Here is a 111242-nt window from a genome sequence, read left to right as displayed (position 1 = left end):
GGAGTGAACCGCGATCTCGTGCTCGAACTCGGCGGGTACGACGGTGATGTGTTGTTCGAGAACCTCGAACTGATCCGTACGATCGGGGCAGCGCACGGGCGGGAGCGCCGGGCCGACGACCTGTTCGTTGCCCGGATCCCGCCGAGCACACGGCACTTCGCCCGGCAGCGCGTGCGCCAGGCCTATGACGATTTCGCTCAGCCGCCGCGGCTCGCCGTCGAGCTCGCACTCCTTCCGTTGCTCGGGTGGGGGCTCCAGCGCCCGAAGCGCATCGCCGGCATTGCAACGACAGCTATCGCGCTCGCCGAAATCGGTCGCCGTCGGGCGCACGGCACACGCGCGTTCCCGACCTCGAGTGCGCTCTGGGCACCGGCCTGGCTGCTCGAGCGCGCCATCACGGTGTGGGTCGCCCTCGGCTCACGGATGCTCGGAGGCGCGAAATACGGAAACGCACGCCTTAAGAGAGCGGCCAACTCCACTTCCAGCCTGCGCCGAAAGCTTCTCGCCGAACGGCAGTAGTTGCGCTTACCTTGCACATGCAATAGATTTCTAACATGTGCAAGGCAAAACAATGAACGCGGAGCAACTCAGCGCGAAGCTGACCGCGATCGCAAGCCCGCAGCGCATGCGCGTCCTCGCACTTCTCTCCGGTGAGCGCCTTCACGTGAGTGAACTTGCCCGCCGGGTCGGAATGTCACGGGCGCTTCTGTACATGCACCTGACCAAGCTCGAGGAGGCCGGCTTCGTGGCCGGGCGCCTCGAGATGTCGCCGGACGGCAAGGCTCTCAAGTACTTCGAGCTCGTGCCGTTCACCCTCACCCTCGACGCACAGACACTCGTCGACGCCGTCGCCCAGACCACCAACGAAAGCGAAAAAACTGATGCCTGAACTCGCCTATTTTCCCTGGTTCGCCTGGATCGTCATCGTCGGAATCGTCATGGGCGGAATCGTGACCGTCGTCAAAATGCGCTCCGAGCGCAATGACTCGACGGCGAAGGCCCTCGAGCAGAACACCGCCGTGAACGAAGCGCTCGTCGCCCGGCTCGAGGGTATCGACGGCCGCCTCGCCCGCCTTGAGAAGACGCTCGACGACATCCCCTCCTGACCGATCTCATCCTTTCGGTGGGGGCCGGATCATCCTTGAAGCCGATTCGCCGGATGCCGCCATGCGCTGAACTGGAAGCATGGCTACTTCCCGCAGAATCGCGTCGGTACTCGGAGCGGCAGCGCTCGGCCTCGTGCTCAGCGGCTGCTCGATCGAAGAGTACGTCGTGAACTCCCACGAGGAGTCGTTCGGAACTTACGACGCAGCGGTGGAGGACTGGGTCGGCGGCGAGATGCCGGGCTGGATCCCGGAGGATGCCACCGGCATCCGTCGCATAGCGACTCGGGATGAGCGGATCTCGACGATCCGAATCGAGACGAAGAGCGCACCCCGCGGCGACTGCGAGGAGCGGCCGCGCGAAGGGGTGCCGGTGCTCACGGCGACGTGGAGTGCAGCCGAGCGACCCGACCTGGTGCTGGTCTGTGATGGCTACGAGATCATGCCGACCGAGAGCGGTTGGCTCGGTTGGCTCTACGATCCGGAGGAGCCGGGCAGGCTGTCGTAGCGCGCGACAGGTGCTGCCTGGCGCGATCGGCGGTAGGCGGTCGGGTTGACGCCATACTTGCGGGAGAACGCGGTGCTGAATGTGAAGGCGCTGCTGTATCCGACCTCCGCAGCGACCGTGGCGGTCGTGGCATCCGACCCCGCGAGGCGGTCAGCGGCCAGCGCCAGTCGCCACCCGGAGAGGTAGCTCATCGGCGGTTGCCCGACCGCATCGGTGAACCGTGCGGCGAGCTTCGCCCGCGACACGTGCACTCGGGCGGCGAGTGAAGCGACGGTCCATGGCGCCGCCGGGTCCTCGTGGAGGAGCGCCAGCGCTTCGGCGACAAGCGCGTCGTTCGACCCCGTCAGCCAGCCCGGTATTGCACTGTCCGGTCGCCGCCCGAACGCTCGAACGACGTGCAGGAGCAGAAGATCGAGCAGTCGGTCGAGCGCGCTGCCCTGGCCGAGGTTTGAGGTCGACAGTTCCCGTTCCAGAAGTGTGACGAGTGCCGCATCCGTTTCGTGTTCCTCGAAGACGGCCAGTCGGGGCAGGGCGGATGTCACGAGCTGGCCTACGGCTGCTTCGCTGGGGTAGGTGCCGATGAGAAGTATGGTCTCGCCAGCGGGGTCGTTGCCCCAGGTTCGCACCCCCTGGCGGAGCACGGTGTCGAGGTGCTCACCGCTCGGCGTCCGGCACACCTGATCCGGCCCGATGACGACGGTCGGTGCGCGATCGGCGGCGTCGGCGATGCGATAGGCATCCGGTCCGCGGACGGTTGCTGATTGCCCCGGGCTCAACCGCTGGGGTGTGCCGGCATCTGGAACCAACCAGGACGTTCCGCGCACCGGAACGATCAGGGTCAGCGCAGCCTCGTCGTGGACATCGATGGCGAAGGGGCCGGACATGACGACCCGGAGCGAGAAGGCATTGCTGGCGCGAGGTTCGGTGAAGAATCGGACGAGGGGGTCCATGTTCCGAGTGTAGACGCTCAAAGATCAAAGGTAGACGAACGGGTATTCATCGTCTTGACAGAGCCGGGCATGATCGGATCATGAACACGACAGATTCCCCCATCCTGATCACCGGCGGCACCGGGCGCACCGGAGGCCGGATCGCCCAACGTCTCGTCGACCGCGGGGTGCCGGTGCGCATTGGTTCCCGGCGCGCACCGGTACCGTTCGACTGGAACGAGCCAGCCACCTGGGCGCACGCGCTGGCCGGCGTCCGCACCGCCTACCTCTGTTACAGCCCCGATCTCGCTTTTCCCGGCGTGCCCGAGTTGATGAGCGCATTCACCGTGGCCGCGCGGGGAGCGGGCGTGGAGAGACTCGTTCTGCTCTCCGGGCGGGGCGAAGAGGGTGCGCGAGCAGCCGAAGAGGTCGTGGCCTCCGCCGGTCTGGACTGGACCGTGTTGCGGTGCGCGTGGTTCGCCCAGAACTTCAGCGAACATTTTCTCCTCGGACCCGTGCGCCGGGGTCACTTGGTGCTCCCTGCCGACGGCACGGTCAGTGAACCGTTCCTCGACCTCGATGACCTCGCCGATGTGGCGGTTGATGCTCTCATCGGCGACAACCACGTCGGGCGTTTGCTGGAGCTCACCGGTCCGCGACTGCTCACCCTTTTCGAGGTCGCAACCGAACTCTCCGACGCGATCGGGCGAGCCATCAGGTTCGAGCCAGGCGCAGCGGAGCAGTTCGGCGCCGATCTGGCGCTCGATGGCATCCCGATCGAAGCGTCACTCCCGCTCGCCTCGTTGTTCACCGAGATCCTCGACGGTCGAGGATCCTCCCTCACCCCGGACCTTCGATCCGCGCTCGGTCGAGAACCGACCGACTTCCGTTCTTATGCGTTGCGGACGGCGGCTACCGGGATCTGGGATGTCACAGTGCCCGTGGCTGCCCCATGACCGGATGGATCGCGCTTGTCGCGGGAATCGGGTCCGCCGCCGTTGCAGGCTTCTACCTCGCCTTCTCGGCTGTGGTGATGCCGGCCCTCCGCCGGCGCCCAGCTCTGGACGCCGGCAACACCATGGCGGCGATCAATGAGGATGCTGAGCGGGCTCCGTTCATGATCGTCTTCTTTGGCACGGCCATCGCTTCGGTGGCGGCGATCATTGTTGCTGTGACCGACCCGGAGGCAGCATCCCCCGCGCGGATCGCGGGTGCGGCGCTCTACCTCGCCGGCTTCGTGCTGACGGTGGTGGCGAACGTTCCCCTCAACCGTCGGCTCGCCGCGGCTACGGGTGGTCGGGCGGCCTACTGGCCGCGATACGAGCGGCCCTGGACCCGGCTCAATCACCTCCGCGCTGTGCTTTCCGTCGCTGGAGCCGTCGCCCTTCTTGCGCCTCTCGGTTGACCCGGAAAGGCGCACGACTGCCCCGTTATGTCAATACCCTTGAGGGTTCCGCTGCCACGATCTTGAATTGATGGCAAGGGGATGCCACGGCGCATTTCGCGGGAGGGGACCATGAACGACGCGATGCTGTGCGAGCCGGGTTCCACCAATGCCACCGACGCCCCGCACCCCCACGAGCACCTTGATGCCGAAGGCGTTCAGGCGTTGCTCACCTATGAAGAGACTCACGGCCATCGGGAGGCTGTGATCCAGGCGCTTCGGGAGCGGCTACAGTCGGTGCGCAGCGGCACGGATCCAGCCGGCCCGCTTGGTGAACACCTGCCCCGCAACAACGCCGGCTGACCCTGTCGCACGGCCGCCGGTCGCGGCTACTCTGTTCGGCATGACGTTCCGCTTCACCACACCGCTCTGGGCTTGGAAAGGTGACGCCCCCTGGTTCTTCATCACCGTTCCCAAGGAGGAGAGTGACGACATCCGTGATCGTCCGCGGATGCCGCGTGGCTTCGGATCCGTGAAAGTCCGGGTCACAGTCGGTGACTCACGGTGGGAGACGTCGGTGTTTCCCGACAGCACGGTGGGCCAGTACATCCTCCCGGTGAAGAAGGCCGTGCGGATGGCGGAGGGCATCAGTGAGGGCGATGACGTGGATGTGCAGCTGGAGTTGATCGAGCTGTAGCGGAACCGGTCTCGATACGCGGCCTCGCTGCGCTCGGTCGCTACTCGACCAGCGACCCCCCTCCGTTGGTCGAGTAGGCCGCCTGCCATCCCCCACCGTTGGTCGAGTAGGCCGCCTGCGGCCGTATCGAGACCCTCCCATCCGTTGGTCGCCGGTCTCGATACGCGGCCTCGCTGCGCTCGGTCGCTACTCGACCAGCGACTCCATCCGTTGGTCGAGTAGGCCGCCTGCGGCCGTATCGAGACCCCCGCCGCACAGCACTCGGGGCCTCCGCGCTATGCGCAGAGACCCCGAGGCGTCTTTTCAGTTCAGCGGGGAGGCGTTAGCGCCCCTTGCCGTATCCCTTGTAGCCGAACTTGTCGTGGCCCCATCCTTTGCCGTAGGCCTTTCCGTAGTGACCCTTGCCCTTGTCCCAGCCCTTGCCGTGGCCCTTGATGACCTTGGCGTCGGCGTAGACAGCGGTGGCATGAGCGATGGCATCCGCCATCTGTCCCAGGACCTCCTGGTTGATGTTGTTGATGTCATCGCACTCGGCGTGGTAGCAGGCGTCGTATGCTTCGCCGGCAGTGCCACCGAAGATCTCGGCTTGAGCCTCGGACTTGATGCCCTCGGCTCCCGAGAACAATCCACCTGCCGGGATGCCGTTATTGATGAACGCGAAGTAGTCGCTGCGTCCGTCAAAAGCGGTCGGTTCGGTGGCGAGGTTCTGCGAAGCGAAGTAGTCGTTGAAGACTGCCTCGATGGCATCCGATCCTTCCGGTCCTTCGATACCGAAGGCATCCCCGTCTCCGTCGTAGACGAAGCGCACCGCGTTGGGTGAGCCGGTCATGTCGAAGTTGAGGTTCGCCGCGTGCTGCGCGATCTGCTCGGGGGTGAGCTGGGCGACGTAGTGGTTCGAGCCGAGCAGCCCGTCCTCTTCACCGCTCCAGAACGCGAAACGAATCTTGTTCTTCGGCACGATGTGCTTCTTCGACAGCTGGAGCGCCGTCTCGAGGATCGAGGCGGTTCCCGAACCGTTGTCATTGATGCCAGGGCCTTCGGTCACGCTGTCGAGGTGTCCGCCGACGACGAGCAACTTGTTCGGGTCGCCCTTCCTGGTGTCGGCGAGCAGGTTGAACGTGTCCACCGTTTCGATGTGGGCGTCGAACGCGAGGCGAACCTCTGCGCCAGCCGTGTTGGCGAGCGTCTCACCGAGCGCGAACGTCGTCGTTGCGACCGGGAGTTCGAAGATCGTCTCACCGAGGGTTCCGGCGAAGAGCGCTGAGCGGTCCTCGGTTTCGGATGCGTTGCCCTGGTTGAAGATGATTACACCGACGGCACCCGCGGCGAGTGCGTTGTCGGACTTGACCCTGAAGTCGCACGTGCCACGCTGCACGAGTGCAATGTTGCCCTCGGTGAAGTTCGCGAAGTCCTCGGTCTCACAACCGCTCGTCGATGCGCGGTCGCCCGTGATGTTGATGTCGACGGCCTGCACTGTGCCGGTGACGTCTCCCTCGGAGGCATTCGACGCCTCGATGAAGTCGACCCCGTACTCGAAGCTCTGCGTGGTGGGTGCTGTCAGGTCGAGGACGGCAGTGTCCACAACCGACTTGTCGTAGCTGAACGCCTGACGTGACGTGACGTATCCGGCCTTCTTGAGCTTCCATTCGAAGTAGTCGACGGATGCCGCGTGGCCCGACGTTCCGGCAGCCCGGTTTCCGTCGTTCTCGTCCGCGATCCGCTGCAGCGCCTGGAGGTGCTTGGTGATGCCCTTCGCTGTGACAGCCTTACGCAGCTGAGCCGACGCGGACTTGTCACCGCCGTGGCCGTGCCCGTGTCCTTTGCCTCCGCCTGCGTAGGCGGGGCCGGCGAACCCGACGGCGATCAGGGCACCGGTGGCGAGAGTCGCCCCCACCGTGATGCCGAACTTGCGTCTCTGAATCATGTATTGCTCCTTCATTGGAGAGTGACAGTCAGGCCGGCGGCTGTGGTGCCCCCGGCACAGTGTTCCAGACACTACCCCCGCTTGTGGGGCAGGGGAAGAGGGTCTTGAGGAATCCTCGCGCTTTCGTCGAGCCCGATGGGAACGGGTTTATGGGCGCGCGGTTCGGGCAGTGGTGACCCGATCTACTTGTCGTGGACCCGGCGCATCTCGGCGGCGAGGTCGGGCTGGGCGTAGTTCTCGCCGTGCTCGAGCTCGCTCATCACGTTGTCGACGACCTCGGCGGACTTGCCCTGGCTCAGCTTCGCGCGGGCCTCGAAGCGCTCGACGAGGAGGCGGAATCCGACGGTGCCCGACATGATTCGGCGACCGTATTCTTCGTTGTGCTCGAGCAGGTTCGGCTCTGGAAGCTTGTGCTCGAAGTGGCCGACGAGGTTGCTGAGCACCTGCCAGTTCTCCTCATCGGTGAGGATCTGCGGGGTGCCGTAGAGGTGGGCTGTGACGTGGTTCCAGGTGGGCACGGCGGGCTTGCCGTCGTACCAGCCGGGCGACACATACCCGTGCGGACCCTGGATGATGACCATCACCTCATGCTCACCAAGCTCGAGCGCGCGATCGTCGGGGCGGCCGACGTGGCTGACGATGCTGATGCCGTCGGCGTCCTCCTCGAGCATCACCGGATAGTGCGACGCCACCAGACCCTTCGCCGTATTCGACACGATGGTCGCCCACGGGTTCTCGCGGATCAGCCGCTTCACCTCTTCCGGGTCGGCGACGATGTAGGCAGGCGTGTGGCGCATGGGGAAATCATGGCAGATGCGCACGGCGTTCGTCCCGCCCGCTCCGCTGATCGAACTTCGGCAAGCTCGGCAATTAGCTCCTCCCGTTGATCGAGTAGCAGCGAGCGAAGCGAGCCGCGTATCGAGATCCGGCCCGCAGCAACCGATGAACCACGCGCGTGCCCCGTGGCATCCGTTCGCTTGTCACTAACGCGGCCTCTTGCGCCGAATAAGCAGCGTTAGTGACAACTGAAGCGGCCACGACCTGCGTCAACTACGGTTTGCCGATACGGCAACGATACTTGCGCATCGCGATGACCGCGCGCAGCATGAAACCATGACAAGCACCACTTCTTCTCGATACGACGCCATCATCATCGGCGGAGGCGCCGCCGGGCTCAGCGCCGCACTCGCGCTCGGTCGCGCACGTCGATCCGTCCTCGTTCTCGATGCGGGCGAGCCACGTAACGCGCCGGCATCCGGTGTGCACAATTTCCTCACGCGCGACGGAACGCCTCCCGCCGAACTCACCCGTCTCGGTCGGGCCGAGGTCGAATCCTACGGCGGGATCATCGTGACGGATGCCGCCTCCACCGTCACAAAAACCGGCGACGGCTTCGCGGTCACCACGGCGGGCAGCGAGGTTTTCGAGGGCAGACGTTTGCTGGTGGCGACGGGACTGAAAGATGAACTTCCGGATGTGCCGGGCCTCCGCGAGCACTGGGGAACGTCCGTGCTGCACTGCCCGTATTGCCACGGGTGGGAGGTGCGCGACCGGGCGATCGGGATCCTCGGGACCGGGCCGATGTCGGTGCACAAGGCGTTGCTGTTCCGGCAGTGGAGTGAGCGGATCACCCTGTTCCTGCACTCGTCGCCGCGGCCGAGCCAGGAGGAGCTCGAGCAGCTCGCAGCGCGCGGCATCACCGTCGTCGAGGGCACGGTCGCATCGGTTGATGGTGTCGCGGGCCAGCTCAGCGGCGTCACGCTCGACGACGGATCGACTCATGCCATCGACGCCCTCGTTGTCTCACCGAACTTCGTCGCGAACACCGGTCTGCTCGAGCAGCTCGGCGTCGACGTGCAACGGCACCCGATGGGTGTCGGCTCGTTCGTCGAGACCGACCCGATGGGTGCAACATCCATCCCGGGTGTGTACGCCGCCGGAAACGTGACCGACCTCATGGCGCAGGTCGTGACATCCGCTGCCGAAGGTCTTCGCGTCGGGGCTGCTCTCAATGGCGATCTGATCCAGGAGGACACCCGGGATGCCGTCGCCGCGTACCGCGAACGCCGTGCGGCCTCTTCCTCGGTGGTCGAGTAGCGACGCTGGCACCTCCGCCTGCACACCACCGTTGGTCGAGTAGCGACGAAGGAGCGTATCGAGACCGGGCGCCGATCTCTTCCTCGGTGGTCGAGTAGCGACGCTGGCACCTCCGCCCGCACACCACCGTTGGTCGAGTAGCGACGAAGGAGCGTATCGAGACCGGATGCCGATAGGGAATGACCCCGGCATCCGTTCGTCGGTCCCTTATGCCGGTTTTCTCCCCAAGAATCCGGCATACGGGACCGACGAAACCGATCGGCTCGGGTGACGCGCCTGTTAGGCTCGCCCCGACTCTTCTCACGAGATCGGAGCCAGCATGATGTGGATCTTTCTCACCGCGATCGGCGTGATCGGTCTCGCCCTCGGGATGTTCTCGCGCCGCGCCGCCATCGACCGCAAGATCGAACAGTCCAGGGGCAGCGACCCCGAACTGGCGCGAGCTCTCAGCGAGGCGCAGCGCGATATCGACATGGGCAGGTTCTACGGCAAGCTCTGAACGGTTCTCCGTTCGTCGAGTAGCGACGAAGAAGGGTATCGAGACTGGGCGCCGCATCTCGATACGCGGCCTCGCTGTGCTCGGTCGCTACTCGATGAGCGAAGTTGGGGCGCCGCATCTCGATACGCGGCCTCGCTGTGCTCGGTCGCTACTCGATGAGCGAAGTTGGGGCGCCGCATCTCGATACGCGGCCTCGCTGCGCTCGGTCGCTACTCGATCAACGAAGCAGGGGCAGCGGCGCGCCAATGGTCACGAGCCGCAGCCCCACATCCGTACCGATCGGCTCGCGCTGCCCACCTGAATGCACCACGTCGTCGCCGACCACGGTCAGCTGGCTCGCGTGGCACTTCAGCGCCGCAACCACAGCGGGGCGATGCGCAGTCAACGAGTACCACGACGCATCGGCAGCGGGTGCTTCGAGAAGTTCCGCGAACCCAACGCCAGCCGAAACGGATGCCGCCAGTGCGGCATCCCGGATGCGTACGTGATCGGGATGGCCGTATCCGCCGCCCGAGTCGTAGCTGATCACGAGCGACGGGCGTTCGGCAGCAATCAGCGCGGCGATGTCGCCGACCACCTCGGCGAGCGGCGCGACCGAGAGCGCGTCGGCGTCGGCATCGCCGGCGGGTCCGGCGAGTCCGGGGCGGACCCACTCCATCCCCGAATCGCGATACCTCCGCGGCGCCACGCCGGGTGCACGGGCGGGCCCGAGTCCGAGCCAGTACTGCGCGGAGATGCCCAACGCGGCCACCGCGCCGGCGAGTTCGGCCTCGCGAGCGCGCGTGAGGGCATCCGCATCGGTGTTCGCGGGCAGCGCGCCGGCGACGATCTCGCCGCGCTCGCCGCGGGATGCCGTCAGCAACGTCACGCGCACACCGCGCGACACGAGGTCGGCGATGAGCGCACCGGATGCGAGGGTTTCGTCGTCGGGGTGCGCGTGGGCGAAGAGCACGGAGTCGACCCCGTCGAAGATGTCAGTCATGACGCGCTCCGGCTCCGAGAAGTTGCGCATAGACCGCGGCGGTCGCGGTGGCGGCGCGCTCCCAGGTCAGGTGCTCGGCGCGGCTGCGGCCAGCGGCGCCGAGCCGGGCCGCGAGGGCGGGGTCCTCGAGGAGCCGGCGGGCGGCATCTGTCCACGCGGCGGGATCGCGCGAGTCGACGAGCAGCCCGGTCACACCGTCGACGACGGCTTCGACCAGCCCGCCCGACGCCGACGCGACGACGGGAATTCCGCTCGCCGCAGCCTCGAGCGCGACGAGTCCGTAGGTCTCCGAGTGCGACGGGACCAGCAGCATCCGGGCGCCTCGGAGCAATGCGGCGAGATCATCACGGGACTGCGGGCCCACGAAACGGATGCCGTCGGTCAGGCCGTGCGCGCGGGCGTGTGCTTCGAGTTCGGCTGGGTAGGCGTCGTGTCCGGTGGTGGGGCCTCCGGCGAGGATGAGTTCGGGGCGGATCGTTGCGGGCAGCCCGGCGAGCGCTTCGATGGCGAGGTCGAGGCCCTTGAGCGGCTCGAGCCTTGCAGCGGAAACGATGTAGCCGGGCTGGGCGGCGGGAGTATTTGCGGGGGTGAACAGTGACCCGTCGACACCGGGAGTGATGACGGTCACCCGCTCGGGTGTGCCGCCGAGTCGGTCGATCACGGTGGTGCGCTCGGCCTCGCTCACGGTGAGCACCGCGGCGGAACACTGCGCGAGGTGGGCTTCGCCGCGCATCCGTCCGGGCGACTCGGGGCGTTCACCGGCCGACAGCATCGTCGACGCATCCGCCGCAATGCTGTGGAAACTCTGCACATGCGGGATGCCACGCGTCGCCGCCACATCGAGCGCGGCCATGCCCGAGAACCAGTGGTGTGAGTGCAGCAGGTCGAATGGCCCCAGCGGCGACAGCGCTCGACGGAAATCCGAGATGTACGACTCGTGGTCACCCTTAATGCGGCGCTCGGCGGGGCCGGCGTCGAGATGGCGGAGGAGGAGGTTCGGCGCGAGGTGAAGAACCGCGGATGCCGCGGGGTCGGTGCGGCGGGTCAGGATCTCGACCGCGTGACCCTGGGCGGCAAGGGCGAGGGCAGTGGATCGCACAGCGACGTTCATTCCGCCAACGTCGCCGGTGCCTGGATCGTCGGCGGGCGACGTGTGCAGGCTGATCAGGGCGATACGGAGGGTCACTCCCCGAGTTTACGGGGAGTTTGCTGAACGTTTCGGGAGGGGTGCGCCGCACGGGGCACTTACCGGTCATCTCGCGTTCACCTCCCGGTAGATCAGGATCCCTAGGTTCGTGACGCTTCCCCTCCTCGAATCCGAAGGTCGTTCTGTGTCTACGTCACGTCTTCGGCGGTTCCGCGGGGCCCTTGCTACAGCCACTGTGTGTGCGCTGGGTATGGGTCTGCTTGCCGCCGCTCCTGCAGCCGCCGCGCCAGCCGGCATCCCCCCGCTCGTCATCACTGAGATCGTGGCCAACAACGCCGGCAACGACAACTTCGAGTACTTCGAGGTGCACAACACGACGGCGGATGCCATCGATCTCGCGGCGGCAGGCATCTCCTTCGCGTATTCGTACAGCGACTCCGACGACCGGGCGCGGGACGTGCCGCTCACCGTCGATGGTGACGTGAACATCCCCGCTGGCGGAACCGTCGTGTTCTGGCTGAGCTACACCACCGGTGCCGTTGACTCCACGGCGTTCACGATCGAGGGCTTCCGCTCAGCGGTCGGTGCCGATGCCGCAACTCCCGTCGTGCGGGTCACCGGCCAGAACGGCATGGCCAACGGCGGCGACAGAGGCGTACGCGTTCTCGACGCCGACGGCATCGTGTCGTGGTCGCACTACCCGGCCGGGTCGATGGGTGAGGACCAGGCTGTGCACTTCCGCCTCCCGGCAGATGCCGCGGACCTCGGACTCGACGTCCTCGCCGCCAACGCCGCTCCGAGCCCAGGCGTGGTCGATCCGGCCGCTCTTGTTCGACCTGAACCCGAGGAAGAACCCGTTCCCGAGCCAGGGCCGGCCGCGAATTGGCCGATCATCGTCACCGAGGTCGCCCCGGACAATCCCTCGTTCGACAACTTCGAATTCTTCGAGGTGCACAACACCACCAGCCGTGAGATCGACCTCGCCGAAGAGGGATACAGCTTCGCCTACGGGTCGGTGACGTCAGACGACATGTCGGCCGACGTTACGCTCGCCGCAGAATCGAACCTCGTCCTCGGCGCGGGCGAGACCGCCGTCTACTGGCTCAGCTACACGAGCGGCAACGTCGACTCCTTCGCGTTCACCGAAGCCGATTTCCGCACCCACTGGGCCGTCCCCACCGAGACCGCTGTCGTTCGGATCACAGGGCAGAACGGAATGGCGAACGGCGGAGCCCGTGGCATCCGTGTCGTCCAGACGACAGCCGCAGGTGCTGAATCGATCAGCTGGTCGCACTACCCGGCCGGGTCGGTGTCGACGACGACCACGGCGCACTTCCGGATCCCGGGAGACATCGCCCAGAACGGTCTGACGCTTCTCGAATCCGCCGCTGCGAGCCCCGGTGTCGTCAAAGCCGAAGCGCTCACCGCTCCCGAGCCGGAGCCCGCCCCCGGTTGGAACCCGAAGCCGGATCCCGAACTCACCACCGCGCGCCTGCAGGTGACCGAACTCCTGCCAGACTCCACCAACGTGGGCGCGTCAGACGGGTTCGAGTTCATCGAGCTGTACAACGCCACGAGCGAAGCGATCGACTTCTCCGACTACACGATCAACTACCTTTACCCGATCGACTTCACCAGCAACAGCAACGAAGTTCTTTGGCCCGCGCAGCCTGCCGACGTTCTCATCGAACCGGGCAAGACCCTCGTGCTGTGGGTGAAGAACGGAGCGAACACTGACCTCGGCGCCACTGAATTCAACGCTCAGTTCGGTACCGAACTCGAACTGGGAACGGATCTCGTCGAGATCACCTCGGCCGGAATGGCCAACGCGTCACCCCGCGGTATCGAGGTCATGACCAACACCGGCTTCAGCGTCAACCGCGCCTATTACAACATGGGCGGAACCGACGACACGAAGGCCGACCAGGGCATCCGGTACGCGGTCACCCCGGAAGACCTCGGACTGCAGCGGATGCTCGGCATCACGTCGGCAACACCGGGCGCGGTCCAGGAAGACCAGGTTCCCGCGGGTCTCATGATCGACCCGGTCGACACGACCGCGCCGGTCGTCGAGGACCTCACCGCCGCGACGATCGACCCGTCCGCCAACTTCACGCTCGAGCTTCGCGCGAGTGACGATGTGCAGGTGCGCACGCTTGCGGTGGACCTCTCGAACAACGTGGATGAGGGCACCCGCTCTCTGAATCTGGTCGAGGGCGCCGACGGGATTTACCGTCACGTCGTGCACTCAGCCGACCTCATCGGCAAGAAGTGGTACGAGTACTCCATCACCGCGCGTGACGGTTCGAACACGACGACGGTTGAAACCCGCCGAGTACCGATCGACGGCGTCAACACCGCTCCCATCCGACTCAACGTCACCGACGGTCAGTATGTCGGAGGTGACAACACCGTGATCGCCGCTGGCGACGACTACCCGAGCGAACTGGAACTGAGCATCGATGGCACACCGGTCGAAACGACGCCGAGCCTCGAGAGTGCACCGACGTTTGTGTTCGAAGCAGGCAGCGTCGACACGTTCTTCCAGAACGGCGTGCGTATCGGCGACGACGTCCTCCGAATCTTCGACGACGGCATCTACACCGGCTTCGAAACCATCGTCACGCCGGTTCCCTTGAACTACGTGGTCGAGGGCGACGAGCTGGTCGTCAGCATCTGGTCCGGCACCAAGGCGGCACCCGAAATCGACCTCAACGAGAACAACGACGATTTCCAGGCCAAGGGCATGCGCCTCGTTCTTCCCGACGGTCGCACGCTCACACCGATCGGTTACGACGACCCGACGGTTCCGCTCAACATGGGTGACAGCGCCGGAAAGCTCGACTTCTACGACGCGCGCTTCGAGCTGCCGGCCGACGCCTTCACCGGCAGTTCCACCGTCTGGGACACCAGCGACGTTGCCGATGGCGAGCACGTCGTCTCGGCAACCGACGGGACGAACAGCCTCAGCCGCACCGTGATCGTCGACAACACGGCACCAGAGGTCACCTCATCGATCGTCGACGGAACTCCCTACCAGGGCGAGATCCGCATCGAGGCCGAGATCACCGACGGCGGCGCCGGGGTCGGCTCCTACACGGCCACCCTCGACGGCATGCCGATCACACTGCCGTACACGACCTCGTCGCTCACGCTGAACCCCGGCGAACACATTGTGGCGATCGAGTCGGCCGACAAGGTTGGCAACGTCACCCGATTCGAAGCGACCTTCACCACGTTCGAGGAGCAGCCAACGGGCGGTGTGATCAGCCCGGCAGAGGGCAGCGAAGTCGAAGCCGGCGACGTGAGCTTCTCAGCGAAGGTGGATGACCCGACCGGTGACGTCCTCGATGTGTCGTTCCGTGAGGGCTACCGTCTTGACCTCGAAGACGGAGACGTCGAGACCCAGTCGGGAACGACGCAGGATGCCTCGGCCACCGATCGGGAGCAGCCGGTCGCGTTGCGGGCGTCGGATGTCGCGGCGCTCGAAACCGTCGACGGGATCGCCACCGAGATCAGCTCGGACGACGAGTTCCCGTACCAACTGTTCGACGTTGCGGTGCCTGCCGATGCTGGCACCGACGCCGTCGTGCGGATCTCCTGGGCCGGCTCGGCAAACGCGAATGCCCAGGTCATCCTGTACGCACTCGCCGCTGATGGGTCGAGCTGGACCGAGGTGACTCGTCACCTCACCACGGCAGACGACGAAGCATTCACACTCGACGGCACCGTTGACATCGCGAGCCACGCGGTTGACGGGAGCGTGAGCATCCTCGTGCAGCACTCGGAAGGGTTCGCGGGAGCCGACCAGACCGACCGCGACGACGTCGTCACGCCGCACAACGCGGCGGATGTTCCGCGCTCCGAGTATGACTTCACGCTCGCGTGGGAGTCTGACACGCAGTACTACAACGACAGCTTCTACGAGCACCAGGTCGCAATCCACGACTACCTGCTCGACCGCCGGGAGGAGCTCAACCTGCAGTACGTGATCCACACCGGAGACGTCGTCGACAACCACCTGGAGACACGCCAGTGGCAGAACGCCGACCCGCAGTACCAGCGGTTCGATGACGCTGGACTGCCGTACGGCGTGCTCGCCGGCAACCACGATGTCGGTCACAAGGAGGTCGACTACACGAACTACGGCCAGTACTTCGGCGAAGACCGGTTCGCGGCGAACCCCTGGTACGGCGAGAGCTACCAGGACAACCGCGGTCACTACGACCTGATGACGGCTGGCGGCATCGACTTCATGATGCTGTACATGGGCTGGGGTCCCGGCGACGCCGAGATCGAGTGGATGAACGAGGTGCTCGCCGCTCATCCGGAGCGCACCGTGATCCTCAACCTGCACGAGTTCATGCTCACCACTGGTGGGCTCGGCGCGATGCCGCAGCGGATCATGAACGAGGTCGTCGCGACGAACGCCAACGTCAAGATGGTGTTCTCCGGGCATTACCACGACGCGTTCACACGTATCGACACGTTCGACGATGACGGTGACGGCATTGAAGAGCGCACCGTGCACTCGATGCTGTTCGACTACCAGGGTCTGCCGGAGGGCGGGCAGGGGTTCCTGCGCCTGCTGCACTTCGACAACGAGTCCGGCCAGATGCTCGTGCGCACCTACTCGCCGTCGCTCGATCAGTACAACTCCGATGAGCCGAGCCTGCTCGGGCCGGCCGAGGATCCGTACCAGTGGCAGGAATTCGAGGTCGCATACGCGGACCTCGGAATCGAGCCGGCTGCGAAGACCCTCGCGACGGATGCCTTCTCCGCCGAGATCCTGACGGCGAACGAGATCGCGGCCTTCACTGACGTGCCGAGCGGATCTGTGGTGACCGCGAGTGCGTCGCTCGAGAAGCTCGGTGAGCACGGCTGGTACGTGCGCACCGCTGACCCGCACGGTGCTGTCGACTACTCTGCGGTGAGCCTGTTCACCGTGATTCCTGCAGCGGTGATCGAGGAGCCGGATCTTCCCGGAGACCCGACTGACCCGACTAATCCTTCCGACCCGGGAACTCCCGGCTCGGGTGGCGGTGGATCCGATGGTGATCCCACGGGCAACCCCGGTAGTCCCCTGCCGGGATCTGGCTCTGGTTCTGATGGGGGCAGCGGATCTGGCGCGGATGACCTCGCCGATACGGGTGCCGATACCGAACTGTCCGGAACGATCGGTCTGGCGGCGCTCGCCGCGCTGCTGGCGGGGCTCAGCCTGATGCTGTTCCGCACCTGGCGGCGTCGGGCGGAGCTTCCGACGGGCGAGTAACCGCGCCCGGTTGCTTCGGGAGGAAAATTCGGGGTCCGTCCACGTATAGAGGACGGACCCCACGATTTTCCTCCCGAACCCGTCGAACCAGCGTGCCTGGTGCCCTCAAGTGGTTCGGTCGGATGCCACGTCGACGTCTGACCTCCGGATTACCCCAGCGGTCGGGAGCGTGGCGACCGGACTGGCGCCGGCCAGAGTCTCGCTCAAAGCCCCAGCGACGGCTCCATTCACCGAGTCCGCGTCGATGGGGCCCTCATAGCGGACGTTGTCGATGAAATACGTGGGCGCCTGATGCACGTGCATGGCTGCCGCATCCGCAGCGTCTTCGTCGACGCGATCGGCGCCGACCTCATCTGTCCAGGCACGGTGAAAGCGGCGTAGGTTGAGCCCGGCGGTGGCTGCCGCCCGGCTCATCTGGCGTTCGCTTGTAATCGGTGCTTCGGCGATCAGAGCATCCCGCATCTCCCAGAACCGGCCCTGCTCCGCGGCCGCCTCGGTCGCGAGAGCAGCTGCCCGACCGAATGAGACGTCGAGTGGCAGATGCCGGAACGCGTAGGCAACGTCGCGCCCGAATCGTCCCGCCATCTCGCGACGCATTTCGGCGGCATCCGGGGAATATGGTGTCGCGTGATTGCCGTACTCGACGACGGTGATGATCGCTGTTTCCGGGGAGCCGAGGACTCTATCGCGGCTCACATCGAGAGGCCGGACCAGACGCTCGCGGTGCGGAAAGCGGCGGCGTTCGCGCGCCCCGAGTATGAGGAAGGCGATCGACCCGAGAACAGCAGCGAGAAGAGTTGCGGCCAGAACGCCGATCTGAGCGCGACTGAGGTCCGCGGGGTCATCGAAAGCGAGCTCGGCGACGAAAAGCGAGATGGTGAATCCCATCCCGGCCAGCAGGCTGACTCCGGCGATGTGCGAGATCAGCAGAGTCGGGCTCAGGGAACCGGGCCGAACTCGGGCGACGATCCACGTCGACGCTGTGATCGCGACGGCCTTGCCGGCGACGAGCCCGATGATGATGCCCCAGGTCAAGGTCGAACTGAAAGCGTCGAGGAGGGACTCCTCAGTGATGCGCACGCCGGCATTCGCGAGCGCGAAGATCGGCAGGATGAACCACGAGATGTACGGCGAAAGTGCCCTGTACGCACGTTCGTTCACCGACACCGCACGTGCCAGCGACTCCTCGGCGTTGCGCGCGGCGTCTGCGGTCGGCAGCATCTGGAACGCACGGACGTGACCCTGAGCCCGGCGGATGTCATCGAATCGGGTCGCGAAGATCGGCAGGAAGAGCGCGATCGCCACGCCGGCGAGCGTGGCGTGCACCCCGGAAAGAAAGAACCCGACCCAGACCACGATCGACGGGATGAGGTACAACGGACCGCGCCACACTCCGAAATATCGCATCAGCACGATCAGGGCGAGACCGGCCGCGGCGAGGAGGAGGGGAAGCGCGGTGAAGGCATCCGTGTAGGCGACGGCGATCACGGCGAGGGCGCCGATGTCGTCTGCGACGGCGAGGGTGACGAGAAAAATCCTCAGTTGCGGAGGCATGGCGCGGCCGACGAGGGCGAGTAGCCCGAGAACAAAGGCGGTGTCGGTCGAGACGACGATTCCCCATCCGTCGACGGCCCCGGTTCCCCACGTGATTCCTACGTAGATGAGGGCGGGAACCACCAAACCTGCTACCGCTGCGATGATCGGGACGCTCGCGCGTCGCCAGTCGCGAAGCTCGCCGAGTTCGAATTCGCGACGGACCTCGAGTGTCACGTGAGCGAAGAACACGGCCATCAGGGCGTCGTTCACCCAGTGCTGCAGGGTCAGCTCGAAAGTCGCCTCACCGACGGCGAAGCCCAGGGGCATGTGCCAAAACGATTCGTAGTTGGTGCCCGGCAGGTTCGCCCACACCAGGGCAGCGATCGTGCCCGCGAAAAGAATAAGGGTGCCGCGCAAGGCTTCCGGGCTTCGGCGAAGTCGCGAGAGCATCGCGCGGGCCGTGGACTGAGTTGATCGAGCTCTGATGGTCATGATGTTCACGCGTTTTCGGTCGGAAGGAGGAGAACTTCGGCGAGGTTGGCGCCCCGGGGGAGCGCTGCAGTGAGGGCGACGACAGAGGCGATGGCTTCGGGAGTGACCGGGGAGTCGGCCCGGGCAGGGCGGGGATCGTGCTCCGCAGCGGTGGGGTTGCGCGGACCCGGTTCATGTGAGGTGGCGAAGCCAGGCTCGATGATGTGTACGCGGATACCACGCGGACCGTATTCGCTCCGCAGCGCTCGAGCCAGTTGCTTGATCGCGGCAGAGACGGCGTTGAAGACAGCGAATCGGGGCGATCGAATGTCTGTGCTGACGGCGCCGATGAGCACGAGGTCGGCGGGCGTTGCGTTGTCTGCGGCGTCCAGGAGGGGCGCGGCGAACGTCTGGGTCGCATGTAAAAGCCCGCGGAGGTTGACGTCGATCATCTCGCCCCAGTCCGCCGGTACCCCATCCTCGAACGCTGACCCGCTGATGACCCCTGATGACACAACGACAAGGTCGATCTGGCCAAACCGCGCGAGAGTGGCGGCGCGCGCGTCGTCGACGTCAAGCTGGGATGTGACATCCGCCACCACCGTCAGTACGCGGTCGCCTCCGCCCAGATTCCTGGACAAGGCATCGAGCCGATCGGCGTCCCGGCCGATGAGCGCGACTTTTGCGCCGGAGTCGACCAGCGTGCTCGAGATCGCGCGACCCATCCAGCCGGTGGCGCCGAAAACGACGGCGACCCGACCGGACAGGATTCCGCCCGATGCGGCGTTCACAGCGCGTACCCGCCCGTCACCTGGAGGTCCTGGCCGGTGATCCAGCCGGCATCATCTGACACCAGAAATGCAATGACCTTGCCGATGTCATCGGGCTCACCGATTCGACCAAGCGCTGTCTTCGCCGCAAGAGGCTCGATCACTTCGGGGAAGCGTTCGAACGCGTCGTCACCGAGTCGCGTGCGGGTCGGCCCGGGAGCGATCGAATTCACACGGATGCCACGGGTGGCGAGTTCCTTCGCCAGATATCGAGTTGCGGTGACGAGCCCGCCCTTCATGCCGGCATAACCGGAGTATCCCGGCTCGGTATCTCCCGGGCGCACAGAACTGCTTGAGGTGTTGACGATAGCCCCGCCGCTGGAGAGGAGCGGCAAGAGAGACTGAGTAAGAAAGTACGGGCCGCGAAAGAGGATCCGGTAGTACCGGTCGAAGGCTTCCTCCGTCATGTCCTCGAAGGCGAGACCACCGCCGACACCGGCGTTGTTGATGAGAGCGTGGATCGAGTCCGTTTGCCATGTCTCTTCAAGGAGTCGGTTGACCTCGCCTCGAAAGGCGGGGAATGTGTCGGTTCGTCCCACGTCGAGGGGGAGTGCTTCGGCCTGGCCGCCGGAGGCGCGGATCGCCGAGACGGTCTCGGCTGCTTCCTCGGGGCGAGAACGATAGGTGAGGATGACCCCCATGCCACGGGCGGCGATCTCGATGGCCGCGCTTTGACCGATACCGGCGCTTCCGCCGGTGATCACGACGACCCGAGTGGTGAATTCTGACGTGCCTGTTTGTGTGTTCATAAGTCCAGACAACCGCCAGTGTCATCCGACTTGTTAGGGCAAATCCAGCGACTCCTTGCCTGATCCTGCTCGGGTTGCGAGGATTCGGTGGCGTGGCCTCTGGGCCGGTGCTTGAATCGGAGCATGTCGTTCGCAGAGTTCCAGGGCTTAGTTGCCCGCCATGCCGGTCCGGGCATCACCGCGACCGCGATTCCCGGTGTGGCCGTCGCGCGGATGGACGAGGGTGGATCGCCGGATGAGACGACGACCGGCACGATCCTGGCGGTGGTGGCGCAAGGTTCAAAGAGGATCTCAGTCGGCGGAACTGTGCACGACTACGGCCCTGGGCAATACCTCGTGGCATCCGTCGATCTTCCCGTTACCGGGCAGTTCGCCGATGCGACGCCGGAGCGGCCGGCGCTCGGCTTCGGGCTCGAACTGCGCGCTGAGGTGGTGGCCGAACTGATGCTCAGCGCGGCGGCGGCCGATTTCCAGCGCCCCACGCGCGCTGCACCTCCCGCTGTTGTCGTCGGAGAAGTCACTGAGCGGCTGCTCGACGCGACGGTACGCATGCTGAGGCTGCTCGACTCGCCGCGCGACATCCCGGTGCTTGCTCCGCTCATCGAACGGGAGATTTTGTGGTTGATCATGTCTGGGGACCAGGGCGCGACGGTCCGGCAACTCGGTCTCGCTGACAGCAGCCTCAGTCGGGTGCGGCATGTGGTGCGGTCCATACGTGACCGCTACGCTGAGCCGCTCCGGGTCGATGAACTCGCCGGACTGGCGCGCATGAGCCCGTCTGCGTTTCACCGGGCCTTCCACGCCGTCACGGCGATGAGCCCGATTCAGTACCAGAAGAGCATCCGCCTGCAGGAAGCACGCCTTCGTCTCCTTGCGCATCCGGGCGATGTTGCGGGCACCGCCTACGCCGTGGGCTATGAGAGCCCGTCCCAGTTCAGCCGGGAGTATCGACGCCAGTTCGGTTCACCGCCGAGCCGGGACGTGGCGATGCTCCGAGACCGTGTTGAGCCGACTGCGGATCTTGCATCGGCAGTATTGCCCTGACGGCGCTCCCGCGGGAGCCAGCCGTCAGGCGCGGCGCAGAGAGCGGATCATCCGCAGGAGCGCGGCCTCTGCCTCACGGGCGTCGCCGCCGGCGGCAATCCAGAGGGCAGCTTCGTTCATCGCGCCGCTCAGCAGTGCCGATGCGGCGGCCGGGTCGGCGTCGAGATCGTCGAGCGCGGTGAGACCCTCCGTCAGCAGTTGGGCCGAGTGTTCGGCATCCGTTCGACGCCACTCGTCCCAGCCGACGACGGCCGGGCCGTCGATCAACACGATTCTGCGGATGCTCGGGTCGACCGCCGCCCGGAGGAACGCGATGCTTCCGCTCTCGATTGCCGTCCAGCCGTCACCGGGTGCGGCATCCGCCACCGCCGACGCGATGCTCGCCTGGGCGTCGGCGAGAACGGCTGCGAACAGCCCTTTTTTTCCGGCGAAGTGGTGGTAGACGGCGCCTCGGGTCACCCCGGCGGACTCCGCAACCTGCTCGACGCTGATCGCGGCGAACCCGTGCTCGGCGAAGAGCGCCCGCGCTACCTCGCGCAACCGGCGCTCGGTCTCTGCGGTCTGTTCCCTGCTTGATCTCGGCACGCGATTCCCCTTTACATACAAGGTGTATTTATACTAGCCTCGCTCATACATACTCACTGTATCTATTTGGAGGAGTCATGATCACGTCTATCTACCCGGTCCTGATGGCTACGGATGTTGCGGCGAGCTCCCGGTATTTCATTGAAGCCTTCGGATTCGAGGCGGTCTTCGAGAGCGACTGGTACGTCTCGCTGCGACGGGATGCCTGGGAGCTGGCGATTCTGGATGCCGCCCACGAGACGATCCCCGACGGCTACCGCACCCCTGCCGCCGGAGTGCTTCTCAACGTTGAGGTCGAGGATGCCGACGCTGAGTACGCGCGGCTGACGGAGCGCGACGACACTGAGCTCGCGCTGGACATTCGCTCAGAGGAGTTCGGCCAGCGGCACTTCATCGTGGTCGCGCCGGGCGGGGTGCTCGTCGACGTGATCCAGCCGATCCCGTTCACGGGTGTGTTCGCGGAGTAGCGGGCTGTCACCCGCGTGATTCGGGAGGAAAAACAGGGGGGTAGTCCGCGTATAGGGCATGAACCCCGCGATTTTCCTCCCGAACGCACAGCGCCCCGCCGATACCGTGCGCCGCGACTCTGCCGTGAGGTCACGCCGAGACCGTCGACTCGCCCAACCGACCGTGAAACGATGGGACGCACGCCATCAACGACGGGGGAGCACATGACGAGCACCATGCGGGCAGTCGAGTACCAGGGCGCGGGCGGCCCCGACGTTCTCGGCATCGTCGAACGGCCTCGGCCGGAACTGAAGCCCGGCGAAGTGCTCGTGCGCGTTGCCGCGGCCGGGCTGAACCGGGCCGACGTGCAGCAACGGAAGGGTGTGTACCCGCCGCCGCCAGGGGCATCCGATATTCCGGGCCTCGAGATCAGTGGAACGATCACTGCCATCGGCGACGGCGTGGACAGTTTCGAGCTTGGCGCTGAGGTGTGCGCGCTGCTGGCCGGCGGTGGCTACGCCGAATACGTTGCCGTGCCCGCCGGACAGGTTCTCCCGACCCCCACAGGCATCGGCCTGATCGATGCCGCCGCGCTGCCCGAGGTTGTCTGCACGGTCTGGTCGAACCTGTTCATGAACGTCCGCGTCGAGAAGGGCGACTGGGTCCTCATCCACGGAGGCGCCGGCGGCATCGGCACCATGGCGACCCAGCTCGTCGCGGCCCACGGCGCACACCCGGTCGTGACCGCTGGCAGCGAAGCAAAGCTCGCGTACTGCTACAGCTTCGGCGCCGAAGCCGGCATCAACTACCGCGACGAGGACTTCGTCGAAGAGATGCTCGGCCACTCCGACGGGCACGGAGCGGATGTGATCCTCGACGTCGTCGGCGCGAAGTACCTCGACCGCAACCTCCACGCCCTGGCGCCCGGCGGTCGGCTCGTCGTCATCGGCCTTCAGGGCGGCGCGAAGGCCGAGCTCGACCTCGGCCTGCTGATGTCACGCCGCGCGAGCGTGCACGGCACAACCCTCCGGGCGCGTCCGGTCGAGGATAAGTCGCGCATCGTTGCGGATGTCGCGGCGCACGTCTGGCCGCTCCTCGCGTCGGGAACCGTGCGCGCCGCCGTCGAAGCCCGCTACCCGCTCGACCAGGCTGCAGTCGCCCACGAGCACTTCGACTCGGGGGAGCACACAGGCAAGATCCTGCTGACGATGTGAGTGCAACTCCGCTCGCTGGAGGAGCGCCAGCGACGAAGCGGAGGGTTTGCGTGGCGCCGCGGCTTCGCTTCGCTCCGAGCGAGCCGCGGAACTACCGGCGGTCTTCGAGGTCGCGAGCCGCGGAACTACCGGCGGTCTTCGAGGTCGCGAGCCGTCAAACGCTCGGACGGATCCGGCGTCCGGAATGGTGGGTCCTCTGAAGCGACACCATCCGCCCCGGAATCCTCGGACGGGTCAGCAGCGCCGGGAAGAACATCGGGTTCCTCGGTCAGCGGCGTACCGGGAGCTCCGGGTCCGGGTTCGGCCGCCGCGGGGGCGTCGTCGGGCTCGCCTACTTTTGGGAGAAAGGGTTCTGACATCGACATGGGCCCACCCTGACACCCGCGGCGAACCTGTGGCCACCCCTTGACCCCTGTGCGGGATCATCGCTATCGGCGCTACGCGGTCTCGAAGTAGTGCGTGACCGCGCCGCTGGACTCGCTGCCGTATCGGAGAGACCAGAGGCCGCCCGTGGCATCCGCCGTGGGAATCGCGATGACCACGTTGCCCACGCCGCTCTCGCCGATGCCGAGCGTGTACTGGATGTCGGCGAGGTCTGCGGGCGGGGGCGTTGCCATGGCGTTCGAGACCGTGTGAACCGTGCCGTCGGCGGCGACGTATTCGACCTCGATCGAGTCGGGCGGCAGGTTCGACGCCGCGAGCGTCGTGAGTTCGACGGTGGCCATCGCCCACTGCATGCCCGCCGGCGCTGTGGTGTTGCCGTCGATTGCGAGTACCACGTCGTCCGCATCGAGAACGGATGCCGTCACGGCCGCCTCGAAGATGCCCGCTCCGTCGGCGTCGTTGAGTTCAACGACGGTACCGAGGGGGAGTGGATCCATGACCGGTGCGAGGGGCGACGGCGTCGGAGAGGGAACGGGGGTCGCGGTGTACGTCGGCAGGTCGCGCGTCGACTGCTCGATCGCGCCGCCCACGGCGAAGATGAACCCGAACGTGTAGACGAAGAACATGAGGAACGCGAGCACCATGGATGCCGCGGACAGCGCCGTTCCCCACGCCGCCTGCTTGCGCGGCCGGTCGGCGAGCACGAGTCCGATGATTCCGACGATGATGCCGGCGGTTCCGGTGAAGAACGCGAAGATGTTGACGAGAGGGATGAACGCGAGAACCACCGAGACGATACCGATGATGAGGGCGGCAAGCCCGGGCCCGTTGCTGCGCTGTGGCTGCTTCGGCCCGACCACCGTGTACCCGTACGGCACCTGCGGCGGATGGAACATCGGCGGCTGCCCATACGCGGGCTGCTGCGAGGGGTCCGACGGTCCATAGGGGCTCTGCGGTGGGTTCGTCATGCTTCGAGTCTGCCCGAAATCGGCGCCGAAGGTGCGGGGGAGCGCTCCCCAGCCGGATGCCGGGGGTCGCGTCGAACCTGTCGGTCACCCTGTCAACGCCTTGCGACTCACTCGCTCCCCGCCTTGGATGGATCGCAGGGAAATACGACGAGGAGGAAACACATGAACGACTCGATCGAACACAGTGACTTGCCGCTTCCGGAGTTCGACCACATTCCGCTCGGGACACTTCCGCAGCGCATCGCACCTCTCGACGAAGCCGGCGTCACCACGCTGCTCGAGTACGAGCAGGCCCATGCGAACCGGCTCCCGGTGGTGCAGGTGCTGACGCACCGCCTCGAGGCGCTGAAGAATGGGGCTGAGCCGAGCGGAAGCATCCCGGATTCGATGCCCGAGGTGCGCACGGGCAGCGACGTGCCCGCGCCAGGACCCAAGACGGATGCTCCGCCGGTCAACCCGCCGGCGCACGGCAACCCGGCGAACCCGCCCGGGCAGCCCCGGCGTTAGCGGCGCCGCCGGGCTCCGGCGGCAGCTATCTTGAGCGTATGCGCGCCGAACTGATCGACCCCCGCGACCAGACCATGCAGATCGACGACCCGGCTTACCGGGTCTACTTCTGGGCCGAAGGTGGCGGAGCGAAGGAAGAGTGGGAACTCTCCGGCGCCGATCTGGACGAGGTGGTGGAGTGGATTCCTGAGCACGCCCGTGGCCGGTCGCACAGCCTCTGGGCTGTGACGCGCTCGGCGAGTGAGATCTGTCTCATCCGGTTGCGTGGGATCGACCTCGACCTCGACGCCGAAGCTGACACCTGGCCGGTCTGGGCGCGCGAAGTCTTTCGGTAGCCTCGGCCGACACCGCTGATCACTCCGGCTGTGTGATCCTCGGACGCAGCTCTTCCGGCATCGGGAACGGCAGCAGAAACTCCCGCTCGGCCACGTCGTGCGCTCCCCAATCGTCGCGTGTCACGCGGATGCCACTCGGCGAGAGTTCCGCGATGCGCACGCCGATCCATCGCCCGTCGGGGAGGCGAAGCTCGTAGGGGTCGGCGAGAAAGCTCAGCCCGATGGCGTTGAGGGTTTCTTCAGCGCTGTGCCAGTCCAGCTCGCCGGTGCGGGCACGACCGAGCAGGTCGACGACAACGAAGCCGTCACCGGTGGGCGTCATCCATCCCAGGAGCTCACGGTCACTGCCGCGCCGATGCTCGATCCACTGCTCGATCCTTGTCATGCCCTCGAGCGTAGCGGTGAGGTCCTGCGGCCCTCGGTCGGCTGACCGAGGGCCGCAACAGGTCTTCGACCTACGGCTTGACGAAGAGTTCGTCAGCGAACATGCCGGGGCGCACGCGAAGCAGGACGGTCTCGCCGTCGGGCACGAGGTAGGCAGCGGATCCGGTGACGGATGCCCCGTTGAAGAGCTCGTCGATTCCCATGCTGTCGTCGAGGATGACCAGGTTGTCGTAGCTGTTGACGACGTTGCCGCCGCTGGTCACCATGTCCAAGCCGACCTCGAGGGCGTAGGACGAGTCCTCGCCGGTGTAGGTGATCGTGTAGTTGACGATCTCGTAGTGCGACCCGGCGGGGGCTGCGTCGTTGAACTCGTTGGCGGTGACGATCGAGCTGCCGTCTGCGGTGTACGAGTTGATGACGACGGTCCAGTCGTCGTTCTTGATCGTGGAGCCGATGTCGACCGGGTTGTCCCGTGAGCCGTCAGCGGCGCCTGAATCCTCTGCCGGTGCTTCATCGGCCGATTCCTCGGCGGCTTCTTCGTCCGCTTCCGCAGGCTCGACGGCGGAAGTGCCACCGCTGCTGAACGCTTCATCGAAGGAGGTCGCAACGACAGCGAAGAAGACGATGACACCAACGATGGTGCCCACGATCGAGATGATGAGTCCGGCGATGCCGAGACCCTTTCCCTTGCCCTTGAGGAACAGCGATACGAGGGAGAGGACGAACGCGATCGGGAGAAGCACCCAGCCCACGATGAGCGCCCCCGGCATGCACGCGAAGATGAAGCCGAGAATGGCGACGATCAGAGCGACGAGAGCGACGACGTTCCGGCCCTGCTTCGGCGGCGGTCCCTGCTGGCCGTAATTCGGGCCCTGGGCTGTCCGTAGACCGGGACTTGCGGTTGGTTAAACGGCGGACCCTGCGGCTGTCCGTAACCGGCACCCTGCGGCTGGCCGTACACGGGAGCCTGGGGCTGGCCATAAATGGGAGGCTGCTCCTGCCCATACATCGGGGGCTGCTGCTGTCCATAAACGGATGTCTCGGGCTGGCTGTTTGCGGGCACCTGTTGCGGAGCGTAGGAGGGCTCAGGCTGCTGAGGTGAAGTGGGGGTCGGCTGCGGGCCCGTCTCGGGCTCGTTGAAAGTCATGCGCCGAGTGTGTCACCGAAGGGGAGCCTGTCGGCAGTCCCAGTGAAGGTGTGACCCGGTCAAGGGGGAGCGGGGCTTCTGCGCCAACGCCCCCTGGAGCCAGCCCGCTATCGTCGCAGTATGGAGCCACTCGATAAGTACGCCACCACCGTCGTGCGGATGTTCCCCGACTACGCCGACACGGTGCTGTGGTTCCCGGACCCCGTCGCCTACGATGTGGCGAAGCTGAGCCCGGGCCTCGTGCAGGCTCTGCGGGAGTGGGAACAGTCCTATTACGACGCGCTGACCCACAGGTTCCGGTGGCAAGTGAAGCTGGCCGCTCGCCGGCTCGATAAGCATGGGTACGAACTCGCCGAGCGCGTCGCTTCCGAACTCGGCGAGAAGTTCCTGGTCGATTACCGCTCGCTGGTCGACCCGGACGACGTGACAAACATGGGCGTCTCGAATGCCCCATCGTTCAACCCGGATGCTGAGGCTGCCTTCACGGCGCTCGCCGCAGCATCCCACGAGGAGCACGTGCGCCTGCAGAGAATCACGGACGATCCGAACGGGTCAGGTGTCGGCTGGTTCGCGTACGCGCCGAATACGGGAGAGGTCTTTCGCTCATCAGAAACGTCGCACGAAACGACACCAACCCAGGTCATCTTCATCGGCGGGCGCTCCGGCGTCGGCAAGACGACCGTTGCTCTCGCGCTACATGACCTGCTGCGGGAGAGCGATGTCGAACATGCGCTGATCGAGGGTGACAATCTCGACCTGGCGCATCCCGCTCCGTGGGTGGAGCATCCGGATGCGCGACTGGCCGAGAACAACCTCGCCGCTATGTGGGGCAATTACCGGGCGCTCGGCTACTCCCGGCTGATCTACACGAACACGGTGTCCGTGCTGCAGATGTCGCGGTTGAGCATGGCGCTCGGGGGCGAGGTGGATGCCGTCGGCGTTCTTCTCGAGGCACGCGACCGGCAGGTGCGGCAGCGGTTGGGCAGTCGTGAGCGTGGCCGGTCGCTGCGCGAGCACGTGAAGCGAAGCAGCGCGGCGGCGAAGCGACTGAAGAACGAGGCGCCCGACGAGGTTCACCGCGTGAGCACGAACGGTCGCACGCCGGAGCAAATTGCGGCCCGCCTCCTTAAGCTCATCAACTGGGAGTGACTCGACTCTTCCCTTGCCGTCCTTTTCCGTCGTAGTCTCGCGGTCATGATCGGAGAATTTCGCAGCGTCGTGCTCGACTGCCCGGACGCCAAAGCCCTCGCCTCGTTCTACGAAGAGCTCCTCGGAATGGAGCGCATCATCGACCGCGACGATTGGGTCGCCCTGCAGAAACCCGAGGGCGGTCCGCGGGTCTCGTTCCAGCAGATCGACGACTACAACCCGCCCCAGTGGCCGGGGCAGGTCGTGCCCCAGCAACTGCACATCGACGTCACGGTTGCCGACATGGATGTAGCCGAGCAACAGGTGCTCGGCCTGGGCGCGACGGATGCCGGCTACCGCGAGGAGGACTTCCGCGTCTTTCTTGATCCGGCCGGTCACCCGTTCTGTCTCGTCGACGGGAGCTGACGTCCGATAGCGCCTTAGCGCTGCATCAACGCATCCAGGCCAACAGCGACGGATGCCGCGAGGCGGTAGTCCACTCGCTGATCGGGCACGTCAACGGTGTAGCGGTCGCGCAGGCTGAACTGGCGTTCGCTCGACATCACGACGGCGCCGGTCGCTTTGTCCGTGAAGTCGAAGTGGAACGAGAACGGAAAGTTGAGGACCCGGCGCGCAATCGCGGTCACCTGATTGCGTTCCTGGCCGAAGGCTTCGAGGTTGGGTCCGTAGAGGTGGAAGCTCGAGCGCAGCATGCTCGCTTTGAAGTCCTTCTGGAACGCGCCGAGCGCAGTTCCGTCTGCGGCGGTGACGTCGTAGGTGGCCGCCAGGTCCATGATGTTGCGGGCCTTGAAGCTGAAGAGCGGCTGGGTCCGAGCCTCGTCGGCGAAGAACGCCACTTGTTCCTTCATCGCCATGCGCTTCTGCTGGGCAATGGCGATGACTCGTCCAGCGGTGCCATCGGGGTTCGCCTCGACAACTTCGTACCGGTTCACCATCATGGTGAATCGCTGCTTGACGAAGAAACGGGGAAGGTACTGGAGCGTGGTGGCGTTCATCGGTGCCTTTCGTCGGGGACGCGAGGTGCGGCCCGGGTATAGAGAGGAATCGCGATCGTCGCTGCCCCCAGTGGAGCGTATCGGTGAACCGTCGGTCGAGTAGCGAGGAACGAGCGTATCGAGACCCTCTGTCCGAAGCCCTTCGCTCAGCCGCGTCGGCTCGAGGAGCCGGTGAGTGACGCCGGGTCGCCGGGATAGGGAATGTGTGGTCGCATCGCTTGAAGTTCGCGCAGCTCCTCCGGCGTCAGCTTGCCATCCCGGGCGCGTGCCGCGACGGCCATCTGTTGGGCGTCACTGACAATGCCGCTTCGACGGGCCTTTTCCTCGTGCTGCATGATCGCCCACGCGAAGATCGCGCGTTGTTTCTTGGTCGACTTTGTGAACTGCCGGATCAGCCAGATCAGGCAACCCAAGAACACGAAGGACACAAAGAGGTACATCACTCCGCGGCCTTTTTCTTCTTCGGCGTCGCTGAGAAAAGTCCACGTGGCGAGAGCGAAGGCGCCGATCGCGATCAGGGCACTGACACCGATCTGTGACGCCCAGTATGCGTTCCCTGTTGCGTGCTTGTGCGCCATGGGTGGGAGCGTAGCACGGGCTTTTTGGGTCACACCGGTCGTTCAGGACGAGCGTATCGAACCGTTCACTCTTTCAAGCAGCGGGCCGCAGTTAGCCCGGCTATTCAGTGCCGAGTGCTGTTCTTATGCCCTCGGTCTTTGTCTGGTCATCCACCGCAACAACGATCATTTCTGTGCGCACGAGCTGTGATTCGACGATGCCGAACTGTTTGATCTGCTCAAGAAAACTGATGTAGTCGTCTTCGCTGGCGAAGGCGTAGATCTGGATCCTGGAGCCCTCATACGTGCCTTCGCCCCATTGAGCAGCAAAGGGAGCAACTGAAGAAGACATCGTGTAATCGACAACACCGAGCTTTTCCGCAACGGACTCTGGTGTCGCGGCTTCGGGTGCTGCTTCGGGCGCGCTTGGCTGCTCAGCCGATACGGAAGCCGTTGGATCCGGAGCTCCTTCCGGCGTACTGACATCTCTGGATCCGGAAGTCGAACACCCACTAAGTAGGAGGACAACCGAAATCGCGATCAAAAACTTCTTCATGCTGCGATCAATACTGAGGTGGGCGCGCCGCCACTGCAGACCGCGGATGGCTGAGGTCAACTCTTGAGCTTCAGGCGCAGCGGCGGGCTGGTCTTATCGATCTCGATGATCGTCTGGCGCGACTTGAGGAAGTCGGAGAACTGACCGTGCCCCAGCGGCCGCTCCTGGAACGAGGGGTCGATCCGCTTCATCTGCTGCTTCACGGCCGATGCGTGCTGCCATTCCAGATCGTTCTTCGCGAGCAGGTCCAGCGCCCGCTTCAGCGTCGCGGTCGCCGTCTTCTGCGGATTCCGCGGCGGGTCAACGGGTGCCTCGGGCAAAGCGTCGGACTCCGCCACGCGCTTTCGCAAGGGAGCGGCGGGAATGTCCGTCATTCCTGAGGAGGCCGTGGTCGCGTGGTCAGCGGGGAGGAGGACCGGAATGATCTCGACTCCGGGCAGGGCGTCGTAGTCGGCGTACTCGTCGCAGGCGGCTGCGAGGGCGGTGCTTGTCGCGCCGGAGACGCCGATGCCCACGACGTAACGGTCGAGGCGTTTGCAGCGCTGGGCGAGGGGGATGTAGTCCGAGTCGCCGGCGACGATGATCACGTGGGTGAGGCCTTTGAGTCGGAAGCTGTCTTCGAGGACGTCCACGGCGAGCCGGATGTCAGCACCGTTTTTCAGCGAGTAGGCGGTGGGAAAGAGCTGGGTGAGGTCTACTGCGCGGCCGATGAGCTGCTTCTGGTAGCTGGCGTTGAACGGTGCGGACCAGTCGGCGTAGGCGCGGCTGACGACGATGGTTCCGAACGAGGAGGCGTAGTCGAGGATGGCAGCGACGTCGACGGTGGCTTCGCGGATGCGGGCGGCGACCGCCGGATCGGAACCGCTCCGGTTGGCGATGAAGGTGCGGACGCGGTCCTTGGTGAACTGTCCGTCACCGTGCAGCTGGTTATAGCGGGAGATGACGATGTTGTCGAAATCGATGTAGACGGCGACGCGCTCACGTGTCTTCTTGGCCATGCGGGTCAGGCGCCGACGACGGTAGTTGAGCTGGATGACGCGGCTACGGCGGCGAACCACAGAGCGGTGGTAACGATCGAGAGGGCGATGACGAGATAGCCGAGGACGAGTCCGGTCAGCGCTCCGCCCTTGCCCACACCGTTGCGTGATGCCGTGCCCAATCCGATGTGCCCGAACACGACCGCGAGCACTGCCGGCAGGAACGCGACGAACATCATGAAAAGCCCGAAAATCGGAATAGGAATCCAGATCCCGAAGACGATCGCGACGATGCCGAGCACCAGGGCGGTGACCGCCATGCCGTTCGACGGCTGCTTGACGACGGACTGGTAGATGACCTGCTGTTGGCCGTAGGGGTACTGCTGGGGTCCACTCACACCTTCCACCCTGGCAGGGCCGAAGGCCGCTCGGCAGCACCAGTTTGGGGCGACCATCATTTTGGTGTTCTCAGCCCAATCGAACGATGCGGGCGTTCGACCAACCCCAGAGATCTCTACTTGCGCCGCGCTAACCCTCGGTCGAAAACGCGACGCGAGAAACGAAGCACGCTCAACTCTCGTCGTGTCCCCAACGGGCATGTAGCCCGGATAGTTCCTCAGGGGGTCCTTCCGCTTCAGGAGTCGCGGTGAACGAGAACAGGCTTGGGTACTTTTTCTCCAAAGATTCAAGAAATACACGCCCTTCGGGCGTTTCAGCCATGCCATGAAAACGCGTCGCTTCGGGATTCTCGGCGACGACACGAGCGAACAGTTCACTGGCTACGTGTTGCCGTCGATAATCCTCTCGCACGCCAACGTTCTCGATGTAGACCGAATCGCCCGATGTGCGGATAGCCATGCTCCCTAGCTCGATACCGCGATCATCGCGCTTCTCTACGCTCCACTGCGAGATCTGGGTCGAATCGGAGCCATCCGATATTGGTAGGTAGCTAATCAACGGTGCCTCCGGCTTTGGTGTTCGTAGTCAGCAGAAGCCTAGGGCTCGACACATATTTGTTCCATACGGGTAGCCGTTGAGCCGTATCCTCAGGATCACGCGCACCAAGCCCGTCGTTGCTCAGCATCCACTCCCGCGTTTCTCGGCCCCGGCTGGCATGGTTTAGGCGAATGTCGCGCTCAACAAGATCGCGAGAGTGCACATCACGCCGCAGGCTGCAAAAAGCCAAAGACCGGCTTGGATGCCCCTATATTTTCGATCGACGATGCTTGATACCGCTATTAACTGGTCGAGTACCCGGCCGTCACGTGTGTCGGCCGTCGAAATGAGCTTTCCTTTTAGATCGGCAGGTGAAGTTGAAACAACGTCACCGAAATAGGCCACAATTCCAGATTGGCGTTGTCGTCGATACTTCGTTCGCGGATATACCGCATAGGCGAGGGCTACCAATCCTGCGACGCCTGATAGGGCGCCGGTCCACCAGATCCACTGAGCGCACAAACAGAGCTGTGAAGGGAGCCAATCTCCCGCAATCAGCGCCGCCAGCAAAGACCCGACGACCACCCCCGCGGCAGCGAGAAGCAGGGCCGCCTTGTTGTCGGCGCGGCTAAGTTCGTCACGCGCCTCACTGAGGATGCCAGTAGCTAGCTCGATGTGAGCCGAGTCATCCTTCGCCTCTTTCGCACTCCATGTGACTCGGATCGTCATAGCGAACCCTCAGTCTCCCCGCGCAACTGCTTTCTCTCACGGTCCCGAGACTTCCGCGCGTCTATTTGTGCCAAGCTGCCAGAAGCCAGAAGATTGCGCTGGCTTCGCTCGGATACGTCCACGTCGCCACGGTTCTTGCTTCCAGCGAGGATGTCGTTGAGGAACTGCTCGCCATGGATGTCACACCACTTGCTTTCAAGCGACTGGCCGAACTTCTGTTCCCCCGGAATCTTTTCGAGAGTTTTTGCGGTCCACAAAAGCGAAGGGTGTCCTGCATTTGCGACGCCGCCTTTGCAGCCACACGAAAAGGTAAGAAAGTCGTTATCCTCTATCGCGTCCCACACTGCACCCGTAACCATGATGCGCTCGGGATCGGTTTGTTGTGCCGCCTTGGCGGCATAGTTGACCGCGCGACCCGCCCAGACCGGCTCCTGGAGGTCGAGGTGTCGTGCCAGTCCGACGCGTTTCGCAAGGATCGGACCACTAGCGACTCCCAATTTAAATCCGGTTGACGGGGCATCGGGCCACTTGCTCTCAAGCTGGGCGGTGAAGTCAGCGGAGAAGGTGTGGATCGTGATTGCTGCACACATGGCCCTCTCATACCGAAGGTCGCCCCAAAAGAGCCCAAATCCGCCGTCACCCTGGATGTCCACAAAGTTGGCTTCCACCTGCTCAAGGACTTTGACCGCGCCACCTACGCCCGCGTCGTAGATGCTGGCCGTACTGGCTGGTGACCGTTTTCGCTCAAGTTCAGTTGACGATTTCAAATCGAAGAAGACGGCTACCACGTCCGTGAGCCTGTGCCATCGAGCCGCATCGACGGGGAGCTTCTCCACGTCGAACGATTTGTCTTTGAGCTCGACTTCGGGCTGCTTCGAGAATTTGATGCGCGTGCGTTCGGCGGTCGAAGCAAGCAGCTCGTTCAGTGCAAGTGCCATGGCGGCCGGTCCTTTCGAGATTAGCGTCAGGCTATTGCAGTCAAATGGGCTTAAAATATACTTGGACCAAATGTCCCCGGAAATGGGGGACCGGTAGCTTGCCGATCTACGCGAGCAACTCCCGCACCATCGGAATCACCTGCGTGCCATACAGCTCGATGCTCGTCATCAGCTGATCGTGCGGCATCGGCCCGTTCGAGTACTTGAGGTCGAACCGGTCCAGCCCCAGCGTCTGCGCCGTCGCCGCGATCTTCCGCGCCACCGTCTCCGGCGACCCCGCGTAGAGCGAGCCGTGCTCGATCTCGTTCACGTACTCGGTCTCGGTTACCGGCGGCCAGCCACGTTCGGCACCGATCCGGTTCCGGTTCGCACGGAAGTGCGGCCACAGCTGCTCGCGCGCCTCCGCGTCGGTGGCGGCGATGTGTCCGGGGGAGTGGGCGCCGAGCGGCATCTGCGGAAGTCCGAGCTGCTCCGACGCCCGCCCATACAGTTCTACGTACGGCAGGAACCGGCCCGGGTCGCCACCGATGATCGCCAACATCATCGGGATGCCGGTTCGCACCGACCGCACGACAGACTCCGGTGATCCGCCAACACCGATCCAGGTAGTGAGCCGGCCGGACTCGGTCTTCGGGAAGACGTCCTGGTTGGTGAGCGGTGCGCGGTGGCTTCCGGACCAGGTGATCGGCTTTTCCTTGAGCAGCTGCACGAAGAGGTCGAGCTTCTCGTTGAACAGGGTCTCGTAGTCGGCGAGGTCGAAGCCGAACAGCGGGAATGACTCGGTGAACGATCCGCGACCGAGGATGACTTCTGCGCGGCCGTTGCTGGCGGCATCCAGTGTCGAGAAGCGTTCGAAGACGCGGATCGGGTCGTCGCTGGAGAGTACGGTGACGGCGGAACCGAGACGGATGCGTTCGGTCTGGCCGGCGATCGCGGCGAGCACCATGTCGGGGGCGGAGACGGCGTAGTCGTCGCGGTGGTGTTCGCCGACGCCGATGAAGTCGATGCCGACCGAGTCGGCGAGCACGCCCTGGGCGATGACGTCGCGGATCACCTGGGCGTCGCTCTGGCGTTCGCCGGTGTTGTCGACGGTGACGTCGCCGAAGGTGTCGAGTCCGAGTTCGAGGTGCTGAGCCATTGCCGTATCCGTTCAGTCGAAAGTCAATGCGTACGCATCATCCACGCCAACGGGCGACGTCGCGCACGTATTCCCAATGCGCTGGCGCTTCGATACGCGTTCGATGTGAGAATGCAGATGGTCGCAAAGTGCGCAGTCGAGCAGATGACTATGGAGCGTGCGATCCTGCAAGTGAAAGAGGCTGTGTCAGGTCTGCCATACCAGCTAGAGCAGGTCGCCGTGCATTTGCTCGATAGCGAAGGGTTCTTGTTTCTTTGCCCAATGCAGCGGTGCGCCCAACACGCAGCGTAAAGCGAGAGTGCACGTTTTTGACACCCAACGGACTGGGACTGGCAACTCTCCCCGCTCGGCGACCTGCCGGGACGATGCGTGGGAGTCTGCTGAGATTTCATTCGGGGTAGGGAGGTCCTTTCACGATGCTTTCAGCGGGGGCTGCAACGAGGACCTGCTTCAAACGCGCGTCGAAAGTGCCACCGGTGGTGCGACCATGTTTGTCAGCAACGAACTGGTGCCATCGCGATGGATGTCGCGGCGATCCTCCTACCGTCCAGATAAGTTCGTGGCCGTAGCGGGCGGCCTCCGCCAACACCCACGCCGCACGCTCGTCTCGAATCTTCTGCATTCGGCCCGAAGTGCCCGAAATGCCCCACGCTGCAAGCACTCCATCCATGGTTCGCAGTTGCCTGCCAAGCTGCTCTTGCACTTCGGGCCAAGCCTCTCGAATCATGGCTATCTGGTTTAGTTCGACGACGGTGGGAGTGGGCTCAGCGAAAAGGTTCGTGACCGCAACCGTTTTGTAACCGAGAACGTGAGCTGCTCGGCGAACGGCCCCTAGTGATCGCGCCCCGCTTGAAGCGCTGGGCGGATTCAGCAAAACCGCAAGCAACTGCGAGTCGCGCCGCTCGAGCGTCGTCCCGGGGACCTCCTCGCGACCGAGTGGGTGGATTTCAAGTCCGGGCACTAAACCCAGTCGACCTCCGCAGCACGAAACGGTTACATCCGACAAATCGATCCGGCTCAATAGTCTCTCGCTGCGTCTCCACGGTAGAGGTCGTCGGCGGAGCTGGCCTGCGCAATGGCCACGCGAACGCCCTCGTCTGTAATGTCGAGCACGCGGAGATTGTTGTCAACTTTCGAGACCGCTTCGATTCGATGGAATGCGTCACCGTACTCCGCAGCATACCTAGCCAACCCACGGAGTTTCGGGAGAGCATCGGGTAGATCATGCCAGTGCGGGTCCACTATTGAAGGACGAATGATGTTCGCGACTTGTTGAAACAGAATCAAGTCGGGGAACAGCCTGCGCCAGGCGCCTTTCGCGTCGGTGTAAGCGATGGCAAGCGCGTCGTCAGAGCGAGCCGGATTGCGGTACCAGGCGAGGGCGTGGGGCAATTCTCGATCTAGTACTTCGCGTTCCCAGGATCCAAGTGCACCGATCGGGAATTTCCCGTCTACGTCGCTCATTAGGTGATGTTCGCGACTAATAACGGCATTGCCGTCCAGGTCCTCGGTCGACTCGGTGCGCACTTTCGGGCGCACCAGCGGAATGGTTTGCGGCAGGGCCGACATCGAAGTGAGGTCCGAGTAAATGGGCTTTCGTTCGTCTGCCAAGGCCTTGATCGGTATGCGGTATTCGCGAAGCCACTCCTCAGCCAGCGCGGTGGCGGTTCGGTCGAGTTCCTCGGCCACCCCGGGAATCCGGGCAAGCGCAGCCGTAGTGAGATGCGCGGTGTAGAAAGCTTCATCCTCGTCACTTATCCGGTCAGCAACGCGCTCCGCATAGCGAGCGGCGAGCTCTCTGCCCAGCACACGTCCGGCCGCGCGGTACTCGGCCTCTACTGCCCGCTCGTCGGCGACATCGCTGAACCCATCTCCGTCATCGATGCGCCCCGTCCGGATGGACGCTACGAGAGTTGTGCCGTTGACGGTACTGATGGCTTCGCGAGCTGCGAGGAGGTTCTTTTCGTGTTCAGCAGCAATGCCGTCGAGTTTCGCCAAAAGCTTGTCGTAAGCGAGCCGTGTTGCCCCGGGCAGGATGCCGTCGAACGCGAGCGCCTGCGCAAGGCCTGCCAGGCGGGATACCGGCCGCGCTCCCCTGCGTGGGAGTGTCTCGGAGGGAAGCTCATCGAACGTGTCCCAAACTTCGGCGCTGATCCTCTCATTGGGTTGCATATCGATAGGTCCGATGAGTACCCGGCGCCCTTCTCCGCCGCCAGAGCCACCGCTCCCGCCAGAATCGTCATCGCCGTCGGAGCCCCCGAGGAGTAGCCGCACAACGCGGGAGGCGGTGTCCTTCGCAAAGAATGGCAGTATGCACTCGACCGAATTAAGGAGATCGTTACCGGGCACACGACGAGCGAGGGGCGTGCGTACCATCCGACCGAGAAGTTGCGTGATGTGGGTGTCATCGCTTGCAGGGCGGAACGAGACCAAAACCTCCGCACGTGGACAGTCCCAGCCGGTGCTAATCGCGTCCTTCGCGAGCAGCACGCGGACAGCAACCCGCTCTTGCACGTGCTCTGGGCTGACATACTTAATCAAGTGCCCACCAATGTTTAGGTCACTGTGATCGCCGAAGACGTGGGCGATACTTGAGCCGGTGATCTGCGGCCACTCGTCGAAAATGGTCTGCACAGCCTCGACCAGCATGGCGTCGCTCGGGGTATTGGGAACCTGCACGACGAGTAACGGCACGACCGGATTGCCACCGGCGTGCTGGTTCTTCTCGTATTCGGCCCAGAGGCGGTCGGATTCGCGAATTTGCTTGACTCCACGCCGCAGTAGCACGGTGTCAAATCTGCCGGCCTCCGCCGGAAAATGAAGGCGGATATCGTCTTTGAGGAGCCCGGACTCTTGGACCCGCGCCGCGTCCACTGCGACGGCGGGGAGAATGGTCCGACCGCTTGACTCGTTCATGGCGGCGTTGAACCTGTCGACTGTCGCGCTTATACCCATCACTATCGGCACGGCAGGAGCTCCTGCCTCGCCGTTGATGAGTCGGCGAACGATGGTGGATTTCTCAACGCGCTCAGTCTTGCTTCGCTTGCGCATACCGCGGTGGGCCTCGTCGAGGATCACATACAAGGTGAGGTTCGGATCCTCGATCGTGTTGCGCAGGATGTCCCAGAACGTCTGGGCTTGGTTGTCCGGCGGGATGAGCATGTCTTCAGAATTGGTCTCAGTGCCACCACGTACTAGCCAGGATCGGGCGGACAACTTTTGGCTATTGAGGAAATACACGTTGCCCGCCTCAAGACGTGGCTCGCTGAAATTGCTGCCGATCACTTTCAATCGCGAATACGGAATTTCGTCGGACGCCTGAAGGATTCGAAACCGAGTCTGTTCATTGAGCGATGGGTCATCGGTGAACCACAAGACGACCGCGCCCGGTTCAGCCTCGAAATTGAGGTCCTCGTTTCCGTGAAACAAAGCTTCGATGATCGCCGCCGCCATAACGGTCTTGCCAGCACCTGTGACGGCCGACAGCGAAAAAGCTGAGGTTCGGGAGCGAGCACCATGGAAGTAATCGCGTGCATCAGAGAGATTGCCCAGAGCGTCGCGGACGGCGTCCTCCTGGTAGTCCTTGAGCGTGAATTTCACGAAGCACTCCCCGAGTTGATTGTGAAGTTGGTCAAATATGATTCATAGAGGCGGACGGGCTCGGCGTGTGAGGGTAATTCGCTACACACGAGTTGGAACTCTCGGTCGTCATTTGTCACGATGAACGCCATCCGAGCTGTCTGTTGTGCCCTGAACGCGTCTATGAATGCGCGCGACCGATCGAGTTCAAAGAGCACACCATATGTATCCACGACGGCAAATCCCGCAGCCGGCACATCGCAGATCCGCGTACCTTCGGCGCCAGCACGCAACCATAAAAGCGGCGCGATCGCCTCGAACGACCGATTGTGGGCGATCATGCGAGGTGTCTCGTACGTGAGGGTGAAGAACTCGACGTTCTCCTCGAAACCGTCTGCCATCGGGAAAACGTCGGTGAAACGATACTCGCCTTTGACTGGGTTACCCGCTGGCGTGGAACCCGTTATCGCGGCTGAGATGCGGGGCTTAGTGATGTAGTCGCAAATGCCCAAGCGTTCCCAACCAGGGTCCCCTGGGCGTAAACCCTCCGTCCGGAGGCGTACTTGCTCGTCGACAGCGACCTCATTGTTGGTAATCGAGATCGAACGACGTCGTCCGCCGTCCTGCTTGTTCAACCGCATCACGGCATGCGCGGTTGTCCCGGAACCAGCGAAGAAGTCAAGAACGATGGCGTCGGGCTTGCCCGCGAGGAACAGCCTCAATGAGTCTTCCACCGCGTACAGCGACTTCGGGAACGGGAAGGATCGGCCGCCCAGCAGCGCCTTCACGAGCGAGGTTCCGTAATGCTCAGAATTGTGCGATTGCATGGACCATTGCGTGCGAGGGATCCTCGCGGTTGAAACGCGGATCGTGCCTTTGACCGAACCGTCTGGAGCCCGCTCTGCGAGCGCTTCTGCATTTCCCTCGAGTGCCTTGATAGTCGAACTGGTCAAGTACTGAATTAGGTATGGCTGAGGCCGGTCCGGTGTCGGTTTGCCTGCACGCACGTAGCCGTTACTCCATCGCTGATCGAAGGCGATGTCTGTGAGGCTCCAGTTCATCTCGGTTCCGTCATCTCTCACCGGAAAAACTGCGATAGTGCCGGCTGGCGGGACGTAGTCGGTGATCATCATTGAAGTTGGGATGGGATCTCCCCTGCCAACGATGCGGCCAGTGGTTTGGTCGATATGGATGGCATAGAACTGGTTGGGCCCGCAGGCGCCAGGGCCAGTCCGCCCACGGACGCTTGCAAGATTGCGGCGCCGCATCGTGTCCCAGGGAAGCTTTTGCTCCACCTCGGCAGCAGTCGCGCCCTCGACGTCCGCTGGTAGTCGCCCCAGCGTCGCGTCCCCTTGCCAAACGAAGAACAGGTACTCGTCGACGCGGTTAAATTCATTTGAGCGTCCGGTGCCCTTCGGATTGATCTGGCTCGACACCATCTGTATGGTCGCGTCCTGAAAAGTCTGTTCGAGAAGCAACCCGAGCCGGAGGTACTCCTTTTCGTCGATTGTGACGATGAGCACTGAACCGTCCGGGTTCAACAGGCGTTTTGAGAGCTCGAGCCGGCGTTCCATGAAAGCCAGCCACTTCGAATGGCGGTAGATGTCCTCGCCGTCAACATAGTCGTTGTTGTATTTCCAGTCGCGTGCACCGCTGTTGTATGGCGGATCGATATAGATAGCGTCGATCTTGCCCTCATGCGTATAAAGCAATGTCTGCAAGGCGTGGAAGTTCTCGCTATTGATGAGGGTGTGAAATGGCTTGTCGTTTCCGCGTTCGATTTTGCCCGTCGAGACCAGGCCAGGATAAATGGGGTCCCTAAACTCGGCAACGACAACTAGGTCTTCGATCGCGCGGATCTCAGTATCCGGTTCGGTCTGCCCGACGTCTCCCTCGGGAACGTGCTCAATCAGGTGGGCCGTGGGGGTGCCTCCGGCCTTATTGATTGTTGCTACGCGCCAGGTTCGGGTATCGACGTCCACGGCTGTGCCGCGCTCGGGGATGAACTTTACCTTGTCGCCTTTGCGAACAGGTCGTGACGAGATCTGAACGATTTCAGGCGCGTGCGGCTCGAAGTAGAGACCGACGCGGCGCGGGCCATTGGCCTCGTTGAACGCCTGTTCGAGATCGGAAGCGAGCTGTGAATTCAGGCGCTCTACGTGCTTGATGAGCTGGGAAAAGCGGGACACGTCGCCAGCTTAGTGTCGGGCTCAGGGACTATGCCGCCGCCGCGCCACCCCCGACTGGGGAAACGAGATCTATCGCCGTTGACGAGGCCTTCTCGACACGCTGAGGCCCGGGCAAGACCGGCACCGCCCGCAGCATCGGAACCGCGCCAGGTTCTGTTCGGCTTCAGGCTGAGCCCACCTCTTTGCCGATGAGGGAACCGTTGACGACTGGAGCTCGTCTCCTACCGCGCAGGTGCGCACCGTCGCCGGGGTCGGCTGAGCGAGCGGAATTTCCGCAACCAGAGTTGACGACGCCCGTCTCCGACTTGCTTCGGTGTCGCGCGAGCCGCGTTCGGGATCGCTATCTTGCCCAGTTGCGCCTGATTAGAGCAGCAGTCCCCGCCATCGTGGCTGCCCTTCTTTGGTTGGCAAGCGGCGGCTCTCCGGCCCGGTGCGACACGTCCTCGTCATCGCTGCGCCCGAGGCGATTCCGGTGCAGGAACTCACCGCTCCCGCACCGTGGGTGTGCACCATGATCGCGCTGTCGATGCTCGACATCTTTGCCGCCTACGCTGCCCTCGCGGCACTGTCCGGCGCCAACAGCCAGGAAACACCGCGACTGCATTCGCCGCCTACTGGCTGTGCGCCGTGGCATCCGGGTTTCTGGTTCCGGCGATCCCGGTCGTCGTCGAACTCGTCAACGCACTCGTGCAGCAGCAGACGCCGTTCGGTCTCTTCGCCGAACGCGTCGCCGGGGCGGCGCAGTGGGGGCTACTGTTCGGCTGGATTCCCGCACTGATCGCCGTCGCCCTCGACAACGCCGGGCGGCCGGAACGCCGCGTCTTCGCCCGCCGGATGATCGCCATCCCCGCGATCTTCCTGTTCCTTCTCGCGGCCGTCGGGCTGACCGTCGCCTCTCCGCTGGCGCTCGCCGCGGTGCAGGCGCAGATCCCGGCCGAACCGGTCGCGGAACCCGCCCCGGTCGGAACCCCGGTGCCTCAGGTCGCACTCGGCGACTGGCAGATCGACCCGCTGTGGTGCACGAGCGGACAGCTCGAGATGACCGCGGGGGAGCCGGATGCCGCCGCCGGCAGCCGCGCCCTCGTCATGCGGGCAACGAACGTCAGCGATGCGCCGTGCATCGTGGAGAGCTACCCGGATGTCGCGTTCGCCGACGAGTACAGCAACGCGCTCGACGTGAGCGTCGACCACGGCGGCGCGATGCTCAGCGAGGATCCCGGTGTGACGCGGATCGAGGTGCTGCCCGGGGCATCCGTAGTGTCGACGCTCGCCTGGAGTGCGATGCCCACTCAGGGGTTGGATGCCGCCGGCTGGCTCCACGTCGCATCCCACCACGGTGCGGAGCGGCAGAAGGTGCAGATCGATACGGATATCACCGGAGGTGCTGTCACCGTGACCGGTTGGGCACAGTCCGCGGGGTTGAACTGAGCTTTCAAACTGTACGGACTAGACCCAGAACTTGAGAAGGAAGCGTGTGTTGGCGCCTATACGCCGGAAGGTACCGGTAATGCCGCGCGACAGAAAAGATGCGTCCTGCGCGAACTTCGCTGGCGGAATCCAGAGTGGACTACGCGAAGGTACGGCTGGCTATCTCACCCCCGATCTGGGTACGACGAGTTTCAACCTTTAAGGAGCCGGTGCGGCAGACTCACCGTAATCGTCAATTGACCACACATCTAAATCGGTAGAAAGGAAGCGGGATGGGGTTGCACTACGAGTCTCTCGATTCGACAACGAGAGCATGCATGCTCGAAGAGCTGGAAGGAGATATTCAATCAGGATCCCTATACATGAGCCCGAGGTTGAGCGCTGTAGGCAGGGCCGAATGGCCGAGCCAGCTACGGGACGCCCTGCTTTCAGGAAACGACGACTCGTTGGCACAGTGGTTATCGACTCCCGGTGTACTGAACACTCAGGAGCAGAGCCAGCGGAACGGCGTGCCATACGTGAAGAAGGTACCCATCAACGCGCCCAGCACTCTGGCCGAGGGGGAATTCAACCGCTTCTATCTCCGCGGTCTTGCAGCCCGAGCCGAAAGCGAAGGTGAGCAGTTGGAAATATACCGGGGTCGCTTCTCGAGTAGGCCGAGGCCTGAATCTGAATCTCACGTCGGGCGAATTCTGGACCCGGCCGATTTGCTGGTAGAGCTTCGGGCGGATGTGACGGTGGACCGTGTACTTGGTCTCCCGCCAGGACCAAACTCGGGCCTTACGGCGAAACTGAGCTAACGAAGGTAGATGCGCGCTGCAGGCCGTCGTCGCCGCGCTTGGGAGGCCACATTTTGATTCGACCGCAAGTTGTTTCATCTCGACCCTCCGGGTTTGTGGTGTGCGTGCCGGCTCGGTTCCACGGAGCGTATTCGTCAATCTCGCTTTCGAGATCTGACTGATGGGCCAGGAGGAAGGTTCTCAACCATATGCTGATCCCGTGATCAAACACCCGAAGCGTCTCAAATGGGAATCTCTGAAGCAGAAGGTTGGTTTCTTCGTTTCGTGGGAGACGCTAATCGTGGTCTTTGGGACTGCGACACTCGGGGTGCTCGAATTGGATCTCCTTGACTCCAAATGGCCGGTAACGTCCTTCGTGGATGATCACAAGCTTTGGGTACTAGTCACCGCGGCGGTACTCATCGTTCTTCCGCCGCCGGTTGCTAAGGGATTCGTCCACCTTCGTGCTTTAGATTTGAACGTGAAACACAATGTCGAGTTGAGCATTGCGCTTCGAGGAATGCAGTCCCGCGCCTCCAACTTAGTCTCAAAGGTGGAGGAGGTTTCCGAGGGCTCCGTCACCAACACCTACCGGCATCACTCGCTCAATGAATGTATGAATTACTTCCGCGCGAGGTTCAATTCGACGCAGAGAAGCGGTGTTCAAGATGTGGACCACGTCGAAGTGTCGTACTACGAATTGCTCGCTCGCCAAGGTGGAAGCCGCCTCGAACGCAAGGCGAGCACCAACAACAACCCACTCGAACTGAAGGCGACGCTTTCCGCCAGGAGTGGCGACGCCACGCTAAAGAACTTGATCGAAGACATTGGGGCTGGGAAGGCTTTCTTCCGGGCCGATGTGCGCGGGACCGCTTTCGCCAAAGCGCTCGGTGTCTCCAGTGCGAACAGTGAGATTTACAGGACACTCCTTGCGGTGCCCGTGCTGAGGGACCGGAAGACCGCCGGAGCTGAAAACGTGGTGGGTATGCTGATGGCGACGTCCTCGCGAGGTGACTCGCTTGCGTCCACTGACGAGGAGATGCTTCTTGCATATGCATGGTTTCTCTCCGCTGCGATGGCGGTCGATCGGGCCGGGCTTTCGCGTCAACCTGACCTCATGACGTAGGAGCGGAGTAGCATGAAGAAATCCCTGAAGGAGGTGCTCGAATGATTGGATTCACTCCGAATGGCGTGCCGTTCGAGGCGACGAAGGATCAAAGCGAAAACGACGACAATGAGCTCAATTTCGACCACCTCTGGAGAGAACGCCTAGAAGTGGACTCGCGAGAAGTTCGCGAGGCGGCGGATCAGTACGATCGCATGCGAAGGTTTTTCAAGTAGTTTTTAGCGTTGCCGATGATTTGCTGCGGTGAGGTATATCGACACAACCGTGCCGATTGAGGCAGCTAATTTTATCTCTCTGTGTCGGAGAACATGGTCCTTGTTCACGTATCAGTCGGGCGCTGCTCGGAGCTCAAGGCATGCTCGCTTGTGAATATCTCGACGATCTAGAGTTCCGACTCGATCGTCGGAGGCTGAGTCGGTGACCGCTCCCAAATCTTGTTCGGTAGGAGCCACATGTTTCAGCTCGTGTAGCGCCGCGCGCGGGATACGTCCGCATCGGATTGAGCTCAACCATTGAGTTCCGACTGGCCATTTATCAACGGGTGCGCGGGTGTGGCGCAATGTCGCCAACGCGTCCCAGATGGCCGTTTCCGGCGTTGCGCCCTGAGCTTCTCCGTTCTGTGCCGATGGAGTACGGCGTCGGTGCGACACGGAACGCCGCAACACCCGGCAGAATATGAGTCATGACCACCCCTCTCTCCGGAACGCAGTTCGAGCTCACCAGCGGCGAATACACCGCCACCATCGCCAGCATCGGCGCCTCACTGCGGTCACTGCAGCACAACGGCCGCGACCTCGTCGTTCCCTACGACGCCGATGAGGTGCGCCCCGCTTACCGCGGCGCCACCCTCGCGCCGTGGCCGAACCGCGTCGTCGACGGAAAATACAGCTTCGACGGCACCGACTTCGAACTCGCCCTCACCGAACCGAAGCGCGGCCACGCCCTGCACGGACTCGTCGCCTGGCACGACTTCATCGCCCTCGACGAAGCCGAAGACCGCGTCATGCTCGCCACCACGGTGGAGGCGCAGGAGGGCTACCCGTTCCGCATCCAGGTGCGAGTGGAGTTCGTCCTCGACGCCGACGGCCTCCACACCACCGTCGCCGCCCGCAACACCGGCACCGCACCCGCCCCGTTCGGCACCGGCCCGCACCCCTACCTCGTCGCCGGCGAGGGAACCGTCGACGACTGGACCCTCCTCCTTCCCGCCGAACAGGTGCTCACCGTCACCGAAGACCGCCTCATCCCAATCGAGCTGGCGGATGTTGCCACCGAGTCAGGCGGAACCTTCGACTTCCGCGAACCCCGCGTCATCGCCGACACCTTCATCGATCACGCGTTCACCGGACTGGTGCGCAACGAGAACCGGACCGCCGAGGTGCAGGTCACCGCGGCATCCGGAACCGGTGTTCGCATGCGCTGGGATACCTCATGCAAGTGGGTGCAGGTGCACACCGCCGACCAGGAGGCGCCGAAGCCCAGCCGGATCGGCCTCGCCGTCGAACCAATGACCTGCCCGCCGGATGCCTTCAACTCCGGTGAGGACCTGCTCGTGTTGCAGCCGGGCGGCGTCACGTTCGCGTCGTGGAGTATTGCCGCGATCTAGGGCGATCTCGATACACGCGGCTCGCTTCGCTCGCTGCGCTACTCGATCAGCGGGGTGGGGGAGCGACTCACTCCCTCGCTGCGTACTTGATCAGCGAGTGGGGGAGCGGCTCGCTTCGCTCGCTGCGCACTCGATCAGCGAGTTTAGGAACACTCGATCAGCGGCATCAGATTCAACACATAAGGAAAGAACCGTGGAAGAAACCACTTTGAACCGCCGGCTGGGCGTGCCCGGAATTGTCTTCATGGTGATCGCGGCCGCCGCGCCGATCACCGTGGTGGCGGCGAACTTTCCGCTGATCCTCACCGTGTCCGGGTCGATCGGCGCACCGCTGATGGTGCTCGTCGCGACGGTCATCCTGCTGCTGTTCTCGGTCGGCTACGCCTGGATGACCCCGCGCGTGCCCGACGCTGGCGCGTTCTACTCCTACGTGCACCGCGGCCTGGGCCGCCGGGCCGGGCTTGGCACCGCGTCGATCGCGCTGCTCTGCTACGTGCTGCTCACGGTCTCGATGACCTGCTACCTCGGGGTGCAGGCCGGCAACCTCATCGAACTGTGGACCGGCCTTCAGCTGCCCTGGTGGCTGATCTCCGCGGTCATGCTGCTCATCGTCGGACTCCTCGGCTTCCGCAGCATCGACCTGTCGGCGAAGGTCCTCGGCGTCGTGCTCGTGCTCGAAGTCGTCGCCGTGATCGCCATCGACCTCGGCGTTCTGTTCTCGGGACGCGAGCTCACCACCACCCCGTTCAGCCCAGCCGAAGCACTCTCGGGCGCTCCCGGCCTCGGGCTGCTCTTCGCCTTCCTCGGGTTCTTCGGTTTCGAAGCCACCGCCGTGTTCCGCAACGAAGCCAAGAACCCCGAGAAGACCGTGCCGCGGGCGACGTATATCGCGGTGATCTCGGTCGGACTGCTCTACTTCGTCTCGTCGTGGCTCGTCATCTCCGGACTCGGCGGCACGGATGCTGTCACCACCGCCTCCGCAAACCCCGACAGTGTCGTGGTCGGCCTGGCCGGTGAGGTGATCGCACCGATCGTCGGCGACATCGTGCAGGTCCTCGTCGTGACGAGCATGTTCGCGTGCATGCTCGCGTTCCACAACATCGTCACCCGCTACCTCTTCACCCTCGGCCAGCGCGGAGTCCTGCCGCAGAAGCTCGCGACCGTGCACCCCAAGCACCGCGCACCGTCGCAGGCATCCCTGTGGGTCAGCGGCATCACATCCGTCGTCGTGATCGGCTCGGCTCTCGCCCAGTTCGATCCGGTGCTCCAGATCTACACCTGGTACTCGGGCGCCGGTGCGGTCGGGGTCATCTGGATGATGGCACTGACGAGCTTCGCCGTGCTCGCCTTTGCCGCGAAGCACCGCGGGCAGGCCGGAGAAGCGCCGTCGCGCTGGGTAACCGTCGCGTCGGTCCTCGGCGGCATCGGCCTACTCGGGGTGCTCGCGATCTCGGTGTGGAACTTCCCGTTCCTCGTCGGCGGCGGGGCCGCCGCCGTCATCTGGGGACTGATCCTCGTCGGCGTGTTCGTCGGCGGGATGTTCCTGCCGCAGCGTGACGTCAGCCCGACACCGGCCGAGCCGGTGCTCGAGGACGCCGCGAGCTAAGAGCCGCTTGGACGCTCATTCGCGGTCAGTGAGCTCGGGAATGCTCGAGGTCTTCTCGAGTGCCGATAAGACGTTGCTGCGGATCGCCGACACCGCGAGCCACCGGACTAGTGGCGATTCTTGCGGCGGCGGCGGTGCATCTGACCCGTGCTTTCTCACGGGCGGCTGAGCCTCACCACGACGTTCCCGCGAAACGCTCCGCTGAGAAGGTCGTCGAGAGCTTCCGGCGCGGCGGCGAGGCCGCCGTCGACCATGGTGTGCGGAAAAACGATCTTTCCCTGGCTCAGCCACATCCCGTAGTGCTCGTTCCACGCCCGGATCTGCTCGGGCGTGTGATAGGTCGAGAAGGGCCTGATCTCCAGTTGCTTCACGATGGCGGTCATGATGTCCAACCGTGGACTGCCGCCCTGGCCGCCGTCGACCTGTCCGGCCAGCGCGCCACACAGCGCGAATCGGGCACCTGGCGCCGCAGCCTGGACGGCCGCTTCAAATTGCTCACCACCGACCGTGTCGAAGAAAACGTCGATGCCTTCCGGCGCCAACCTCCGCAGCTCCCCGAGAACATCCCCCGAGCGGTAGTTGATTGCGGCGTCGAAGCCGAGTTCGTCGACGAGGTAGGCGGTCTTCGCAGCGGAGCCGGCGGAACCGATCACGAGCCTCGCCCCGGATGCCTTGGCGATCTGTCCGGCCAGGGAGCCCACTCCACCAGCGGCTCCGCTGACGAAGACCACGTCTCCATCCGTGACCTGGGCCACATCGACGATGCCGTGATACGCGGTGACACCCTGGTTCAAAACGTATTCCGCCCCGGGGAGCACGTCGACCGGTACCGGCCAGAACGACTCGGCGGCGCCAACCGTCTCCTCACGCCAGCCACTCATGTGAGTGACGACCGTGCCGACGGGCGTGTCGGCGGCCGACTCGACGACAGTTCCGGTCGCTCCACCCCACAGCGGTGTTTCGAGCTCGTATGGGGGCATCGGCAGGCCGGGATGCTCCGTCATGAGATCCGCCATCACCGCGGTGACCTGCATGAAGTCGTTCCGCACCCGAACCTCACCCGGGGCAAGAGTCCGGGATGCTGCCTCTCTGGTCACGAGGCACTCTGACGGCGAAACGGTGTGGTCTTTCCGGTACCGACCGAGCACGATCTCGTGAATGGCCGAGGTGGGGATCGGTGCTGACAATGTGTGGCTCCCTCTGATCAGGTCCGGCGGATGTGCCGAACTGGTGCCAAGGTAGGAGCACTCCCGGACAGCTCTTGTCCGGTATCTGGTGGAGAGTGGCATCATGTGGGAAACCTCCGAACGGCTGCTTCGCCTCCTGGCCATGCTGCAACGCTCCCGCAGCTGGAACTCAGCCCAGCTCGCTGACGAACTCGCGGTCACGGAACGCACGGTGCGACGGGATGTGACGCGACTCCGGCAGCTCGGCTACCCCATCGCGACGATTCATGGAGCAGGTGGTGGTTACGAGCTCGAAGCCGGGGCTGCGCTTCCGCCGTTGATGTTCGATGCAGCTGAAGCGGTCGCCACCGTTGTCGCGCTCCAGGACGCCGCGACCGGGCAGAGCTCAACCGATGCCGCCGACGCCCTCAGCGCGCTCGGCAAGATTCGCGCCGCCATGCCGCAACGGCTCCAGGCCGCGGTCGCGGCGCTCACGGACCACTCCAGCAATCTCGAGCTGGGGAACCTGATCGGAGCTTCGGCGACATCAACGTCGATCGACACCCTCCTGCTCCTCGCGAAGGCGTGCCGCAGCCGCCGGCAGGTGACCTGCGTCTATGAGCGGCACTCTGGAGCGAGCAGTCCTCGGCGTGTGGAACCGTTTCACCTCGTCCACACCATGAACCGCTGGTACCTCGTCGCTTTCGCCACCGACCGCGGAGAGTGGCGTACGCTCCGGGTGGACCGCATCACTGAACCGGTGATCACGTCAGTGCCGAACTACCCACGCCAACCCCCACCGGATCTGGACGCATACGTCACACGCCAGATCGGCACAGGAATGCAGCAGGTCTCGGGCACGGTCCGGGTTCACGCGCCGATGTCCGACGTGGCCGCCTGGATCTCTCCCGCGTGGGGAACGATCGTCGACGAGCCCGGCGGGAGTTCGATCGTCACCGCCGGTGCCGACAGCTACGACGCGATGGCGCGATGGCTGCTGCTTTTGAACAAACCGCTGACCGTGATCGACCCTCCCGAGTTGCGGTCAGCTTTCGCCACCATCTCGTCAACGGCCGCGCGTATCGCGACGGGGGCGGAGCATCCTGGTTCGTCCGGGGCGGCATAAGGACTTTGGATACGGGCCGAGGCCTCGTGCGGACGTCGATCCCGTTTGTTCCGCCGCCTGCGCTACGTTTGCGACATGGGGAATCGACCGCGGGCAAACCGCGAACTGCGGTGGGCGTCTGGGTTACTTTTCGCGCAGGGTGTGCTCATGGAGGGCCTCGTCGTTCTGGGAGTCGTCATCCTGATCGTGAGCGGCATCCCGCAGGGCGTTCTCACTGAGCGGGCGGACATCTTCGCGCTCCCCTACCTGCAGGACAACCTGTATCTCATGATGGCGATGAGTGGGGTGTTCGCCGCGCTTCGCGTGACCGGCGCCGTTGCGCTCTGGAGGAACCGCTTATGGGGTCTCGCCCTCTCCCTGATCAACTGCGTCGTCACTCTCGTGCTGATGATCTTCCTGCTGCCCGCCGGGATCGCCGACGGCCTGCTTTCTGGAACGGCGCTCGTGCTGATCCTTCACGGGTGGCTCGGCCGGAATACGGACGGTACGCCTCGGCTCCTGACCGCCGTTCAACGTACTGACGCTGAGCCGGCGCTTGAGGGCAGAATTGCTTCATGACATCTTCGAACGTTCTGCACATGGTGCTCGTCCGCTGGAACTCGCCTCCGGCAAAGGACGACCTCGACCGGCTGACCGGCGCGGTCAACGCGCTGCCCGACCGGATCCCGGGGATCCTCAGCATCGGCTCAGGGCCGAGCTCCAGCCCAGAGGGCAGGGAACACGGTTTCGAGTGGGCACTGGCGATCACCTTCGCAAGTGAGACGGCACGGGATGAGTACCTGCCGCACCCGGAGCACGAACCGGTGAAAGAGATGATCGGCACCTGGGCGGCTGAGGTTCTGGTCTACGACCTGAACGTGTGAGGGTGGCGGGACTCGCTTGTTGACGGCCCTCGGCTTCGCTTCGCTCCAGCCAGCGGGAGCAGCCAGCGCCCGAGTAGAGGTCACAACCTGACCGCAACGGATGCCACAGTGGGCGGTATGGATACCACGCTCCCGTCCGACCGGCTTGTCGTTGCGGATGCCGCCGCGTGGCGCGCGTGGCTCGACGCGAACGAATCCAGTTCCGATGGCATCCGACTGGTGCTTGCGAAGAAGGGCGTGACGGAGCCGACGTCGCTGACCTATGCCGAAGCGCTCGAGGAAGCTCTGTGCAGCGGCTGGATCGACGGCCGGCGCAACGCCCTCGACGAGACCACGTACCTGCAGCATTTCACCCCGCGCCGCAAAGCCTCGATCTGGTCGAAGCGGAACGTCGATATCGTCGCCCGGCTGATCGCCGAAGGTCGCATGCGCGAGCGCGGGCACGCCGAGATCGAGCGAGCCAAAGTGGACGGCCGGTGGGACCGCGCGTATTCCGGGCAGGCGGATGCCACGGTGCCCGACGACCTCGCATCGGCACTCGTCGAGTCACCGGCCGCGGCGGCGCATTTCGCCGCGCTGACTCGCGCCGACCGCTACCTCGCAATCCACCAGGTGATCACAGCGTCCAACGATGCCCTTCGGGCCAAGCGGATCGAAAGATTCGTCGCCACCTGGGTCAGTCAGGCGGGAATCGCGCCGGTGACGCTGAATTCGTCGCAATCCTAATCAGGATCTTGTAACGCTTACCCATATGGGTATATGTTTTCTCCATGGCACGAGCAGCGACAACCTCAGACGTCTTCAACGCGATAGCCGAACCCCGGCGCCGGGAGATCCTGACGCTGCTGCGGTCAGGCGAACGGCCAGCGATGGAGGTGGCTGAAGAGCTGGGCATGTCGCAACCGGGGGCGTCCAAGCACTTGCGGGTTCTCCGCGAGGTCGGTCTCGTGCGTGACCGCAAATCCGGCAAGCAGCGCGTGTACGGTCTCGAGGCCGGCGGACTGCGGTCGATCCACGAATGGACGGGCGGATTCGAGCAGTTCTGGAGCGAGAGCTTCGACCAGCTTGACGCCTATGTGCAAACCCTGAAGCAGGACAGAGAGGAAGAACGATGAGCACCACAGAACACGGAGAGACGGCACCGTCTGTCACGGCCGACCGCGAGATCGTCATCTCCCGGGTCATCGACGCCCCACGGGAGCTGGTGTTCGAGGCGTTCACCGACGTGCGGCACCTGTCGCAGTGGTGGGGGCCGCGAGGGTTCACCACCACCACGAGGTCTTTCGAGTTCCGCCCCGGCGCCGAGTGGGACTTCGTCATGCACGGGCCCGATGGCACCGACTACAGCGAGTGGATCACGTGGACCGAGATCGTCCCGCCGGAGCGCATCGCGATGCTGCATGGCGAGTACCGCGGTGACCCGAATGCGTTCGAGTCGGTCCTAACCTTTGAGGCAGAGGGGCAGGCGACCCGAATCGAGATGCTCGCGGTGTTCCCGACTCAGGAGCAGCGCGACGAGGCCATCACCAAGCACGGTGCGATCGAGGGTGGCCAGCAGACCCTCGGCAACCTGGCTGCCTACGTCGAGGGAATCGCCCGGTAGTAAGGAACACTGACGGCTCGCGGTCTGGGCGGTCATCGCTGCATCCGCGGATCTTCGGACGCATCCGCGTACATCTCGGGGCATCCGCTGGTCAGAGCTTCGGGATGCAACTCGAAGTGCCACGACTCATTACTGTAGGTCTGGCACAGGCCGTACGCGGCCCCGTTCTGTGACAGCCAATAGGTCGCGTCGAAGGGTCCCAGATCGACGGCATCCCCGGTGATGTGAGCGGATGTCTCCGGTGTCGCGGCCCAGCGCGGCGCCTCTTCTGCACCGTAGGTCCTGACCGCGTCGTCGAAAAGTCGCTGTTGGTACGCCGGCGAACGCCAGCCGCTGGTGACCTGGAAGCTGACGTCGTCCTGGGCAGCGTCGGTGGCGGCCTGCCGGAGCGCCGCCAGGAGTTCGGGGTCGAGCTTCGAGATTGTTGGCAGATCGTCGTCGAAGACGGAGGCTACCCGGCCGTCGGGGATGGCGCCGTCGTCGGCGGTGAGCTCGGCGTCGACGTCCGGGAGGAACGGAACTCCCTGGGCGGACGGACCGGAGAGATCGGCCGAGGCGGCGACGATCTGTTGCATCAAGAAGGCGACGACGAGGGCGACGAGGAGGGTGAAACCGATGGCGGTCGTGCGGCGGCGGCGGGCTGCGCGGGAGGTGGTGGGCGAGGCGGAGTACATGTCTCCAGCCAACGTGAGCGGCCGTTGCGAGACCGTATGCGCATTTGCATACGCCCGCGATATGCGCGGCAGCTAGCGGTCAGCGCGCGGCGCGACGGGCAGCTGAACGGTGACCTGGAGTCCGCCGCCTGCCCGCGGGGAGAGGGTCAGGATGCCGTCGTGCGCGCGCGTGATGCTTCTCACGATCGCGAGACCCAGGCCCACACCCGAGGAATGTGAGCGGATGCGTTCTGCACCGCGCTGGAACGGTGCGGTCAGCGTCGACACGAGTTCCGGGGAGAGCTCAGCACCGGTGTTCTCGACCATAAGGGTGGCGAACTCCGGGCCGGCGGTGGTGGTCACTCGCACTGTTCCGGAGTCGGCGTTGTTGTGCATGATCGCGTTGTGCACGAGGTTGGTGGTCAGCTGCAACAGCAGAGCGGGGGAGCCGAGGGCGGGTGCGATCTCGCCGGAAGTCTCGATCGTCACCCCGTGCTTCTCGGCGAGGGGAAGCAGCGTCTCGGATGCTTCCTCCGCGAGCAGTGACAGATCGACCCGTTCCCGCTCGAAGGATCCCTGGTCGGCGCGACTGAGCACAAGCAGGGCTTCGGTCAGGTCGATTGCGCGGGCGTTGACGGCGCGGAGGCGTTCGTGGAGTTCGGGGCTGACGCTCGCCGGGTCACTGAGCGCGACGTCGAGGAGGGTCTGCGTGATCGCCAGCGGGGTGCGCAACTCGTGCGACGCGTTCGCCGCGAACCGCTGCTGTTCAGCGACCTGCGCCTCGAGCCTCGAGAGCATGGTGTCGAAGCTGTCGGCGAGTTCGCGGAACTCGTCCTGCCTACCGTCGAGCGCGATGCGATGCGACAGCGATCCGGTGGCCGCCACGCGCGTTGCTGCTGTGATTTTGTTCAGGGGTGCGAGCATCCGCCCGGCGAGGATCCAGCCGCCGAGCAGGCCGAAGATCAGCAGAAACACCAGCGCCCACGCGAGCGGCGGGGCGAATGCGCGCACGAGATCGTCGCGACCGGGAACGAAGCCATTGGTGGTCCAGCCGGCGTTGCTCGGCACGTAGCGGAGGAGGAACAGCCAGACGACGGCGAGCAGCAGGCCGCCCGCCACCAGGAGAAAGCCCGCGTAGCTGAGGGTGAGTTTGAGCCGGACGCTGAGCCCGGGCGACCTAGCCATCCGTGTTGCCGTGCCCACTGGCATCCGTTTCGGTGTCGATGCGGTAGCCGACACCCGGCACCGTCGCGATGGCCCACGGCTGGCCGAGCCGTTTGCGCAGAGCCGACACAGTGATGCGCACGGCGTTGGTGAATGGGTCCGCGTTCTCGTCCCACGCCCGCTCGAGGAGTTCCTCGGCGCTGACGACACCGCCCTCGGCGCCGATGAGAACCTCGAGCACGGCGAACTGCTTGCGAGTGAGGGCGATGTACCGGCCATCGCGGTAGACCTCGCGGCGGAACGGGTCGAGCCGCAGCCCCGCGATCTCGCGAACCGGCGGCCGGTTGTGGGTGCGGCGGCGGTCAAGCGCCCGCAGCCGGAGCACCAGTTCGCGGAGCTCGAACGGTTTGGTGAGGTAGTCATCAGCCCCGAGCTCGAACCCGGTGGCTTTGTCGTCGAGCCGGTCGGCGGCGGTCAGCATGAGGATCGGCATGCCGGTTCCCGATGCCACGATGCTCGCGGCGACCTCGTCACCGGACGGCCCGGGGATGTCACGGTCGAGCACCGCGATGTCATAACTGTTGATGCTCAGCAGCTCCAGGGCGGTGTTTCCGTCACCGGCGATGTCGGCGGCGATCGCTTCGAGGCGCAACCCATCGCGGATGGCCTCAGCCATGTAGGGCTCGTCCTCGACGACCAAGACACGCATGGGTTGATCCTACGAGTTGGGGTGTATTGCGGGTGTATGGAAACCTCGACGTGGCTCTTACTCACGGCGCAGTCGGCTGAGCGCGACGGCCTCGGCAAGTTCAGCCAACCGGTGCGCCCGGGCGGACTCCGCCGGGGTGAAGGGCTCGCCTGCCCGCGAAAACAACAGAGCCCCATGCCGAACGGATGGAACCTTGAGAACGGTGCCGCCCGCAGATGTCATGGAGACCTGATCGGCACGCAGCAGCTCTGACAGCGCTTCGCCGAGAGCGTCCGGGTCCCTCGCGACAGCGACCGCAATGCTCAACGCTCGAGTCTGGTTGTCGACGGCGGCGACAGGGGTGGAGCGCGTAATGAAAACCTGCTGACCTCCCGCGTCTCGGAGGGCCTCGTGGAGGTCATTCCGGTCGACGCCCTCCGGTGCGCTCAGGATGAATTCGTCGAGCACGCCGTCGGGCAACGGATGGACATGAAGACTCACGATGTTGACACCCAGTTTGCTCAGACCGCTGGTCAGGCGGCGAAGTGAACCAGGGCGGTCGGGCACGGTGACGCGCACCCGCCACAGCGCTGCCGACGCGTCGAGGGTACTTCGTTTATCCAGTTCGTTCCGATGCAGCCAGGTGGACAACGCCACTCGCACGGATGGCTCAGCGACCCACACCACGAGAACCGTCGCGGTGACCGCCAGAGCGAATACTTTCGCAAACAACGGCAGGTGCGTCTGCAAGACCGCGAAATGGACCGCGAGCTCAAGAGGGAAAACCGCGGCAATGCTGGCAAGGGTCGCACGCCAGCGTGGTGGCTCTGGCAGTTGGCCGCAGTTGTCGCAGCGCAGGTTGTGAAGTGCTCGTCTTCTCTTCGTCGCAGCCATACTTCATCTTTCTGCCGACGGGTTTCTCCTCCGTTTCCGTCAGAATTCGAATCCGAAAAAGTCGCGCCGTTCCTGCTGTTGTTCGATAACGTTTTAGACCTCACACGGAGGAGGGGACCGTGCATCCTGTGCTCATCGGCCTCTTGGGCGTCCCGCTCTTCAACGGGTATGCGCTGCTTCTGGTCCTGCTGCGAAGTCGGGTTTATCGGGTCAAGGTATACCGGCCGATGGTGCTCAATATCGGCCTGTCGATGATCCCCGTCGTCATTTCGTTGCTGCTGGTGATCGGGAGTTTCTCGATCCCGCCGATTCTGAGCATCATCAACGCGACATGGGCGGGCCCGGTCGTCCTCTGGATTTATCTCGTCGTGGTTGCGGCGTCGTGGCTGCTCTTTCTTCCCAACTCCGCCTACCTGATCACGGAACTCAACCTGTCACACCGGTCGAAGCAGGATGCCGTTCCGCTCTGGTTCGACATCGTCCAGACACTGACACTGGCGATGTCAGGAATCGTAAACGTGGTCGTCAGCCTCGTTGTCATGCACATCATCGTCTGGTCAATCGTCGATGATGGCGCGCCGACGGCGCCAGCAGCATCCTGGGTTTTCGCGCTCGGGGTTCTCCTTCTTGGGACCGTCGGCATGTATCTCGGACGCTACCTTCGCTTCAACAGCTGGGATATCCGCCACCCGTCGGCGATGCTCAAGAAACTGCGCGAGTACGCGGCGGTGCCAGGACATCCCGGCGATTTCCTCGGATTCATCGCAACACACACCGCCCTGCTGGCCCTGATCTACTCGCCGATATTCCTTCTCGCCGCTCGGGCTTTTCGCGGGTAGCGACCAGGATCCGACGACGTCTCTCGACAGCGACGTCAGCGGGCGCGTCACGCCACGCCCCACAGCAACTGGTGGGAGGTGACGAGCAGCACACCGAAGACCGCGCCGATCGGCGTCGGTCATGCTGCCGTGCTAAAACCGGGATTCGCCTCGCGCAGTCGTGGGGCGACAGTCGCCCGCTTCACCCGGGCAGCAGGAGTTTCATCGCGCCATTCCGCACCCGGATGCCGCGCCGCGCCGTCGCGACCCGGTTCATTCCGCGTGCGGCTCGCACGAGTCGCTGGGTCCGGCGCCGGCGAGCCCGGTCGTATGCGAGAAGCCCCGACGCGACATCAGGGGCCACACCGACGGAACGGGAGAGGGCGACCGCGTCGACCAGCGATTCGCAGGCGCCTCGCCCGAGGTTCGGCGCCATCGCGTGCGCAGCATCCCCGAGCAGAGCGACCCTGCCTCGCGCATAGCTCTGCCGAAGCGACACATCGAAGAGGTCACGCCGGTCGACCCCGTCGGATGTGACGCGGCTGAGCACGTCGACCACGGCGGGGTGCCAGGTTGAGAATCGCTCCCGCAGCGCCGTCACCACATCGGCGTCGGCCCGGTCGATGTCGTCGTGGCGCAGGCAGGCGAACCAATTGGTCACCCCGTCGCTCGACGGGGTGATGCCGAAGAGTGCGCCATCACCCCAGGTCTCCGAGACGGAGTCGACCGGTCCGTCCACAACGCCACGGAAGGCGACGGTCCCGAGCGGTCGCACCGGCGCCACACCCCACCAATGTGCTCGAACAGCACTGCGGATGCCGTCGGCCCCGACGATCAGGTCAGCCGCCGGGATCGACGCACCATCGAACGGTTGAGCCCAGCTCACCGTGCCACTGGGGAGTGCGTCGTGCAACGCGGAGAGCAGTCGCCCGCGAGAGATCAGATGCGCCTGGCGGCTCATCGGAATCCGGGCGAGGACACCGCCGCCCGGATCGAGGAGTGCCGCGCCGGCGCTCCCCACCGAATGCTCGCGCACTCGGTCCCCGACACCGAGCTCGTCGAGGGCGGCCATCGCGGCCGGCCACATCCCGAGCGCGGTGCCGCCCTCGGGGAGCCGGCCCGAGCGTTCGAGCACGCTGACCGTCCAGCCGGCCCGGTGAAGTGCCAATGCTGTCGCCAGGCCGCCGATACCGCCGCCGATGATCACTGCATTCCTCGCCATGAAGCCGTCCTCAGGCTTGAATGTCGATCGTGATGGTCTGAGGCCACCGTATGGCCAATCCGCGGCCGTGACCACCTGTCAAGGGCACCGCGGATGCAGGGTGCACGCATGTAGCGTTAACGCACGGTCGCGCAGATGCGGCCGCCCACCAACTTCCGGAGGTTCCCCATGCCCACCACTGTGCCCGCGCTCGTGGCAGCATCCGCCGGAGCAGCCTTTGAGCGCTCCACCATCGAACGCCGCGACGTCGGCGCGCACGACGTGCAGATCGACATCGCCTATGCCGGAATCTGCCACTCCGATATCCACCAGGCGCGCGAGGAGTGGGGCGCCGCGATCTTCCCGATGGTGCCCGGTCATGAAATCGCCGGCATCGTCACCGCCGTCGGGTCGGACGTCACCAAGCACAAGGTCGGCGACCGCGTCGGAATCGGATGCTTCGTCGACTCCTGCCGCGAGTGCGAAAACTGCCTGGCCGGCGAGGAACAGTTCTGCCTCAAGGGCAATGTCGCGACCTACAACGGCCGCGAGTACTCGGGTGAAGAGACCTACGGCGGCTACAGCACCTCGATCGTCGCCGACGAGAATTACGTGCTGAGCATCCCGGAGGGCATCGACCTCGACGTCGCCGCACCGCTGCTGTGCGCCGGTATCACCACGTACTCGCCGCTCAAGCACTGGGGTGCAGGCCCCGGCAAGAAGGTTGCGATCGTCGGCATGGGCGGGCTCGGCCACATGGGCGTCAAGATCGCCGCAGCGCTCGGCGCCGAAGTGACCGTGCTCAGCCAGACCCTGTCGAAGAAGGAGGACGGCATGCGTCTCGGCGCGACCGACTACTTCGCGACGAGCGACGACGAAACGTTCAAGACGAACCGCAAGCGCTTCGACCTGATCATCAACACGGTGTCGGCAGACCTGCCGATCGACAAGTACCTGTCGATGCTCACCCTCAACGGATCGATGGTGTTCGTCGGGCTGCCCGAGAACGAGCAGACCTTTCGGGTGTTCTCGCTCACGGGCGGACGCCGCAGCCTCGCCGGGTCGAACATCGGTGGAATCCGCGAGACACAGGAAATGCTCGACTTCTGCGCCGAGCACGGCCTCGGTGCCGACGTCGAGGTCATCGGTGCCGACCAGGTCGATGAGGCGTACGAGCGGGTCGTCAAGAGCGACGTGCGCTACCGCTTCGTGATCGACACCGCGACGATCCCGGCGCCTGCCGCGTAGCATCCGCTCGCCGGGCTTCCCCCTTTGCCACTTTCGGCTGGAGCCAAGCGTTGCGTTGCCGAGAATGGCTGCTGTTTCTCAGAAACAGCAGCCATTCGTGGCAACGCAAGCGGTTCGGGCGCGCCGAGCGCCGCGCGACCCTAAGGCGGGCTTAGCGCAGGAAGGCCTCGACGGCATCCGCTGCCTTCTCGACCCCACCGTTCGCCCGCACGTCGGCGCGAATGCGCGCGAGCGCGGCTGCGACATCGGGTGACGCAGCGACCTCGGTCACCGCTGCCTTGAGCGCCGCGGCATCGACCTCCTCGGCGGACAGGTGCCTGCCGACCCCGAGCGATTCGAGCATCGCGGCGTTGCCGAACTGGTCCACCGCCTGCGGGATCGCGACCGTCGGCACCCCGAACCAGAGCGCCTCGGTGCAGCCGCCCATTCCCGCGTGAGTGATGAAGGCATCCGCGTGGGCGAGAACCGCGAGCTGCGGAACCGTGCGGTGCACCTCGATGTTGCCCGGCAGCTCGCCTAGGTCGGCGGGATCGACGTGCTGGCCGATCGCCATCACGACGTGCCACTCCGAGTTCCCGAACGCGTCGACGCACGCCCGGTACACCGGGAGCTGGTCGTTGTACGCCGTGCCGAACGAGACGAGCAGCACCTTCGCGTCACCGGCCGGCGATTGCCAGCTCGAATCGGCCAACCGCACCGGATCGAGACAGGGCCCAACGAACTGGATGCTGTCGGCGACCTTGTCCGCGTTCGGCTGCATCGCCCGCGGAATGAGCGACAAGCCGTGCTGGGGGCGGCTTTGCCACACCGTGGCATCCGTTTCGATGCCGTTCTCGCGCAGCCACGCGTTGTAGGTCGCGTAGTAGGCGATGCCTGATTCGGATGCCTTCAGCGCGGCGATGAAGTCGGCCATGTCGTCTTCGTAGCCGTCCCAGGCGACATAGGTCGGCGAGAGTTGCACCGCAGGAACGCCATACCGGGCGGCGAGCAGCGGAGCGGGCAGCCCGCCGATGTCGTAGAGGAACAGGTCGGGTGGATCGTTGTCGTATCGCTCGGTCAGCAGCGGCATTACGGCGATGCCCTCGTCGAGGAACACCCGCATCGCGGCCCCGGGATCGTCGGGCCATTCGGTGTCGTCGAGCGGAAGGATCGACGGGTGCGCGATCACCTCCGCGCCGGTCGGCTCGACGAGGTCGACGAGTTGCTCGCCGACCGAATAGGTGACCCGGTGGCCGCGGCTCACGAGCTCTCGGATGAGCGCAAGCGACGGGAAGATGTGGCTTGGCGCTGTGGTGCCGATCATCGAAATGTGGTGTGGAGTACGCATGAAAAAACCTCTTCGTCTGGCTACGTGATCCCACGGCGCACAGGGAGGTTCCTCGCGAGGAGGTCGCTCGGGGGTCGCGCTGTCGACAGCCGACCCTGCAGTTGCGCCGCGTCAGTCGTTGCGGGGGCGCATGTAAATCCACATGTCGACCACCGTAGCCGCAGGGGGTCGGGTGCTGTCAAGAACGGATGCCGCGGGGCGCACCGGTCGCTCCCGTCGCTGCCGTCAAACGGATGCCGCGGCCGCGCCCGGCTTGCTCCGTCGCTTTTGGCTGGAGCAGGGCGTTGCTCGGTCGATAGTGGTCGAAAAGTCGGGCGGGATCTAGCCAATGTCGACCGAGCAAGACGGAGCGCCGGTTGCTAGCGTGGGCGCATGAGCAGATGAGTCGGAGCGCCGGTTGCTAGCGTGGGCGCATGAGCACTGACGCGATCACAGACCCCCATGGACTCCTCGCCGGCGAACTCGAGAAGCTGTGGACCGGCGGCGAATGGCTCGAAGGGCCAGTCTGGGTGCCGGAGTCGCAGACCGTGCGGTTCAGCGACATCCCGAACACGCGCATCCTCGCATTCGATCAGACGACCGGTGAGACCTCCGTTCACCGTGACGACGTCGAGTACACCAACGGCCGTACCCTCGACCTCGAAGGGCGCGTCGTGCAGTGCAGCCACGGCCGGCGGGCGGTCGAGCGCGAAGCCGACGGCCAGGTCGAGGTGCTCGTCGAGCGCTGGGAAGGCGGACGGTTCAACTCCCCGAACGACGTGGTCGTGGCATCCGACGGCGCGATCTGGTTCACCGACCCGCCCTACGGCATCCATGAAGGCGGGCGCGAGGGCCACCCGGGTGACGAGGAGTACGGCGGATGCTTCGTCTTCCGGCTCGACGCAACCAGCGGTATCGCGACGCCCGTGATCACCGACATGGTGCACCCGAACGGACTCGCTTTCTCACCCGATGAGTCGCTGCTGTACGTGACGGACACGGGCGTCGGTGGTGGTCACATCCGCGAGCATCGCGTCGACACGGGGGAGTCGCGCGTGTTCGCGACACCATCGGGCACGACCGATGGCCTGCGGGTCGACGAGGCCGGCCGTGTGTGGACCTCGGCGGGGGATGCCGTGCAGGTCCTGGCGCCGGACGGCACGCTGCTGCTCGAACTGCCGATGCCCGAGGTGGCGTCGAACGTCTGCTTCGGCGGACCCGATGGCACCGAACTGTACATCACGGCGTCGTCGAGCCTGTATCGGATCCGCACGACCACGACGGCGGCTGCGCGGCCCGCGAGCTGACAAACACGAACCACGGCGCAGGACCCGCAGCGTCAGTGCGTCGCTTGCACGTCGGCGAGAACCGCGCGGGCAACAACCTGAGGCGCGTTCTCGGGAAGCCAGTGGTTCTCGTCGAGCTCGATGAAGCGGTACTTCGCGCGCACGAACGAGCCGCTGAGTTCGGCCGCCCGGCGCCCCAGCGCCTGGTCTTCGTTACCCCACAGGTAGGTGGTCGGTACGGAAACCAGGCGCTTGCGCGACGCGCGACGATCCGGGAGCCACAGTGCCCGGTACCAGTGAAGGCCACCGGTAAGACGGCCGCGCTTCGACATGAACCGCCCGTATTCAGCCGCGGCCGCGGGGTTCAGCCCCATCCGCCGCAGCAGTGGCTCGACGTTCTTGCGCAACAGCAGCTCAGGCAGCACCGGCACCTGGAACGCGAGCACGTACAAGGAGCGCAACGCCTGAGCGGATGTCATGAGCGAGCGGATCATCGCGGACGGATGCGGTGTCGACAGCACCGTCAGTCCGGTGAGCCTCTCCGGTGCAACCGCACCGAGTTGCCACGCGAGCACCCCGCCCCAGTCATGGCCAACGAGGTGGACGCGGTCCACACCAGTCGCATTGATGAGCGCGAGAACGTCGCGCTGAAGCTCCACCGCGCGGTAGCCCCGGCGGAGGCGCGGGCGCGCACCGTCTGAGTATCCGCGCTGATCCGGGGTCAGCGTTTGAAGCCCCGCCGCGTTAAGGATCGGAACGACCTCATCGAAGCTGTGACGATTCGCGGGAAACCCGTGGAGGAGCACGACGGTCGGTCCATCGAGAGGGCCGCTGTCGGAGACGTCGAAGGTAAACCCGTCGCGAGTGAAGGTGCTGATGCGCTGAGGAATCACACCCTCAGCTTCATCAGTTCTGCCGCCCGTGGCGAGGGGTTGATCTGGTCGGAGCGAGCTGCGACTGCAGCAGTCAGCAACCTCGGGTCACGCCGCCTCGATTGGGATCCACAATTGCCCACGCCCCTGCTTGCCGCCGGGTTCGGCCTGAACGCTCAACAGCTCGGGGCCTGGTGCCCAGCGATACGGGTTGGCCGGGAACCATTCGGTGGCCGCATTCGCCCAGAGCTGTTGCAGCGCCTCAGGGAACTTCCCCTCGGCCTCGAACACCACCCACAGCCCGGCTGGCACCTCGAGTGAATCGAACCCATCGGGGGCAGGGTGCGACGTGGCGACGGCGCGCCAGTAGTCCAGTTCACTGCCCTCGGTTCGCGGTTCGTCGATGTTCACGGTCACCGCGATCGGTCCTGTCGGATCCAGATCAGAGAGACCGGTCAGCTGCTCGATTGCCTGTCTATCCAGGCCACGTTCGAAGAGTTCGATTGCCTCGTTCGGGCCCTCGTGGACGAGCGGGACGCGCGTATTCAGGCCGACGATGCGGAAGCTCTCTTTGTCGACGATTCGGTGCTGCATGTCAGTACTTCCTTCTACTCGGAGATGAAATCTCAATCTGGGCTGGGAGTGGAGTACCGCACCCGGGCGTCGAGCCTCAGACGGGGTGAGCCCGTGCATGGTCTTGAACGCGCGGGTGAACGCCTCGGCGGATCCGTAACCGGATTCCACGGCAACATCGAGAACGGGCCGCCCGGCGAGGATCTCGGCTGTTGCTGCCGTCAGGCGACGGCGACGGATGTATTCGGACACCGGGATGCCAGCCAGGGAGGCGAACATGCGCCGGAAGTGATACTCCGAGGTCAGGGCGACCCGGGCAAGCTCAGCGACATCGATCGGCGACGTCAGGTCGTCCTCGATCAATTCGATCGCACGATTCCATTCCTGCACGGCTGTCTCCACTTCGTTGGCTCAACCCTACGAAGACGTGGTCCCGCTGTCCTGACAATCCGTGCCCGAAAAAATCGAGCGCGCATGCGACTGGATATGCTCGCCGGATGAGCGAAGCTATCGTCGACGAATCGAACCGATACACCCACGGGCATGAGCCAGCCGTTCTTGCATCACATGGCGCACGAACGGCGGCCAACTCAGCGGCATACCTTCTTCCTCACCTGAAGCCGGGCATGCGGGTTCTCGACGTCGGCTGCGGCCCGGGAACCATCACGCTGGACCTGGCACAGCTGGTAGCTCCCGGCGTGGTCATCGGGCTCGAAAAAGTGGAGGCGCCATTGGTCGCTGCCCGCTCGGCCGCAGCTGATCGGGGGGACCGGGGCACCACATTCGAGTTGGGTGACGTGATGGCGCTTCCGTACGCGGACGACACTTTTGACGTCGTGCACGCTCATCAGGTTTTGCAGCATCTGACCGACCCGGTCGGTGCACTGCGCGAGATGATGCGAGTGTGCCGCCCGGGCGGGTGGGTCGCTGCACGCGACGCTGACTACGCGGCGATGGCGTGGCATCCTGAACTGCCGGAGCTGGACCGGTGGCGCGACTTGTACCGCACGATTGCGAAATCGAACGCAGCTGAGCCCGATGCTGGACGCCGAATGCGTGCCTGGGCGAATGCCGCGGGGATGCCCGGTGCAACAATCACCTCATCAGTGTGGACATATGCCACCGAGGTCGAGTGTGCGTGGTGGGGCAACGGTCAGGCTGCCCGCGTTGCCGGAGAGCTCTTCACCCGGCAGGCGGCCGAGCAGGGAGCGGACAGCGTCGAAGTTCAGGCGATCGCTGACGGGTGGCGGGCATGGGGGCGTGCGCCAGACGCATGGTTCGCAATCCTGCACGGGGAAATGCTCGTGCAGGTGCCGCCCGCGCGTTCCTGAAACGGGAGCGCCCAGGCGCGGGGCGCCTATGCCTTGGCCCGCGCGAGAGTCCTGCGGTACAGCACCCACTGGTACGCGATGAGCACAAGCATGACAATGCACGACCCGATGAGGATCAGCGGCCCGCCAACGCGGAGGGCGACGATCGGGGTCTCAAAGAGGAAGGCCCCGACGAACGCCCACCCTTCCCGCTCCCAGAGACCGGGAGTGAGGTACCAGTCGCGCGGCGAGAAAAACGTGTCCGGGCTCACATTCCACGTCGACCACAGTGCAACCACGATGACGAAGAGCGGGAGCAGAAGCGCGGAATTCGTCGCCATGGCGCGGCGATACCGCTGGGCTTTCGACTCGGTTTCGGAGAAGATGTCAGCGTTCGCGTCGCCCGAGAAGGAGGCGAAGTACTGTTCGCCGCTTCCGCGAGTTCCGGCGAGGTGCTGCCAGCCGGCATCCGCGAAGAGATTGCGGTAGTCGTCGAAGTCACTCGCCTTCATGCTCGGCTGGTGGTCGACGCGCACGACAGCGGCGCCGGGCTCGATCGGTCTGAACGAGTAGACGGGTCCGGCCTTGACCACGAGGTGGCCCGTGCGGGCCATGTCGTTCAGCCACGTTTCTTCTTTGTCGTAGTCGATGAACATCTTGAGAGTTTTCACTGGTTTCCTCCCCGGGTCTGGTCGAACAGGCGAACGAGGTGCGCCATCCGCTCGGCGTCCTGTCCGAGGGTCTGATACCCGGACTCCGTGATCGCGTAGACCTTGCGTCGCGGATCCGGACTGTCCACGCGCGCGATCATCTGCTGCTTGAGCAGGGTGTCGAGCGCGCCATACAGCGTTCCCGGTGCCAAGCGCACGGCGCCGCCACTCATCGACTCGACCCGCGCCATGATCACGTAACCGTGCGCCGGCTCGATCAGGGCGAGAAGGATGTAGAACACCGTCTCGGTGAGCGGCAGTTGTGGGTTCCGGTTCATCACGCCTCCTTATATCGGCCAACTATACAGTTGGCCGATATAACGTGCAACTGACTATCTCGGCGGATGCCACAGGGGTGCGGTCTCGATACACGCGGTTCGCTTCGCTCACTGCGCACTCGACCAGCGAGTGGGGTGGTCTAGATATACGCGGTTCGCTTCGCTCACTGCGCACTCGACCAGCGAGTGGGGTGGTCGGCGCGCTAGATCCACCCCTGCTGCCACGCGATCTCCGCCGCCTCGTGGCGCGAGCGGGCATCGAGCTTCGTCATCGCCGACGAGAGGTAGTTGCGCACGGTGCCGGCGGCGAGGTGCAACCGGTCGGCGATCTCCTGCACGCTCATCGTGGAGCGCGAATACCGCAACGCATCGAGCTCCCGGTCGGTGAGCGGGCAGCGCTCCGCGGTCAGCGCCGTCGCCGCGATCTCCTGGTCGATGTACCGCTTGCCCGCGGCAACATCCCGGATCACATCGGCAAGTTCCTCGGCGGGCGTCGACTTGGGCACGAATCCGGAGACCCTGGCGGCGAGCGCTCGCCGCAGCACACCGGGTCGCGCATGCCGCGTCACAATGATGACCTTCGTCGCGACCGTCGACAGAATCCGCGCGGCCGCCTCGAGCCCGTCCGCCTGCGGCATCTCGAGGTCGAGCAGGCAGACGTCGGGTTTCAGTTCGAGCGCGAGCTCCGCCGCCGCGACCCCGTTGTCGACGCTCGCGACGACCTCGATATCGGGCTCGAGATTCAGCAGGGCACTCAGTGCTCCGCGGATGAGGTGCTCGTCGTCCGCGATCAGCAGACGGATGACACGGGGCTCGGTCATGCGTCCGCCCCCACTCGCGCGGGAACGAACACGCGCAGGGTGAACGTGTCCCCGTCGAGGTGGGTCGACAGATCGCCCGCGACCGCAGACACCCGATCCCGCAACCCGACGAGACCGCTGCTGGCGGCGCGACCCGGGGCATCCGTTGCGGGCGATGCCGCATCGTTGGAGATCTCGAGCGTGGAACCATCTGGAGTCGTCGTGACCCGGATCGACGCCCGGGTTGCCGAGCTGTGACGCAGGATGTTCGTGGTCGCCTCCCGCACGACGAGGGCGAGAACGCGGCGCACCTCCGCGTCGGTGGGCAGCTCCCCGAGGTGCAGGTCGCACTCCGCGCCGGCGACAGTGAGGACCTCACGAGCGTTCTCGAGTTCGGCAGCGAGGTCGACCTCGCGGTACCCGGCGACGAGGGACCGGGTCTCCTCAAGTGCCTGCTTCGCGATGAGCCGGGTCTCATGCACGTGTTCGCGTGCCGCCTCGGGGTCGATGGCGAGCATCCGTTCGGCGAGTTCGGACTTGAGGGCGATCACCTGCAGGTGGTGGCCCTGGATGTCGTGCAGGTCAGACGCGAACCGCAGCCGTTCCTGGGCGACGGCGAGTTCAGCGGCAGTCGACCGGTGCCGGTCGAGCTGCACCACGATTCCCCACCACCACAGGCTGGAGAGCACCATGATCGGCAGGCTTGCGCCGTAGAAGAACAGGATCCACGCGCGGCTCGCTTCCGCGAGATCGAAGGTGTTCCCGAACTGCGAAGACGCGATGAACGGATGCGGAATGGTGATGAGGAGCCCGACCCCGATGAACGTCCAGCGCCGAACCGTCGGCAGCAGCGGAGCGAGAACGTTGACGGCCATCCAGAGGGGGAGGGCTGCGTACAGTCCCGCTCCCGGTGTGAACAACCCGAGCACCCACGCGGCTGCGGCTGGCGCGAAAAGGGCGACGGTCCAGGCGGGATGCGGCGTGCCGCCCCCCGGTCCGACCCGCAGAAAGAAGCAGTACCGCACGTGCATCGCTGACGACAGAAGGATGAGCACGAGCAGGATGCCGTCGAGCAGCGACCTGGAAACGGCGAGATTCGACGACACCGTCAGGATCAGGATCGCATCGAGAACCACGAAGAAGAACACGATCGCGCCCAGCGTGTACAGCCACGTGGTCTGAACGCCGCGCGCCTGATCCGAACGCCGCGTTTGTGGCAGCGAGCCCGGCCTGACCGGACGGCTGCCGGTCACGACGATCGCCGTTTCGACGCGGATTTCGGGTGCATGCCTCCCAGCGTAGAGCAGTGACATTTGTCACGGATCGAGGTGCAAAAACGGGGCGGATGTCATGACGCTGCGACACTTATCCGGCCCTGGCATTGCCGGAAGGATGGACTCATCGCCGACAGCAGTGGCCCACTGGCCCGGCGATAAGCACCACGAATGACATCGACGAAAGGCAACCCATGATTGACGCACTGCGAGACTTCACCTCCGGACTCCCCGACCTGCTGCAGTGGGTCGGCGTGATCCTCGCCTCGGCAATCCCGTTTGTCGAGTCGTACTTTGGTTCGGTGATCGGTATCCTCGCCGGGATTCACCCGGTCATCGCGATCCTCGCTGCGATCATCGGAAACATCGTTTCCATGCTCATCGTCGTCCTCAGCGCGCACGGCCTGCGGTCGAAGGTGCGCGGGGGCAGGGAAGCCAAGCCCGAGACGCCCCGACGGGCGAAGCTGCGCGAGCGCTTCGACAAGTACGGAGTCGCCGGCGTGAGCCTCCTCGGCCAGACGCTCCTGCCAAGCCAGATCACCTCGGCCGCGATGGTGTCGTTCGGCGCCTCGAAGAACGCCGTGATCCTCTGGCAGACGATCTCGATCATCATCTGGGGTGTTGCGTTCGGTGTGCTGGCGACGCTCGGGGTTTCGTTCCTCGGCTGACGCGCGCGACGCGTGGCGCGGCATCCGCCCTGCTCGGTCAGAAATGGCTGCAGTTCTCGACGAACTGCAGCCGTTTCTGTTGTTGGCAGCGCCATCGTAGCTGCCAACGGCCAGTTCCCCTCATTGTGGGGAAAGCGCAGCGAGATTTAGGCTGGACAACATGTCAACCCTGCCGAGCACCGAAACTGCCCCCGCCGCTAAGGTCCCCGAGGTCGCGAAATGGGTCTTCTGGCCCGCGGCGATCGTGGTCCTGGTTTTCGTTGCTTTCGCGATTTTCCTCCCGGATGCCGCTGAGGCACTTTTCGCGGGCATCCAAGCCGGTATTGTCAGCAACTTCAACTGGTATTACGTGCTGATCGCCGCATTCTTCGTCATCTTCGCCCTGTGGGTCGGGTTCAGCCGGTACGGAGACATCAAGCTCGGCAAGGACGACGACGAACCCGAGTTCTCCCTCGGCTCCTGGTTCTCGCTGCTCTTCGCCGCCGGTATGGGCATCGGCCTTGTCTTCTACGGCGTCGGCGAACCGCTCAGCCACTTCGCGAACCCCCGCCCTGGCGTCGTCGACGGTACTGGGAGCCAACTCGCTCAGCAGGCTCTGTCGCAGACCTATCTGCACTGGGGCATTCACGCCTGGGCGATCTACGTCGTCATCGGGCTTGCTCTCGCTTACGCCATCCACCGTCGGGGGCGCCCGGTATCGATCCGCTGGACCCTTGAGCCCTTGCTCGGCAAACGCGTTCGCGGCGGCTGGGGTAATCTCATCGACGTCGTCGCCCTCGTCGGCACGCTGTTCGGCGTCGCTACGTCGCTTGGGCTTGGGGTCGTGCAGATCAGTGCCGGGCTCGAAAGCGCCGGGATCATCGCGGCATCCGATTTCGTCAACGTCATCCTGATCCTCATCATCACCGCCGCCGTGCTTCTCTCGGTGCTCTCCGGTGTGACCAAGGGCATGAAGTGGCTGTCGAACATCAACCTGATCATCGCCGGCCTCATCGTCATTTTCCTCCTCATCGTCGGGCCGACCCAGTTCCTGCTGCGTGACCTGGTGCAATCCATCGGCAACTACGTGCAGGACTTCATCGGGCTGTCGTTCACCGTCGGGGCATACACCGGCGCCGAAGGCGAAGCGTGGCAGGCAGCATGGACGACGTTCTACTGGGGTTGGTGGATCTCGTGGGCGCCGTTCGTTGGTATCTTCATCGCCCGGATCTCGCGCGGCCGCACGGTGCGCCAGTTCGTCATGGGCGTTCTGCTCGTCCCGACGCTGATCACGTTCCTCTGGTTCAGTGTTCTCGGCGGTACTGCCCTGTATTCCGAACTCAATGGGCCCGGCGGGCTCGTCGAAAGCGACGGAAGCGTCAACGTCGAGGGTGCACTGTTCGAGTTGTTCGCCCAGCTGCCGGCCGGATCTGTGCTGACCGTCGGAGGGATCATCCTCATCGCGGTCTTCTTTGTGACGTCGGCGGACTCCGGGTCGCTCGTAATGAGCATGATCGCCAGCGGTGGCAAGGTGGAGCCGAAGCGATGGATCCGCGCGTTCTTTGCGTGCGTGACATCCGCTCTCGCGATCGCGCTGCTTCTCGCGGGTGGCCTGCAGGCGTTGCAGACGGCGGCCATCATCATCGCCCTTCCGTTCAGCGTCATCATGCTTCTCATCTGCTGGTCGACGGCGAGAGCGTTCAGCCGCGAGCATCGCGCGTACGAGAAAGCGCGGCGAGCGGCGTTCATGGATCGCATCGGCGATTACTACGGTCTCGAGGTCGAGGGGCCCGACAATGCGGATGCCGGCTCGCGGCTCCCCCTGTTCCGTCGCCGTCCGCGTAAACCCGAATCAGCGGAAGAGCCGCACACCGAGGTGTTCTAGCCCGGTCGGTCAGCCCGGCCATCCGCTCGGCATCGCGCCGTTCGCTCAGGGCCTGGCCATGCGGATACGCCGGGCGGCCGGCCCGGAGCGGATGACCACACCGCTCGACGCGGCAGCTAGGCCTCCCGACGCACCCCTCGGCTCATGATCGCCGAGATCAGCGCCTGCACCGGTTCCCTCGCGGACGACGGGTTCGCCATGAGCACGTAGTCGACATCACCGAGTTCGGGCAGTTCGAACCGGTTGCTCACCTTTACCAGGTCGGACGGAATGAGGGAGTGCGGAAACACCGCCACACCGATGCCCGCCCGGACGGCGGCCAGCATTCCGTTGACGTCCCGGGTGTTGCACGTGATCCGCCAGGTCCGGCCGGCGTTCTCCAGCGCCTCAATGGCGAGCTGCCGGCTCAAGCTCGGTGCCTGGTACGCGATCAGCGGCACCGGGCTCGCTGGGTCGAGAGTCATGCTGTCCTGCGCCATCCACACCATGGTGTCTTTAGCTACCCGGGTACTGGCACTTGATTCACCAGTGCTCTGTTTCACAAAGATCAGGTCCAGATGACCGGACTCCAGCCGCCGCCGTAGCGGGTTGCTCTGGTTGACCGACAACTCCAGGTTGATCTCGGGATACAGCTGCCGGAAATGCCGCAGAATCTTCGGCAACTGGGTGATGGCGAGATCGTCCGCTGCGCCGAACCGCAGGCGGCCCTTCATCGCCGATCCGTTGAAGTAACTCTCTGCCGCGGCATGGGCGGCGAGGATAGTTCGGGCGAAGCCGGCCATCGCATCGCCGTTGTCGGTCAGGCGGACGTCCCTCGTGTCGCGGACAATCAGCGCCCTCCCGGCCGCTCTCTCGAGTTTGCTCATCTGCTGGCTGACCGTGGGCTGGCTGATTCCCAGCCGGAGCGCGGCATTGGTGAAACTATGAGTCTCCGCCACGACGAGGAACGTTCTCAACAGCACTGGGTCGTACACGCGGCGCCTCCCGGTCGAGTTTTGTCATTGAAGAGATGAATGGGAGAAATTCTATCCATTGAGGGACCAAATAAGGGTCCGATGGCTAGCGTTGATTGCGGCATCCGCTTTTCAACGTTTCAGGAGAACTTCTGTGGCCTCCGCGCCTTCGCCCGCCTTCCCGCCCACCGAACCGTTGTCCGCCCAAACCGGTCGCTTGCCGTGGCGCAAGACATTCATTGCACTGAGCGTGCCGAATTTCCGGCTGTGGACGGGCGGCAATCTCCTCGCCATGACGGCCGGATGGACGCAGCGAATCGCCCAGGACTGGCTCGTGCTGGAGCTGACGGGCAGTGCGACCGCTGTCGGAATCACGGTAGCCATGCAGTTTGCGCCGATGCTGCTGTTCGGGCTTCTCGGTGGTGTCCTTGTTGACCGGCACAGCAAGCGGATGCTGATGATCATCACGCAGTCGCTCTTCGCTGTGCTCAGCCTGGTTCTCGCGGTCCTGACTCTGGCCGGAGTCGTGGAAGCCTGGCATGTTTTCGTGTTGGCTTTCGCCACCGGACTTGTCACCGTTGTCGACAATCCCGCCAGGCAGGTGATCGTGACCGAACTTGTCGGGCAGCGAAACCTTCGCAACGCGATCAGCATCAACTCGTCGGTGTTCCAGTTGGCCGGGATGATCGGCCCGGCGATCGCGGGCGTGTTGCTGCTCACCGTCGGTGCCGGTCCGGCTTTCGTGCTCAACAGCGTGGCCTGCCTCCTCGTCATCGTCATGCTGGGGATGCTCCGCACTGAGCAGATGAGTCGACTCGCGCCCTCGCCACGCGGGAAAGGTCAGCTGAGGGAGGGCCTGCGCTATGCCGTCGCTAAACCGACCATTTTGTACCCCGTGATCCTCATCGCCGTCTTCGCGGTGTTCGGGCTGACCATGCCGGTGCTCCTCGCGTCCTACGCCGATGATGTTTTCGCTGTCGGCCCCGGGGGGTACGGGCTGTTCAACTCCATGGTCGCGGTCGGTGCGCTCATCGGTGCCCTGCTCTCCACCCGGCGTTCGACGATCCGGCTCCGTACCATCGTGATCGGGATCGGGCTGACGGGACTGCTGCAGGCCATCGCCGGACTGATGCCGTCCATTGCGCTTTTCTCAGCGATCCTCGTCACCGTCGGCGTGGCATCCCTGTTGTTCCTGACCGCATCCAACTCGCTCGTGCAGATGTCGAGCAACATCGGCATTCGGGGCCGAGTGATGTCGCTGTACGTCCTCGTGCTGCTCGGCGGTCAGGCCATTGGTGGGCCGCTGATGGGGTTGATCATCGAACAGTTCGGAGCCCATGTCGGCATGGTCGTGTCTGGCGTCGTCCCGGCGATTGCCGCTGCAAGCGTTGCTCTCCTGCTGGCGCGGCGCGGGCGATTGGGGCTGCAGGTGCGAATGAGGCGCTTCGCTCCATCCGTGAGAATCACGTCGCGGGTGTGACGCCGAACAGGCTCGGCCAGCCTTCAGGTACCTCGGCCTTCACCTGCCCGAGCCGACCGGCTCCAGATCGAGCCGCGCGATTTCGCGCGTGCGCAGGTCGATCATCGCCGCGGAGTCTGGCGGCACCCGGGTCCACCCGGGCTCGTCGAGCCCGCTCGAGATCACATGCACTGCGTTGGGCGTGATCCGGTAATCCATCGCATAGTATTCGGTCGCGTGCCGGTGCGGCATGTCGGAGTGTGACGGGTACAGCGCACTCAGCGCCCGCGGCGGTGAATCCGCCCGGCTGTTGATGTGAATCGCGATGAGCGTGCTCGGCGTGAGCAGTAGCGCGTTGAGACTCGCCCCCGGGAATTCGGCCGTCATCCTGTGCAGCGCCCGGGTGACGCCCATTGCCTCGGAGCCGGTTTCGTCGATGCACTGCAGCACGAACCGGAAGTACCGCTCGCTGTCGGTCGAGCCCTTGAGCTTCGCCCGCGACTCCGGTGTCAGCAGCTCGTCAAGCCGGGGGATCGGCTGGATGTGGCCGTTGTGCGCGAACGCGTAGTCTCCATCGGCGAACGGATGCGTGTTTTCCGGCACCACAGGAAGCCCTCCGGTCGCCCAGCGCAAGTGAACCAGCCCGGCGGCTCCGAGCGGCTGCCGCGTCAGCTCGGCGTAGCGGGGGTCGCGTGCTGCCGATTCCGGGCTCGAGATGATGTGAGTGGCATCCGTGTCACGCCACGCGAGTCCCCAGCCGTCGCCGTGCAGCGCGGCCAGTGAAGTGAAAGCGTCGAACGCCGGCTCACCGAGCACGTCGGCGGGGGCGGTGGGCTGGGTGGCGACATAGCCGAGCAGGCGGCACATGCAGGTACTCCTCAAAGTCTCGGTGTTCAGCTTTCTCCTATCCCGTGCTGGTGGCAACTCGAATGCGCTGCAACACTTGTGCCATGCGCACCGTCGGGGTCGAAGAAGAGCTTCTGCTGGTCGACCCGAAGTCGGGAGGCGCGCGTGCGGTCGCCAACCGAATCCTCAAAATCACCGGCGGCATGCCTCCCGATTCGCGTCCGGACCACCTCGGCGGGACGATCGAACACGAAGTGCAGCAGCAGATGCTCGAGACGAACACCGCACCGCATGCCGACCTCGGTGAACTGGCCGATGACATCCGCGATTGTCGTCATCGCGCCGACCTCGCCGCGCGCGAGGCCGGTGCCCGGGTGATCGCGTCGGCGACGTCTCCGCTCCCGGTCGCGCCACGGCTGTTCCACGACCCGCGCTACGAACGGCTCGTGGATGCGTTCGGGATCACGGCGAGCGAGCAGATGACGTGTGCGCTGCACGTGCACGTGGCGGTCGAGTCTGACGACGAGGGCGTCGCCGTGATCGACCGGATCCGCTGCTGGCTTCCGGTACTCGTCGCCCTGAGCGCGAACTCACCGTTCTGGCACGGCACAGACACCCGGTACGCCAGCTACCGCTCGCAGGCAATGCTGCGGTGGCCGACCGCCGGCCCCACCGAGGTGTTCGGGTCGGCCGAGAACTACCATGCGACGGTTGCAGCGATGCTCGACTCCGGTGTCATGATCGACCGGGGCATGGTCTACTTCGATGCCCGGCTCTCTCACCATGTGCCCACCGTCGAGATCCGGGTCGCTGATGTTTGTGCGGATGCCGTCGACACGGTCCTCATCGCAGCCCTCACCCGTGCGCTCGTCGAGACTGCGGCTGCATCGTGGCGGGGTGGCGACGCTGCCCCACCGGTCCCTGCGGGGATGCTGCGGCTCGCCACCTGGCAGGCAGGGCGGTTCGGTATCGCAGGGAACCTCCTCGACCCGTTCACTCTCACCCCTCGCCCCGCGGCGGATGTTCTCGATGATCTGGTTGCGCACGTCCGGCCGATGCTCGCCGCGAGCGGGGACGAAGCGCTCGTCGATTCGGGCGTCCGTGCGGTGCTCAAACGAGGAAATGGCGCCGTGCGTCAGCGGGCAATTTTCGCCCGGACGGGCCAGCTTGCCGATGTCGTCGCCGATCTCGCACGCGTCACCGCGGGGCAGGACGCGCTCTGACCGACCCGGTGTGCAGGAACCGGGAAAGGGGAGGTGAAGTGCCGCTAAACACGGCACTATAACTTTGCCGACGGCATCCGTCGAGCCTCTGGCCTGATTGCTCGCAGGGGGGAAACCTTGTATCCCCGGGATAACGCTCCGGGCATGCACCAGAAAAGGCGAGGGCGATCATGGCTACCCGACAGAACTCCACCGACAAGGGCCGCGAAGACAGCGTGGCAAAAAGCCGGAACGCGCCGGACCCCGACGATTCACGCAAACCGGATGACCCGACGGATATAAAGAAGCCGTCGTGGGGGTACGTGTTCAAGCGCACCCTGCGGGAGTTCGGCCGTGACAAGTGCACCACTCTCGCTGCGGCGCTGACCTATTACGCGGTGCTCGCGATCTTCCCGGCGTTGCTGGCACTGATCTCGATCATCGGTCTCTTCGGTGAGGCGGAACAGACGACCCAGATGTTGCTGCAGGTCATCGAAAGCGTGGGCGACGCGTCGACCGCGGAGACCCTGCGCCAGCCGATCGAACAACTCGCAAGCGCACCCGGCGCCGGACTCGCTCTCGCCGTTGGTCTGCTCGGTGCGATCTGGTCGGCGTCCGGCTACGTCAACGCGTTCAGCCAGGCAATGAACCAGGTGTACGAGGTCGATGAGGGCCGTCCGTTCTGGAAGCTGCGCCCGACCATCCTGCTCATCACGGTCGTGCTGCTCATCATCGCGGTGGTGATCGTGCTGTTGCTGATCCTCTCCGGGCCCGTTGCTGAAGCCATCGGCAACGCCATTGGTCTCGGCGAGACCGCCGTGACCGTCTGGAACATCGCCAAGTGGCCGGTCATCGTCCTGCTGGCGATCGTCATGGTGGCGGTTCTCTACTACGGCACCCCGAACGTGAAGCAGCCGAAGTTCCGCTGGATGACCCTCGGTGCCTTCATCGCCCTCCTCGTAATGGCGATCGCGACCGTCGCGTTCTTCTTCTACGTCGCCAACTTCGGCAACTACCAGAAGACCTACGGCAGCATCGCCGGCGTCATCATCATGCTGCTGTGGCTTTGGATCATGAACCTGTCGCTCCTGTTCGGCGCCGAATTCGACGCCGAGATGGAACGCGGGCGCCAGCTCCAGGGTGGCATCGAAGCCGAGGACACCCTGCAGCTCCCACCGCGCGACACGAAGGCGAGCGAGAAGAAGCAGCAGAAGGAGCAGGACGACATCGACAGCGGTCGCGAACTGCGCGAGACCGAGGGCGAATCGCAGGAGCCCGGATCGTCGTCGAAGTCGGATTCGAAGTCGGACTCGAAGTCCAACTCAAAGTCGAGAGCGCGCGGCGCCGACCACCGCCGCTGACCCGTCCGTGCGAGAGCGCCACCTGCAGCGGGCGCTCTCGTTCGGACCCGGTTCTGAAGAACGGATGCCGTCCGCCCGCGTGCGCGACGGCATCCGTTCTCGTCGTTCCCGCAATAATGGGGACCATGCCTGTGCTGCCAGAATCACCCGACCCCCGGTTTGTGCTGGCGAGGGACAACATCCGGATCGCGACTTACGAGTTCGGTGACCCGGCCGGGCAACCGGTCGTGCTCGTGCACGGCTTTGCCTCGGGCGCCCTGCTCAACTGGCACCTCGCCGGCTGGACCCGCGTGCTCAGCCGCGCCGGTTACCGGGTTCTCGCGATCGACCAGCGCGGACACGGCGCGAGCGGCAAACCGCACACCCCGGACGCGTACACGATGCCCCTCCTCGTCGACGACCTGCTCGACGTGCTCGACACGTTTCTCATCGATGAGGCGCTATTCGTCGGATACTCGCTCGGTGCGAGGGTTGGCTGGCAGGCCTGTCTCGACCTGCCCGGCCGCATCACCCGTGCCGTGCTCGGCGGCATCCCCGACGGTGATCCACTCACCCGGTTCCGCATCGACGAAGCGTGGGCAAGCATCGAAACCGGTGCGCTACCGACCGACAAACTGACCGCTGCCTATGTGGCGATGGCCAGCGGCATCCCGGGCAACGATCTTCCCGCGTTGATCTCGCTCGTCGAGGGGATGCGCGGTGGAGCGCAGCCAGACCCAGAGAACCCGCCGCAGCAACCGGTGCTGTTCGCTACCGGAACCGAGGATTTCATCCTCGAGAAGTCGCGCACTCTCGCCGAGGCAGCGCCGAACGGAACGTTCTTTGAGATCCCGGGCCGGAACCACTTCAACGCCCCGACGTCGAAGGACTTTCGGCAAGCCGCACTCGCGTTTCTCCGCGACAACTGACCCCAATCGGACGAGCCGCGCGGAACGCAAGGGGCAGGGGTGACGACGCCGCCCCGCCTAGGGTGAGATCCATGTCCCACTCTTCTTCTTCGTCGTCCAAAGCGTCCGCCCGGTCGGCCGCCTCCCGGCTGCAGGACAACCACGCCTTCCAGCTCGCCGCCCGTACCGGGTTCGCGGTCAACGGTCTCTTGCACCTGCTCATCGGCGGAATCGCGCTCGGGGTCGCATTCGGGTCGGGCGGCGACGCCGATCAGGGCGGTGCGCTGAGCGGCCTCGCCTCGAGCCCCGGCGGAGTGTTTCTGCTCTGGATCGTGGCCGTCGGACTCTTCGCGCTTGGGCTGTTCCAGGTGCTCGAAGCGTTCCTCATTCGCGGCTCAGGTAAAGAGGTTTGGGCCGACCGCGCCAAGGAAGGCGGCAAGGCAATCGCCTACCTCGCGATTGGATTCTCCGCTGCGAACGTCGCGATGGGCAGCGGCAGTGACAGCTCCGGTCAGACGCAGGGCATCACCGCGACACTGCTCTCCTCGCCCGGCGGAGTGTTCCTCGTCGTTCTCCTCGGTCTCGGCGTGCTCGCCGTCGGCATCTACTTCATCGTCAAGGGTGTGAAGAAGAAGTTCCTGCAGGACATCTCCGCGCCCGACGGCAAGACGGGCCGCACAATCACAACCCTCGGCCGCATCGGCTACATCGCCAAGGGCATCGCGATCTCGGTCGTCGGCATCCTGTTCTGTGTCGCCGCGTTCACCTCGGACCCCAGCGAAGCAACCGGCCTCGACGGGGCACTCAAATCGCTCGTCGAACTGCCGTTCGGACCGGTCATCCTCACCGTCGTCGCACTCGGTCTCATGGCGTACGGCGTGTACTGCTTCGCCCGCGCCAAGTACGCCCGGCTGTAACCCGCCGTTTCGTCGGCGAGCTGCCTGGAGTAGGCTCCCTTCCATCGGGAGGGGGGAACCATGACCGACATCGACGGCCGTGAGGGAATCGACCCGAGCGTCGCACCGGTCGGCACCGTCTGCCTCGATTGTGAAGCGATCTCGGGCTGGTGGGTGCACCTGCGCCGGTGCGCGCTCTGTGCTCACATCGGATGCTGCGACAGCTCACCCTCCAAACATGCGACCGCCCACTACACCGAGACGGGGCACCCGGTTATCCAAAGCTTCGAACCCGGTGAGAACTGGTTCTGGAGCTACCTCGATCAGAAAACGTTCTTCGGGCCGGCGCTCGCCGAACCCACAAGCCGGCCCGAGAGTCAGCCATCGCCGGGGCCGACTGGCCGGGTGCCAGACAACTGGCGGAACATTCTCGGCATCGCGTGATGGAGGCATACACCGCCGCGCAGATTCGCGCCGCTGAACAACCGCTCCTGGATGCGGGAGTGCCGCTGATGGCCCGTGCCGCCGCGGCTCTCGCCCGGGAGATCCGGTTGCTGCTCCCCGCCGACCGGCCCGGCCGGGTGCTGGTCCTTGCCGGTCCGGGCAACAACGGCGGCGATGCGCTGTTCGCCGGTGCTGAACTCGCCAGCCTCGGCATCACGGTCACCGTGCTGCCGACCTCAGACCGTCTGCACAACGCCGGCCACGATGCCGCTGCCGACGCGGGTGCACGGATGCTGTCGGCCGACTCCGCGACGGACGCTGCGGCGTCCATCGCCCGCGAGTCGGACGTGATCGTCGACGGCATCCTCGGAACCGGGACCAGCTCGAGCCCGGCGTTGCGGGGGAGGGCGCGCGAGATCGTCGCGACGATCCTCCCGGTGCTGGCGACGGAGCATCCGCCGATCGTGGTCGCCGTCGACCTGCCGAGCGGAGTGCATCCGGACGACGGCAGCGTGCCAGACCGGACCGTTCTGCCTGCGGATGTCACGGTCACGTTCGGTGCCTGCAAGACCGGGCTGCTGCTCGCGCCCGCCATCGACTATGTCGGCCGACTGGTCGTCGTTGACATCGGGCTGGGCCCCGAGCTCGAGCGGATCGCGGCCGCCGGCTGACGCTGCGAGTGTGGGAGCATCCGGAGCGCCGACGATAATGGAGGAGCGGCCCGACACATCCGGTGAGGGCCGCACAGTTTCGGAGTACCCATCACATGAGCGCACCTTTCTCTCGCTACGTTGCCCTTGGCGACAGCTTCACCGAGGGAGTCGGCGATGAACTGCCCGACGGCCGCGTGCGCGGGTGGGCCGACTTCGTGGCCCTGGGGCTGCAGGCTGCATCTGACGAGCCGATCGGGTACGCCAACCTCGCGATCCGCGGGCGCAAACTCGGACCCATCATCACCGAGCAGCTCGAGCCGGCGCTCGCCCTCAACCCCGATCTGATGACCTTCAACGGTGGCGGCAACGACATCATGCGCCCGCGCGTCACCATCAGCTGGGTCGTCGACGAGACGGTCAAGCTCGTCGACCGTGCCCTCCGGCTCGACGGTCTGCACATGGTCGTGCTCGCGGGCGCCAACCCGTCGCGCCACCTGCCGATGGGCGGGCTGATGCAAAAACGCGGTGACCTGCTGGCGGATGCCGTTCTCACCGCGCTCCGCGACACTCCCGTCACGCTCGTCAACAACTGGGCGGACGAGACGCTCACGAGCATCCGCTACTGGTCGGTCGACAAGCTGCACCTCAACGCTCTCGGCCACGCCAGGGTCGCGTCGAATGTGCTCACCGCGCTGGGGGTTCCTGTGCCGGAGGAGTGGGGTGTGGAAGAGGTCGCGGATGCCGTCGGCGGGCCACGCTCGCGGAACACCGCCGCGTACTACCGCGAGTTCGTGCTGCCGTGGATCGGGCGCCGAGTCACCGGGCGGTCGTCGGGCGACGGCCGTGAGGCGAAACGCGCCACGTTGCTGCCCGTCGACTGAGTCGGACGAGGCCCGCGGCATCCGCCCAACCTCAAATTCAGGAGATCTTCGCGACACGCCGTACTGAGAGCGCTTCCATTCGGCGTGTCGGCCCGGATCTCCTGAATTTGAGGTCCTCTCCTGAATTTGAGGTCGGCTGCCTGATGTGGAGCAGGCCCAAACATGGGGAGCGCTGCCCATCCAGACTCCCGCGGATCCGCGCCAGCGCCCACTAGTCTGGGGGTCTGTGCGGCGCACACGGGGAGGAATCGCAACGTGAGTTCGGGGGAGATCACTGCGTCGAGTGGCGCTCGCCAGCGCATCCGTTCCTTCTCCGTTCTCGTGTGGGTTGTCGGTGCCCTGATCCTCGCCGGCATCGCGTACAACACCTACATCAATGTCGGCATCGGCGACGATGGCTTCGGCATCCTCGGGGAGGCGGAATACCCCTGGCGCGAAGCGGATCCCGCCGTGTTCGAGGACCGGGAGGGCGACACCTGGTCCGGTACCGGCAACGGCCTGATTCGCATCCCGCTCGAGGAGCACCAGCAGGATCCATACATCGCGTCTCTCGGCGCCGGCTCCGACGAGGGTGACCGGATCGTGCTGTCGGTGTCCAAAGTCGAAGACGCCAACGACCCCGACGCGGACCGGGAGTGGCCCGACCTCATCGGCTACATCCGGATAGACGACCGCGCGCCTGTCCTCCCCGGCAACGGGGTCCTCGAACTCTGGGTCGAGGCAGACGGCGACTGGTCGCTCAGCCTGGAAAAGACCGAGGTCGACGAGATCACCGGCGGAATCGTCGGGGGCAAGGGCGACGCGTTCCTGGTTTACCGCGGCGACGCGGTCAGCGCCCGATTCATGCACAAGGGGGATGGCCTCTTCTACGTCACGATCCACACCGCCGGCGGCGAAACCGATCGCCCGATCATCGAGTCCGGTGACGTCAACGAGCGTCTCTCCTGGCAGCCGACCGACGGCGTCGTCTACTTCACCATCGAATCCGACGCCGAAAACGGGGCGTGGACGATCGATATCGACGAACTGGCGACGGATGCTCCGGAGCAGCCGACCCCGGATCCCACGTCCCCCGAACCCACCCCGGCCGCGCTCCCCGCCCAGCCCGCACCCAGCACGACGGCATCCCGCCCCACGAGAGGAACGCCACGCGAATGAGTTTCATCGACACGCTCGACCAGGCCTTCAAAGCCCGCCTGCCGCTGCTCTACATCGAGACGAGCGAAGAAGTTCGAGTGCAGGAGGCGATCCGCACCGCAGCCGGAGCTCTCCGCCGACCCCGCGATGTCTGGACCTGGACCTCGGCGACCGGGCTGATCGGCCCCGACGCCAAAGCCGTCGGCAACACGTCGACGCCGACTCGCGCCCTTGACCACATCGTCGGCATCCCCGACAACGCGGTCTTCGTGTTCTGCGACCTGCACGCCTACTTCGGCTCCGACCAGCGCCCCGGTGATCCGGTCATCATCCGCAAGGTGCGCGAAACCGTGCTCGAACTTCGGCACGGGGATGCCGCGCGAGCGCTCATCGTGACGGCTCCCGTTCGGTCGATCCCACCCGAGCTCGACAAGCTCAGCCACGTCGTCGAGTTCCCGCTGCCAGACACCACCGAGCTGCGCGCGATGCTCGACACGATGATCGAGAACAACGCCTCCGGTGGCGGACGGATCAAAGTCACCGCCGAGTCGAAGGACCTTGAGAACCTCGTGCAGGCCGCCCGAGGCCTGACCATGTCCGAAGCCGAGAACGCGTTCGCCCGTGCGATGGTCGACGACGGCAAGCTCACCCCGAGCGACATCACCATCGTGCTCGACGAGAAGCGCCAGATCGTCAGCAAATCCGGGGTGCTCGATTTCGTGACCAAAGCCCTCGACCTTGACTCGGTCGGCGGGCTCAACAACCTCAAACGCTGGCTCTCGCGCCGCAACGGATCCTGGCTCGCCGAAGCGGAGGAGTTCGGGCTCCCGTCGCCGAAGGGTGTGCTGATCACGGGTGTTCCCGGTTGTGGAAAGTCGCTCACCGCCAAGGCGATGGCGGCATCGTGGGGTCTGCCTCTCCTGCGGCTCGACATCGGCCGGATCTTCTCCGGCCTCGTGGGTTCCTCCGAGCAAAACCTCCGAACCGCCCTCGCCACCGCCGAAGCGGTCGCGCCGTGCATCCTGTGGGTCGACGAGATCGAGAAGGGTTTCTCGAACACGACGGGCACGGGCGACTCGGGGACCACCGCTCGCGTCTTCGGATACTTTCTCACCTGGATGCAGGAGAAGAAGCATCCGGTGTTCGTCGTCGCAACCGCAAACAACATCGACTCGCTGCCGCCGGAGTTCATGCGCAAGGGCCGATTCGACGAGATCTTCTTCGTCGACCTTCCGACCGCCGTCGAGCGCCGGGCGATCTGGTCGATCCAGCTCGCCTCGAACGCGACGACCGGCAACGGGCTCGCCGGCATCGACGCGGACGGTGTCGAGAAACTCGTCGACGCGAGCGAGAACTATTCCGGTGCCGAAATTGAGCAGGCCGTCATCGTTGCCCTGTACGAAGCCTTCGCCGAACGCCGCCCGGCCAGCCTCGACGACCTCGTCGAGGCGATCACCAACATGATTCCGCTTGCAGTGACGCAAGCGGAGGAGGTGCAGGCGATCCGCGAGTGGGCTGAGGTCCGCGCGGTTCGGGCTACCGGACGCGAAGACATCGACGCCGACGAGGACGCCGTGGACCTGGCCGGAGCGATCGGGTCCACGGGGCCCGCCCTCTCCAGTCACCGCGGCGGGCGCACGGTCGACTTCTAGCCGCCACGCGGCATCCGCTTCTCCCCGAACAGACGAAACCAGAAGGACAGGTCATGGCAGATAAGCAGCTCATCGTTCAGGTGCGGCCGGACGGCACCGTGCACGCTGAAACCATCGGGATGTACGGCAGCGAATGCCTCGATTACATCTCGGTGCTCGAGGACCTGCTCGAGGCGAGGACGACCGACTCGTCATTCACCGATGCCTATTCGCAAACGGCCGTCGAAGCGGAGATCGCGACGCGCAACTGGGACGACGTGCGATGACGCTGCTCTCCCCACCGAGCCTGCTCGGCACCGTGCAACCGGTGGAACGGCCCGGGAACGAGCTGCGCTGGTCGCGGTTCCTGCCGGCCACCGCCGCCGAAGGGCCCGGGCTGCGCTCGGCGCTCTGGGTGCAGGGGTGCAGTGTGCGCTGCCCCGGTTGCTTCAACCCACACCTTTGGGCGTCGATCGGCGGGCTCGTGGACGACACTGCTGTGCTGGCTGCGCGATTCGTGACGGATGCCGTCGGCGCCGGCGTCGAGGGAATCACCCTTCTCGGCGGCGAACCCTTCGATCAGGCGGCCGCGCTCGCCACGACTTCCGAGGCGTTCCGTGACGCCGGGCTCACCGTGATGACGTTCACCGGTTACCCGCTCGAACTGCTCACCGAGTGGTCAGCGGACCGCCCCGACATCGCCCGGCTCCTTGCCGCGACGGACCTGCTCATCGACGGGCCGTACCTCCGCGACCGACCGGACCCGGTGCGGCCGTGGCTGGGATCGACAAACCAGGGCATTCGAGCGCTCACCCCGGCGTACGTCGACGAGGTCGCCCGGATCGAGAATGGCGGCGGACTCGACCGGCTCGAAATCCGCATCCGCCCCGATGGGCAGGTCGACGTCAACGGCTGGGCCGATGACGCCGCCCTCGAAAACCTGTTGAACGACCTCGGTCCCCGACAGGACCGGCCCCTTCCGAAAGCGAGACGCGCATGAGCGTAACCCTGGTCCTCCTCCCCATCGCCCTCGCGGCAGCCGCCGCGGCCGGCGGCGTCGGCGTTCTCGGCGCGGCGACGATGGCGAAAGCCGACACGACCGACTCCTCCGGCCCTGCGCCCGCGATCCGTGTGCGAACCCGGATGAAGGACAGCGCTCTTCTTGCCGATGCCCTCACCAACCTGGGTGCGACGGGCATCGATGTATCCAAGAGCCGCGTGACGGCGGAGGTCGACGGGGTGTCGCTGACCATGACGCTCACCGATGGTGACATCTGGGAAGCGCATGTTGAGAGCAACGACGGCCACACCGTGACCGAGGCGTCTGCTGCCGAACTGCTGCAGCGGCTCGATGGCGAATACGCCGCGATGGTGCAGCAGGCCGTGGCCGAGAAGATCCGGTCCCGCGCCGAGAGCTCCGGCTTTGACCTTGTCTCCGAGACCCGTGAAGCCGACGACACCGTGACCATGGTGCTCAACGTGCGCGCGGAGGCCTAGGCAACCCGATGTCAAACGCGCAACGCCGAAACGGGAGAGTTCCGACGAACGCGCCCTCCACCCGGTGGTTGATCGGCGCAAGCTCCTGGCTTCTGCTCATCCTGATCCCGAGCGGAGCGCTCGCGTGGCTGGGCTTCTTCATCATCGCGGGGATCAGCAGGCGCGCACAGTGGTGGGTCGCCGGCGTTGGCTACGGTGTCGCCGCGATCGTCGTTGCGGCGATGGAAAACGACATCCTGCAGGGCACGCTCTCGCTCATCATTCTCGTTCACGCGCTCATCGCGAACCCGGCCTGGCTCACACTTCTCTGGGCGCGACGGGAGAACGGGCTGACTCTCGCCGGAACGCGAGCCGACGGAAAGAACCGGCGAATCGTGCACACCGGGCCCCGGCAGCGCGCAGCGGACCTGCCGGAGGAAGCAGAAGAGCTTCTCGGCGCGAATGGCACCCAGGGTGCCGACTATCTCGCCGCGGCGACTCCGGAGCGAGCGCCGAGGCGGTCGCGGGGCAGGCGAGCGGCCCGACGGGCGGCTACGGCGTCTGGTGCGCCATCCGCTGCCCCAGCGGTCACAACGGAACGGCCGGCAGCATCCGACTCGCCTCCCGAACGTGTCGACGTGAATACCGCCAGCCAGCGTGAGCTGGCGCGGCTCAGCGGGATGGACCGCAGGAAAGCCAAGGCGCTCATCACCGAGCGAACCAAACGTGGTGGGTTCGCGTCGCTCGAGGATTACGGCACCGCAGCGGGGCTGCAACCACACGAGATCGTGCGCCTGGGCGATGAAGCGTTCTGCTCGCCCCGGCCACGTGCCGCGCGGAGTTTCGGACGCCGGCTGGATCTGTAGCTCCCTCGGCACCGATCTCGACACGCTCGCTGGCGCTCGCTACTCGATCAACGACACCCGCTGATCGAGTAGTGCCGGAGCGCAGCGACGCCGCGCATCGAGACCCCCCGGGACGACCCGGCGAATGAGACCTGAGCCACTCACACTCAACTTTTTGAAACTCGTGGGAATACCGGCTAATGTGCTGCCGTTGAGTTGAGTCGAAGGCACTCAAGTTCCAGGAGGATTCATGCCCACATTCTTCGGTCCGACCGGTTCAGGAAGCGAATCGTTCGACGAATTCCTCGCTCGCTACCTGCAGGGGCAGCGCGCTGCGCAGTCCGGGAGGACGATCGACATCACCCGGCTGCTGAGCCGCCGCACCCAGGAGGTGCTCGCTCACGCTGCACGGTTCGCCATTGAACACGGTCACTCCGAAGTCGACGCTCTCCACGTATTGCGGGTTCTCGTCGAGAAGGAGCCCGTCGCCGATGCGCTCCGCTCGCTCGGCACCGACCCGAACGAGCTCGCCGACGCCGTTGAGCAACGGCTGCCCGAGAAGGCAGACCGTGAGGTGCAATCGGCGTCGATCACTTCGTCAACCCAGCGCGCCCTGATGGAGGCGTACCAGGTCGCCCGTGCGTTCGGATCGACGTACATCGACCCCGAGCACCTCTTCTTTGCGTTCGTCGTCAACCAGGAGATGCCCGCCGGTCAGTTGCTCGCGAGCTTCGGTGTGACGCCGCAGGCGTTGCAGGCTGGATACGAATCCGCACGCGCCGCCCAGGCGACCGGTTCCGAAGCGGGCCAGCCCACGGCATCCGACACCCCCATGCTCGATCAGTTCGGCACCGACCTCACCGCTCGCGCCCGTGACGGCAAGCTCGACCCGGTGATCGGTCGCGCAGACGAGATCGCGCAGACGATCGAAATCCTGTCGCGCCGCACGAAGAACAACCCCGTGCTCATCGGTGAAGCTGGCGTCGGAAAGACCGCCGTCGTCGAGGGCCTCGCGCGGGCGATCGTCGACGGTGAGGTTCCGCACCTGCTGCGCGACAAGCGCGTCGTCTCGCTCGACCTCGCGTCGATGGTCGGCGGCACCCGCTACCGCGGTGACTTCGAGGAGCGGCTGACCAAGCTCCTCGACGAGATCTCGGCGAACCAGGGCGAGCTCATCGTGTTCCTCGATGAACTCCACACTGTCGTCGGCGCTGGCGGCGGAGGCGAGAGCGGCGGCATGGACGCCGGCAACATGCTCAAGCCACGCCTCGCCCGCGGCGAACTGCACGTGGTCGGGGCAACGACCCTCCGTGAATACCGCCGGATCGAGAAAGATGCCGCGCTCGAGCGCCGGTTCCAGCCCGTGACCGTCGGAGAGCCGAGCGTCGATGACGCCGAGGCCATCCTACGCGGACTCCGCCCCCGGTACGAAGAGTTCCACGACGTCGAGTACACCGACGAGGCACTTCGCGCAGCCGTCGACCTGTCGGCGCGTTACGTGACCGACCGGTTCCTGCCCGACAAGGCGATCGACCTGCTCGACCAGGCCGGTGCGCGGCTGCGCCTGCGTTCCGTCGCGAAGATCGACACCACAGCGATCCGCGAGCACGTCGCCTCCCTCGAGACGGCGAAGGACGCAGCCGTCGCGGCTGAACACTACGAGGAGGCGTCGAGGCTCCGGGACGAGATCGAGGCGCTGAGCCTGCAAATCGAGGCCGCTGAGTCGACGGATGCCGCGGCATCCGCTTCGGTTCCCGGCATCGTCGATGAGGCTCAGATCGCCGAGATCATCTCGCGCGCGACCGGCATCCCGGCGACGCGGCTCACGCAGGACGACCGTTCGCGGCTCGGGTTGCTCGAGTCGGAGCTGCACGAGCGTGTGATCGGGCAACACGACGCGGTCACCTCGATCGCGAAGGCCGTTCGGCGCAACCGGACGGGCATGAGCGACCCGAACCGTCCCGTCGGCAGCTTCCTGTTCCTCGGCCCGACCGGCGTCGGCAAGACCGAACTCGCGAAGGCGCTCGCGTCATCACTGTTCGGAGACGACAGCGCGATGCTGCGGTTCGACATGAGCGAGTTCGGTGAGCGACACACGGTGTCGCGGCTGGTCGGTGCCCCTCCCGGGTACGTCGGCTACGACGAGGCCGGCCAACTGACCGAGCGCGTGCGTCGCAACCCGTACTCGGTGGTGCTGCTCGACGAGATCGAGAAGGCGCACCCGGATGTGTTCAACCTGCTGCTGCAGGTGCTCGACGACGGCCGGCTCACCGATGGGCAGGGTCGAACGGTGGACTTCCGGAACACGGTCATCATCATGACGTCGAACATCGGCTCGGAGTTCCTCGCGAGCCGCAGCGGAGCCCTCGGCTTCGTCGCCCCGTCTGCTGGCGGCAGCGGCTTCGGGTCGGAGAAGGCGCTGCGCGACCGCGTGATGGGCAAGCTGCGTGAGGCGATGCGGCCCGAGTTCCTCAACCGGATCGACGAGGTCGTGCTGTTCTCCAAGCTCGAGCAGTCCGAGCTGCACGACATCGTTCGGTTGTTGCTCGAGCGTACGGCGTCACGGCTCACCGTCCAGGGTGTCGACTTCACCGTGTCGGACGAGGCCGTCGACTGGATCGCGACCCGCGGCTACGAGCCCGAGTACGGTGCCCGTCCGCTGCGCCGGGTGATCCAGCGCGAGATCGACGACCGGATCGCCGGGCTCATGGTCGACCGCGAACTCGCCGCCGGGTCGTCGATCGACGTGTCTGTCGTGGGCGACGAGCTGCTCGTGACCTCGAACGCGCTCGAGTCGCAACTGGCCGCGTAAACAGTTCCCGAAAGGCCGTCACCGCATTCCCGCGGTGGCGGCCTCTTCGCGCACCAGCGCGTGGACTCACATCCGAACGGTCCCACAGGTCGTTCCGCGATTCGATCGGTCCGAAAGGGCGACCCGAGCGTACTGCGAACGACCTTTTCGGACCGATCGAGCGAACGGATGCGACGGGATCAGGCGGTCTTCGCGCTCAGCACTCCGAGAACGGCGAGAGCGTAAGCATCCGGTGCCGTTGCCCCATCGAAACGGAGCTTCTCGCCGTCGCGCTCCACTTCGACCACCCACATGTCGTCGACGCGGAGCAGGAAGCTGAAGGTCGGGCCAAGCAGCTCGCGTAACTGGTCCTCGCGCGGCAGCCACAGTGTCTTCTCGAGCGCGACCGAGTCGAGCGCCCACTCGGTCGTGCCGTTGAAACCGAGGATCGTGCCGGTGTCGTAGTCATGCGGCTCGATCGTCATGTCGCTGACCGTGAAGACCTCACCGTCGAACTCGTGCGAGTCGAGGCAGAACTGGTCTCCGGACTCGGGGATCCAGCTGAGCCCCGCCTTCCGCAGCTCGAGTGCCAGTGTTACGGATGCCGTCGTGACCGTCATGACCCGATGGTGGCACGCGCGCATGAGAATCGACCGCTAAATAGCAGTTACGCACCCAAGGCCGCCAAACCGGGCCCCGGTGGGTGCAGAACTGCAATCTCGACGCGTCACATCCGGAAGTCGTAGGCCGGCGGCAGCGGATCCGAGGACCCGGCCGCTGCCTGGTACTCGGTCCACAGGTCCTCGAGCAGCGGGTCTCCCTCGCGCAGGTCGATGACCACCAGGTTCCGTTCGAGGATGCCGCGGCACCGGTCCACGTCGCCGGTCGCGAGAGCGGCGCGGGCCTCAGCGACGAGAACCCGACCGTCCTCACGCTCGGCCGCCGAAAGATGCTCGACGAGTTCGAGCACCTCAGCCGTGCGCCCGTCGCTCGCGAGCGCGGTGAGCAACTCGCGTGTGAGTGGCAGCAGCGCCGGCGCGAGCTCGTGGGCCTCCCGGTAGAGCTTGACGGCCTCGGCCGAGTTGCCGCGGTCGGCGGCGAGGGCTCCGAGGTTGCGCAGGGCCCAAGCATTCCGGGTGCGCTCGACGGATGCCAGCCACAACTTCTCGGCCTCGGCGAACGACCCCTGCGCCGCCGCGATCACCCCGAGGTGCAGGAGCGTGAGCCAGTCGTGACGCTGCCGGAGCAACCCGACCCAGCGAGGGTCGACCTGGTACGACGCCGGGGGAACCGCCGGGTCCGGGTCGGATGCCGCCTCGCCGCGCACGAGTCGCAACCAGTAGTCCTCGGCCGGGCCGACGGCATCCTCACCGAACGGGGTCTTCTCCGGGTCGATCAGGGCGCGGCCCGCCAGCGCGCGTAGTTCGTTCTCGACGACACCCCAGCCCGAACCATCCGGCAAGACCTCGACGAGGATTTCGGCGGACTGGTCCCGGGCCGAGAACGCCGCGAGCCGGGCTTCGAGGTCGCGCGACGCGAGCGCAGCGTCGACGGCGCCGGTCGCGGTCGCCCAGTCGTCGGAGTGCGCGGCGGCCGGGTCGACTCGGAGCGCACCGTACGTTTCGACCCACGACCATTCGGTCTCGGCCGGCATCGCCAGGTATTCGAGTTGGGTGCGGGCGAGGCCGGCCTGGATTTCGCAATACGAGTCCGGGCCGGAGACCCACTCCTGCCAGTGTCTGCCGCCGGAGTCCTGGCCCCAGACGAACAGCTTGCGACCCTTGAGGTTCGCGGTCGACGCCTGGACGAGACCGAAGCCGGTGCCGTCCACCGCCGTGACCCACGGCATCCGTGCCCCGGCGGTGTCGAAGAAGTAGTCCACGGTCGACGTCGTCGCGGCCGGCCGGGTGAAATCCTCGCCGTCGACAATCGGGACGGGCACGGTTCCGAGCACGCGCTCGTGACCGTAACGCCACGCGGAGGTGGCCGGGGCGAGCACGCGGGTGTCGTCGTGTTGCGGCACCGCCATGTTCGACCACCAGTACATCGGGGTCGGATCTGGCTGGTCGTTGACGATGGTGCCGCGGATGAACAGCTCCCGCGACCACGCCGGCAGCCACGCGTCGACGCGGAAGCTCACGTTACGGATGCGCTCGTATTCGAAGAACCGAAGCCCGACTTCGCCGTCGGGTCCGCTGAGTGCGGCCGTGTGCACCGGCGAGCTCGTGAACGGGGAATGTCCGATCATGCCGATGTTCCACTCGACGCCGCCGGCGAACCACGCGTTGCGGAGGGCGAGGTTACGGAACCGGATCGCCTCGTTCTGGTGCAGCAGCTCGCGCCCGGACTCGCGGTCGACGAGCGACCACAGTCGCCCGCCGAGGCTCGGAAGGAACGTCGCGGTCAGATGCTCGTTCTCGAGCACGATCGTCGGGTGGTCGCGGGGCTCCTCGTCGGGCGAGTAGCCGTCCTGGTCGAGGTAGGGGAGGGCGGTCTGCCCACGGCTGGCGCGTTGCTCGAGTCCCGGCTCGTCGTCGCCGAAACCGGAGTCGGCGTGGATGTCGCCGGTGCCGAACAGGTTCGGCAGGGGATTCGACGGCCCCTCCTTCGACGTCGGAAGTGTGAGGGTGCTCCGTCGGATCGAACTCAACGCATGCCTTTCGCCGGGGTTCGGCCGCGCGGGCCGCTTCCGAAGAGTCTGGACGGTCGGGGGAGTGCGCGTCCAGTACGAACTCAGGCGCGCTCCTCGAGCCGCACCGTCTCGCCGGTGAGCAGGGACTGTCGTGCCGCGAGCGCCACCTCGAGAGCACGAACAGCGGATGCCGTCGGGCTGAACTCCGGGTCCGTCCCGTTTCGCACACACTCGAGGAAGTATTCCGCCTGCCGGGCGTAGTGGTCGAGGGCAGAGAGAGTGACGCTCGAGCTTTTGGTGGACGTGGCCAGCCGATACGTGTTGACGCCGCTGGAGGCGACCGACGCGGTGGGGGCATCCGCCGAGAAGTCGTAGTCGATCATCCCGTCGCTGCCGATCACCTGGAGCGAGCTCGTGAAGGGGGCGCCGGGTGGTACGTCGGCGAACGTCAACACCTGGCCGAGCCCGCCCGAGCGGTACTCGATCGTCGTCTCGATCGGCCCGAGAGGGCCAGCGGCCCGACTTGTGACGGCGATGGGCGTGCCGAGCAGCAGGTTCAGCTGGTCGATGTCGTGGATGCCCACGTCGACCACGACTCCACCGGACCGGGCGTCGTCGTACCACCAGGCGGCATCCGGTTTCGTGATCAGCCGCCGGGCGCGGGCCGAGAGCACCGTGCCGATCCGGCCGGCTTCGATGTCGGTGCGTGCCCGGCGGTACCCCTCGAAGAAGCGGACGACGTGCGCGACCATGAGAGTTCGCCCGGTCGAGGCCGCGGCAGCTGCGATCGCGTGGGCGCCGGCGATCGACAGGGCGATCGGCTTCTCGAGCAGCACGTGCTTGCCGGCGAGGAGCGCACGAACCGCGATTTCCCGGTGCGTGTCGGTCGGCGTGCAGACGGAGACGATGTCGACCTGCGGGTCGGAGAGCACAACACCGAGCTCGGTCACGGAACGGGCGTTCGGTGCGTCGTCGAATCCGTCGACCGGATGCTGGCTGCAAACGTAACGGATGCCACGCCCCTCACCGATTTCCGCCCACGCGGCCGCGTGTGTGCGGCCCATGTACCCGCCGCCGATGATCGCGATGGTCGTCATGGGTTCCTCCTGTGCGGGACAGCGTCGGTGCTGTGTCCGCGACCCATTCTGTCGGGTTCGGTGCGATGCCGGGAAGGCGAGCCGTGGCATCCGCATGACCGCAGCCGTCCGGTTGTCGCCAATGCAGGCGATTCGGCCGATTCGGCAGCGTTAGTGACAACTGAACGGCGGATGCCACGGGTCGGCACGGTCCTCGGTCCCGAGGTCGGTTTCCCGGCCACAAAGCCGCCATCGCGGACCGATGGAGCCCCAGCCGTCAGCGGTAGTAGTACCCGATGCGCTCGCCGTCGACCTCACGCACGTCGATCGGCAGGTCGTAGATGGAGCCGAGCACATCGGACTGCATCACCGAGTCGGACGGACCGTGGAGCACGACCCGTCCGTCGCGCATCGCGACGATCTCGTCGGAGTACACGGACGCGAAGTTGATGTCGTGCATCACGAGCACGATGCGCTTGCCGGTGTCGTCTGCGGCGGCGCGCAGCAGCTTCATGATGTCCACAGCGTGCCGCAGGTCGAGGTTGTTGAGCGGTTCGTCGAGCAGCACGTAGTCGGTGTCCTGCGCGAGAACCATCGCGATGAACGCCCGCTGCCGCTGCCCACCCGAGAGTTCGTCGAGGAACCGGTCGACGAACGGCTCGAGGTCGAGGTACGTGATCGCGCGCGCGATGGCATCCCGGTCGACCGACGTCAGTCGCCCCTTCGAATACGGATACCGCCCGAACGACACCAGGTCCTGCACGGTGAGCCGCGCGGCGAGGTGGTTGTCCTGCCGCAGGACGGCGACCTTCGTCGCGAGCACCGAGCCCGGCGTCGAGCGAACGTCGAGCCCATCGATGGTGATCGTGCCGCCGTCGAGAGGCAGGAGCCGCGCGACCATCGAGAGCAGCGTGGACTTGCCGGCGCCGTTGGGCCCGATGATCGACGTGATGCCGCAGCCGCCGAGTTCGAGCGACACGTCGTCGACGACCGCCAGCTTGCCGTAGCGCTTGGTCACTTGCGAGATCGAGATCATCGCACTCCTCTTCTCACCAGCAGAACAATGAACAGGATGCCGCCGGCAAACTCGATCACGACGCTCAGGGCCGTGTCCAGCGCGAACACGCGCTCCAGAATGAACTGCCCGCCGACGAGGCAAATCACCCCGAGCAGCACCGTCGCGGGCAGAACGAAAGCGTGGCGGGAGGTGCCGAGCAACGCATAGGCGAGGTTCGACACGATGAGCCCGAAGAAGGTGATGGGACCGACCAGCGCGGTCGACACCGACACGAGGATCGCGATGAGCACGAGCATGATCGTGACGACCCGGCGGTGGTTCACCCCGAGCCCGACCGCGTGGCTCTCGCCGAGCCCGATCACGTCGAACACGCGCATCATCCGCATCCCGAGAAGGCTCACGAGCAGGATCGCGATCGCCGACATGAGCATCAGATGCTCGTCGACCGCGTTGAAGCTCGCGAAGAACGCGTCCTGGAGCACCGCGAACGACGCAGGGTCGAGCATCCGCTGCATCATCGACGACAGGCTGCGGAACAGGGTGCCGAAAACGATCCCGACGAGCACGAGCAGGTAGATGCTGCGTTTGGCACCGGCAAAGATCCACCGGAACAGCAGCGTCGAGAACGCCACCATGAGCGCGACCTCGACGACCCACTTGACCTGCGCATCGACGGTGGCGAGCGCGCTGGCACCGAAGGCGAACACCACGAGGGTCTGGATCAGCAGGTAAAGCGAGTCGAATCCCATGATCGACGGCGTGAGGATCCGGTTGTCGGTGATGGTCTGGAACAGCACCGTCGACACCCCGATCGCGAACGCCACCAGCACCATCGCGTAGACCTTGCGCGCCCGGAACGGCACCGCGAAGTCCCAGCTGCCGACGATGCCGACGGTGAGGAACACGACGACGGATGCCACGGCGAGCACCGCGAGAATCCCCAGTCGCACACCCGGGCGACGGCTGTAGGCGAGAAGCGACTCGGCGCGGCTCAGGGTGAGGGTGTCAGTGGGCACGCGACGGCCTCCGCAGCAAGAGGTAGAGGAACAGCACGGAGCCGACCACGCCGACGACGATGCCGAGCGGGATCTCGTACGGGAAGCGGAGGAGCCGGCCGACGATGTCGCAGGCGAGGACGAAGCCGGCGCCGAGGACAGCGACCCAGGGAATCGAGCGGCGCACGTTGTCGCCCATCGCGATGCTCACGATATTGGGAACGATCAGCCCGAGGAACGGGATCACGCCGGCGGTGACGACGACGATCGCGGTGACGACGGCGACGATCGTGAGGCCGAGCGCGAGTACCCGGCCGTAGCGCAGGCCGAGGTTGGTGGTGAACTCCTGGCCGAGACCGACGACGGTGAACCGGTCGGCGGCGATCCATGCGATCACCGTCATGGCGAGGGCGAGCCAGAGCAGCTCGTAGCGTCCGCGCAGGATGCCGGAGAAGTCGCCGGTCAGCCAGGTGCCGAGGGTCTGCAGCAGATCGAGCCGGTACGCGAAGAACGTGGTGACGGCGCCGATGACGCCGCCGAGCATGATGCCGACGAGCGGCACGAGCACGATCGACCGCACCGGGATGCGGCGCAGGATCAGGAGGAACAGGCCGGTGCCGGCGAGGGCGAAGATCGCGGCGACGACCATCTTGCCGAACAACGGAAGGGTCGGCGCGAAAATGGTGACGACGAGCAGGCCGAGGGCAGCCGACTCCGCGGTGCCCGTGGTCGACGGTTCGACGAACTTGTTGCGCACGAGCATTTGCATGATCAGGCCGACGATCGACATCGCGACGCCGGTCAGTACGAGCGCGAGCGTGCGGGGGAGACGGCTGGCCACGAGCAACTGGGCGGCTTTGCCGTCCGGCCCGCCCTCGAGAAGGCTCAACGGCGACACGTCGCTGACACCGATGAACGTGCTGAGTACGGCGAGCAGAAGAACGACGAGCCCCGCGCCGGTCAGCAGGAGGGCTGAGCGGCGCGGGGATCGGGGGCGTGCAACTTTCGGGTGCGCCGAAGCGCCCCGGGGGTTCCGGGGCGCTTCGGTGCGGGTTGGTGCAGGAATTACTTCAGGCCAACCGTGATCTGGTCGACCATCTGGTTGACGGCGCCGAGGCCGCTCATGACGACGTAGAACGGAACGCTGTCGAGGTAGAGGACCTGGTCGTTCTTCCATGCGGTGGTGCTGGCGATCACTTCGTTGTCGAGGACCTGCTGGGCGGTGGAACCGCTCTCGCCGACCGCAGCGTCACGGTCGAGCACGAGCAGCCAGTCCGGGTTCGCCTCGAGGATGAACTCGGCCGAGACGGGGTCGCCGTGCGTTGCCGCTTCGACGTCGTCGATGGCGGTCTCGAGTCCGAGCTCGTCGTGCAACCAGCCGAAGCGCGAGCCGCTTCCGTATGCCGTGATCTCGCCAGCGTTGGTCATGATGATCAGGCCGGTGCCGGCATCCGCTGCCAGGCCTTTCGCGTCGTCGATCTTGGCGTCGATCTGGTCGAGAGCCTCGGTGGCTTCGTCTTCCTTCTCGAAGATCTCGCCGAGGGTTTCGACGTTGGCGCGGAAGCTGGGCAGGTAGTCTTCCCAGTCGAGGGTGAGGTCGATCGTCGGCGCGATCTTGCTGAGTTCCTCATAGGCGGCGGCCGAACGGTTCGCGACGATGATCAGGTCGGGCTCCGCGGCATTCACGGCCTCGTAGTCCGGCTCGAACAGGGTCCCGGCGTTGAGGTATTCCTCGCCGGCGTACTCGCTGAGGTACTCCGGAACGTTCTGCTGCGGCAAGCCGGCGACCTTCACGTCGAGCGCGTCGAGGGTGTCGAGCGACGCCATGTCGAAGGTGATGACTTTCTCGGGGTTGACCGGAACCTCTGTGGTTCCCTGCACGTGTTTCACGTCGATCTCGGTGGCCGCGGCTTTTTTCGGAGCGGACTCGGCGGGGGTTGCGGCGCAACCGGTCACGGCGAGTGCGCTGGCGAGTGCGAGGGCACCGAAGGAGAGAGCGCGAGTGCGAGCAGGGGTCATCGAAGAACTCCAGTTCAAGAGGGAAAAGTGGCCTGAGTCGGCCGACAGCGGAGCCCCGTCCGGGGGTGCTCGTTGTCCGAAGGTTAGGCTAACCTAAGCCGTCCCGATTTGTCGAACCGGCGGCCGGCGACCGGTCTGAGTACACCGGCTGTGTTACGACACATGACGACTCATTGCTTAACGTCTGTAGCGGTCGGAACGGATGCCTCAGCATGCTTGCTTTCACCGCCTCGGCCATTGGAGCCGATCAGCGGGGTATCGCATTCCCTTCAGGAGCAACATGTCACCGACAGCCGTCACCAGACACCGGGCAATCGTCCGCCGAGCCACCCAGATCGCCGCAGCGACACTCGCCGCAACCATGCTCCTCAGCTCGTGCGCCGCGACTCCCGCCGCGGGAGGGAACTCGACCGACAAGAACGGCGGGACCCTCGTTTACCTCGACGCCGAACTGTCGTCGAACACGCAACTTCAGTCCAGCGGAACCTGGCAGGACAGCGCCTACATTCAGAACATCGGCGACCGCCTCATCTTCCGCGACCCCGAGACGCTCGAACTCAAACCATGGATCGCCGAAAGCTGGGAGGTCAGCGACGATGGACTCGTCTACGAGTTCTCGATCCGCGACGGGGTCACCTACTCCGACGGAACCGACCTCGACGCCGCGAGCGTGAAGCGGAACCTGGAATGGCAGGCCTACGGGGATGCCGAAAAGGGCATCCCGGCGAACAACTGGTTCCCCAAGGTCGACTCGGTCGAATCCGACGACGCCGAGCAGACCGTCACCGTGACGCTTGCAGCGCCGAGTGCCCCGTTCCTCGCCGTGTTGTCGTACTGGCGCACGGCTCTCGCCGCCGACGCCACGATCGACGCGAGCATCGAGAAGCAGTCGCAGATCAGCGGTTTCATCGGCAGCGGCCCGTTCGTCGTCGAATCGGAGACGTATGGGAAAGAGATCGTCTTCGCCAAGCGCGACGGTTACGCCTGGGCACCCCCCGGCGTCGAGAACCAGGGTGAGGCCTACCTCGACGAAATCATCGTTCTTCCCGTGCCCGAGGACAGCGTGCGGCTCGGGTCGCTGCGCTCAGGTGAAGCGGACCTCATCCGCTACGTCCAGCCAAGCGAAGAGAAGACTCTCGAGGACGCCGGCCTCACCGTCGTCGGCGTGCAGGGCATCGGTAACGCCAACGTCTGGGACGTCCGCCAGTCGGCACCGTTCCTTGATGACATCAACGTGCGTAAGGCCCTGCAGGTCGGCATCGACCGCGAGCAGATCGTCGCGGACCTCTATACCGATAACTGGGACGCAGCCTCGAGCATCATCACCCCCGGCTCAATCGGGTACCGGGATCAGTCCGAGAAGCTCGCGTACGACCCCGACGAGTCCAACCGCCTGCTCGATGAAGCGGGATGGACCGAACGTAACGCCGACGGCATCCGGGAGAAGAACGGTGAGCCGCTTTCCATCCTCACCTATGTCGACGTGTACGACAGCACGGCGAAACCGTTGTTCCAGCTCGTGCAGTGGCAGCTCAAGCAGATCGGGATCGACCTCGAGATCAAGGAGACGGATTACGCGAGTTACGTCACAACGCTCGAAGACCCCAACGTCGGCGTTCGCCGCAACGGCTGGCCCGAGGCCGACCCGCTGCGCCTCACCGTGAACTATCACAGCGCGTACACGAACTCGCTCAACCTGCCCACGCCTGACCCGAAGCTCGATGCGCTCCTCACCGAGCACATCACGGCGATCGACCCGGACGAGCGGGCCGCGATCCTCGGCGACCTTCAGGACTACGTCGTCGACCAGGCCTACCTGCTGCCGATTCTCAACGACACTCAGGTCTTTGCGTACCAGCCGCACATCAAGGACTTCGAGTGGGGCGCCGAAGCGCGGCCCTGGTTCTACAACACCTGGACCGAGAAGAAATAGAACACGAGAACGGATGCCGCGCCGCGCGACGCGTGCGCGGCATCCGTCCCCGAGGAGCTCCCCATGACATCCCTCCCCTTCGTTCTCCGTCGGCTCGGGCATTCGCTGCTCGTCATCGCCCTCACGTATGTCTTCGTCTACGCCGTCCTGTTCTTCCTTCCGGGTGATCCGGTGGCGAGCAGGATCAACAACCCACAGAACCCCATCCCGGCGGAGCAGGCCGGCGCCATCCTCGAGTATTACAACCTCGACAAGTCGCCGATCGAACAGTTCTGGATCTCGGTCACGCGACTGTTCTCAGGTGACCTCGGGTACTCCCTGGCGACAGGGCGACCGGTCGCCGACCTGATCCGGCAGGGCCTCGGTGACACCGTGGCCCTCGCCGCTGTCGCCCTTCTGTTCACCATCGTGCTCGCCCTCGTCATCGCCCTCGGCGCCGTCTTCGCACCGTTCGCTCCGCTCCGGAAGTTCTTCGCCTTGCTGCCGGTGCTTGCGCTGTCGACTCCCGGGTTCCTGATCGGTCTTCTGCTCCTGCAGGTGTTCGCGTACCAGCTCGGCTGGTTCTCGTCGATCCGCGACGAGGGGGTCAAGTCGCTCCTCCTGCCAGCGATCACCCTCGCCGTCGGGGTGAACGCACCGATCGCTCAAGTCCTCATCCAGGGACTGCGCAAGGCGTACGGCGAACCGTTCGTCACCGTGCTTCGTGCCAAGGGCGTGCCCGAGTACCGCATCATCACCGGCCACGTGATCAAGAACGGATCGATCCCCGCGGTCACGCTGCTCGGCCTGACGATCGGTGATCTGCTCGCCGGTTCGGTCATCGCCGAGGCCATCTTCTCCCGGGCGGGCCTCGGTTTTGTCACCGAACAGGCGGTCCGCGCGCAGGACGGCCCGGTGGTTCAGGCGATCGTGATGATCGTCGCCATCGTCTTCACCCTCGTGAACCTCGTCACCGACCTCGTCTACCCGCTCATCGACCCGCGGATCCGGACGGCCCCGAAGCCGGTCGCCGTGACCGTCGCCCCGACGCAGAAAGCAGCAGTGTCATGACCGACTCGACTCTCGAGACCGCACCGGCCAGCGCGCCTTCCCGCCGGTTCGCGCAGGGAAGCCCGGCACGCCAGGCCCTGGCGACGTTCCGCGGCGGCGGGCGGATCGCCGACACCGCCGCCGTCCTGTTCCTCGCCCTCCTCGGAGTGGCGGTCCTCTGGCCTGGGCTCCTCACCGCGTACGACCCGCTCGAAGCGACACCGGGCACGACCCTGTCCGGTCCGAGCCTCGCGCACCCCTTCGGCACGGACTACCTCGGCCGCGACCTTCTCTCCCGGGTCGTGTTCGGCACGAGCCGCACCATCTCGGCATCACTTCTCGCCGTGACGATCGGACTCGGCGTGGGTTCGCCTCTGGGGCTCCTCGCCGCCTACTTCGGAAAATGGGTCGATGTGATCGTCAGCCGCGTCGTCGACGTGCTCCTGTCGATCCCCGGCCTGCTGCTGTCGATGGTGGTCGTCGTCGCCCTGGGGTTCGGTGCGACCAACGCCGCGATCGCGGTGGGGATCGCCTCCGTGGCGACCTTCACGCGGCTCATGCGCTCGGAGGTACTCACGGTCAAGAACCTCACCTTCGTCGAAGCCGCCCACCACATCGGTGCCGGGCGCTTCACCGTGCTGTTCCGGCACGTCCTTCCGAACTCCTACTCGGCGGTGCTGTCGATGACGGCACTGCAGTTCGGGGCATCCATTCTCTGGATCGCTGCCCTGAGCTTCCTCGGTTACGGTGCCCCGCCGCCCCAGCCGGAGTGGGGACTCCTCGTCGCCGAAGGACGCGAATACATCGTGTCGTCGCCGTGGCTCACTCTCCTTCCCGGGCTCGTCATCGTGCTCACCGTGCTGTCGATCAGCCGGATCAACTCCATCTTCAGCTCCACTCGAGAGGACTGACATGACCCTCACACTCCCCGCCACAACGACAACGCCGCCGCGGACAGCACCGATCCTGGAGATCACCGACCTCAGAATCGGTTACGCGAGCGGCCGCACGTCGACAACCGTCGTCCACGGCGTCAGCACCTCCCTCCGGGCCGGGCACACCCTCGCGCTCGTCGGCCAGTCCGGCTCGGGCAAGAGCACGATCGCGCTCGCCGCCGGTGGGCTCCTGCCCGCGAACGGCAGGATCGAGTCCGGTACGGTCCGCATCGACGGTCAGGATGTCACGGGGCTGTCCCGTCGCGGATGGCAGGACCTCCGCGGCAGCGTCGTCGGCTTCGTCCCGCAGGACCCGCTGAGCTCGCTCGATCCGCTGCAGACCATCGGCTCCCAGGTCGGTGACGCCCTGCTCCTGCACTCATCGGCGACGAGACGCACCGTGCTCGAACGCACCGTTGCGCTGCTCGACCGGGTCGGCATCCGCGACGCCGCACGCCGGGTGCGCTCCTACCCGCACGAGTTGAGCGGCGGCCAGTTGCAGCGCGTGCTCATCGCCATCGCGATCGCCGGCGAACCGAAACTGCTCATCGCTGACGAACCCACGTCGGCGCTCGACGTGACGGTGCAGAAGACAATCCTCGACCTGCTCGGCGACCTGCAGCGGGAACTCGGGCTCGCGCTCCTGTTCATCACCCACGACCTCGCCCTCGCCGGGGAGCGCAGCGACACCATCGCTGTGCTCAACCAGGGTGAACTCGTCGAAACCGGGGCAACGGCCGACATCGTCGAGAACCCGCTCGACCCATACACGCGCCAGCTGTTCTCCGACGCCCCCGCGCTCTCGCCGGACAAATACCGTGGCCGCCGTTCGGCGTCCGCTGTGCCGACGCCGGAGCAGAACGCGATCACCGTGTCGGGGCTCGTCAAGCGGTTCGGATCGCACGCGGCCGTCGACGGTGTCTCGTTCACCGTCGCAGCCGGGTCGACCCACGCCCTCGTCGGGGAGTCCGGTTCGGGCAAAACCACCATCGCCCGCGCCATTGCCGGTCTGACCGGATTCGACGCCGGGAACATCGTCGTCGGTGACCGTGCCCTCGAGAGGACCCCCAGGCACACGAACCCCCACGCCCAGCAGCTGCAGCTGGTCTACCAGAACCCACTCGCCGCCCTCGATCCGCGCTTCTCGGTCCGGCGGGCTCTCGAGGAGCCGCTGATCGTGTCCGGTGAGCGGTCCCGGGCCGCGCGCGCCGCCCGGGTGGCCGAAGCACTCGATCAGGTCGCACTGCCGTCGTCCGTTCTCGACCGCCGCCCCCGCGAACTCTCCGGGGGGCAACGCCAGCGGGTCGCCGTCGCGCGGGCGCTCATCTCACACCCCGGCATCCTCGTGCTCGACGAACCTACCTCGGCTCTCGACGTCACCGTTCAGGCGCGCATCGTCGACCTGCTCTTCGACCTGCGTGAGACACACAACCTGACCTACCTGTTCATCTCGCACGACCTCAGCCTCGTGCGGCAGATCGCCGACCATGTGTCCGTTCTCGACTCGGGCACCCTCGTCGAGTCCGGCCCGGTCGACCGGGTCTTCTCGGCACCGCAGAGCCCGTACACCCGCCGACTGCTCGACTCCATCCCCGGCACGCCCCTGGCAACGACGCTCGCCTCCTGACACCTCCAGAAACGGATGCCATGACTCTCACAACTCCCCGCCCCCTCCTTCGCGGGCACGCCTTCACCTCCTCCTTCGACACGCTCGTCGGCGACATCCGCCAAGGCGCCCTCGACCGGGAGCGCACCCGTCGCCTGCCGTTCGCCGAGGTTCGTGCCCTCCAGGAGATCGGTTTCGGCCGTCGCCGGCTGGCCGACGACGGCAGCCCGGCAATTCGCCTCGCCGATGTCTTCGACGAACTCATCGACCTCGCCGCCGCGGACTCGAACGTCGCCCACCTGTACCGGGGACACCTTGCGTTCGTCGAAACCCTCCTGCTCAACCCCGACTCGGCTGACAGCATCCGCTGGCGGGATCGCATCCTCTCCGGCGATTTCGTCGGCAACGCGCAATCCGAGAAACAGGAGACCGCTGAGATCACAACCAGGATCACCTGGGTCGACGGTGCACCGTTGCTCACCGGACGCAAGTTCTACACAACCGGAAGCATCTACGCCGATTGGATCTACCTCTCCGCCCTCGACGGTGACGAACGGGTGGGCGTAACCGTGCGCACGGCGCACGACGGGGTCACCGTGCTCGACGACTGGGACGGTTTCGGCCAGAAACTCACCGGCAGCGGAACCGCCATCTTCACCGACGTGCCCATCGATCCAGCGGACATCACGCGGGCGGAGCCGGACAGCCGCCAGTCCCGGTATCTCGCCGCCGTGTTCCAGTTGTGCCTGCTCGCGACGGCCGCCGGAATCGCCGAGGCCGCGCTCGACGACACTGTGAACTTCGTGCGGCCGCGTCGCCGCATCTTCGGTTTCGCCGGTGAGTCACTGCCGCGGGAGAACGAGCTGGTCCAGGCGGTCGTCGGCACAGTGGCGAGCGCCGCATGGTCGGCGCGGGCGATCGTCCGCTCCTGCGCCGAGGAGCTCGACCGTGCGCTCCGCGACTCCGTTGCCGGGCGTGGCACCGACGAAGCGTTCCTCTCGGCCGAGCTCAACGTGTTCAAGGCGCAGCAGGTGGTGTTGCCGCTTGTTCTCGACGCGACCACCGAGCTGTTCGAGGTGGGAGGAGCATCGGCCGTCGGGACCGGGGCAGCGCTCGACCGGCACTGGAGGAACGCCCGCACCGTCGCGTCGCACAACCCCGCCGTCCAGCGCGCCAGGCAACTCGGGGATTACCACCTCAACGACCGACCGCCGAGCTGGCAGGGTGCCGGCGCACCGGCAGAAACGACGCAGAGGAGCGAACGAGCATGAGCACCGAACCGAAAAAACTCGCCCTCAACCTGTTCGAGATGGCGTGCGTGAGCCACATCACCCACGGACTGTGGGTGCTCGAAGACAATAACCGGGATCGGTACGCCGACATCGACTACTGGACCGAGCTCGCGCAGCTCACCGAGGCCGGTGGGTTCGACGGGATCTTCCTCGCCGATGTCGTCGGAGCGTACGACGTCTTTCGGGGCGGCCCGGAGACCGCCATCCGTGAGGGGCTGCAGATCCCCAACCTCGACCCGCTGACGATCGTTCCTGCGATGGCCGCCGTCACGAAATCGGTCGGCTTCGGGGTCACTTTCTCCACCAGTTACGAGCCGCCGTTCGCGTTCGCCCGCCGGATGAGCACGCTCGACCACCTCACCAAGGGGCGCATGGGGTGGAACATCGTCACCTCGTACCTGCCGAATGCGGCACGCAACTTCGGTCTCGACGACGAGATTCCCCACGACAAGCGGTACGAGATCGCCGACGAATACCTCGATGTTCTGTACAAGCTGTGGGAGGGTTCGTGGGATGACGACGCCGTCGTGAACGACAGGCAGGCGGGCGTCTTCAGCGACCCGGCGAAGGTACGGTACATCAATCACGTCGGAGAGAACTTCCGCGTCGCAGGCCCGCACCTCGTCGCTCCGTCACCGCAACGCACCCCCGTGCTCTATCAGGCCACCGGTTCACCCGCCGGAATCGAGTTCGCCGGCCGGCACGCCGAGATCGTGTTCACCGGCGGCCGGTCAGCGGCCGACTTCATCCGCAACACCGATGAGATGAGGGATGCCGCCGAGCGGCACGGTCGCGAGAGGAACGGCATCCGTTTCATCGTCCAGGCCGGTGTCGTGACCGGGCGTACCGACGCGGAGGTGGAGAAGAAACTGGCGAGTTACCGGGAGCACTCGAGCGTCGACGGGATCCTCGCGCACGGCGGTTTCGCGATCGACCCGACCGCGTACCCGCGCGAGACGCTCGTCTCCGACATCCTCGAACGGGAGGGCAAGACCGGTGTGCCGTTCGCGCGCTCAGTGCCGCCGGGAAAAACGGCCGGAGATCTCGTCGACGACGCGCGGAACGGGAGGGAAGGGCGCTACTTCGTGGCGGGTACCCCGGGGGTCGTCGCCGACGAGATCGAACGCTGGCTCGATGAGGATGGAGTCGACGGCATCAACCTGCGGCAGTACCACTCGTTCGGAACCACCCGCGATTTCGTGGAACTCATCGTTCCCGAGCTGCGCAAGCGTGGCCGACTGCGCGAGGGTTACGAACCGGGGGAGACCCTGCGTGAGCGGCTGTTCGGCGGCGGAGCGCACCTGCCTGCCGAACACATCGGCGCTCGTTATCGGGGCGGAGCGAACCTCGATAGCCCGGTTGAGCCGCTGCGCCTGGGGGAGCTCACGCGCTGAACCGGCGACGCTGCCGTGCGGGAACGGTTAACCGAGGGGGAAGTCGAGGTCGCTGAAGCTGGTTCCGCTCCCAGCTGAGGGGTCGTAGTCGAGGTTGAACTCGTCGTACCCGTCGCCGGCAGGGTCCGCTGTCGATGAGGGCTCAGACGCATGGGCGATGCTGGGGGAGGCATCCGGGGGGCCCGCGGGAGTCGAGATCATCTGCACAGCATACGCACGTGAACGGTTCCTGTCTCCATTGAGAACGGATCATGTCACTCGTCGCTGGCGACCCAGCGCGAGCGGCGCTCCGTTTCGATCACCGCGAAGTCCTCGGCGGCACGCTCGATCGGCGTCGGTTCGTCCGGCCCCTCGAGCAACCCACGGATGTCATCGGCGGTGAGAGCCGAACTGAACACGGCGTCGTCGTCCATCACCGCGTTGAACAGCTTCGCCTTCTGCGCCTTGAGCGCCATCACCTTCTCCTCAATGGTGCCGTTGGCGACCATCCGGTAGACGAGGACGTTCTTGGTCTGGCCAATCCGGTGGGTCCGGTCGACGGCCTGCGCTTCGGTGGCGGGGTTCCACCACGGGTCGAGGAGGAACACGTAGTCCGCCTCGGTGAGGTTGAGCCCGAACCCGCCCGCCTTGAGGCTGATGAGGAAGATCGGGGCATCGCCGTCCTTGAACTTCTTGATGACATCCGCCCGCTTGGTCGTCGACCCGTCGAGATAGGCATACGGGATGCCCTCCGCGTCGAGTCGCGCGGCGGCCTTGCCGAGGAACGACGTGAACTGGCTGAAGATAAGCGCACGGTGCCCCTCGGCGAGCACGTCCTCGAGCTGTTCGAACAGGGCGTCGAGCTTCGACGACGGCACGTTCGCGTACTGCTCGTCGACGAGGGAGGCGTCGAGACTCAGCATCCGGAGCAGGGTCAGCGAGCGGAAGACGATGAACCGATTCTTGTCCATGTCCTCGAGCAGACCGAGCAGCTTCTGCCGCTCGCGCTGCAGGAACGTGTCGTACAGCTTGCGGTGCTTCGGGTTGAGGTCGATCGTGAGCACCTGCTCCTGCTTCGCGGGCAGGTCGGTCGCGACGAGTTCTTTCGTGCGGCGCATCATCAGCGGGCGGATGCGACGCCGCAGCCGGGTGAGGAGCTCCGGCTTGTCTCCCGCTTCGATCGGTTTCGCGTATTCATCGAGGAATCTGCGCGCCGACGGGAACAGTCCGGGTGCCACGATCGCGAACAGCGACCACAGCTCGAGCAGGTTGTTCTCCATCGGTGTTCCGGTGATCGCGAGCTTGAACGGGGCGTCGAGGTCACGGGCCGACTGGTGGACCTTCGCCGTGCGGTTCTTGACGAACTGGGCTTCGTCGAGGATCAGACCCGCCCACTCGTGCTTCGCGTACGAGTCGAAATCGAGGCGGAAGAGCGTGTATGACGTGATGACGACATCCGCGGTGTCGACGCCGCTGAGCGGGCCGCTTTTCGCGCGGGTCGCCGTGATGGTGCGCACATCGAGGTCGGGCGCGAACCGTGCCGCTTCGATTCCCCAATTCGAGACGACGGATGTCGGCGCGACGACGAGGAACGGGCGTCGCTTCTCAGGCTCCGTCGTCTCTTTCGCGTGGGTCATCAGCGCGAGTGCCTGCAATGTCTTGCCGAGTCCCATGTCGTCGGCGAGGATCCCGCCGAGCTGGTGCTTGTACAGGAACGCGAGCCAGGCGAAGCCGTCGAGCTGATACGGGCGGAGGGATGCCTGGATGCTCGCGGGCAAGGGCACGGGTTCGACGGTGTCGATATCGCGCAGGCCGGAGACGGCGCTCTGCCAGGATGCGGCCTGCTCGGACTCGTCGGCAAGGTCCTCGAGGTCCTCCCAGAGGCTCGACTGGTAGCGGCTGATCCGCATGCCTGTGTCCCACTCGGCCAGGCTCCTCGCCTCTTCGATCAGGTCGTGCAACTGCTCGAACGCCGGCTGCTGCAGCGAGAGATAACTGTTGTCGACGAGCAGTAGCTTGGTCTGGCCCTTCGACAGTGCTTTGAACAGCGGGCCAAACGGAATCTTCTGCCCGTCGATGGTCACGATCACGCCAAGGTCGAACCAGTCACGCTGGTCGGTCTCGACGGTCGTGACCTTGAGCTTCGGGGTTTCGGTGAGCTCCCGGTAATCCGGGCGGGTACCGATCACGTCGACGCGAACGCCCTCGACCGCTTCGATGCCAGGCAGGACCTTGTCGGTGAACTCGGCAGCGTCGAGTCCGATCAGCGTCTGGGATTCGAGTGGGGTGATCGCCCGCGCCCGGTCCGCGATCACGTGCTCGATCTGGAGGTCTCGCGAGCCGGAGTCGTGCGCGGTCGCGTAGAGCGGCATCCGTGTCGTTGTCGTGCCCTCGCGGTACTCCCAGCCCCACTCGAGCGCGAGGGTGTGCTTTGCCGAGAACGCGGCGGTGAGCACGAGGACGGGGGGAATGACCGGGGGAAACTCGATTGTCTCATCGGTCGAGGTGATCGGGATCGAGTGGCGCAGACGCGGGTAGAACTCGGCGAGGAACTCGTCGATGTCTGCGGCGGGCACAACGACATCCGAGGATTGGCCGACGAGACGCTGCTGCTCTTCGGTGAGCCGCTCCGGCGCCGGAGCGAGCACGAAACTCGGGGCCGGTTCGAGGGCGTAGGCGTACACGCCGTGGTCGCCGAGGAGCCCGGCGGATTCGGCCGGATGCGCGGAACCGTCGATCGTGAGAGTAGGGACGAGGCGCAGGTCCGTGTCCGCGGTGGCGTCAAGGCCGACGAGGGCGGCGTCGCCGATTCGTACGCTCGCGTCCTTGCGGCTGCCGACGAGCTCGATGCCGAGCGAGCGCGCTTCGGTGAGAAGGTTCCACAGCAGGGGACTGTTGAAGTCGTCAAGATAGAGCCAGTCGAGGTCCTGGCCGACGGTGTACACATTGCGTGCGGCCCGGTGCAGCGCGGCGAACTGGCTGAACCAGCGGTGCTGCTGCGGGTCGAGTCCGAGCCGGTTGACCTGGTAGCTGAACGTGTTCCAGCCGACGTTCGTGCGAACCCAGTTGCCCTTCTCGTTCCGGATGACCGGGCGCACCCCGAGCCGGTACTCGCCGGCCCCGGTCGTCGTCTTCGCGGTGCGTGCGGTTGGGCCGTTCCAGCGGTGGCGGGTACGCGGGGTCTGCTCACGAAGCTCGAACTGGAGCCCCATCGGGGTGGGTGCGCTTCCGGATGCCGCGTGCTGGCCGGTCAGGGCACCGACGGCACTCTTCCACTCGGGTTGGGCGGGACCGGCGGGAACCTCGGGTTCCTTCTCATCCCAGGTCTCGCTCGGCCACGTCGTCTCGCCCGAGTACCACTCGTCTGCCGATCGCAGATTGCGTTCGATCCACTGGCGGTCGCGCGACGCGACGTCCGTATTCTCTGGGGTCGACGGTTGCAGGTCGATATTCTTCACGGCGCGCGCGTTGCTCGCGAGGAGCGTGGCTGCGACATGTTTGCAGCTCGCGCGGAGGGGGCAGGTGCAGCTCGACGTCGTCGGGCGGCTGAACTCCTTGCGTGCGGGCGCGAGGACGACGCGGCAGTGGTACGGGGTTGGCGCTGTTCCCTGCACCTCAGCGGTCAGGCTGCTGGCGTCGTCGTCCCAGTCGAGATCGAGAACGGAGCCATTGCGGGCGTAGGCGGTTGCCCGGTTGAACGCGGAGTTACCGACGAGACGGATGATGTCGGTGACATCCACCAGGGGAGCGGCGGGAGACGACATCCGTTCATTCTCTCATCCTTCGGTCCCCGGCTCGGCGATAACGCAAAAGTGGTTCACAGTCCAGCGCTCGCGGCGGGACTGTGAACCATTTTCGGGGTTCGCGTATGCGGGACTTAGTCGGCGGGGCCGCCGGACACGGTGTCGCGGTCGGTGTCGTCACCGGTATCGGTGTTCGTGCCTGAACCGTCGGGGATGCCCTCGGCCGACTGCCCGGGACGATCAGTAGTCTCGTCGTGGTGCGAACGGTCGCGGGGCTTCGGGGTCTCGGTTGTGTCGTTGTCAGTCATGGCCCCACGCTACGCGGCTGGGGTTGTTCGCGATAGAGCGGAGCGCGCATCCGCGCCGGTGTGCTAAACGCTCAGGCTCGCCGTGATGTCGGCGGCTGCCGCTAGCCTCGGAACTGCCCGACCTCGGAGGTCCCATGTTCTTCCTCGACGAATCGCTCTCCCGCGCATCACTGATCACCAGCGCGAGCGACCTCACCGTCGCGTCCAAGTGTGAGTTCGCCTTCCTGCGCAAGCTCGACGCCAAGCTCGGCCGCACCGAGCGGGTCGACGAGGTGGTCGACGCGATGCTCGCGCGCACGGGAAGGCTCGGAGACGAGCACGAAGCCCGGGTGCTCGACGCCTACCGGGCCGAGTTCGGGGCCGGAGTCGTCGAAATCGAGCGCCCGGAAGAGCTGACGCGCGACGCTCTCGCCGAGGCCGTCGCTGCGACGAAGCGCGCGTTCGACAGCGGCGCCGATGTGGTGTTCCAGGCGACGTTCTTCGACGGCACGTTCGTCGGGTTTGCGGACTTCATCGTGCGGCAGAGCGACGGCAGGTACCTCGTTCAGGACACCAAGCTTGCCCGTTCGGCCAAGGTGACCGCGCTGCTGCAGCTCGCCGCCTACGTTGTCCAGTTGCGGCAACTCGGCGTCGAACCCGCCGACACCGTAGAGATTCTGCTCGGCAACGGCATGACGAGCACGCACCGGGTCAGCGACATCCTTCCCGTGTACCTCAAACGTGAGGAGCGGTTGCACCGGATCATCACCGAACGCTTCGACGACCCGAACAATGCCGCGGTCGCCTGGGGTGACGCCCGGTACACGATCTGTGGCCGCTGCGAGACCTGCGAGGCCGAGATCCTCACCTCCCGTGACGTGCTGCTCGTCGGCGGAATGCGCGTGACCCAGCGAGCCCGGCTCGCCGTGCACGGCATCACGACGATCGAGCAACTGGTCGACTTCGACGGGGAGGCGAGCGACATCGGCATCGGTGCCACGACACTCGCCGGCCTCCGGCTGCAGGCCCAGCTTCAGCTCGAGGGCCCACCAGAACCCGGCCCGGGGACTCCGCCGCCCGTGCGGGTTTTCAATCCGCTCGCCCTCGCCGCGCTGCCCGAACCCGACCCGGGTGACATCTTCTTCGACTTCGAGGGCGACCCGCTCTACACCGAGGGCGAGGGCCGCTCGTGGGGACTCGACTACCTCTTCGGCCTCGTCGACGCCGAAGAAGAGTTCACGGCGTTCTGGGCGCACAGTTTCGCTGAGGAGCGGGTCGCGCTCCGCAACTTCCTCGATTACGTCGCCGCACGCAGGCGCTCATTCCCGAACCTGCATATCTACCACTACGCCTCGTACGAGCGCACGCACCTCTCGTTCATCGCCGCCCGCCATGGCGAGGGCGAAGAAGAGGTCGACCAGTTGTTCCGCGACAACGTGCTCGTCGACCTGTACCCGATGGTGAAAAAGAGTATCCGGGTCGGATCACGCTCCTACTCGATCAAGAAGCTCGAGCCGCTGTACATGGGTAGTGAACTGCGCGAGAGCGACGTGAAAGATGGAGCAGCATCGATCACCGAATACGCGGATGCCCGGGAGCTGATCGAGACCGGTAACGAGGCGGAGGGGCAGCACAAGCTCGACGAAATCGGCGACTACAACCGGTACGACTGCGTCTCGACCCTGCGCCTTCGGGACTGGCTGATCGAGCGGGGCCGTGAGAACGGCATCCAGCCAGGAACGTTGCACGAGGCGAAAGACACCGTTCCCGACATCGAGCCGTCGCCCCTTCGCTATGCCCTGCTCTCGATCGCCGGTGACCGGCTCGCCGCCGGCCGCAGCGCAGACCAGACAGCTGCCGCATTCGCCGCAGCTGCCATCGACTATCACCAGCGCGAACAGAAGAGCTTCTGGTGGGCTCACTTCGCCCGCCTGATCCAGGATGTTCAGTCCTGGGAAGACAACCGCGACGTGCTCGTCGTCGAAGATGGCGGTGCGACGGTCGAGAAGGCGTGGTTCCGTGAAGGAAAGCAGCGCACCGACCGTCGCTGGCTGCGGCTCACCGGAAAATGGGCGCCAGGCAGCAGCGTCAAGCCCGGTGACTCCGCCGGGCCATTCGTGCTCTACGAACACCCCGGCCTGTTCGAGGCCACCGTCGGCGACCCCGGCGCACGCCCCACCCGCACCGTGAAGGTACTCGAGGTCGACGACCGCGGTGCCCTCGTCGAAGAAACCCTGCAGGCGGGTATCGAGCCGTTCGATGCCCTGCCGATGGCGCTCACGCCTTCCGCCCCTCCGCCCGCGGGGCAGCAGAAACCCGCCATCGAGGAGTGGGCGCAGGCCATCGTCGACGCTCAGCCCGAGTGGCCGAGCGACCCCGTCGTCGACATCCTCCGCCGCACGCCACCTCGCACGCGGTCGGGCGCGCTGACCCCGGTGACCGGCGACCGCATCGACGCGGTGATCGCGAGCATCCTCGACCTCGATCACTCCTATCTCGCGGTTCAGGGCCCGCCGGGCACCGGCAAAACCTACCTCGGCGCTCACGTCATCGCCGCGCTCGTCCGCGATCACGGCTGGAAGATCGGTGTCGTCGCGCAGTCCCACGCCGTGGTCGAGAACCTGCTCGCCGCCGTGGTCAAGGCTGGCCTGCCCGCCGCCCTCGTCGGCAAGGTGAAGAAGACAGGGGCCGATGTCACGGATGTCCCGTACACGCCGCTTGACGCCAACGGGCACCTGATGTTCGCCACCGAAAATGATGCGTCGGGCTTCGTACTCGGCGGAACCGCGTGGGACTTCAGCAACAAGGCACGAGTTCCGAGGCACAGCCTCGACCTCCTTGTCATCGACGAAGCGGGGCAGTATTCGCTTGCCTTCACGATTGCGGCGAGCGTCGCCGCGCGGAACCTCATGCTGCTCGGCGACCCCCAGCAACTGCCGCAGGTGAGCCAGGGGCTGCACCCTGAGCCGATCGATACGTCCGCCCTCGGCTGGGTGAGCGACGGGCATGACGTGCTTCCGGCCGAGCTCGGCTACTTCCTTGCCGAGAGCAGGCGGATGCATCCCGCCGTCACCGCCCCCGTGTCACGACTGTCATATGAGGGCGAGTTGCACGCGCACGAGGTCACCTCCACCCGCCACCTCGATGGCATCGCGCCCGGGCTCCACATCGAAGCCGTCGAACACACCGGCAACGCCGTCGCCTCGGCTGAGGAGGCCGCGCGAGTGGTCGAGCTGGTGCAGGCGGCGATCGGCAAAGCCTGGACCGACCCAACCGAATCCCGTGCGAACGACCCGCTCGGCCAGGACGACATCATCGTTGTGTCTCCGTACAACGCCCAGGTGGCGCTGGTTCGCGACACCCTCGCCGCGGCGGGTCTCGACCGCGTTCGAGTGGGAACCGTCGATAAGTTCCAGGGGCAGGAGGCGGCGATCGCGATCGTGACGCTTGCGGCATCCGCTGCCTCGGAGGTGCCACGGGGGATGGGCTTCCTCATCCTCAAGAACCGGCTCAATGTTGCCATCTCGCGGGCGAAGTGGGCGGCGCATCTCGTCTATTCACCGGCGCTCACCGATTACCTGCCGGTCAATGCGCAGGGAATCGCCGAGCTGAGCGCGTTCCTCACCCTCGTGGAGCCTGGCGAGAAAAGCTAGGCCGTCGCGCCCCGGCGGAGCAGGTCGGCGCGCTCCGGGTGGGCCTCGAACCAGTCGACGACGAACGAGCACACCGGAACGATCCGGTCCGTGGTCCTCGACGCGATGTCGTTCACCGCGAACTCGACGAGGGATGCCGCGTGGCCGTGTCCGCGTCGCGCGGGCGACGTGTAGGTGTGAGTGAAGTAGACCTGCCCCGGGCGCTGGGAGTAGTCGGCAACACAGACCAGTTCGTCACCGATCCGGAGGGTATAGCGGTGCGCGTCGGGTTCATGGGCGAATTCGGGAGCCATCCTGTCAGCGTAGTTCTCACGCGCCGCAATGGCCACGGGAGGGAACCCTCACCCCTTAACACTGTCGGATGCCAGTGGTAGCGTGCGCGCATGACCGACG

At 65.3% G+C, this 111242-nt stretch carries 111 protein-coding genes (2 of these 111 cut by a window edge); 59 read left to right on the top strand and 52 right to left on the bottom strand.

Features of this window, described 5'->3' with window-relative positions; all coding sequences use genetic code 11:
- The 4 genes from ACWA1Q_RS14190 to ACWA1Q_RS14175 form a co-directional block, all read left to right on the top strand.
- Positions 1-519: the 3' end of a glycosyltransferase family 2 protein gene (locus ACWA1Q_RS14190; RefSeq protein ID WP_463758279.1), read on the top strand. 537 nt of this gene lie to the left of the window's left edge; the window shows 519 of its 1056 coding nt (coding positions 538-1056); its start codon lies beyond the left edge, outside the window; its stop codon occupies positions 517-519.
- A gap of 52 nt (positions 520-571) precedes the next feature.
- Positions 572-889, top strand: a complete 318-nt coding sequence (locus tag ACWA1Q_RS14185; RefSeq protein WP_463758277.1) for an ArsR/SmtB family transcription factor — start codon at positions 572-574, stop codon at positions 887-889.
- Positions 882-1106, top strand: a complete 225-nt coding sequence (locus ACWA1Q_RS14180) for a hypothetical protein (protein ID WP_463758275.1) — start codon at positions 882-884, stop codon at positions 1104-1106. The genes ACWA1Q_RS14185 and ACWA1Q_RS14180 overlap by 8 nt, the downstream gene beginning before the upstream one ends.
- Before the next feature lie 79 nt (positions 1107-1185).
- On the top strand, positions 1186-1611 hold the full coding sequence (locus tag ACWA1Q_RS14175) for a hypothetical protein (protein WP_463758274.1): 426 nt from the start codon (positions 1186-1188) through the stop codon (positions 1609-1611).
- On the opposite strand, the gene ACWA1Q_RS14170 is transcribed toward ACWA1Q_RS14175, so the two are convergent.
- Complete coding sequence (locus tag ACWA1Q_RS14170) at positions 1578-2561, bottom strand: AraC family transcriptional regulator (RefSeq protein WP_463758272.1); 984 nt, start codon at positions 2559-2561, stop codon at positions 1578-1580. The genes ACWA1Q_RS14175 and ACWA1Q_RS14170 overlap by 34 nt on opposite strands.
- Before the next feature lie 80 nt (positions 2562-2641).
- Between ACWA1Q_RS14170 and ACWA1Q_RS14165 the strand changes: the two genes are divergently transcribed.
- The 4 genes from ACWA1Q_RS14165 (at position 2642) to ACWA1Q_RS14150 (ending at position 4621) form a co-directional block, all read left to right on the top strand.
- Complete coding sequence (locus ACWA1Q_RS14165) at positions 2642-3496, top strand: NAD(P)H-binding protein (protein ID WP_463758271.1); 855 nt, start codon at positions 2642-2644, stop codon at positions 3494-3496.
- Positions 3493-3945 (top strand): anthrone oxygenase family protein, encoded by a 453-nt coding sequence (locus ACWA1Q_RS14160; protein ID WP_463758270.1) that lies wholly within the window; start codon positions 3493-3495, stop codon positions 3943-3945. Before ACWA1Q_RS14165 ends, ACWA1Q_RS14160 begins: the two co-directional genes overlap by 4 nt.
- A gap of 111 nt (positions 3946-4056) precedes the next feature.
- Positions 4057-4287, top strand: coding sequence for a DUF8129 domain-containing protein (locus ACWA1Q_RS14155; protein ID WP_463758268.1), 231 nt, complete (start codon positions 4057-4059; stop codon positions 4285-4287).
- Between the two features lie 40 nt (positions 4288-4327).
- Positions 4328-4621, top strand: coding sequence for a DUF1905 domain-containing protein (locus tag ACWA1Q_RS14150; protein WP_463758266.1), 294 nt, complete (start codon positions 4328-4330; stop codon positions 4619-4621).
- 322 nt (positions 4622-4943) lie between these two features.
- Here ACWA1Q_RS14150 and ACWA1Q_RS14145 read toward each other — a convergent pair whose 3' ends face one another.
- Positions 4944-6545: a M20/M25/M40 family metallo-hydrolase gene (locus tag ACWA1Q_RS14145; protein WP_463758265.1), complete on the bottom strand. Its 1602-nt coding sequence runs from the start codon at positions 6543-6545 to the stop codon at positions 4944-4946.
- A gap of 182 nt (positions 6546-6727) precedes the next feature.
- Positions 6728-7342, bottom strand: coding sequence for an FMN-binding negative transcriptional regulator (locus ACWA1Q_RS14140; protein ID WP_463758263.1), 615 nt, complete (start codon positions 7340-7342; stop codon positions 6728-6730).
- A 316-nt stretch (positions 7343-7658) separates the two neighbouring features.
- Between ACWA1Q_RS14140 and ACWA1Q_RS14135 the strand changes: the two genes are divergently transcribed.
- Together ACWA1Q_RS14135 and ACWA1Q_RS14130 are read left to right on the top strand one after the other, a co-directional pair.
- Positions 7659-8642 carry an NAD(P)/FAD-dependent oxidoreductase gene (locus ACWA1Q_RS14135; RefSeq protein ID WP_463758262.1) on the top strand — a complete coding sequence of 328 codons (984 nt, stop codon included), beginning with the start codon at positions 7659-7661 and terminating at the stop codon, positions 8640-8642.
- Positions 8643-8961: 319 nt separating this feature from the next.
- Entirely contained in the window at positions 8962-9141 is a 180-nt protein-coding gene (locus tag ACWA1Q_RS14130; RefSeq protein ID WP_463758260.1) for a hypothetical protein, read from the top strand.
- A gap of 217 nt (positions 9142-9358) precedes the next feature.
- Here the strand turns inward: ACWA1Q_RS14130 and ACWA1Q_RS14125 are convergent, their stop codons facing one another.
- Positions 9359-10123 carry a PIG-L family deacetylase gene (locus tag ACWA1Q_RS14125; RefSeq protein WP_463758259.1) on the bottom strand — a complete coding sequence of 255 codons (765 nt, stop codon included), beginning with the start codon at positions 10121-10123 and terminating at the stop codon, positions 9359-9361.
- Positions 10116-11309 (bottom strand): glycosyltransferase, encoded by a 1194-nt coding sequence (locus ACWA1Q_RS14120; RefSeq protein WP_463758258.1) that lies wholly within the window; start codon positions 11307-11309, stop codon positions 10116-10118. Before ACWA1Q_RS14120 ends, ACWA1Q_RS14125 begins: the two co-directional genes overlap by 8 nt.
- 145 nt (positions 11310-11454) lie before the next feature.
- Here ACWA1Q_RS14120 and ACWA1Q_RS14115 point away from each other — a divergent pair, with 145 nt between their 5' ends.
- Positions 11455-16542 carry a lamin tail domain-containing metallophosphoesterase family protein gene (locus tag ACWA1Q_RS14115; protein ID WP_463758256.1) on the top strand — a complete coding sequence of 1696 codons (5088 nt, stop codon included), beginning with the start codon at positions 11455-11457 and terminating at the stop codon, positions 16540-16542.
- A 105-nt stretch (positions 16543-16647) separates the two neighbouring features.
- Here the strand turns inward: ACWA1Q_RS14115 and nhaA are convergent, their stop codons facing one another.
- Genes nhaA through ACWA1Q_RS14100 form a run of 3 tightly spaced genes read right to left on the bottom strand, consistent with a single transcriptional unit; the run spans position 16648 to position 20128 of the window.
- Positions 16648-18570: a Na+/H+ antiporter NhaA gene (nhaA, locus tag ACWA1Q_RS14110; protein WP_463758254.1), complete on the bottom strand. Its 1923-nt coding sequence runs from the start codon at positions 18568-18570 to the stop codon at positions 16648-16650.
- Positions 18571-18575: 5 nt separating this feature from the next.
- The gene (locus tag ACWA1Q_RS14105) at positions 18576-19340 is read right to left on the bottom strand and encodes an SDR family oxidoreductase (protein WP_463758253.1); all 765 of its coding nucleotides are present in this window, start codon (positions 19338-19340) and stop codon (positions 18576-18578) included.
- Positions 19337-20128: an SDR family NAD(P)-dependent oxidoreductase gene (locus tag ACWA1Q_RS14100; RefSeq protein WP_463758251.1), complete on the bottom strand. Its 792-nt coding sequence runs from the start codon at positions 20126-20128 to the stop codon at positions 19337-19339. The genes ACWA1Q_RS14105 and ACWA1Q_RS14100 overlap by 4 nt, the downstream gene beginning before the upstream one ends.
- Positions 20129-20251: 123 nt before the next feature.
- Between ACWA1Q_RS14100 and ACWA1Q_RS14095 the strand changes: the two genes are divergently transcribed.
- Positions 20252-21172, top strand: a complete 921-nt coding sequence (locus tag ACWA1Q_RS14095; RefSeq protein WP_463758250.1) for an AraC family transcriptional regulator — start codon at positions 20252-20254, stop codon at positions 21170-21172.
- 24 nt (positions 21173-21196) lie between these two features.
- On the opposite strand, the gene ACWA1Q_RS14090 is transcribed toward ACWA1Q_RS14095, so the two are convergent.
- On the bottom strand, positions 21197-21757 hold the full coding sequence (locus ACWA1Q_RS14090; protein ID WP_463758248.1) for a TetR family transcriptional regulator: 561 nt from the start codon (positions 21755-21757) through the stop codon (positions 21197-21199).
- A gap of 77 nt (positions 21758-21834) precedes the next feature.
- Between ACWA1Q_RS14090 and ACWA1Q_RS14085 the strand changes: the two genes are divergently transcribed.
- Together ACWA1Q_RS14085 and ACWA1Q_RS14080 are read left to right on the top strand one after the other, a co-directional pair.
- A complete protein-coding gene (locus ACWA1Q_RS14085; protein ID WP_463758246.1) occupies positions 21835-22224 on the top strand; it encodes a VOC family protein in 390 nt (129 codons plus the stop codon).
- Positions 22225-22440: 216 nt separating this feature from the next.
- Entirely contained in the window at positions 22441-23418 is a 978-nt protein-coding gene (locus ACWA1Q_RS14080) for an NAD(P)H-quinone oxidoreductase (protein ID WP_463760874.1), read from the top strand.
- 125 nt (positions 23419-23543) lie between these two features.
- Here the strand turns inward: ACWA1Q_RS14080 and ACWA1Q_RS14075 are convergent, their stop codons facing one another.
- Both ACWA1Q_RS14075 and ACWA1Q_RS14070 read right to left on the bottom strand, forming a co-directional pair.
- The gene (locus ACWA1Q_RS14075) at positions 23544-23783 is read right to left on the bottom strand and encodes a hypothetical protein (protein WP_463758244.1); all 240 of its coding nucleotides are present in this window, start codon (positions 23781-23783) and stop codon (positions 23544-23546) included.
- 72 nt (positions 23784-23855) lie between these two features.
- Positions 23856-24770 (bottom strand): hypothetical protein, encoded by a 915-nt coding sequence (locus ACWA1Q_RS14070; protein ID WP_463758242.1) that lies wholly within the window; start codon positions 24768-24770, stop codon positions 23856-23858.
- 162 nt (positions 24771-24932) lie between these two features.
- On the opposite strand from ACWA1Q_RS14070, the gene ACWA1Q_RS14065 reads away from it, so the two are divergent.
- Together ACWA1Q_RS14065 and ACWA1Q_RS14060 are read left to right on the top strand one after the other, a co-directional pair.
- The gene (locus ACWA1Q_RS14065) at positions 24933-25277 is read left to right on the top strand and encodes a DUF8129 domain-containing protein (RefSeq protein WP_463758240.1); all 345 of its coding nucleotides are present in this window, start codon (positions 24933-24935) and stop codon (positions 25275-25277) included.
- A gap of 38 nt (positions 25278-25315) precedes the next feature.
- Entirely contained in the window at positions 25316-25612 is a 297-nt protein-coding gene (locus ACWA1Q_RS14060) for a hypothetical protein (RefSeq protein WP_463758239.1), read from the top strand.
- A gap of 19 nt (positions 25613-25631) precedes the next feature.
- Here the strand turns inward: ACWA1Q_RS14060 and ACWA1Q_RS14055 are convergent, their stop codons facing one another.
- Positions 25632-25997, bottom strand: a complete 366-nt coding sequence (locus ACWA1Q_RS14055) for a hypothetical protein (RefSeq protein WP_463758237.1) — start codon at positions 25995-25997, stop codon at positions 25632-25634.
- A 70-nt stretch (positions 25998-26067) separates the two neighbouring features.
- Complete coding sequence (locus ACWA1Q_RS14050; RefSeq protein ID WP_463758236.1) at positions 26068-26766, bottom strand: hypothetical protein; 699 nt, start codon at positions 26764-26766, stop codon at positions 26068-26070.
- A gap of 497 nt (positions 26767-27263) precedes the next feature.
- Here ACWA1Q_RS14050 and ACWA1Q_RS14045 point away from each other — a divergent pair, with 497 nt between their 5' ends.
- A complete protein-coding gene (locus ACWA1Q_RS14045; RefSeq protein ID WP_463758234.1) occupies positions 27264-28292 on the top strand; it encodes an adenylyl-sulfate kinase in 1029 nt (342 codons plus the stop codon).
- Between the two features lie 45 nt (positions 28293-28337).
- Positions 28338-28697 carry a VOC family protein gene (locus ACWA1Q_RS14040; protein ID WP_463758233.1) on the top strand — a complete coding sequence of 120 codons (360 nt, stop codon included), beginning with the start codon at positions 28338-28340 and terminating at the stop codon, positions 28695-28697.
- 14 nt (positions 28698-28711) lie between these two features.
- Here ACWA1Q_RS14040 and ACWA1Q_RS14035 read toward each other — a convergent pair whose 3' ends face one another.
- The 13 genes from ACWA1Q_RS14035 to ACWA1Q_RS13975 form a co-directional block, all read right to left on the bottom strand.
- Positions 28712-29287: an LURP-one-related family protein gene (locus ACWA1Q_RS14035; RefSeq protein WP_463758231.1), complete on the bottom strand. Its 576-nt coding sequence runs from the start codon at positions 29285-29287 to the stop codon at positions 28712-28714.
- A 146-nt stretch (positions 29288-29433) separates the two neighbouring features.
- Positions 29434-29865: a hypothetical protein gene (locus ACWA1Q_RS14030; RefSeq protein ID WP_463758229.1), complete on the bottom strand. Its 432-nt coding sequence runs from the start codon at positions 29863-29865 to the stop codon at positions 29434-29436.
- A 100-nt stretch (positions 29866-29965) separates the two neighbouring features.
- Positions 29966-30460: a lipoprotein gene (locus ACWA1Q_RS14025; RefSeq protein WP_463758228.1), complete on the bottom strand. Its 495-nt coding sequence runs from the start codon at positions 30458-30460 to the stop codon at positions 29966-29968.
- Entirely contained in the window at positions 30457-31398 is a 942-nt protein-coding gene (locus tag ACWA1Q_RS14020; RefSeq protein ID WP_463758226.1) for an NYN domain-containing protein, read from the bottom strand. The genes ACWA1Q_RS14025 and ACWA1Q_RS14020 overlap by 4 nt, the downstream gene beginning before the upstream one ends.
- Before the next feature lie 5 nt (positions 31399-31403).
- The gene (locus tag ACWA1Q_RS14015) at positions 31404-31775 is read right to left on the bottom strand and encodes a hypothetical protein (protein ID WP_463758224.1); all 372 of its coding nucleotides are present in this window, start codon (positions 31773-31775) and stop codon (positions 31404-31406) included.
- Between the two features lie 172 nt (positions 31776-31947).
- Positions 31948-32235: a GNAT family N-acetyltransferase gene (locus tag ACWA1Q_RS14010; protein ID WP_463758222.1), complete on the bottom strand. Its 288-nt coding sequence runs from the start codon at positions 32233-32235 to the stop codon at positions 31948-31950.
- A 261-nt stretch (positions 32236-32496) separates the two neighbouring features.
- Positions 32497-33042, bottom strand: a complete 546-nt coding sequence (locus ACWA1Q_RS14005) for a Pycsar system effector family protein (RefSeq protein WP_463758220.1) — start codon at positions 33040-33042, stop codon at positions 32497-32499.
- Complete coding sequence (locus ACWA1Q_RS14000) at positions 33039-33980, bottom strand: adenylate/guanylate cyclase domain-containing protein (protein ID WP_463758219.1); 942 nt, start codon at positions 33978-33980, stop codon at positions 33039-33041. The genes ACWA1Q_RS14005 and ACWA1Q_RS14000 overlap by 4 nt, the downstream gene beginning before the upstream one ends.
- A 106-nt stretch (positions 33981-34086) precedes the next feature.
- Positions 34087-35118 carry an LLM class flavin-dependent oxidoreductase gene (locus ACWA1Q_RS13995; protein WP_463758217.1) on the bottom strand — a complete coding sequence of 344 codons (1032 nt, stop codon included), beginning with the start codon at positions 35116-35118 and terminating at the stop codon, positions 34087-34089.
- Positions 35119-35506: 388 nt separating this feature from the next.
- Positions 35507-36079 (bottom strand): DUF1643 domain-containing protein, encoded by a 573-nt coding sequence (locus ACWA1Q_RS13990; protein WP_463758215.1) that lies wholly within the window; start codon positions 36077-36079, stop codon positions 35507-35509.
- A 56-nt stretch (positions 36080-36135) separates the two neighbouring features.
- Positions 36136-38718 (bottom strand): DEAD/DEAH box helicase, encoded by a 2583-nt coding sequence (locus ACWA1Q_RS13985; protein WP_463758213.1) that lies wholly within the window; start codon positions 38716-38718, stop codon positions 36136-36138.
- Complete coding sequence (locus tag ACWA1Q_RS13980) at positions 38715-40886, bottom strand: DNA methyltransferase (RefSeq protein ID WP_463758212.1); 2172 nt, start codon at positions 40884-40886, stop codon at positions 38715-38717. The genes ACWA1Q_RS13985 and ACWA1Q_RS13980 overlap by 4 nt, the downstream gene beginning before the upstream one ends.
- Positions 40887-41249: 363 nt before the next feature.
- The gene (locus ACWA1Q_RS13975; RefSeq protein ID WP_463758210.1) at positions 41250-41423 is read right to left on the bottom strand and encodes a hypothetical protein; all 174 of its coding nucleotides are present in this window, start codon (positions 41421-41423) and stop codon (positions 41250-41252) included.
- A 90-nt stretch (positions 41424-41513) separates the two neighbouring features.
- On the opposite strand from ACWA1Q_RS13975, the gene ACWA1Q_RS13970 reads away from it, so the two are divergent.
- The 6 genes from ACWA1Q_RS13970 to ACWA1Q_RS13945 all read left to right on the top strand — a co-directional run bounded on the left by ACWA1Q_RS13970 (position 41514) and on the right by ACWA1Q_RS13945 (position 47431).
- On the top strand, positions 41514-42314 hold the full coding sequence (locus tag ACWA1Q_RS13970; protein ID WP_463758208.1) for a DUF4232 domain-containing protein: 801 nt from the start codon (positions 41514-41516) through the stop codon (positions 42312-42314).
- 272 nt (positions 42315-42586) lie between these two features.
- Positions 42587-43114: a hypothetical protein gene (locus ACWA1Q_RS13965; RefSeq protein ID WP_463758206.1), complete on the top strand. Its 528-nt coding sequence runs from the start codon at positions 42587-42589 to the stop codon at positions 43112-43114.
- A gap of 199 nt (positions 43115-43313) precedes the next feature.
- Complete coding sequence (locus tag ACWA1Q_RS13960; RefSeq protein WP_463758204.1) at positions 43314-44219, top strand: hypothetical protein; 906 nt, start codon at positions 43314-43316, stop codon at positions 44217-44219.
- A 41-nt stretch (positions 44220-44260) separates the two neighbouring features.
- Positions 44261-44434: a hypothetical protein gene (locus ACWA1Q_RS13955; protein ID WP_463758203.1), complete on the top strand. Its 174-nt coding sequence runs from the start codon at positions 44261-44263 to the stop codon at positions 44432-44434.
- A 467-nt stretch (positions 44435-44901) separates the two neighbouring features.
- Positions 44902-45825 carry an aldose 1-epimerase family protein gene (locus ACWA1Q_RS13950; RefSeq protein WP_463758201.1) on the top strand — a complete coding sequence of 308 codons (924 nt, stop codon included), beginning with the start codon at positions 44902-44904 and terminating at the stop codon, positions 45823-45825.
- A 193-nt stretch (positions 45826-46018) separates the two neighbouring features.
- Positions 46019-47431: an APC family permease gene (locus ACWA1Q_RS13945; protein WP_463758199.1), complete on the top strand. Its 1413-nt coding sequence runs from the start codon at positions 46019-46021 to the stop codon at positions 47429-47431.
- A gap of 155 nt (positions 47432-47586) precedes the next feature.
- On the opposite strand, the gene ACWA1Q_RS13940 is transcribed toward ACWA1Q_RS13945, so the two are convergent.
- Positions 47587-48618, bottom strand: coding sequence for a zinc-binding dehydrogenase (locus ACWA1Q_RS13940; protein WP_463758197.1), 1032 nt, complete (start codon positions 48616-48618; stop codon positions 47587-47589).
- Positions 48619-48721: 103 nt separating this feature from the next.
- Between ACWA1Q_RS13940 and ACWA1Q_RS13935 the strand changes: the two genes are divergently transcribed.
- The 6 genes from ACWA1Q_RS13935 (at position 48722) to ACWA1Q_RS13910 (ending at position 52189) form a co-directional block, all read left to right on the top strand.
- Positions 48722-49723, top strand: a complete 1002-nt coding sequence (locus ACWA1Q_RS13935; protein ID WP_463758196.1) for a helix-turn-helix transcriptional regulator — start codon at positions 48722-48724, stop codon at positions 49721-49723.
- A gap of 75 nt (positions 49724-49798) precedes the next feature.
- Positions 49799-50281 (top strand): hypothetical protein, encoded by a 483-nt coding sequence (locus ACWA1Q_RS13930; protein WP_463758194.1) that lies wholly within the window; start codon positions 49799-49801, stop codon positions 50279-50281.
- The gene (locus tag ACWA1Q_RS13925; RefSeq protein WP_463758193.1) at positions 50278-50586 is read left to right on the top strand and encodes a Dabb family protein; all 309 of its coding nucleotides are present in this window, start codon (positions 50278-50280) and stop codon (positions 50584-50586) included. Before ACWA1Q_RS13930 ends, ACWA1Q_RS13925 begins: the two co-directional genes overlap by 4 nt.
- Positions 50587-50703: 117 nt before the next feature.
- Positions 50704-51312, top strand: a complete 609-nt coding sequence (locus tag ACWA1Q_RS13920; protein ID WP_463758191.1) for a YdeI/OmpD-associated family protein — start codon at positions 50704-50706, stop codon at positions 51310-51312.
- Positions 51313-51356: 44 nt separating this feature from the next.
- Positions 51357-51701 (top strand): ArsR/SmtB family transcription factor, encoded by a 345-nt coding sequence (locus tag ACWA1Q_RS13915; protein WP_463758190.1) that lies wholly within the window; start codon positions 51357-51359, stop codon positions 51699-51701.
- Complete coding sequence (locus tag ACWA1Q_RS13910) at positions 51698-52189, top strand: SRPBCC family protein (RefSeq protein ID WP_463758188.1); 492 nt, start codon at positions 51698-51700, stop codon at positions 52187-52189. The genes ACWA1Q_RS13915 and ACWA1Q_RS13910 overlap by 4 nt, the downstream gene beginning before the upstream one ends.
- Before the next feature lie 32 nt (positions 52190-52221).
- Here the strand turns inward: ACWA1Q_RS13910 and ACWA1Q_RS13905 are convergent, their stop codons facing one another.
- From ACWA1Q_RS13905 to ACWA1Q_RS13890, 4 genes are all read right to left on the bottom strand, one after another.
- Complete coding sequence (locus tag ACWA1Q_RS13905; protein WP_463758187.1) at positions 52222-52863, bottom strand: M15 family metallopeptidase; 642 nt, start codon at positions 52861-52863, stop codon at positions 52222-52224.
- A 72-nt stretch (positions 52864-52935) separates the two neighbouring features.
- Positions 52936-54027, bottom strand: coding sequence for a sensor histidine kinase (locus tag ACWA1Q_RS13900; protein ID WP_463758186.1), 1092 nt, complete (start codon positions 54025-54027; stop codon positions 52936-52938).
- Positions 54020-54715, bottom strand: coding sequence for a response regulator transcription factor (locus ACWA1Q_RS13895; protein WP_463758184.1), 696 nt, complete (start codon positions 54713-54715; stop codon positions 54020-54022). Before ACWA1Q_RS13895 ends, ACWA1Q_RS13900 begins: the two co-directional genes overlap by 8 nt.
- Before the next feature lie 57 nt (positions 54716-54772).
- Positions 54773-55588, bottom strand: a complete 816-nt coding sequence (locus tag ACWA1Q_RS13890; RefSeq protein WP_463758183.1) for an ACT domain-containing protein — start codon at positions 55586-55588, stop codon at positions 54773-54775.
- A gap of 119 nt (positions 55589-55707) precedes the next feature.
- On the opposite strand from ACWA1Q_RS13890, the gene ACWA1Q_RS13885 reads away from it, so the two are divergent.
- The gene (locus tag ACWA1Q_RS13885) at positions 55708-56427 is read left to right on the top strand and encodes a DUF1361 domain-containing protein (protein ID WP_463758182.1); all 720 of its coding nucleotides are present in this window, start codon (positions 55708-55710) and stop codon (positions 56425-56427) included.
- Positions 56428-56608: 181 nt separating this feature from the next.
- On the opposite strand, the gene ACWA1Q_RS13880 is transcribed toward ACWA1Q_RS13885, so the two are convergent.
- The gene (locus ACWA1Q_RS13880) at positions 56609-57628 is read right to left on the bottom strand and encodes an FAD-dependent monooxygenase (protein WP_463758180.1); all 1020 of its coding nucleotides are present in this window, start codon (positions 57626-57628) and stop codon (positions 56609-56611) included.
- Between the two features lie 168 nt (positions 57629-57796).
- Here ACWA1Q_RS13880 and ACWA1Q_RS13875 point away from each other — a divergent pair, with 168 nt between their 5' ends.
- Complete coding sequence (locus ACWA1Q_RS13875) at positions 57797-58855, top strand: NAD(P)-dependent alcohol dehydrogenase (protein ID WP_463758179.1); 1059 nt, start codon at positions 57797-57799, stop codon at positions 58853-58855.
- Between the two features lie 151 nt (positions 58856-59006).
- Here ACWA1Q_RS13875 and ACWA1Q_RS13870 read toward each other — a convergent pair whose 3' ends face one another.
- Positions 59007-60182: a macrolide family glycosyltransferase gene (locus ACWA1Q_RS13870; RefSeq protein ID WP_463758177.1), complete on the bottom strand. Its 1176-nt coding sequence runs from the start codon at positions 60180-60182 to the stop codon at positions 59007-59009.
- A gap of 413 nt (positions 60183-60595) precedes the next feature.
- On the opposite strand from ACWA1Q_RS13870, the gene ACWA1Q_RS13865 reads away from it, so the two are divergent.
- Positions 60596-61468: an SMP-30/gluconolactonase/LRE family protein gene (locus ACWA1Q_RS13865; RefSeq protein ID WP_463758176.1), complete on the top strand. Its 873-nt coding sequence runs from the start codon at positions 60596-60598 to the stop codon at positions 61466-61468.
- Positions 61469-61500: 32 nt separating this feature from the next.
- Here the strand turns inward: ACWA1Q_RS13865 and ACWA1Q_RS13860 are convergent, their stop codons facing one another.
- A complete protein-coding gene (locus tag ACWA1Q_RS13860; protein ID WP_463758174.1) occupies positions 61501-62340 on the bottom strand; it encodes an alpha/beta fold hydrolase in 840 nt (279 codons plus the stop codon).
- Between the two features lie 87 nt (positions 62341-62427).
- Positions 62428-63282: an AraC family transcriptional regulator gene (locus ACWA1Q_RS13855; RefSeq protein WP_463758172.1), complete on the bottom strand. Its 855-nt coding sequence runs from the start codon at positions 63280-63282 to the stop codon at positions 62428-62430.
- Between the two features lie 107 nt (positions 63283-63389).
- Between ACWA1Q_RS13855 and ACWA1Q_RS13850 the strand changes: the two genes are divergently transcribed.
- A complete protein-coding gene (locus ACWA1Q_RS13850) occupies positions 63390-64223 on the top strand; it encodes a methyltransferase domain-containing protein (protein ID WP_463758171.1) in 834 nt (277 codons plus the stop codon).
- Between the two features lie 26 nt (positions 64224-64249).
- Here the strand turns inward: ACWA1Q_RS13850 and ACWA1Q_RS13845 are convergent, their stop codons facing one another.
- The 4 genes from ACWA1Q_RS13845 to ACWA1Q_RS13830 form a co-directional block, all read right to left on the bottom strand.
- Positions 64250-64873, bottom strand: coding sequence for a DUF2812 domain-containing protein (locus ACWA1Q_RS13845; RefSeq protein ID WP_463758170.1), 624 nt, complete (start codon positions 64871-64873; stop codon positions 64250-64252).
- Positions 64870-65190 (bottom strand): PadR family transcriptional regulator, encoded by a 321-nt coding sequence (locus ACWA1Q_RS13840; RefSeq protein WP_463758168.1) that lies wholly within the window; start codon positions 65188-65190, stop codon positions 64870-64872. Before ACWA1Q_RS13840 ends, ACWA1Q_RS13845 begins: the two co-directional genes overlap by 4 nt.
- Positions 65191-65393: 203 nt before the next feature.
- Complete coding sequence (locus tag ACWA1Q_RS13835) at positions 65394-66011, bottom strand: response regulator transcription factor (RefSeq protein ID WP_463758167.1); 618 nt, start codon at positions 66009-66011, stop codon at positions 65394-65396.
- On the bottom strand, positions 66008-67303 hold the full coding sequence (locus ACWA1Q_RS13830) for a sensor histidine kinase (protein ID WP_463758165.1): 1296 nt from the start codon (positions 67301-67303) through the stop codon (positions 66008-66010). Before ACWA1Q_RS13830 ends, ACWA1Q_RS13835 begins: the two co-directional genes overlap by 4 nt.
- 155 nt (positions 67304-67458) lie before the next feature.
- Here ACWA1Q_RS13830 and ACWA1Q_RS13825 point away from each other — a divergent pair, with 155 nt between their 5' ends.
- Together ACWA1Q_RS13825 and ACWA1Q_RS13820 are read left to right on the top strand one after the other, a co-directional pair.
- Positions 67459-67932, top strand: a complete 474-nt coding sequence (locus tag ACWA1Q_RS13825) for a hypothetical protein (RefSeq protein WP_463758163.1) — start codon at positions 67459-67461, stop codon at positions 67930-67932.
- 160 nt (positions 67933-68092) lie between these two features.
- Positions 68093-69796 (top strand): BCCT family transporter, encoded by a 1704-nt coding sequence (locus ACWA1Q_RS13820; RefSeq protein WP_463758162.1) that lies wholly within the window; start codon positions 68093-68095, stop codon positions 69794-69796.
- Positions 69797-69912: 116 nt separating this feature from the next.
- Here the strand turns inward: ACWA1Q_RS13820 and ACWA1Q_RS13815 are convergent, their stop codons facing one another.
- Positions 69913-70770, bottom strand: a complete 858-nt coding sequence (locus ACWA1Q_RS13815) for a LysR substrate-binding domain-containing protein (protein ID WP_463758160.1) — start codon at positions 70768-70770, stop codon at positions 69913-69915.
- 133 nt (positions 70771-70903) lie between these two features.
- Here ACWA1Q_RS13815 and ACWA1Q_RS13810 point away from each other — a divergent pair, with 133 nt between their 5' ends.
- A complete protein-coding gene (locus tag ACWA1Q_RS13810; protein ID WP_463758158.1) occupies positions 70904-72229 on the top strand; it encodes an MFS transporter in 1326 nt (441 codons plus the stop codon).
- A gap of 39 nt (positions 72230-72268) precedes the next feature.
- On the opposite strand, the gene ACWA1Q_RS13805 is transcribed toward ACWA1Q_RS13810, so the two are convergent.
- Positions 72269-73075 (bottom strand): class II glutamine amidotransferase, encoded by an 807-nt coding sequence (locus ACWA1Q_RS13805; protein ID WP_463758157.1) that lies wholly within the window; start codon positions 73073-73075, stop codon positions 72269-72271.
- Positions 73076-73158: 83 nt separating this feature from the next.
- Here ACWA1Q_RS13805 and ACWA1Q_RS13800 point away from each other — a divergent pair, with 83 nt between their 5' ends.
- From ACWA1Q_RS13800 to ACWA1Q_RS13735, 14 genes are all read left to right on the top strand, one after another.
- Positions 73159-74277 (top strand): carboxylate-amine ligase, encoded by a 1119-nt coding sequence (locus ACWA1Q_RS13800; RefSeq protein ID WP_463758155.1) that lies wholly within the window; start codon positions 73159-73161, stop codon positions 74275-74277.
- A 170-nt stretch (positions 74278-74447) separates the two neighbouring features.
- Positions 74448-75617 carry a YihY/virulence factor BrkB family protein gene (locus ACWA1Q_RS13795; protein ID WP_463758154.1) on the top strand — a complete coding sequence of 390 codons (1170 nt, stop codon included), beginning with the start codon at positions 74448-74450 and terminating at the stop codon, positions 75615-75617.
- Positions 75618-75742: 125 nt separating this feature from the next.
- Positions 75743-76525 carry an alpha/beta fold hydrolase gene (locus ACWA1Q_RS13790; protein ID WP_463758152.1) on the top strand — a complete coding sequence of 261 codons (783 nt, stop codon included), beginning with the start codon at positions 75743-75745 and terminating at the stop codon, positions 76523-76525.
- 71 nt (positions 76526-76596) lie between these two features.
- Positions 76597-77421: a DUF1206 domain-containing protein gene (locus tag ACWA1Q_RS13785; protein WP_463758151.1), complete on the top strand. Its 825-nt coding sequence runs from the start codon at positions 76597-76599 to the stop codon at positions 77419-77421.
- Positions 77422-77481: 60 nt separating this feature from the next.
- Entirely contained in the window at positions 77482-77844 is a 363-nt protein-coding gene (locus ACWA1Q_RS13780; RefSeq protein WP_463758149.1) for a UBP-type zinc finger domain-containing protein, read from the top strand.
- Positions 77844-78515: an NAD(P)H-hydrate epimerase gene (locus ACWA1Q_RS13775; protein WP_463758148.1), complete on the top strand. Its 672-nt coding sequence runs from the start codon at positions 77844-77846 to the stop codon at positions 78513-78515. Before ACWA1Q_RS13780 ends, ACWA1Q_RS13775 begins: the two co-directional genes overlap by 1 nt.
- Positions 78516-78610: 95 nt before the next feature.
- On the top strand, positions 78611-79378 hold the full coding sequence (locus ACWA1Q_RS13770) for an SGNH/GDSL hydrolase family protein (protein WP_463758146.1): 768 nt from the start codon (positions 78611-78613) through the stop codon (positions 79376-79378).
- A gap of 255 nt (positions 79379-79633) precedes the next feature.
- Positions 79634-80536 (top strand): hypothetical protein, encoded by a 903-nt coding sequence (locus ACWA1Q_RS13765; RefSeq protein WP_463758145.1) that lies wholly within the window; start codon positions 79634-79636, stop codon positions 80534-80536.
- Complete coding sequence (locus ACWA1Q_RS13760) at positions 80533-82167, top strand: AAA family ATPase (protein WP_463758144.1); 1635 nt, start codon at positions 80533-80535, stop codon at positions 82165-82167. The genes ACWA1Q_RS13765 and ACWA1Q_RS13760 overlap by 4 nt, the downstream gene beginning before the upstream one ends.
- 53 nt (positions 82168-82220) lie before the next feature.
- The gene (locus ACWA1Q_RS13755; RefSeq protein ID WP_463758142.1) at positions 82221-82433 is read left to right on the top strand and encodes a DUF2997 domain-containing protein; all 213 of its coding nucleotides are present in this window, start codon (positions 82221-82223) and stop codon (positions 82431-82433) included.
- Positions 82430-83146, top strand: a complete 717-nt coding sequence (locus ACWA1Q_RS13750) for a 4Fe-4S single cluster domain-containing protein (protein WP_463758140.1) — start codon at positions 82430-82432, stop codon at positions 83144-83146. Before ACWA1Q_RS13755 ends, ACWA1Q_RS13750 begins: the two co-directional genes overlap by 4 nt.
- The gene (locus tag ACWA1Q_RS13745) at positions 83143-83643 is read left to right on the top strand and encodes a hypothetical protein (RefSeq protein ID WP_463758139.1); all 501 of its coding nucleotides are present in this window, start codon (positions 83143-83145) and stop codon (positions 83641-83643) included. Before ACWA1Q_RS13750 ends, ACWA1Q_RS13745 begins: the two co-directional genes overlap by 4 nt.
- 8 nt (positions 83644-83651) lie before the next feature.
- Positions 83652-84488, top strand: a complete 837-nt coding sequence (locus ACWA1Q_RS13740) for a ComEA family DNA-binding protein (RefSeq protein WP_463758138.1) — start codon at positions 83652-83654, stop codon at positions 84486-84488.
- A 229-nt stretch (positions 84489-84717) separates the two neighbouring features.
- A complete protein-coding gene (locus ACWA1Q_RS13735) occupies positions 84718-87279 on the top strand; it encodes an ATP-dependent Clp protease ATP-binding subunit (protein WP_463758136.1) in 2562 nt (853 codons plus the stop codon).
- Between the two features lie 179 nt (positions 87280-87458).
- Here ACWA1Q_RS13735 and ACWA1Q_RS13730 read toward each other — a convergent pair whose 3' ends face one another.
- From ACWA1Q_RS13730 to ACWA1Q_RS13700, 7 genes are all read right to left on the bottom strand, one after another.
- Complete coding sequence (locus ACWA1Q_RS13730) at positions 87459-87878, bottom strand: hypothetical protein (RefSeq protein WP_463758135.1); 420 nt, start codon at positions 87876-87878, stop codon at positions 87459-87461.
- 107 nt (positions 87879-87985) lie between these two features.
- Positions 87986-89908: a DUF5107 domain-containing protein gene (locus ACWA1Q_RS13725; RefSeq protein WP_463758134.1), complete on the bottom strand. Its 1923-nt coding sequence runs from the start codon at positions 89906-89908 to the stop codon at positions 87986-87988.
- Between the two features lie 83 nt (positions 89909-89991).
- On the bottom strand, positions 89992-90987 hold the full coding sequence (locus tag ACWA1Q_RS13720) for a Gfo/Idh/MocA family protein (RefSeq protein ID WP_463758132.1): 996 nt from the start codon (positions 90985-90987) through the stop codon (positions 89992-89994).
- A 256-nt stretch (positions 90988-91243) separates the two neighbouring features.
- The gene (locus ACWA1Q_RS13715) at positions 91244-92002 is read right to left on the bottom strand and encodes an iron ABC transporter ATP-binding protein (RefSeq protein ID WP_463758130.1); all 759 of its coding nucleotides are present in this window, start codon (positions 92000-92002) and stop codon (positions 91244-91246) included.
- Positions 91999-93000, bottom strand: a complete 1002-nt coding sequence (locus ACWA1Q_RS13710) for an iron chelate uptake ABC transporter family permease subunit (RefSeq protein ID WP_463758128.1) — start codon at positions 92998-93000, stop codon at positions 91999-92001. The genes ACWA1Q_RS13715 and ACWA1Q_RS13710 overlap by 4 nt, the downstream gene beginning before the upstream one ends.
- Positions 92990-93877 carry an ABC transporter permease gene (locus tag ACWA1Q_RS13705; RefSeq protein WP_463758127.1) on the bottom strand — a complete coding sequence of 296 codons (888 nt, stop codon included), beginning with the start codon at positions 93875-93877 and terminating at the stop codon, positions 92990-92992. The genes ACWA1Q_RS13710 and ACWA1Q_RS13705 overlap by 11 nt, the downstream gene beginning before the upstream one ends.
- 167 nt (positions 93878-94044) lie before the next feature.
- Complete coding sequence (locus ACWA1Q_RS13700) at positions 94045-94998, bottom strand: siderophore ABC transporter substrate-binding protein (protein ID WP_463758125.1); 954 nt, start codon at positions 94996-94998, stop codon at positions 94045-94047.
- A 280-nt stretch (positions 94999-95278) separates the two neighbouring features.
- Between ACWA1Q_RS13700 and ACWA1Q_RS13695 the strand changes: the two genes are divergently transcribed.
- The 6 genes from ACWA1Q_RS13695 (at position 95279) to ACWA1Q_RS13670 (ending at position 103187) form a co-directional block, all read left to right on the top strand.
- Positions 95279-96931 (top strand): ABC transporter substrate-binding protein, encoded by a 1653-nt coding sequence (locus tag ACWA1Q_RS13695; RefSeq protein ID WP_463758124.1) that lies wholly within the window; start codon positions 95279-95281, stop codon positions 96929-96931.
- Between the two features lie 63 nt (positions 96932-96994).
- Positions 96995-97981 carry an ABC transporter permease gene (locus ACWA1Q_RS13690; RefSeq protein WP_463758122.1) on the top strand — a complete coding sequence of 329 codons (987 nt, stop codon included), beginning with the start codon at positions 96995-96997 and terminating at the stop codon, positions 97979-97981.
- On the top strand, positions 97978-98871 hold the full coding sequence (locus ACWA1Q_RS13685; RefSeq protein WP_463758121.1) for an ABC transporter permease: 894 nt from the start codon (positions 97978-97980) through the stop codon (positions 98869-98871). Before ACWA1Q_RS13690 ends, ACWA1Q_RS13685 begins: the two co-directional genes overlap by 4 nt.
- Position 98872: 1 nt before the next feature.
- Positions 98873-100522 carry a dipeptide ABC transporter ATP-binding protein gene (locus tag ACWA1Q_RS13680; protein WP_463758119.1) on the top strand — a complete coding sequence of 550 codons (1650 nt, stop codon included), beginning with the start codon at positions 98873-98875 and terminating at the stop codon, positions 100520-100522.
- 20 nt (positions 100523-100542) lie between these two features.
- A complete protein-coding gene (locus tag ACWA1Q_RS13675) occupies positions 100543-101772 on the top strand; it encodes an acyl-CoA dehydrogenase family protein (protein ID WP_463758117.1) in 1230 nt (409 codons plus the stop codon).
- Positions 101769-103187 carry an LLM class flavin-dependent oxidoreductase gene (locus ACWA1Q_RS13670; protein ID WP_463758115.1) on the top strand — a complete coding sequence of 473 codons (1419 nt, stop codon included), beginning with the start codon at positions 101769-101771 and terminating at the stop codon, positions 103185-103187. Before ACWA1Q_RS13675 ends, ACWA1Q_RS13670 begins: the two co-directional genes overlap by 4 nt.
- Before the next feature lie 27 nt (positions 103188-103214).
- On the opposite strand, the gene ACWA1Q_RS13665 is transcribed toward ACWA1Q_RS13670, so the two are convergent.
- The 3 genes from ACWA1Q_RS13665 to ACWA1Q_RS13655 form a co-directional block, all read right to left on the bottom strand.
- A complete protein-coding gene (locus ACWA1Q_RS13665; protein WP_463758113.1) occupies positions 103215-103388 on the bottom strand; it encodes a hypothetical protein in 174 nt (57 codons plus the stop codon).
- 53 nt (positions 103389-103441) lie between these two features.
- Positions 103442-106930 (bottom strand): DEAD/DEAH box helicase, encoded by a 3489-nt coding sequence (locus ACWA1Q_RS13660; RefSeq protein ID WP_463758111.1) that lies wholly within the window; start codon positions 106928-106930, stop codon positions 103442-103444.
- Between the two features lie 113 nt (positions 106931-107043).
- Positions 107044-107217 (bottom strand): hypothetical protein, encoded by a 174-nt coding sequence (locus ACWA1Q_RS13655; RefSeq protein ID WP_463758110.1) that lies wholly within the window; start codon positions 107215-107217, stop codon positions 107044-107046.
- 134 nt (positions 107218-107351) lie between these two features.
- Here ACWA1Q_RS13655 and ACWA1Q_RS13650 point away from each other — a divergent pair, with 134 nt between their 5' ends.
- A complete protein-coding gene (locus ACWA1Q_RS13650) occupies positions 107352-110849 on the top strand; it encodes a TM0106 family RecB-like putative nuclease (protein ID WP_463758109.1) in 3498 nt (1165 codons plus the stop codon).
- Here the strand turns inward: ACWA1Q_RS13650 and ACWA1Q_RS13645 are convergent.
- Positions 110846-111142, bottom strand: a complete 297-nt coding sequence (locus ACWA1Q_RS13645; RefSeq protein ID WP_463758107.1) for a GNAT family N-acetyltransferase — start codon at positions 111140-111142, stop codon at positions 110846-110848. The genes ACWA1Q_RS13650 and ACWA1Q_RS13645 overlap by 4 nt on opposite strands.
- Before the next feature lie 90 nt (positions 111143-111232).
- Between ACWA1Q_RS13645 and ACWA1Q_RS13640 the strand changes: the two genes are divergently transcribed.
- Positions 111233-111242: the 5' portion of a dihydrofolate reductase family protein gene (locus tag ACWA1Q_RS13640; protein ID WP_463758105.1), read on the top strand. The gene runs 542 nt beyond the window's last position; 10 of the gene's 552 nt are visible here — the first part of the coding sequence; the start codon lies at positions 111233-111235; its stop codon lies off the right edge, out of view.

It is taken from the genome of Mycetocola sp. TRD_SC_2, assembly GCF_055361225.1.
This window is presented reverse-complemented; position numbering and strand designations above follow the sequence as displayed.

Bases quoted from the DNA above. Each gene is read 5' to 3' on its own strand.
- ACWA1Q_RS14185 (WP_463758277.1), top strand. From the start codon at position 572: ATGAACGCGGAGCAACTCAGCGCGAAGCTGACCGCGATCGCAAGCCCG.
- ACWA1Q_RS14180 (WP_463758275.1), top strand. From the start codon at position 882: ATGCCTGAACTCGCCTATTTTCCCTGGTTCGCCTGGATCGTCATCGTC.
- ACWA1Q_RS14175 (WP_463758274.1), top strand. From the start codon at position 1,186: ATGGCTACTTCCCGCAGAATCGCGTCGGTACTCGGAGCGGCAGCGCTC.
- ACWA1Q_RS14170 (WP_463758272.1), bottom strand. From the start codon at position 2,561: ATGGACCCCCTCGTCCGATTCTTCACCGAACCTCGCGCCAGCAATGCC.
- ACWA1Q_RS14165 (WP_463758271.1), top strand. From the start codon at position 2,642: ATGAACACGACAGATTCCCCCATCCTGATCACCGGCGGCACCGGGCGC.
- ACWA1Q_RS14160 (WP_463758270.1), top strand. From the start codon at position 3,493: ATGACCGGATGGATCGCGCTTGTCGCGGGAATCGGGTCCGCCGCCGTT.
- ACWA1Q_RS14155 (WP_463758268.1), top strand. From the start codon at position 4,057: ATGAACGACGCGATGCTGTGCGAGCCGGGTTCCACCAATGCCACCGAC.
- ACWA1Q_RS14150 (WP_463758266.1), top strand. From the start codon at position 4,328: ATGACGTTCCGCTTCACCACACCGCTCTGGGCTTGGAAAGGTGACGCC.
- ACWA1Q_RS14145 (WP_463758265.1), bottom strand. From the start codon at position 6,545: ATGATTCAGAGACGCAAGTTCGGCATCACGGTGGGGGCGACTCTCGCC.
- ACWA1Q_RS14140 (WP_463758263.1), bottom strand. From the start codon at position 7,342: ATGCGCCACACGCCTGCCTACATCGTCGCCGACCCGGAAGAGGTGAAG.
- ACWA1Q_RS14135 (WP_463758262.1), top strand. From the start codon at position 7,659: ATGACAAGCACCACTTCTTCTCGATACGACGCCATCATCATCGGCGGA.
- ACWA1Q_RS14130 (WP_463758260.1), top strand. From the start codon at position 8,962: ATGATGTGGATCTTTCTCACCGCGATCGGCGTGATCGGTCTCGCCCTC.
- ACWA1Q_RS14125 (WP_463758259.1), bottom strand. From the start codon at position 10,123: ATGACTGACATCTTCGACGGGGTCGACTCCGTGCTCTTCGCCCACGCG.
- nhaA (WP_463758254.1), bottom strand. From the start codon at position 18,570: ATGACCATCAGAGCTCGATCAACTCAGTCCACGGCCCGCGCGATGCTC.
- ACWA1Q_RS14100 (WP_463758251.1), bottom strand. From the start codon at position 20,128: ATGAACACACAAACAGGCACGTCAGAATTCACCACTCGGGTCGTCGTG.
- ACWA1Q_RS14095 (WP_463758250.1), top strand. From the start codon at position 20,252: ATGTCGTTCGCAGAGTTCCAGGGCTTAGTTGCCCGCCATGCCGGTCCG.
- ACWA1Q_RS14085 (WP_463758246.1), top strand. From the start codon at position 21,835: ATGATCACGTCTATCTACCCGGTCCTGATGGCTACGGATGTTGCGGCG.
- ACWA1Q_RS14080 (WP_463760874.1), top strand. From the start codon at position 22,441: ATGCGGGCAGTCGAGTACCAGGGCGCGGGCGGCCCCGACGTTCTCGGC.
- ACWA1Q_RS14075 (WP_463758244.1), bottom strand. From the start codon at position 23,783: ATGTCGATGTCAGAACCCTTTCTCCCAAAAGTAGGCGAGCCCGACGAC.
- ACWA1Q_RS14070 (WP_463758242.1), bottom strand. From the start codon at position 24,770: ATGACGAACCCACCGCAGAGCCCCTATGGACCGTCGGACCCCTCGCAG.
- ACWA1Q_RS14065 (WP_463758240.1), top strand. From the start codon at position 24,933: ATGAACGACTCGATCGAACACAGTGACTTGCCGCTTCCGGAGTTCGAC.
- ACWA1Q_RS14060 (WP_463758239.1), top strand. From the start codon at position 25,316: ATGCGCGCCGAACTGATCGACCCCCGCGACCAGACCATGCAGATCGAC.
- ACWA1Q_RS14055 (WP_463758237.1), bottom strand. From the start codon at position 25,997: ATGACAAGGATCGAGCAGTGGATCGAGCATCGGCGCGGCAGTGACCGT.
- ACWA1Q_RS14050 (WP_463758236.1), bottom strand. From the start codon at position 26,766: ATGCCGGGGGCGCTCATCGTGGGCTGGGTGCTTCTCCCGATCGCGTTC.
- ACWA1Q_RS14045 (WP_463758234.1), top strand. From the start codon at position 27,264: ATGGAGCCACTCGATAAGTACGCCACCACCGTCGTGCGGATGTTCCCC.
- ACWA1Q_RS14040 (WP_463758233.1), top strand. From the start codon at position 28,338: ATGATCGGAGAATTTCGCAGCGTCGTGCTCGACTGCCCGGACGCCAAA.
- ACWA1Q_RS14035 (WP_463758231.1), bottom strand. From the start codon at position 29,287: ATGAACGCCACCACGCTCCAGTACCTTCCCCGTTTCTTCGTCAAGCAG.
- ACWA1Q_RS14030 (WP_463758229.1), bottom strand. From the start codon at position 29,865: ATGGCGCACAAGCACGCAACAGGGAACGCATACTGGGCGTCACAGATC.
- ACWA1Q_RS14020 (WP_463758226.1), bottom strand. From the start codon at position 31,398: ATGGCCAAGAAGACACGTGAGCGCGTCGCCGTCTACATCGATTTCGAC.
- ACWA1Q_RS14010 (WP_463758222.1), bottom strand. From the start codon at position 32,235: ATGGCTATCCGCACATCGGGCGATTCGGTCTACATCGAGAACGTTGGC.
- ACWA1Q_RS14005 (WP_463758220.1), bottom strand. From the start codon at position 33,042: ATGACGATCCGAGTCACATGGAGTGCGAAAGAGGCGAAGGATGACTCG.
- ACWA1Q_RS14000 (WP_463758219.1), bottom strand. From the start codon at position 33,980: ATGGCACTTGCACTGAACGAGCTGCTTGCTTCGACCGCCGAACGCACG.
- ACWA1Q_RS13995 (WP_463758217.1), bottom strand. From the start codon at position 35,118: ATGGCTCAGCACCTCGAACTCGGACTCGACACCTTCGGCGACGTCACC.
- ACWA1Q_RS13975 (WP_463758210.1), bottom strand. From the start codon at position 41,423: ATGTCGAGCATCGACAGCGCGATCATGGTGCACACCCACGGTGCGGGA.
- ACWA1Q_RS13965 (WP_463758206.1), top strand. From the start codon at position 42,587: ATGGGGTTGCACTACGAGTCTCTCGATTCGACAACGAGAGCATGCATG.
- ACWA1Q_RS13955 (WP_463758203.1), top strand. From the start codon at position 44,261: ATGATTGGATTCACTCCGAATGGCGTGCCGTTCGAGGCGACGAAGGAT.
- ACWA1Q_RS13950 (WP_463758201.1), top strand. From the start codon at position 44,902: ATGACCACCCCTCTCTCCGGAACGCAGTTCGAGCTCACCAGCGGCGAA.
- ACWA1Q_RS13935 (WP_463758196.1), top strand. From the start codon at position 48,722: ATGTGGGAAACCTCCGAACGGCTGCTTCGCCTCCTGGCCATGCTGCAA.
- ACWA1Q_RS13930 (WP_463758194.1), top strand. From the start codon at position 49,799: ATGGGGAATCGACCGCGGGCAAACCGCGAACTGCGGTGGGCGTCTGGG.
- ACWA1Q_RS13925 (WP_463758193.1), top strand. From the start codon at position 50,278: ATGACATCTTCGAACGTTCTGCACATGGTGCTCGTCCGCTGGAACTCG.
- ACWA1Q_RS13920 (WP_463758191.1), top strand. From the start codon at position 50,704: ATGGATACCACGCTCCCGTCCGACCGGCTTGTCGTTGCGGATGCCGCC.
- ACWA1Q_RS13915 (WP_463758190.1), top strand. From the start codon at position 51,357: ATGGCACGAGCAGCGACAACCTCAGACGTCTTCAACGCGATAGCCGAA.
- ACWA1Q_RS13910 (WP_463758188.1), top strand. From the start codon at position 51,698: ATGAGCACCACAGAACACGGAGAGACGGCACCGTCTGTCACGGCCGAC.
- ACWA1Q_RS13905 (WP_463758187.1), bottom strand. From the start codon at position 52,863: ATGTACTCCGCCTCGCCCACCACCTCCCGCGCAGCCCGCCGCCGCCGC.
- ACWA1Q_RS13900 (WP_463758186.1), bottom strand. From the start codon at position 54,027: ATGGCTAGGTCGCCCGGGCTCAGCGTCCGGCTCAAACTCACCCTCAGC.
- ACWA1Q_RS13895 (WP_463758184.1), bottom strand. From the start codon at position 54,715: ATGCGTGTCTTGGTCGTCGAGGACGAGCCCTACATGGCTGAGGCCATC.
- ACWA1Q_RS13890 (WP_463758183.1), bottom strand. From the start codon at position 55,588: ATGGCTGCGACGAAGAGAAGACGAGCACTTCACAACCTGCGCTGCGAC.
- ACWA1Q_RS13880 (WP_463758180.1), bottom strand. From the start codon at position 57,628: ATGGCGAGGAATGCAGTGATCATCGGCGGCGGTATCGGCGGCCTGGCG.
- ACWA1Q_RS13875 (WP_463758179.1), top strand. From the start codon at position 57,797: ATGCCCACCACTGTGCCCGCGCTCGTGGCAGCATCCGCCGGAGCAGCC.
- ACWA1Q_RS13870 (WP_463758177.1), bottom strand. From the start codon at position 60,182: ATGCGTACTCCACACCACATTTCGATGATCGGCACCACAGCGCCAAGC.
- ACWA1Q_RS13865 (WP_463758176.1), top strand. From the start codon at position 60,596: ATGAGCACTGACGCGATCACAGACCCCCATGGACTCCTCGCCGGCGAA.
- ACWA1Q_RS13850 (WP_463758171.1), top strand. From the start codon at position 63,390: ATGAGCGAAGCTATCGTCGACGAATCGAACCGATACACCCACGGGCAT.
- ACWA1Q_RS13840 (WP_463758168.1), bottom strand. From the start codon at position 65,190: ATGAACCGGAACCCACAACTGCCGCTCACCGAGACGGTGTTCTACATC.
- ACWA1Q_RS13835 (WP_463758167.1), bottom strand. From the start codon at position 66,011: ATGACCGAGCCCCGTGTCATCCGTCTGCTGATCGCGGACGACGAGCAC.
- ACWA1Q_RS13830 (WP_463758165.1), bottom strand. From the start codon at position 67,303: ATGTCACTGCTCTACGCTGGGAGGCATGCACCCGAAATCCGCGTCGAA.
- ACWA1Q_RS13825 (WP_463758163.1), top strand. From the start codon at position 67,459: ATGATTGACGCACTGCGAGACTTCACCTCCGGACTCCCCGACCTGCTG.
- ACWA1Q_RS13820 (WP_463758162.1), top strand. From the start codon at position 68,093: ATGTCAACCCTGCCGAGCACCGAAACTGCCCCCGCCGCTAAGGTCCCC.
- ACWA1Q_RS13805 (WP_463758157.1), bottom strand. From the start codon at position 73,075: ATGTGCCGCCTGCTCGGCTATGTCGCCACCCAGCCCACCGCCCCCGCC.
- ACWA1Q_RS13800 (WP_463758155.1), top strand. From the start codon at position 73,159: ATGCGCACCGTCGGGGTCGAAGAAGAGCTTCTGCTGGTCGACCCGAAG.
- ACWA1Q_RS13795 (WP_463758154.1), top strand. From the start codon at position 74,448: ATGGCTACCCGACAGAACTCCACCGACAAGGGCCGCGAAGACAGCGTG.
- ACWA1Q_RS13790 (WP_463758152.1), top strand. From the start codon at position 75,743: ATGCCTGTGCTGCCAGAATCACCCGACCCCCGGTTTGTGCTGGCGAGG.
- ACWA1Q_RS13785 (WP_463758151.1), top strand. From the start codon at position 76,597: ATGTCCCACTCTTCTTCTTCGTCGTCCAAAGCGTCCGCCCGGTCGGCC.
- ACWA1Q_RS13780 (WP_463758149.1), top strand. From the start codon at position 77,482: ATGACCGACATCGACGGCCGTGAGGGAATCGACCCGAGCGTCGCACCG.
- ACWA1Q_RS13775 (WP_463758148.1), top strand. From the start codon at position 77,844: ATGGAGGCATACACCGCCGCGCAGATTCGCGCCGCTGAACAACCGCTC.
- ACWA1Q_RS13770 (WP_463758146.1), top strand. From the start codon at position 78,611: ATGAGCGCACCTTTCTCTCGCTACGTTGCCCTTGGCGACAGCTTCACC.
- ACWA1Q_RS13760 (WP_463758144.1), top strand. From the start codon at position 80,533: ATGAGTTTCATCGACACGCTCGACCAGGCCTTCAAAGCCCGCCTGCCG.
- ACWA1Q_RS13755 (WP_463758142.1), top strand. From the start codon at position 82,221: ATGGCAGATAAGCAGCTCATCGTTCAGGTGCGGCCGGACGGCACCGTG.
- ACWA1Q_RS13750 (WP_463758140.1), top strand. From the start codon at position 82,430: ATGACGCTGCTCTCCCCACCGAGCCTGCTCGGCACCGTGCAACCGGTG.
- ACWA1Q_RS13745 (WP_463758139.1), top strand. From the start codon at position 83,143: ATGAGCGTAACCCTGGTCCTCCTCCCCATCGCCCTCGCGGCAGCCGCC.
- ACWA1Q_RS13740 (WP_463758138.1), top strand. From the start codon at position 83,652: ATGTCAAACGCGCAACGCCGAAACGGGAGAGTTCCGACGAACGCGCCC.
- ACWA1Q_RS13735 (WP_463758136.1), top strand. From the start codon at position 84,718: ATGCCCACATTCTTCGGTCCGACCGGTTCAGGAAGCGAATCGTTCGAC.
- ACWA1Q_RS13730 (WP_463758135.1), bottom strand. From the start codon at position 87,878: ATGACGGTCACGACGGCATCCGTAACACTGGCACTCGAGCTGCGGAAG.
- ACWA1Q_RS13720 (WP_463758132.1), bottom strand. From the start codon at position 90,987: ATGACGACCATCGCGATCATCGGCGGCGGGTACATGGGCCGCACACAC.
- ACWA1Q_RS13715 (WP_463758130.1), bottom strand. From the start codon at position 92,002: ATGATCTCGATCTCGCAAGTGACCAAGCGCTACGGCAAGCTGGCGGTC.
- ACWA1Q_RS13700 (WP_463758125.1), bottom strand. From the start codon at position 94,998: ATGACCCCTGCTCGCACTCGCGCTCTCTCCTTCGGTGCCCTCGCACTC.
- ACWA1Q_RS13695 (WP_463758124.1), top strand. From the start codon at position 95,279: ATGTCACCGACAGCCGTCACCAGACACCGGGCAATCGTCCGCCGAGCC.
- ACWA1Q_RS13690 (WP_463758122.1), top strand. From the start codon at position 96,995: ATGACATCCCTCCCCTTCGTTCTCCGTCGGCTCGGGCATTCGCTGCTC.
- ACWA1Q_RS13685 (WP_463758121.1), top strand. From the start codon at position 97,978: ATGACCGACTCGACTCTCGAGACCGCACCGGCCAGCGCGCCTTCCCGC.
- ACWA1Q_RS13680 (WP_463758119.1), top strand. From the start codon at position 98,873: ATGACCCTCACACTCCCCGCCACAACGACAACGCCGCCGCGGACAGCA.
- ACWA1Q_RS13675 (WP_463758117.1), top strand. From the start codon at position 100,543: ATGACTCTCACAACTCCCCGCCCCCTCCTTCGCGGGCACGCCTTCACC.
- ACWA1Q_RS13670 (WP_463758115.1), top strand. From the start codon at position 101,769: ATGAGCACCGAACCGAAAAAACTCGCCCTCAACCTGTTCGAGATGGCG.
- ACWA1Q_RS13665 (WP_463758113.1), bottom strand. From the start codon at position 103,388: ATGATCTCGACTCCCGCGGGCCCCCCGGATGCCTCCCCCAGCATCGCC.
- ACWA1Q_RS13660 (WP_463758111.1), bottom strand. From the start codon at position 106,930: ATGTCGTCTCCCGCCGCTCCCCTGGTGGATGTCACCGACATCATCCGT.
- ACWA1Q_RS13655 (WP_463758110.1), bottom strand. From the start codon at position 107,217: ATGACTGACAACGACACAACCGAGACCCCGAAGCCCCGCGACCGTTCG.
- ACWA1Q_RS13650 (WP_463758109.1), top strand. From the start codon at position 107,352: ATGTTCTTCCTCGACGAATCGCTCTCCCGCGCATCACTGATCACCAGC.
- ACWA1Q_RS13645 (WP_463758107.1), bottom strand. From the start codon at position 111,142: ATGGCTCCCGAATTCGCCCATGAACCCGACGCGCACCGCTATACCCTC.